The sequence below is a fragment of the Kribbella sp. NPDC051587 genome (genome assembly GCF_044453945.1).
Taxonomy (GTDB): domain Bacteria; phylum Actinomycetota; class Actinomycetes; order Propionibacteriales; family Kribbellaceae; genus Kribbella.
In genome coordinates this window covers 1-112,667 of the sequence record NZ_JBITDE010000006.1, presented here as the reverse complement: position 1 = coordinate 112,667, position 112,667 = coordinate 1, and the positions used below count along the sequence as shown (strand labels likewise).

Below are 112,667 nucleotides of genomic sequence, written 5' to 3'. Positions count from 1 at the left end.
CGTCAGCGACCTGGCCGCAGGACTGCTCGAGCTCGTGGAGTCGGATCACACCGGCATCGCGCATCTCGCCGGACCCGAGGCGGTCAGTCGGCTGGGGCTCGGGCGGTTGATCGCCATCCGCGACGGCCTCGATCCGGAGGCGCTGCCAGCTATCGCAGGAACGGTCTCGCACATCCGGCTAGACGGCACGCGGACGCAGCGACTGCTCAAGACCAGGCTGCGTCCGGTGCGGGAGTTCCTCAGACCACTTCGGTCGTGACCGGCGTACCGAGCTCAACCGTGCGGCTGACCGTGCACAGGCGGTCGTGCGACATCTTCACCGCGCGCGGCAACGCCTCGCGGGCCTTGTCGCCGTCCTCACCCTCGGGGAACCGGATCGTGAACTCGACCGCGAGGTTCTCCATCCGGTTGCCCTCGTCGGCGTCGCGGACCTTGTCACCGCGCACCACCGCGCTGAACTCGGTCGGTTCCGCGCGCCGGCTGACCACGATGTCGACGTCGATCGCCGAGCAGGTCCCGATCGCGGCCAGCAGCAGCTCGACCGGCGTGAAGTCGGTGTCGTCCTCGCCACCGGAACCGACCGTGATGCTGCCGCCGCGCGCGTTGGTCACCCGGTAGCTGCTGTTCGCCAGGCGTTCGAAACCGACCTGGCGCAGTGAGTCGCCCATAACCGTCACAATCTGTTGCCCCAGGCAACGTCAGAGGAACGTCAGAGGTTCGCGAGCGCCTCGGTCACCGGGGTGTCCCCGGCGATCAGCTCGAGGATCCGGCCGATCGAGGCAGTCGTCGTACAGAGTCCGGCGAGCACCAGCGCGACGTCGTCCCGGCTGATGCTGCCGTTGCCGGTCTGGTCCGCGATCAGGATGCGGCCGGTGCCGGCGTCGTTGGTCAGGTGCCCCGGGCGGAGGATCGTCCAGTCCAGGTCGCGGCTGCGCAGGTCGTCCTCGGCCGCCTTCTTGGCCCGCAGGTAGATCGTGAACGACTCGTCGTCGGTCAGCGTGTCGGCCCGGTCCGCACCCATCGAGCTGACCTGGATGTGTCGCCGTACGCCGGCCTGTACCGACGCGTCGGCGAACAACGCCGCAGCGCCACGGTCAACCGTGTCCTTGCGATCGTTCCCGCTGCCCGGCCCGGCGCCGGCCGCGAAGATCGCGACGTCGGCCTGCTTGAGTACGTCGGCCACCGCGTCGGCGTCAGCCTGCTCCAGATCCAGTACGGCGGCCTGGCCGCCGGCCGCGGCGATGTCGGCCTCGTGATCGGGGTTACGCACCAGCCCGACCACCTCGTGCCCGTCACCGCTCAGCAGCTTGGTCAGCCGGAGAGCGATCTGCCCGTGTCCACCCGCAATCACGACTCGCATACCGGCAGCCTAGCTCGCGTCGGGCAGACTGGGTGGGTGCCGTATGCAACAGCACTTGATGGTGTCCGGATCGGTTATCAGGTCAGTGGCGAGGGACAACCGCTGATCCTGCTGGCCGGTCAGTCCAACAATCACACCTGGTGGGACCCGATACTCGCCGACTTCTCGTCGGCCTGTCGAACGATCACGCTCGACTGGCGCGGTACCGGGATCAGTGACAAACCGGACGAGGTCTACAGCACCCCCGGCTTCGCCGAAGACGTCGTGGCCGTGCTCGACGAACTCGACCTTCCGACCGCTCATGTCTACGGGACCTCGATGGGCGGGCGGGTCGCGCAGTGGGTCGCGATCAACCACCCGGAGCGCGTCGACGCACTCGTTCTCGGCTGTACGTCGCCTGGCCCGGCCCACGGATATGAACGCAGCGCCGAGATCCGGCGTGCTCTGGCGGACCCGGTCCAGGGCGGTCGGGTGCTCGTCGACCTGATGTACACACCGCAGTGGCGAGCCGCGAACCCCGGTCCGTACCCTGTCCTCGGTGACCGCGACATGCCGCCGTACGCGAAAGGCCGGCACCTGGTCGCCAGCAACAAGCACGAAGCGTGGGACCGCCTGCCCGACATCATCGCGCCCACGCTCATCCTGCACGGCTCCGAAGACATCTTCAGCCCGGTCGCCAACGCCAAGGTCCTGGGCGACCGCATCCCCGACTCCCGCGCCGAGATCATCCAAGGCGCCCGCCACGCCTACTTCCACGAGTTCCAAGCGGTCGCGAGCCCACTCGTACTGAGCTTCCTCGCGGACCGCCCCCACTCACCAACCCGGTAGGCCGCGACCGGTCCCCGCCTGAACGAGGACCCGCGAGGCCCTGTGGCCGAGGTTGGTCAGTGGCTGGGGTCCGCGCGGAGGATCGGGCGGAGGGTTTCCAGGACGGCGGGGTCCTCGATGGTGGAGGGGATGGGTTCGGTGCGGCCGTCGGCGATGTTGCGCATGGTTTTGCGCAGGATCTTGCCGGAGCGGGTTTTGGGCAGGCCTTCGACGACGGAGACGTCCTTGAAGGCGGCGACCGGGCCGATCTCGCGGCGGACGGCGGCGACGAGTTCGGCCTGGAGGACGGCGGGGTCGATGTCGGCGCCGGCTTTGAGAACGACCAGACCGCGTGGGAGTTGACCTTTCAGCGGGTCGTGGACGCCGATGACCGCGCATTCGGCGACGGCCGGATGGGCGGCGAGGACGGCTTCCATGGCGCCGGTGGAGAGGCGGTGGCCGGCGACGTTGATGACGTCGTCGGTGCGGCCCATCACGAAGACATAGCCGTCCTCGTCGAGGTAGCCGGAGTCGCCGGTCAGGTAGTAACCGTCGTACCGGCTGAGGTAATTGTCGACATAACGCTGATCGTCACCCCACAGGGTCGGGAGGGCGCCGGGTGGAAGGGGGAGCTTGATCGCGATCGAGCCCTCCTCCCCCGCCGGCAGCTGTACGCCGGTGCTGTCGAGGATCTGCACGTCCCAGCCGGGGACCGGGACGGTGGCTGAGCCGGGTTTGGTCGGGAGCGCTTCGAGGCCGCGGAGGTTGGCGACGATCGGCCAGCCGGTCTCGGTCTGCCACCAGTGATCGACGACCGGTACGCCGAGATGCTCGTGGGCCCAGTGGTACGTCTCGGGGTCGAGGCGTTCACCGGCCAGGAAGAGCGTGCGCAGGTTGCTGAGGTCGTAGTCGGCGGTCAACTTCGCTTCGGGGTCGACCTTCTTGATCGCGCGGATCGCGGTGGGAGCGGTGAAGAGAGCGCTCGCCCGGTGCTCAGCGATGACGCGCCAGAACGCGCCGGCGTCCGGCGTACCGACTGGTTTGCCTTCGTAAAGGACGGTGGTCGCGCCGACCAGGAGTGGCGCGTACACGATGTAGGAGTGGCCGACGACCCAGCCCACATCGGAGGCGGTCCACCACACATCACCCGGCCCGATGTCGTAGATCGCGCGCATCGACCAGGCCAGCGCGACCGCGTGTCCGCCGTTGTCCCGGACGACGCCCTTCGGCTTCCCGGTCGTGCCGGAGGTGTAGAGGATGTACAGCGGATCGGTCGCCGCGACCGGGACCGGGTCTATCGGCGACGCGTCGAGCGTTTCCCAGTCGAGATCGCGCTCTCCGAGCGTTGCTTGTCCGGCGGGGCGCTGCAGCACGATCGTGTGTTCGGGCTGGTGCGTGCTCAGGGTCAGCGCTTCATCGATGATCGGTTTGTACTCGACCACGCGGGTCGGTTCGATGCCACAGGATGCGGACACGATCACCCGCGGTGTCGCGTCGTCGATCCGGGCGGCGAGCTCCTTCGGGGCGAACCCGCCGAACACCACCGAGTGAATCGCGCCGAGCCGCGCACACGCCAGCATCGCGATGACCGCCTCGGGCACCATCGGCATGTAGACGATCACCCGATCGCCCTTCCCGACGCCCAGCCCGGAGAGCGCTCCGGCGAATCTCGCCACCTCGTCGCGGAGTTCGCCGTACGTGAAGGATCTCGAGCTGTTGGTGACCGGTGAGTCGTGGATCAGCGCGACGCGGTCGCCGTGGCCGGCCTCGACGTGCCGGTCCAAGCAGTTGTACGACGTGTTGAGCTCCGCGCCGGGGAACCACCGATAGATCGGTGCGGCCGAGTCATCCAGCGCACGGGTCGGTGGAGTTGTCCACGAGATTGCCCTCGCGGCCTCCAGCCAGAACCCTTCCGGGTCGTCCAGACTCCGCCGGTAGCTGTCCTCATACGCGCCCATGCCAGCATCGTGGCAGGGTTGACGCATGACGGTAACTGTCCAGGACGTACGAGCTGCAGCCGAGCGGATTCACGGACGGGTACGGCGGACGCCGGTGATCGAGGTCTCCCCCGGGCTCACGTTCAAGCTCGAACTGCTTCAGCACACCGGCTCGTTCAAACCGCGCGGTGCCTTCAACCGGCTGCTCCTCGCGAAGGAGACCGGCGAACTCACCGGCCAGGGCGTCGTCGCGGCCTCCGGCGGAAATGCGGGTCTCGCGTCCGCCTACGCTGCGCGTGAACTCGGCGTACCGGCTCGGATCTTTGTCCCGGTGAACGCACCTGCGCCCAAGGTCGCGAAGCTGCGCACGCTCGGCGCGGACGTCGTACAGGTCGGGAACGAGTACGCCGAGGCCTTCGCGGCCGCGGTGATTGCCCGCGACGAAACCGACGCACTCCTCGTGCACGCCTTCGACCAGCCCGAGATCGTCGCCGGCCAAGGCACTATCGGCCTCGAACTGCTGGAGCAGGTCGACGGCTTCGACACGGTCCTGGTCGCGGTAGGCGGTGGAGGCCTGGTCGCCGGAATCGCCACCGCCCTCGGCGACCGCGCGAAGGTCATCGGCGTCGAGCCGACCGAATCGTCCGCGCTCCGCCGCGCTCTCGACGCCGGCGAACCGGTCGATGGGCCGGTCGGTGGGGTCGCGGCCGATTCCCTGGGCGCCCGCCGTCTGGGCGACATCGCGTTCACGATCGCTCAGCGCGAGAACATCGCCTCGCTCCTGGTCGAGGAAGACGCGATCATCGCCGCCCGCCTCAAGCTCTGGCACGACTATCACCTAGCCGTAGAACACGGCGCCGCCACCGCCTACGCCGCCCTCCACTCCGCCACCTACCAACCAGCACCCGACGAACGCGTAGTAGTCCTGGTCTGCGGAGCCAACACCGACCCCACCACCCTCACCTAGCCAACGTCCGAAAGACCGAAGGCATCGTCTCCGCCCCTTCGGACGTTAACCGTCTTCCCACCGCAAACCTGCGGCCGGAGATGCAGCCGGGTGGTTGCTCGCCGCTGCGGCCGATTGCTGAGACGGACGGCGCGGCTCGGCGGTGGCTGAGGGGGATGGTGCGGTTGGCGGCCGCGCTTCCGTTGCTTGGGCTTCCGGGCTGTGGCTGAGGTTCGAGATGCGCGTTAGTCGGTACTTTTTCGGGTCCAGGCGACGAAAAGTTACCGACTAACGCGCAGTACGGCGCCCGCGGTTCCCGTGGCCTGGAGCTCATCGCCCTGGGCCCACGACACCTTGCGCTAGGTGATTCGGCGGCACCACGGCGACGGGTCCGGTATCAGGCCTCCGAAGCACCGGCCGCAACCACAGCCCGGAAGCTCAGCCGACGTGAGCCTCGGTCGCCGGCCGCACCATCCCCCTCAGCCCAAGACCGCCTCAGCCACCCGCCTCTGTCAGCCGGCCGCGGCGGCGGGCAACCACCGCCGTACGTCGCCGGCCGCATCCGAGCGGCGGCCGAGTTGTTAGCGGGGTTTGTCGTCGGCTAGGAGCCAGGCGGCGAGGATGCCGGCGATGGCGCCGAAGAGGTGGCCTTGCCAGGAGATGCCGTCTTGGGGCAGGAGGCCGCCCAGGAGGGCGCTGCCCCAGACGCCGATGACGAGTACGCCGACGAGGACTTGGGTGAGGCGGCGGTTGAAGATGCCGCGGGCTACCAGGTAGGCGGCGTAGCCGAAGACGACGCCGCTGGCGCCGATGGTGATGGTGTTCGGTGGCGAGATCAGCCAGGTGCCGAAGCCGCCGATGATCGCGACGATGGCGGTGACCGCAGCCAGGCGGGCTGCTCCGCTGAGGGCGATCAGGGCGCCGAGGGTGACGAGCGGCAGGGTGTTGGAGATCAGGTGACCGAAGCCGAGGTGCAGGAACGGCGAGGTGATGATGCCGACCAGGCCCTCGGGGTCGCGGGCGATGATGCCGTACTGGTCGAGGCGGCCGTTCAATGCGGTGTCGATGACCTCGCTGAGCCACATCAGCCCGACCAGCACGGCGAGCAGCTTCAAACCACTCCCGATCCGGGAGGTGTCGACCGCCCGCCCGGTTCGCTTCGCGGGTGTCTGGGAACTCATGCCCCAACGATGCCGTATTGGACCAAGTCTCAAGGCGCGGCGGGCGCGGCGACAGCGCAGCGTGATCTCTGGGATACTCAAGGTGGCTGTCGAGGGGCTTGGGGGAATCGCGATGCCGGTCGCCGTCTATGTGCTCGGGTTGAGCATCTTCGCGCAGGGAACGTCCGAGCTGATGCTGGCCGGACTGCTGCCCGAGCTGTCCACGGACCTCGGGGTGTCGATCCCGGCCGCGGGATTGCTGATCTCGGCGTTCGCGCTCGGCATGCTGCTCGGCGCCCCGATTCTGGCCGTGCTGACACTGAAGTGGTCCAGGCGTACGGCGCTCCTGCTCTTCCTCGGCGTCTTCACCTTGACCCACATCGCGGGCGCTCTCACCCCGAACTACGCCGTCCTGCTCGCGACCCGGATCGTCGGTGCTTTCGTGTACGCCGGGTTCTGGTCGGTCGCCGCTGTCACGGTCGTCGCGCTGGTCCCGGCCAACCGCCGGGCACGGGCGATGAGCATCGTCACCGGTGGTCTCACGATCGCGACCATCGTCGGCCTGCCGATCGGGACCGTGCTCGGTCAGCACCTCGGCTGGCGGGCCGCGTTCTGGACGGTCGCCGGGTTGTGCGTGCTCGCGATGATCGGCGTACTGCGAACCATCCCCGGCGGCAAGCCGGACCCCGCCGCGGCACCTCGGTTGCGCGAGGAGCTCAAGGTCCTGATGAGCCCACGGCTGTGGCTCGCGTTCGCGACGACCGCGCTGGTCACCGCGTCGATCCTGGTCGTGTTCAGCTACCTCGCGCCGCTGCTCATCCAGACCACCGGGTTGCCGGCAGGCGCCGTACCGGGGGTGCTCGCGCTGTACGGCCTCGGGTCGTTCATCGGGATCGCGATCGGCGGCCGGACAGCGGACGCGATGCCGTTCCACACGCTGTTCACCGGGATCAGCGGGCTGGTCGTGCTGTCGGCCGTGCTCGCGCTGACCGCGGGCAGCCCGATCGTGGCGGTCGCGGCGATCTTCCTGCTCGGCGGGTTCGGGTTCGCCGTGAACCCGGCCCTCAACGCGCGGGTCTTCAGCCTCGCCGGGAACGCCCCGATCCTGGCGACCGCGACGAACTTCTCGGCGTTCAACATCGGCATCACGCTCGGGCCGTGGCTCGGTGGGCTCGCGATCGACGCGGGAGCGGGCTATCGCTCCCTCGGCTGGATCGCGGTCGGCACCGGGCTCACGGCCCTCGCGACGGTCGTGGTGGCCGCCTATCTGCCGGTCAGTTCACCGGACCACTGTGGTCAAGGTGTGACGGATCGAACTCTGCCTTCCGCTTGAACACGTACTTGTTCAGCACCCAGGTGAGCGCCCACAGCGCGACACCGACGACCATCAGGTAGCCGGCGATCTTGTAGTCGGCCGACGCGCGTCCCGACAGTGGGCTGGCCAGGTAGACGCACAGGACGGAGCCGATCACCGGCAGCGCGGTGGGTGCGTGGAAGTGCTTGTGTTCGACCTTGTCCCGGCGCAGCACCAGTACGGCGACATTCACGATCGCGAACACGCACAGCAGCAGGAATGCCGTCGTACCGCCGAGTGCCGTCAGGTCGGCGTACCCGATCAGGACGAAGGCCAGCGCGGTGGTGAAGAAGATCGCCACGTACGGCGTGCGCCGCTTGTGCAGGACGCGGCCGAGCGGACCCGGCAGCACCTTCTCGTGCGACATCCCGTAGAGCAGCCGGCTGGCCATCAGCATGTTGATCAGCGCCGAGTTGGCCACCGCGAACATCGTGATCCAGGCGAAGATCTCGAGCGGGAAGCCCGGTGCGCCGGCCTTGATCACCTCGAGCAGTGGCGCGTCGCCCTCGCTCAGCTTGTCCGGCGGTACCAGCGCGATCGCGGAGATCGCGACGGCCACGTAGATGACGCCGGTGATGCTCAGGCCGAGCAGCATCATCTTCGGGAAGATCTTGGCCGGGTCCTTGGTCTCCTCGGCCATGTTCACCGAGTCCTCGAAACCGACCATCGCGAAGAACGCCAGCGCGGTCGCCGCCGTCACGGCGCCGAACGGCGACTCCCCGTCCGGCACGTTGAACTGCGTCAGCCGCGAGGTGTCGCCGTCACCACTGAGCAGCGCCCAGGCGCCGACGCCGATCACGATCAGCAGACCGGTCAGCTCGACGATGGTCAGCACGACGTTCGCCTTCACGCTCTCGCCGACACCGCGCAGGTTCACGACCGCGATCAGCGTCATGAACGCGAGCGCGGTGATCATCAGCACCGAGCCGTGCCCCTTGCCGATCCCGACCGCGGTGAAGAAGTTCGCCGCGAACGACTTCGAGGCGCTGGAGGCCGAGGTCAGTCCGGAGCACATCACCGCGAAGGTGAGCAGGAAGGTCAGGAAGTGGATGCCGAACGCCTTGTGCGTGTAGACCGCCGCGCCGCCGGCCTTCGGGTACTTCGTGACGAGCTCGAGGTAGCTGGTCGCGGTGAGCATCGCCACGATGAACGCGCACAGGAACGGCAGCCAGACCGCACCTCCGACCTGGCCGGCCACCTTCCCCGTCAGCGCGTACACCCCGGTCCCGAGGATGTCGCCGACCACGAACAGCAGCAACAGGCCCGGGCCCATCACCCGCTTCAGCTCCGGCCGGTCACCCGCTGCGGGCGCAGCTGTGGCGCCTGCAGTGTCGCTCATTGTGCCTCCCTGGATTCGGTGCGTCAGTGGACCATATCCAAGGGTGCAACCGCCACGGCCCGCTGAGAGGGGTCTGGCCGGAAGGTGACCGGCGCGTGCTGCGAGCATGTGGACCGTGATGCACCTTCGTCTCATCGTCCCATCGGATCGCAGCGACCGCGTCGTGAACACGCTCGTCGGCGATCCACGCGTGACGAGCGTCGTCCGGCTTCCCGGGGCGGCCCAGCGACCGGCAGGCGACGTCATCGAGTGCGATGTCACCCGCGAGGCCACCTCGGACATCCTCGACTTCCTGAAGGAACAGGGCCTGTACGACGACGGCTCCGTCGCCGTGGCCCAGGTCGAGGCGTCACCGTCGCGGAACGCCCGCGCGACCGAGAAGGCGGCACCGGGCGCGCCTGATGACGCGGTGATCTGGGACGCGGTCGTCGACCAGGCGTACAGCGAGGCCAGCAACTCGTGGAGCTACTACGCCTTCCTGACCCTGGCCACGATGATCGCCGCGGTCGCGGTCGTCACCGACTCGTCGATCCTGGTGGTCGGGGCGATGGTCGTCGGCCCCGAGTTCGGCGTCGTGGCCGCGCTGGCCGTCGGCCTCGCGCTGCGCAATCAGGGGTTGACCTGGCGGGCGATACGGCTGCTCGTCCTCGGCTTCCTGCTCGCCATCGCGGTCACCACCATCGCCGCGCTCCTGGCACGAGCCGTGGGATGGGTTGACACCGACTCGGTCACTGCCGCCCGGCCGCTGACCGGATTCATCTGGCGGCCGGACAAGTGGTCGGCGGTGGTCGCCGTACTGGCTGGGTGCGCAGGAGTGCTGTCTCAGACGGCCGGGCGATCGAATGCGCTGGTCGGAGTGTTCATCTCGGTCACGACCGTGCCGGCCGCCGGTGACCTGGCGCTGTCGGTCGCGCTGTGGGCGCCGGGCCACATCGGTGGCGCGGCTGCGCAGCTCGGCATCAACCTGGCCGGTATGACGGTCGCAGGCGTGCTCACGTTGCTCGTACAACGCGCGATCTGGCGGGACCCGACGAGAACGGGCGCGCGCGTTGAGGCTTGACCGGGCGTCCCCTGTCCGGTCCGCGCACGACCGCTCCCAGGTAGTCCTTACCCTCAGCAGGTTGCGAGCATGCTCTGCAGTGCCGTCTTCTCGGCGGCCTGCAGCGACAGGCTGTAGGTGTGTTTGACCCAGATCCAGTTCCGCGCGTAGATGCAGTGCACCGAGGTATTGGTGGGCTTCCACTCCGACGGGTCGGAGTCGCCCTTGGAGCGGTTGCTCGACGCGGTCACGGCGATCAGTTGCGCGATGCTGAGGTTGTTCGCGAACTCTTCGCGCTTCGCGGTCGTCCATCCACTGGCGCCGGACTTCCACGCCTCCGCGAGCGGCACGATGTGGTCGATGTCGATCGCCGAGTCGTCGGTCACCCAGGTCGCGTCGTACGAGCTGTACCAGCGGCCGGCGGTCGGTTCGCAGGCACTGTCCACGGTGACGCCGGTGCCGTCGCGTTTCAGGACTTCGTCGCGGGTGTCGCAGGTGCCGGACACGGTGTGCCAGTGCGGGAACTTGTCCCGCGAATACCCAGTGGTCGAGCCCTCGGCCTTGACCGTGAGGCTGTTCAGATAGGTGGTCGACGTACTGGCCGAGGGTGGGGTCGGCGGAGCTGCCAGGGCTGGGCTCGAGGTGAGCGCCCAGATGGTGGTGCCGGTGAGCAGTAGGGCGGTGAAGCGTCGCATCGGTCAGGCCTTCCGAAGGGCGGATCCCCCCTGACGTTGCTACCTGAACCCTTCCCCGGACTGCTCACCACGGAAACCATCTGCCGATGACAGCTGGGTGAACGGTCAGTCGTGTTCCACCACGGTCAGCGTCCAGCCCGCTGCGGCCGGAGTGATCTCGGCGTTCCACCGCTCACTGATCAGCTTGTGCAGAGCCTTCGGCGTACCGGGGTCCTTGCCCGACTCCACCAGGTGCCGCGCGACCAGGCCGCGCGTGTGCTTGGCCATGTGCGACACCACAGTCCGTACGCCGGCCCGCTCGCGCACCACGTTGACCGACACCCACTTCGAGGCCCGCTCACCACTGGGCCGCCAGGCAGCGACGTACGTGGACGAACGGCAGTCGACGATCACACCGTCGGCCTCGGCGAGCGCTGCGGCCAGCGGCTCACGCCAGACCCCAGCAAGCGGTCCGTGACCCGGCAGCGTCGTACCCATGGACAGCCGGTACGGCGGTACGCGGTCGGCCAGGCGCAGTGCACCCCAAGCGGCGGAGACGACGAGCAGGCGGCTCCCCGCACGGCGCTTGGAACCGGCGGACAGCGTCGAGTACCCCAGAGCGTCGTACAGGACACCGGAGTAGAGCTCAGACACCGGTACGGCGGGCTCGGTGCGCCAGCGTGTGTTGCGATCGACCTCGGGCTGGAGTGAGGCGCCGACGCCGAGAACGCCGTAGGCGTCCTGGGAGGCGGACACCTTCGCGAGCGTCTCCAGGACTTGCTCACGCACGGGGTTGAGCTCGGGGAACGACAGTGACTCGAAGTCGACGGCGCGGCCGCGGGAGCGACCGGTCTTGCCCTCGGACGGGGGCAGCAGGATCAGGGTCACGTCAGGTCGTCCAGCACCGCGAGATCCTCGAGCGTCGGCTGCCACGTGCCGGCCGCGACGTTCTGGGCGATCTGCTCGGCACTCGTCGCGCCGGCGATCACCGAGGAGACCGCGGGCTGCGCGGCCAGGCCGCCGATCGCGACGTCGATCATGGTCAGGTCACGCTCGGCCGCGAAGGTCTCCAGCGCCTCGATCTTGTCGAAGTCCGCCCGCTCCAGGCGCTGCGGCTGATTGACCAGCCGGGTGCCTTCCGGAGCCGCTTCGCCGCGCTTGTACTTGCCGGTGAGCAGGCCGGCCGCCAGCGGGAAGTACGGCAGGATGCCGATCCCGAGATGCTCGCACGCCGGGACCAATTCGTCCTCGACGTCGCGCTCGAGCAGCGAGTACTGGTTCTGGGCGCTGATGAAGTGTTCGTGGCCGCCGGTGCGTGCGGCCCAGTCCGCGTCGACGACCTGCCAGCCCGCGAACTGCGAGCTGCCGACGTACCGGACCTTGCCTTCGGCAACGAGCTCGGAGAGCGCCGCGAGGGTCTCCTCGATCGGGGTGACCGGGTCCGGGACATGCAGCTGGTAGAGGTCGATCCAGTCCGTGCCGAGGCGGCGCAGACTCGCCTCGACGGCCCGGCGGATGTAGCGGCGCGAGCCACGCACTCCCCAGTCCGGGCCGTTGTCGCCCTTCATGTCGCCGCCGAACTTGGTCGCGATCAGCACTTCGTCGCGCCGCGAACCGAGCGCGGCACCGAGCAGCTCCTCGCTGGCACCGTGCTCGCCGCGGTAGACGTCGGCGGTGTCGAACAACGTGATCCCCGCGTCGACCGCGGCGTTCACCACCACGTTCGTCCGGGCGGCGTCGAGACGCCCACCGAAGTTGTTGCAGCCCAGGCCAACCACACTGACTGTGAGGCCTGAGTCACCTAGCTGCCGGTACTCCATGCTGCTCATAGTCAGAGCATAGAGTGGCGCCATGCCGAGTCTCTCCGTCGCCGGGGCCCGCACCAGGGCCGCCGCACTCTCCGTCCAGTCGTACGACGTCGATCTCGACCTGACCCAGGGCGAGCGCACGTTCGGATCCACCTCCGTCATCCGGTTCACCGCGTCCGAGCCGGGCAGCTGGGTGGACGTGAAGCCCGACGAGTTGCTGTCGGTGACGCTGAACGGGGAGCCGGTCGACGTCGCCGGTCTCAACGACGGCCGGCTGGAGCTGACCGGGCTGCAGGCCGAGAACGAGCTCGTCGTGGTCGCGTCGATGGCCTACACCCACGACGGCGAAGGCATTCACCGCGCGGTCGACGCCGCGGACGGTCTCGTCTACACCTACGCGATGTCCTTCCTCGACGCGGCACCGCGGATCTTCGGCTGTTTCGACCAGCCCGACCTCAAAGCGCCGTACCGGGTGAAGGTGACCGCACCGACCGAGTGGCTGGTGCTGGGCAACGGCGCCGCGACGCAGGTCTCCCCCGGCCGCTGGGAGCTGGCCGAGACGCAGCCGCTGTCGACGTACTTCGTCACGATCGTCGCCGGGCCCTACCACCAGCTCACCGACGAGCACGACGGGATCCCGCTCAGCGTGGTCGCGCGGCAGTCGCTGAAGGAGGCGCTGAACCGCGAGGCCGCGGACATCTTCCGGGTCACCAAGCAGTCCTTCGACGAGTACCACCGGATGTTCGGCTACCGGTACCCGTTCGGTGAGTACCACCAGGCGTTCGTCCCGGAGTTCAACGCCGGCGCGATGGAGAACCCGGGCTGCGTGACGTTCCGCGACCCGATGGTGTTCCGGTCGACCGCGACCGACCAGGAGCGTGGCGGGCGGGCCAACACGATCGTCCACGAGATGGCCCACCAGTGGTTCGGTGACACGGTCACGATGAAGTGGTGGAACGACCTGTGGCTGAACGAGTCGTTCGCCGAGTACATGGCGCACCGGGTCTCGACCGTCGCGACCGACTACAAGGACAACTGGGTCGACTTCTCCTACGCGCGCAAGTGGTGGGGCCTGCAGGCCGACCAGCGCTCGTCGACGCACCCGGTCGCGGCCGACCCGGTCAAGGACGCGCTCGCGTCGCTGGACGACTTCGACGGCATCTCCTACGCCAAGGGCGCGGCCGTGCTCAAGCAGCTGAACAACTACCTCGGTGACGACATCTTCCTGGCCGGCGTGAACGCGCACATCCGCGCCAACGAGTTCGGCAACGCGACCTTCGCCGACCTGCTCGCCAAGTGGACCGAGGCCGGCGCGGTCGACATCGCGACCTGGGCGCAGAACTGGCTCCGGACGCCGGGCCTGGACACGATCAGCGCGGTCCGCACCCCGGACGGCATCAAGCTGCGCAAGACCGCTCCCGCGGCCTACCCGGCGGCCCGGCCGCACAAGCTCACCGTCGGCGGGTACGACGCGGACGGCAACGCCACGATCGTCGACGTCGTACTCGATGGTGACGAGGTCGACGTACCGCTGGACCCGGCGACCCTGGTTGTCGTCCCCGACACCGGTGACGACACCTGGGCTAAGATCCGGCTCGACGCCGACAGCCTGGCCAACCTGACCGCGGTACTGCCGAAGATCACCGACGGGGTGACGCGGGCCGTCGTACTGAACAGCGTGCGCGACTCGGCCGCCGATGCGGAGCTCGACCCGCGGCTCGCGTTCGACATCCTGCTCGGGATGCTCGCCACCGAGACCACCGACGTCGGTGTCAGCACGATGGCCGACTGGGCGCGGACCCACCTTCTCGGCGTCTACCTGCCGTATGAGGAGAACCGCGCGCGCCTCGAGAAGGTGCTGGCGGATCGGCTGCCGCAGGTTCCGGCCGGGACGAGTCTGCAGCTCGCGGTCGTGCGTGCGTATGTGCGGTTCAGCGCGGACACCGCCGTACTGAAGGGCTGGCTCGCCGGGACCGCCGTACCGGAAGGCGTCACGATGGACGCTGACCTGCGCTGGCTCGTCACGGTGCAGCTGGCCCGGCTCGGTGCGATCGGTGACGCGGAGATCGACGCCGAGTTCGAGCGCGACTCCTCGTCCGAAGGCAAGGTGCACGCCACCCGGTGCCGCGCGGCCCTCCCGCTGGCCGAGGCCAAGGAGCGTGCGTGGGCGACCATCATGACCGACGCCGACGTACCGAACTACGAGCTCGACGCTGCCTCCGAGGGGTTCTGGCACCCGACCCAGGCCGACCTGACCGCGCCGTACCTGGAGCGGTTCTTCGCCGAGATCCCCGCCACCGAGAAGCTGCGCTCCGGCTGGATCGTGGCGGCGACGGCCGGCCTGGCCTTCCCGCGCTTCGCGGTCGACGAGCGGGTCGTGGCTCGCGCCGACGACCTGGTCGCGGACGAGTCCGTGGCGGCCGGAATCCGGCGCTCGGTCGGTGACCGGACCGACGATCTGAAGCGGGCGCTCGCGGTGCGGGCGGCGTACCAGATCTGAGTTGTGATGTTCACCGGGCCCTTGTCGTCTCGCAGCCACGGCGCGTTGTGACTACTGTGACTGGTGTGACGAAAAGGGCCTAGGTGAGCAGCACGAATCCGCTTTCGTGACATAACCTCCACAATGACCGGCCGGTACGGCGTGCCGGTCTTGGTCAGGCCCGGTGTCCCGGGAGAGACTGTCGAGAACCGCACAGGAGAACAAAGGCAATGCGCGAGGCGAGGCTCGTCGGTCTGAGCCAGGATGGCAAACAGCTGATCCTGGCGATGGCAGAGACGGGTGAGGAGTTCGCCGTCCCGGTCGACGACCGGTTGCGTGCGGCCCTGCGCGGCGACCGTGCCCGACTCGGCCAGCTGGAGATTCAAATGGAGAGCGCGCTGCGCCCACGAGACATCCAGGCGCGGATCCGGGCCGGGGAGAGTCCCGAGGCGGTGGCCGCGGTCGCCCAGATGCCGATGGAACGCGTGATGGCCTTCGCCGGTCCGGTGCTCGCCGAGCGGGACCACATCGCGAACCTCGCCCAGCGTGCCTCAGTCCGGCGTCGTGGTGGTGCCGACGCGCCGACCCGCAATCTCGGTGCGTGGGTGACCGAGCGGCTGCGGACCCGGCACGTCGACCCGGCCACAGCCGACTGGGATGCCTGGCGGCGCGACGACGGCCGCTGGCAGGTTCGCGTCTCGTACTTCGTCGAGGCCGAGGACGCCTCGGACCCGGAGCGCAAGGAAGAGAAGATCGCCCTCTTCGCGTACGACGCTCCCGGGCGCTACGCCGTCCCGGACGACGACGAGGCGCGTTGGCTGGTCGGTGAGCAGGCGCAGGTGCTGCCGCCGCCGGTGCAGCCGGTCGTTCAGCCTGGTGAGCGGCGGCTGACCGCCGTCGCCGACATCGATCTTTCGGTAGCACCGGATCACGGCGCCGACTCCTACGAGGCCGGCTTCGAGGACACGATCAGTCTGCCGCGCCGCAACCACCCCGGAAACCAGCCGGTTTCCCGTGATGCCGAGCGTGGTCCGCGGCGGGTGCATTCGGTACCGAACCCGGATGAGGAGCCGACGCTGATCGACGTACCGATCGAGCAGCCGCCGGCGTTGCACCCGACGGTTCGTGCGGTCGAGCGGCCTGCCCAGCCACCGGTCGAGTCGGCCGCGTTCGCGCCGCCTGAAGAGCGTGCGGCTCCCCCGTCGAACCCCTTCACCGAGCGGCGTGAGACGTCGTTGCCGGAGTCGCGGAACGCGCCTGAGCGGCCTGCTAGCCCGCCACCGGCCGAGACGCCTGCTGTCGAGCGCTCGTACGAGCGTCCGGCGGCGGCAACTCCCCCGACTCCGGCGCCGGCTCCGGCGCGTCCAGCCGACCCGCGGCCCAGCGAGGCCGCCCGGCCGGCCGAATCACGTACGCCGGAACCGCGGCCTGCTGACCCTCGGCCGACCGAGCTGCGGCCGACTGAGGCCCCGGCCGCTCCGAGTCAGCCCGCTGCCGCTCAGGAGCAGCTGCCCGAGGAGCCTGCAGCTCCTGCCGAAGAGCCGAAGAAGAAGCCGACCAAGCGTGCGTCGAAGCGTGCGAGCGTTCCGAGCTGGGACGAGATCATGTTCGGCAAGAAGGCCGACTGACCTGACGGCAGCAGCGAACCCGCATCGATCCTTCGGTGCGGGTTTCGTCGTATCTACGGACAGTTGTCCCAGATCGCGGACAGTGTCGTGGGTCGTGTTGTCGATGCGCGCGGGCTCTGCCATGATCATCGGCATGCAGAACCTGCTGTGTTGTTGCTGTTGTTGTCGCTGACGCGCGCCGTCTCCGGCGCACGAGGCCCTGCCCTTTCCCAGGCCCGCCCGCCGACACCAGCACCCACAGGATCCTGCACCCATGAACCTTCCGGCCTTTGCCGATCTCCTCGCGTCCCGCGGCCTTCGCCTGCTGCCCGGCTCCCACGCCGTCCCGGTCGAGCTGCTCGTCCAGCTGCCTGACGCCACGATCGCCCGCTTCACCGCCCGCGGCACCACCCTGCAGCTTCAGCACTACCCCGCCGAAGCCCTCACCGCGATCACGATCGCCGCCGAGTGCGGCTGCGGCGACCACCACCCGCAGACCGGCCCGGCCCGCGTCGCCCTCAGCCGGTACGCCGTACCCACCGACGAGCGCATCATCGACGGCGAACTCCAGTTCGGCTGGCAACACCACGAGGCCGGCCTCCTCCGCCTCACCGACGCCGCCACCCACTTCTTCACCCTCCTCGAAACCCTCCAGGCCCCGGCCCGCCAACTAGTCGGCGTCGCCTGACCCTCCCCGTCACCACCAACGTCCGAAGGACCCGCCGGCGTGGTCAGCGTGTCTTCGGACGCTCATCGCCGGGGCGGGTTGGGGTGCCCGGATCGTGGGCTCTTGAATTAGTAACACGCTTGGTTTAACTTATCGGCGCCTGACCTCGTGAGCTTCCGGACCGCCACCTGGAGACCTGCATGACCAGACGTCTGCTTGCCCGGTTCCTGCCCGCCCTGCTGCTCGCCGGTTCGCTAGCGGTACCGGTGACGGCGCAGGCGGCGACGATGTATCCGAGCGGCGTGGGTGCCGATCTCGGGCCGACGCCGACGACGCTCGGGGTGAAACCGGCAGCCGGTGACGACCCTGCCGGGTTGCGCACCGGGACCGAGCAAGGCCGGGGCTTCTGGCAGACCGATCAGGCGGCCGGGACCGGCTACCTGGAGTTCGACGTCGACCGAGACTACGTGGACGAGATCGGCACCGACGATGTCCTGGTGACGGTGACCTATCTCGACCGGGGCACCGGCAGCCTCGAACTCCAGTACGACGCCGCCACCAACCCGCAGGCGGACGCGACCGACGTGCAGCTGACCAACAGCGGGCAGTGGAAGACCGGCATCTTCGAGCTCACCGGGATCGGTTTCACCAACCGTCTCGGCGACGCCGACATCCGGCTGTTCGGCAGCGCCGACATCACAGTCGCCGGCCTGCGGATCAGTACGGCGGGTGCGTCGGTCGAGCTCGGTGCGTCACCGATCCAGTCCGGCATCAGCCCGCGGGCCGGTGACCGCGCCGAGAACCTGGTGACCGGCGTACAGGACGGGCGGCCGTACTGGCAGACCGATCACACGGCTCCGGCGCCGGGCACGAACTTCTTCTACATGAACGTGTCCGACACCTACCTGTACAACAACCGCGCCCTGGTGCTGGTGAGCATCGACTACTTCGATGCCGGCAACGGGCAGTTCGGGCTGCACTACGACTCCCCCGGGACGACGATCCCGGAGATGTTCAAGAACTCCGAGGTGGTTCGCTACGGCGACACCAAGACGTGGAAGACGTACACGTTCGCGCTGCCGGACGCCGTACTGACCAACCGCTCGAATGGTGGCGACTTCCGCATCCACAACGGTGACGGTGCGGTCGACCTGAAGGTCGCGGCGGTTCGCGTGGCCAAGGGTGCGGCCACGCTGAACGTGACCGAGGGACTGCTCGACCTCATCGGTACGGCGACCCGCGTCGAGAAGGCTGCTCGCGAGGGAACCCGCGACGGGCAGTATCCGGCCGGGAGCCGCGCGACGCTGCGGCAAGCGATCGCCGACGCGCAGGTGGTCGCGAACACGCCGGGCGCGACCGACGTCCAGGTGAAGGCGGCGCTCCAGGCGCTGCAGGCCAAGCTCGACGCGTTCAAGCCAGTGGACACCAACTTCGCAGGCTCCGGTACGGCGTCCGCGAGCGGCGGTACCGGGGTGGCGAACCTGAACGACAACAACCACCAGACCGCCTGGACGAGCGGTGCCGGGGACTCGTGGATCCAGCTCGACCTGGGTAAGGCGCGCAAGGTCAACGACGTACGGGTTGAGTGGGCGCAGGCCTTCTCGCCCGACTACACCGTGCAGGTCTCGAACGACGGCAAGAAGTTCACCACCGTCGGCCGCACCGGATCACCCGGTGCCAACCAGTTCAGCCGGACCCGCTTCGCGACCACGACCGCCCGCTACGTGCGGGTCGCGATGACCGGTGCCGACTCGTTCATCGTCGACGAACTCCAGTTGCGACTCGCACCTGTCGTGACGCCGAAGCCGCGCCTGGTCGACACGGTGAACCCGACCGAGGACGGCGTGGTCGCGGACTTCGACGCCACCACGTACGGCGCGGATCGCAGCGGCCGGAAGGACTCGACCAAGGCGATCCAGGCAGCGATCTACGCCTGCCAGGATGCCGGTGGCGGAACCGTGTGGCTGCCGGCCGGCAAGTACAAGGTGACCGACACGATCGAGGTGCATGCGTTCTGCACGCTGCGCGGTGACCGTCGCGATCCGGACAAGGGCCGCGGTGACTACGGCACGGTCGTGATCGCGGATCTCAAGTCCGGTGACGACGGGCCGAGCCTGTTCCGGGTCGGCGGTAGCGCCGGCGTCCTCGGCGTCACGACGTACTACCCGAACCAGAACGCGGCCGACCCGGTCCCGTACAACTACACCTTCGAGGTGCCGGGCGGCGCCTGGATCGGCAACGAGAACTACATGATGTCGACGATCGCCGACATCACCATGCTGAACTCCTACCGCGGTATCGGGATCAGCACGATGCCCAACGACCACGGCAACGCGCCGAGCTCCGGCCAGGTGCACGAGTCCACGACGATCCGGAACATCCGGGGAACCGCTCTCTTCGAAGGCGCTCGCGCCTACAACGGCGCCGACGTCGGCACCTGGGAGAACGTTGCCTTCAGCAACTCCTACTGGGCGACGGCTCCCGCCGCCTTCCACCCGCCGTCCCGGGCCGCGCTGGACACCTGGACCCGAGCGCACGGCACCGGCCTGGCGCTCGGCGATCTCGAGTGGGACCAGTTCCGCGGGATAGCGCTCTCTGACTATCAGACCGGGATCCACGTGGTGACCGGTCAGCGAGCACAGTTCACCGGGAGCTTCCTCGACCTGGACATCCGTCGGACCGATGTCGGTGTCGTCGTCGACGAGATGGACAGCCGCTGGGGCTGGCAGGTCGCGGGCGGCCGGATCGAGGGCAGCGTCCAGGCGATCGACAACAACTCGCAGGGCTACGTGAAGCTGACCGATGTCGCGGTGACCGGTCCTGTCGAGGGCGTCGTGCACCGCATGCCCGGCAAGGCGCCGAGCTACACCGAGAGAGCGCTCCCCAAGCCGACGCAACGCCTGTACGTCGTCGACGCGCCGCACGGGATCGGATACCTTCCGACAGCCGACGCGACCAGCGCGGTCCAGAAGGTGCTCGACAAGGCCGGCCGCAACGGCGGTGGAATCGTCTACCTGCCCGCCGGGTGGTACCGGATCAGCACGCACCTGACAGTGCCCGCGAAGGTCGAGTTGCGCGGCGCATCCGCCGTACCGAACCGCGACCAAGGTGGCGCCAGCTACGGGACCGTCCTGCACGCATTCGAGGGCCGGAACGCGTCGGAGAGCGCTCTCGCATTGATTACGCTCGGCGCCAAAGCAGGTGTGCGTGGGCTCCGGGTCTTCTACCCGGAGAACAACCCGGGCAGCGCCGACGGAGTCGTTCCCTACCCGTACGCCGTTCGCGGCTACACAGGCGGGAACTACGTGCTCAACGCCGGCTTCCCGAACGCGTGGAACGGGATCGACCTGCGCGGTGACCACACCGTCGTACGGAAGGTCGCGGGAGCGTTCTTCGACCACGCCATCCACCTCGGCGCCGGCCGCGACGCCCGCGTCGAGGGCGTGCTCTCGAACGGGAACGCGGTCACCCGGACCGGCTACCAGCAGCCGTACTGGATGAACGAGGGCCGGATCTTCGAGCTCGTCATCGACAAGTACATGCGCAAGACCGCCAAGATCGTCACCGTCGACGGGACCACCGGTGTGACGCTGTTGAACGTGTTCGCCTACGGGTTCCACGACGGCCTGGTGGTCAACAGCGGCCAGGTGGACGCGATCAACCTCGGCACCGACAACCTCGGCGACGGCGGCTTCACCGTGAAGGTCGCTCAAGGCGACGTCGCGGTCACGAACATCGCCCGCTACAACGGCGCGACGCTCCAGGGCCCGGCCGTTTTGCGCAACGTGATGGCGATCAACATGGTCCAGCGGAGTGTAAGCGTCACAGCGAACGGGAACGGTGACGTCCGGATCGCCGGAAACGAGTCCGAGCCCGGGAAGTACGAACCGGGCGCGCAGGTGACCGTGACGGCGACGCCAACATCGGATAGCGTTTTCCAGAACTGGACCGTGGCCGGGACCATCGTCTCGACCGACCCGGCGTACACGTTCACGGTGACCACGGACCAGGTCCTGACCGCGAACTTCACTGCCAAGTAGGAGCGAGATGGCTGACACAGACCAGCGCGTCGCGATCGTAGGGTGCGGCATCATCGGCCGCACCCACGCGGACACCATCGCAGCACGACCCGATGCGACCGTCACGGCGCTCGTCGACAGCGACGCCGACGCCCGTGCCGCGCTGGCCGCCCGGCTGAAGGAGGCCGGACACCCGGAACCGGAGCAGTACGACGACCTGGCCGCAGCACTGGCCGAGTCGGACGTGACCCTGGTGGCGATCTGTACGCCGAGCGGTACGCACGCTGCCCTGGCCGAGGAGGCGCTGGAGGCGAAGAAGCATGTGGTGATCGAGAAGCCGCTCGACGTCGAGCTGGTCCGGGCCCGCCGGCTCGGGGCGGCTGTGAGCCGGGCGGCCAACCACGGCGTGGTCACGTCCGTGATCAGCCAGCACCGGTTCGACGCCGGCAGTGCTCAGGTGAAGCAGGCGATCGACGCCGGCCGGTTCGGTCAGCTGACGTCAGCCGTCGCGACGGTCGCCTGGTGGCGGAGCGACGAGTACTACGCCTCTGCCGGCTGGCGGGGCACCTGGGCCCAGGACGGCGGTGGCGCGCTGATGAATCAGGGCGTGCACACCGTCGACCTGCTGCTGTGGTTCATGGGCCGGCCGGTCAGCATCTACGCCCAGGCGATCCGGGCGGCTCACCAGGCGATCGAGGTCGAGGACACGGTCGTCGCCACGATCACCTTCGAGAACGGTGCCGTCGGCACCCTGCATGCGACCACCGCGGCCTTCCCCGGCGGCCGCACCCGGGTGTCCGTGCACGGCACCGAGGGCGGCGCCGAGCTCGAGGACGACCTGCTCGCCCGCTTCAACGCCGACGGCGTCAAGGACGACCAGTCCATCGACGCCGGTCCTCCTGGCGGTCACAAGGCGCAGTACGACGACATCCTGGCCGCCATCGCGAACGGCGAGCAGCCAGGCATCACCGTCCAGCACGCGATCGACGCACTGGCCACGGTCAAGGCCGTCTACATCGCGTCGACGCTGCAGCGGCCGGTGAAGTTCATCGACGTCCTCGAAGGCCGGTACGACGACGTCGACGTCTCCCGCGGTATCGGCCTGCCCCCGGGTTAGGCACCGAGTTAGGCGTCGAGCGGGCGGTTGTGCAGGATTCGCTGGAACAGGTGCGAGTCCTGCCACGCCCCGCCGATGTAGAGGTACTCCGTCGCGGTGCCGTACTGGACGAAGCCGGTACGGCGCAGCACGGACTGCGAGGCCTCGTTGGCGACCTGGGTGCTGGCGGCGAGCCGGTGCAGCTTGAACTCGGTGTCGGCGATCTCCGCGACTGCCTCGACCGCGACGGTCATGAGCCCGCGGCCGACGTACTCCGGCGTCAGCCAGTAGCCGACGTCGGCGCTGCGCAGGCAGCCGCCGATGATGTCGTTCAAGCCGATCAGACCGGCGACCCGGTCGCCGTCGGCCAGCATCCAGGTGACGCCGCGCTCGGAGTGGTACCGCTCCTCCATCGCGATGATGCGGTCGCGCTGGTACTCGGCGGTCAGCCATTCGGCCGGCCGATCCGGCTCCCACCGGGCCAGGTGACGCCCGGATCGGCGGTAGGCATCGGCCAGCGCCGCGCCGTCGTCGGGAGTGAAGAGCCGGAGTTCGATATCGGCGGCAAGTTGGCGAGGTGCGGTCACTTGGGAAGCCTACGAGCCTGACTCGAGCCGCTGACTCGCGGGGTGAAGGCGTCGTGGAAGATCGTCGAGGCCGCCCCGACCGCGGCAGCGTCGGCCTGCAGCATCGACTCCTCGACCACCACCGGCCTGATCTCGCGAGCCACCGGATGCAGGTTCACCGCCCGGCCGATCTCGGTCAGCAGGATGGCCGAGATCTCCGGCGCGTACGCCGGCCCGCCGACCACCACGAGGTCGATGTCGAGCAGATCCACCAGCCCGACCGCACCCTGCCCGATGACTTGACCAACCCGAGTGGCTGCCCGCAGCGCTGCTTCGTCACCGGCGGCCGCGGCTCGGCAGACAGCCTTGTAGCGCTTGGCCTCGTCGGTCGCGTCCAGATCGGTCTCGACATACCCGTACGACGCCGCGATCACCGGCAGCGAGGCGGTCGGGTTGCACTCGGGGACCATCTGCGGGCCGTTCTCGACGTCCCACTCCCCCATTCGCAGTGCCGCGACCTGCCCGAACTCGCCGGCGTTCGCCGTCCCGCCGCGATAGATCGAACCGTTCAGAATCAGACCGCTGCCGACCCCCGTCCCGAGGTAGAGATACGCGAAGTCGCGCGCCCGGGCCGATCGGCCGATCCAGCGCTCGCCGATCGCGGCCGCCGTACCGTCCTTCTCGACCAGGACCGGATGGTTGAGCTTCTCCTGCAGCAGATGCCGGATCTTCAGCCCGCGCCAGGCCGGCTGCAACGGCAAGGCCAGCAACGAGCCGTCGGCATCGATCGGCCCCGGTACGGCGACGCCCACGCCCAGCATGGACTTGGGATCGACCTGGCTGATGCTGAGCGCCGCGGTCACGGTGGCCGCGGTCAGGTCGATCAGCTTGTCGGTCGGCAGGTCGTCGGCCAGGTCGACCGTCTCGCGGCGCACGATCGTGCCGTCCAGGTCGACCACCGCGACGGTCAGCAGTTCGGGATCGAGATGGATCCCGACCGCATGCGCGGCGTTCGAGCGCAGCCGTACCGGCGTCCGCGGCTTGCCCAGCCGCTCGGCCCGCTCCTGCGCCTCCTCGACCAGCAGCCCCTGCTGCAGCAGGATGCGCAGGATCCGCGACACCGACTGCTGCGTGAGCCCGGTACGGCGGGAGATCTCGGTGCGGCTGATGATCCCGGCCAGCCGGATCGTCTCGATGATCACAGCCTCGTTGAAGGACCCCAGGTCGTACTGGTTCGCCCCTGCGCGTCCCGGCTCCTCGAACCCGTCGTCGGCCGTCACCATCGTGCACCTCCCCGTCGTATCAGCCGTGATCGTACTGTGCGTGCACGGTATTTACGGTGCTTCGAGCGCACCGTCGATGCGGCGGACGCCCGCCGCCCACTCATCGTGGCCGGACAACTCCGCGGGATAACGGGCCGCGGCCTCGAGATCGAGGTCGATTCCCCAGCCCGGGGTGTCGTTCGGCGTCAGCCAGCCGTCCTCGATCCGGAGCGTTCCGGGGAACACCTCGTGCACGGCGTCGCCGTACAGATGGCCCTCTTGGATGCCGAAGGCAACAGAACTGACGTCGAGTGCGACATTCGCCGCGGCACCGATCGGCGAGGTGTCACCGGGCCCGTGCCACGCAGTCCGTACGCCGGAGAGCTCGGCGAGGTCGGCGAGTTTGCGGGCCGGGGTGAGCCCGCCGATGTCGGAGACGTGCGAGCGGATGAAGTCGACGCCACCATCGCGGACCAGCCGGACGGCGTCGCCCATCGAGGTCGTCAGCTCACCCACCGCCAGCGGCACCGGCGAAGCGGCCCGGACCTCGGGCAGCCGATCCCAGTGCTCCGGCGGCAGCACGTCCTCAAGGAAGAACAGCCCGTACTCCTCCAGCGACCGTGCGAGCAGCACGGCCTCCTTAGGCGTCAGCCGCGAGTGAACGTCGTGCAGCAGTTCAATGTTGTCGGGCAGCACATGCCGGGCCTCCGCGAACAGCTCGGGCGTCGCCCGCAGGTAATCGCGCGCCGACCAACCATTGCGGTACGGCGCGTCCGGGTAAAGCGTCGGGACCGCCGGAGCGCCGTACCCGCCTCCGCCGGGTGTCGAGATCTGCAGGCGGATGTGCCGCAGCCCCTGCGAGACCAGCTTCTGGGCGTGCTCGAGCGCCTCCTCGATCGTCCGCCCACTCGCGTGCAGGTAGGTGTCGGCGGCCGCGCGGACCTTGCCGCCGAGCAACTCGTAGACCGGCATTCCGGCGCGCTTGCCGGCGATGTCCCACAACGCCTGGTCGATCCCGGAGATCGCGTTGTTGGTCACCGGGCCACCACGCCAGTAGCCGGTGAACCCGGCCAGCCGCGTGAGGTCGCCGATGTCACCGGGATAGCGCCCGATCAGCAGCCGGGCCAGGTGCTCGTCGACGAAGGTCTGCACCGCCTTCCACCGCTGGGTGAAGGTCGCGCACCCGAGCCCGTACAGTCCCGGCTCGGTGGTGTCGATCTTCACCACCACCAGCGGAATGCCCTGCGGCGCGGTGACGATCGCCTGGACCGCCCGGATCCGGACGTCGTCGCGGACCGGCCACGGCTGGTCGAAGTTCGAAGGCATTCACAACTCCAGAGTCGGAAGGTCGAGTTCGTGCTGCGCCTGGAAGCCCAGCACCGTGCGCACCGCGGTCAGGTCGATCGGCACCTCGCGGCCGATGAACCGGCGCAGGCGGGGAACGTCCGGCGCGAACCTGTCCAGCAGCGCCTCGGTCGAGTACGGCGCGTTCGTCGTACCGGCTGCGACGAAGAAGACGTGGGCACCCTCGAGCTTCGCGGTGAGCCCGAGCTCGATCGCGTACGCCGCATCGCGGCTGTCCAGGTTGCTCCAGACCTCACGCAGTCCGGTGGCCGGTTCGTCACGCATGTGCTCGGCCTGGGACTGCAGGACCTCGGCCGAGTTCGTGTGCGGGAACCGCAGTGCGACCACGTCGATGCCGAACCGCCGCCAGATCGCGCGCGCGGTGTTCTCGTCGTTCTGCTTGGACAGCGAGTACGGATCCGCGACATCGGCCGGGATCCGCTCGTCCAACGGGTAGTACGCCGGCCGGACGTCGTGCGGGTTGAACACCAGTCCGGTCGCGTTGATGCTGCTCGCGGTCACCGCGCGCTTGATGCCGAGAGCACCGGCCTGGGCCAGCACGTTGAACGTCGAGACAACGTTGATGCTGTACACGTCGTACGGCGTACCGGCTGACGGGTGCGCCAACGCGGCCAGGTGCACCACGAACTCGGCACCGTCGAGTGCCGCCGCGACATCGGTCTCCGACCGCGTGTCACCCACGAGCACCCGATCCGCCTTCAGATCGGGATGCTCGATGTTCGACAAGGCCGTCACCAGCGCGCCCAGCTCGTTGAGCCGTTGCACGGTGACCAGACCGATCCGGCCGCTGGCCCCCGTCACCAGCACCCGTCGGCCGTTGAGTGCAGACGTCATTCCTTGATGCCTCCGGACATTCCGACCCCTCTGAGGAACTGCTTCTGGAACACCAAGAACAACACGACCGGGATCAGCACCGCCAGGAACAGGGCGCTCATCTGCAGCGAGATCTCGGTCGTCTTGGCGACCCGGGGCAGCGCGACCGAGATCGGCTGCAGTTTCGGATCGGGCAGCACGAGCAGCGGCCAGAGGTAGTCCTTCCAGGAACCGATCACTGTCAGCAGCGCGACCACGCCGACGATCGGCTTCGACAGCGGCAGGATCAACGCGGTGAACATCCGCAGATTGCTCGCGCCGTCGATCCGGGCGGCCTCGATCAGCTCACGCGGGATCGAGTCGAAGTACCGCTTCATCACCAGCACGTTGAACGCGCCCGCCGCGGCCGGCAGCCAGACCGCCCAGAACGTGTTCTGCAGGCTGATCCCGAGCACGGGCATCTTCAGAATCGTCATGTAGAGCGGCACCAACGAGATGACACCGGGCAGGAACAGGGTCGCCAGGACGGCGCCGGTCAGGATCGGTCCCCATTTGGGCCGCAGCACGCTCAGGACGAAGGCACCCGTCGTACAGACGAACAGGGTCGAGATCATCGAGCCGATCGCGATGAAGGCGGTGTTGCCGAGGTAGGCGCCGATCTGGACGCGGTTCCAGGCATCCGGGATGTTCTTCAGCTGGATGCCCGACGGCCACAGCTGCATCGGGCCGCTGAGGATGTCCTGGCTCGTCGAGACGCCCGACTTCAGCAGCCACAGCAACGGGCCGACGCCTGCGATCAGGACCCCGATGAACAGCAGGACCTGGATCACCGGCAGGCCGTAGCGGACCGTCGTACGGCGTCGGTCCTTGGTCGAGATGATTCCGCGCTCATGGCTCATGTGGTGCTCCAGCGGCGGGTGACGAAGTGGTAGGCGACCGACAGCAGGCACAGCACCGCGGCGAGCAGGACGCTGAGCGCTGTCGCGGCACCGAAGTCACCGTTGACGAAGGCGTACCGGTAGATCAGCAGCAGGACCGTCATGGTCGCGTTGTTCGGGCCGCCGCCGGTGAACAGGAACGGTTCGGTGAAGACCTGGAACGTCCCGATCAGCTGCAGCAGCATCATGATGAAGATGATTCCGCGGATCTGCGGCAGCGTGACGTGCCAGATCCGGCTCCAGATCCCGGCGCCGTCCAGCTCGGCCGCCTCGTACAGCTCCGTGCGGACGCCGGTCAGCGCCGCCAGGTAGATGATCGACGTGGCGCCCGCGCCGGCCCAGGTCGCCTCGAGCACGATCGCCGGCATCGCCAGACTCTGCGAGTTCAGCCAGGCGAACGGCCCGATCCCGAACCAGCCGAGGATCGAGTTGAACACCCCGCTCGTGCTCGGGTCGTAGAAGAACGTCCAGAGCAGGATCGCGGCCACCGGCGGTACGACGGCCGGTAGGTAGGACAGCACGTTGTAGAGCCAGCCCGTCTTACGCAGCTCGCTCACGAACACCGCCAGGAACAACGGCACCGGGAACCCGAACACGAGTGCCAGGGCAGCGAAGTACAGGGTGTTGAGCGCGGCCTGCGGGAGTTGCGGGTCGGTCAGCACGTAGCTGAAGTTGGCCATTCCGACCCATTCGGGCGGCGTGACCAGGTTGTTCTTCTGGAAGCTGAGCACCAGACCGTGAACGATCGGGCCCCAGGAGAAGTAGAGGAAGGTGAGCACCAGCGGTACGGCGAAGATCACCGCGCTGAGCCCGCCGGAGCGGTACCAGGTCGCGACGGACCTGGTACCACTGCGGCTCTGCTTGGTCGACTGGAACATGGGCTTACCGCGCCAGGCGTGCGTCGATCTTCGAAGCGGTGTCGCTCAACAGCTTGTCGATGTCCGCATCCTGCTTCGTGAGCACCTGCTGGACCACCGGGTCGAGCAGTGAGTAGACCTCCTGGCCCTTGTTGCCCGGCTCGGGCAGCAGCTTCAGCGAGCTGGTCGAGTCGATGTAGCCCTGGAACTGCTTGACCGGGACGTTCACGTACGGCTCACGCCACTTGTTGTACTGGTCGAAGGTCTGCTGACTCAGCGGCGTGATGCTCGGCCGGCCGACGAAACCCTTGTCGGCGATCGCGTTCTTCGCATCCGTCACCGCGACCGACTCCGAGGTGTACTTGTCGAACTGGTCGAACTTGATCCACTTCAGCGCGGCGACGATCTCGTTCTTGGTCGCCTTCGGGCTGACCATCTTCAGCGAGCCGCCGGTCAGCGTGCCGAACGGGCCGCCGGCCTGCGGCAGCGCGCCCTCACCGAAGTCGGCGGGCTTCATGGCGAACTGCTTCACGCTCATGTCGTAGGCGTCCGGCGCCTGCAGGACCATTCCGATCTTGCCGGCCGCGAAGTCCTGCCGGACCTCCTCCTGGTTGTACAGGAACCGGCTGCCCATCGAGTTGTCGGTCCAGCGCATGTCCTTGAGCAACTGCAGCGCCTTCTTGGTCGGGGCATCGTTGAACGTGCTCTTCTTGCCGTCCTGGCTCTGAACCGTGCCGCCCATGCTGTAGGTCATCGTGGTCAGCATCCAGCCACCGGTGTTGTTGGTGGTCAGCTGCGCGTAGCCGGCCTTGCCGGTCTTGTCCGCGATCTGCTTGGCGTACTGGCGGACCTCGTCCCAGGTCGTCGGCGGCTTGTCCGGGTCCAGGCCGGCCTGCTTGAACAGCGCCCGGTTGTAGGCCAGGCCGACCGAGAACACGTCGGTCGGGACGCCGTAGATCCGGCCCTGCGCGTCCTGGACGATCTTCAGCACGTTCGGGTTCAGGTCCTTGGTCAGGTCGACCAGCTTCAGCTCGTCGGTGATGTCCGCGAGCTGCTTGTTCGGGATCATGTTGGCCGGCTCGGTGAAGCTGATCGACATCACCGTCGGCAGCGTGCCACCGGCGATCTGGGCCTGGAAGGTCTGCGCCTGCCAGCTGGTCTCGGTCGTCTTCACGGTGATGTTCGGGTTCTTGGCCGTGAAGTCTTTGACCTTCTGCTCGAACGACTTCAGGTCGTTCGGCTTGTCGGGGGTGGGGCGGTCCCCGACCGTGATGGTGACCGGAGCGTTCTGGTCGATCGCACCGGTGCTGTCCGCCGGCGTGGTCCCATCGGCGCACGCCACCAGGCCGAGCGCCAGTCCCGACACGCCCAGTACGGCGCCCAGCCTGTTCACTGTCTTCATTCGGAACTCCTCAAGTTTCCGGAATTTCGAGTAAGTTAAACCAAGCGTGTTACTAACTCAAGAGCGGAACGATAACTGGTGGAATCCGCTGCTCCTGGGCGGCAGGATGGCTGCATGCTGCTCCGACCCGCGACCGCCGGCGACCTCGACCTCCTCTCCGCGATGCTCGTCGAGGCCTGCAACTGGGACGGCAATCCGTGGTTCACGGTCGAGACGGCGCGCTCCGACGACAAAGTCTGGCGCTACCTCGCGGGCTGGCCGCGCACCGACGATTTCGGGGTCGTCGCGGAGATCGACGGCGTACCGGCTGGTGCATCCTGGGCCCGGCTCGTGCCGGGCGGCTACGGGTACGTGGCCGACGACGTACCGGAGTTGACGCTCGGGGTGGCTGCTGCGTTTCGGCGGCGTGGAGTGGCGCGAGCGTTGCTCGGCGCGCTGGCCGAGGCGGCGCGGCCGTCGTACCGGCGGTTGTCGTTGAGCGTGGATCCGCAGAACCCGGCCGCGGACCTGTATCGGGCGGCCGGGTTCGTGAAGGTCGGCGTGTCCGGGACCTCGGACACGATGGTCCTGGATCTCTAGCCGAAGCCGCGAACCCGGAACTGCATCGCGCGGTAGGGCCAGCCGGCGTCGGTCTTCCACTGGCTGACCGAGAGGTGCAGGTCGCTGAGCGTGGAGCCGGGGATGATGTAGCCGCCGTACAGCTGGGCGACGTGGTTGTCGTTCTCCTGGCCCCAGGCGCCGCCGTAGATCAGGGGCTGGCGGATCGCCGTGTACAGGTTGTCGGTGGGAGTGTTCATGATCATCCCGTCGATGCGGTAATCGCCGGCGTTGAACCAGGTCAGGATCCACTTGCCACCCAGCGGGCGCAGACACAGTTCACCGAAGCTGCCGGTCAGGATCGGGGTGGCGGGCTTACCCCAACCCCACGCGTTGTCCCGGAAACCCCAGGGTTCATAGGCGCCCGGGTTCGCGATCTGGTCGCTGCGGACGCGCTTGAGGATGATCGGCTTGTCGCGCTGGAAGCCGGTCGAGTACACGTAGACGTACCCGTCGTTGCCCAGACCCCACGTGATGCACTGGAACAGGCCGCCGTCGATGTTCGGATCGAACTTCGCGCCGGTGTGGTACCAGTTCGCGCCGGAGTTGTCGCTGCGCCAGATCTCGGTCCACACCACGTTGCCAAGACCCTTGTTCACCATCACGTGCAGGTACATCGACCCGCCGATCGTGATCACGTCCGACGGCAGCACGGTCGAGAACGTCGGGTTGTCATGCGGGTAGTCCCACAACTGCTGCGCCGCCGCACCACCCACCGCACCCGACCACGTCACTCCCCCGGCCAGGTCAGTCGTGTTCGACCACAACGCCACCGGCGACCGCCACCACCCACCCCCGACCCGGGCCTCCTCGAAGGTATCCCCGAACACGAACACCATCCGCCCGTCCGGCGCCCGCGCCGGAATCCCCAGGTCCGTGGCCGCCATCCGGAACCGGTCGGTCAACCCCGGCCCGGTCAGATCCTTCACCTTGTTCACCGTGATCGCCTGCGGCCCGGCCAACGCCGTACCCGGCAGAACAGCCGCGGCCCCAACACCTGCCGCAGCACCCAACAACGCTCTCCGAGAAAGCTTCATCGACAACTCCCACTTCAAAGGGGCGGACGGGAAATCGATTTCACTCTCCACCCTCCAAGAGTCCCCCACCGAAGTCAACGGGGACGGCGTACAGAAGAACTGTTACTACGAAGCACTATCAAGTCCCCCACCGCGCTCCACACCTTGCGCCACCGCTCGTGCGTGGACCTATCACCAGTCCGGCTGCACGCCTGTGGATAACCGCCGACGCGATTAGCCGAAGATCTGCACGATGGTGGGGTGCAATCAGTCGCCGAGGTCCTCGCTCAGCTGGGTGGCTGCGCCACCTACGCCCAACTGGCGGCCGTGATCTCCCGGCGCGCGCTGGCTCGGGCCGTCCAGAACGGCGAGGTCGTCCGGCTGACGCGCGGTGTGTACGGCCATCCGCAGCTCAGCGCCGACCGGTCCACGGCGCTCGCGTATGCCGGCGTGCTGTCGCACACCAGTGCGGCGCTGGCTTGGCGGTTGCCGCTCCGGGTCTCGCCGCGCAAGCCACACGTCACCCTGCCGACGCACCGCAAGGCGCGCGTCGGTCCACCAGCCGTTCTGCATTGGACCGACCTTCCCGCCACCGACCTGCGGCGGGGGCTCACCTCGTTGGAGCGAACCGTCGTCGACTGCGCTCGCATCCTTCCGTTCGGTCAAGCGCTCGCGGTGGGCGATGCCGCGCTGGCCTCGGGCAAGTTGACCTCGGAGGAGCTGCAGGCTGCGGCCGCCGGGATATGCGGCCGAGGTCGGGCCAACGCACTCGCCGTCGCGGCCGCTGTGGACGCCCGGTCGGGCAGTTTCCTGGAGTCGATCCTGCGCAGTCTGCTGCTGGCCGCGGGCATCTACGACTTCGAACCGCAGGTTCTGGTGACGACCCCAGGACGCCTCGCCCGTGTCGATCTGGGCCACCGGCGAGCGCAGATCGCCCTGGAGGCAGAGGGCTACGCGTACCACGGCGACTCCGTGAAGTTCGCCGCGGACTGCCGCCGGTACGACGACCTTGTCAGTGCGGGCTGGCTGGTGTTGCGCTTCACCTACCGACAAGTTCTGCACGACCCGGACTGGGTCGTCGCCACCGTGAGGGCCGCCCTGGCCCAGCGTGGTGTGCACAAGGACTGGTCGTAGGCGCCACGACTGGCCTTGCCAACGCCGTCTTCGGGCTGAAAGGTGACGCCGGAGGCAGCGTACTAACAGTTCTTATGTACGCCTGGTCAGTCGCGGCCGGTGGCGATGGGGCGGGTGGGGTCGGTGATCCAGTCGGACCAGGAGCCGATGTAGACGGGGGCCTTGATGCCGACGGATTCGAGGGCCAGGGCTGTGTGGGTTGCTGTTACGCCGGAGCCGCAGTAGGTGGCCAGGTCGGCGTCGGGGGTGGCTCCGTGGTCGGTGAAGTAGGTGGCCAGCTCGTCGGCCGGTTTGAAGTGGCCGTCGGGGGTGAGGAGGGCGGCCATGGGGGTGTTGATGGCGCCGGGGATATGGCCGGCGACCTTGTCCATCGGCTCTACCTCGCCAGCGAAGCGCTCGGGGGCGCGGGCGTCGAGGAGTACGCCGGTGGCCGCGACCTTGGCGGCTCCTTCGGCGTCGACCAGGGGCAGGTGGCCGGGGGTGGCGGTGAAGTCGGTGTCGTCATCGGCCGATACGTCGGTGCTGACCTCTCCCCCGGCGGCCTGCCACGCGGCGAGTCCACCGTCGAGAACGCGCACGTCCGCGACACCGAAGTACCGCAGGATCCACCACGCGCGAGCGGCCGCGAGCGAGTTCGCCGCGTCGTACACGACGACCGGCGTGTCGGCAGAGATCCCGGTACGGCGTGCCAGCGCGCTGACCGTGGTCGCGTCCGGCAACGGGTGCCGGCCCGGGCCGGGTGGGCCGGCGAGCTCGGTGTCCAGGTCCACGAAGTAAGCGCCGGGAAGGTGGCCGGCGTCGTACGCCTCGCGTCCGGGCGGGCCGGCCAGATTCCAGGTGGCGTCGATCAGCACCGGCTGCGGCTCCAGGGCGCGCAGTTCGTCGACAGTGATCAGGGGGCTGGTCATGACGCGGCTCCTCCGAACGGTAGGACTTCGGGTGACAGCGTGGCGCGGGCGCGGGCCTGCGTGAGGCGACGGCGGTGGTGGCGACGGCAGAGCACCTCGTAGGCCATCTCGGCCGCGTTGCTCTCGATGTCGCCCACTGCCAGCTGCTCGCCTTCGGTCACCATCTCTCCACCGATCGTACGGGCGTTGTGGGTGGCCCTCTCGCCACACCAGCACAACGCCTCGACCTGGAGCAGTTCCATCCGGTCGGCGAGCTCGACCAGCCGCGCGGATCCGGGGAACAAGGTCGCCCGGAAGTCGGTCAGGATGCCGAAGCAGAAGACGTCGATCTGCAGTTCGTCGACGAGCCGGGCCAGCTGCTCGATCTGCAGCGCACTGTAGAACTGCGCCTCGTCGCAGACCGCGTAGTCGATCCGCCCGCCCTGGGTGAGCTCGTTGACCACGTGGTCCCAGAAGTCGAACTCGGGTCGCACCTCGATCGCGTCGGCGACCAGTCCGAGCCGTGACGACAGCACCGACTCCCCTGCCCGGTCGTTGCTGGTGAAGATCCGCCCCCGGCGACCACGCGCCTTGTGGTTGTGATCCATCTGCAGCGCCAGCGTGGACTTGCCGCAGTCCATGGTCCCGGTGAAGTAGAGCAGTTCAGCCACGGGCGATCATCCTGCCAAGTCAACTGGCCGCAGCGCACCTCGGGGGGTGTCTACGGCAAGGCGTCATCCTCGGCGCGAGTGAACCACTCTTTCCAGAACTGCGCTGACGACAGTGCTGAGCACCAACAGCGCGAGGCAGATCAAGAAGCCGACCAGCGCGATCTTGCCCCAGCCGGGCAGGCTGCCGCTCGCCAGCCCGGCCCCGATCAGACCGACGGCGAACACGAGAAAGCTGAGCACCCCTGCTGCGCCCACCACCAGGAACGGGACAGCGAGCAGGCGGGATTTCGGCGCGGTCGCCATGGGCTTCAGGCAACCATCGAAGCAGGTCAGAGCGACCGCCGTGGCCGGAAGCTGCCGACGAGGGGTGGACCCGGCTTGGGTATTTGCGCGCGTACGGTTTGAATGGACCGTGCGCAAAGGTCTCCTGCTTGTTCTTGCGGTCGTGCTGACGGTCGTGTCCTCGGTCGTCAGCCCGGCGATGGCGGTGCCGACGGCCGGGCTCCGGGCCTACTTCGTCATCACCGAACCGGCCAAGACCAGTCAGGTCACCGGCGCGATAACGCAGAACGGCGGCACGGTCTATGCCGCGTACGACGCGATCGGGGTGATCGTCGCGCACTCGGCCAACGCCGACTTCGCCACCAAACTCCGGGGCGCCGGTGGTGTGCAGAAGGTGGGCGCGACCCGGACCAGCGACCTGCCGGCCGAGGTCGCGAACCCGGCCCTCCCGCCGGCCATCACTGAGTCGGCCGACAGCGCACCGGAGACCGACCGCAGCGACATGACCCAGATCGGTGCCGACCGGGCGTGGACGAAGACCCTCGGCGCCAAGACGATCACGGTCGGCGTACTGGACACCGGCGTCGACGATCAGCACGCCGACCTCAAGGCGAACTTCGATGCCGCCAAGTCGGCGTCGTGTGCCTACGGCAAGGCGGACACCAGGCCCGGTGCCTGGCGGCCGGTCGCCGATCACGGCACGCACGTTGCCGGCACGATCGCGGCCGCCAAGAACGGCGTCGGCGTGATCGGGGTCGCGCCCGGCGTGAAGGTCTCCTCGATCCGGGTCGCCGAAAGCACCGGCGACAACCTGTTCTTCCCGGAGAACACCGTCTGCGCGTTCATGTTCGCCGCCGACAAGGGTGTCTCGGTCACCAACAACAGCTACTACGTCGACCCCTGGCTGTTCCTCTGCCCGTCGAACCAGGACCAGGACGCGATCGCCGAGGCAGTACGACGCTCCGTCGCCTACGCGGACGCCAAGGGCGTGGTGAACGTGGCCGCGGCCGGCAACGAGGACTACGACCTCGCCAACAAGGACACCGACGACTCGAGCCCCGACGACACCACTCCGGCACCGCGCCCGATCACCAACGACTGCCTGAGCCTGCCGACCGAGCTGCCGAACGTCGTCGTGGTCGCCTCCGTCGACGCACTGGGCGCCAAGTCGCGCTTCTCGAACTTCGGCGAGAACAAGATCAACGTCGCCGCCCCCGGTGAGAACGTCTTCTCGACCGTCCCCGGCGGCGGCTACGCAGCCATGAGCGGTACGTCGATGGCCTCGCCGCACGTGGCCGGAGTCGCCGCCCTGCTGCGCAGTGCGAACCCGAAGCTGACCCCCGAGCAGGTTCGCGCCAAACTCAGCGAGCAGGCCAACGACCTCGCCTGCCCGGCCGGCGCATCGGCGGACTGCAAGGGCACCGCGGCCAAGAACTCGTTCTTCGGCGAGGGCCTCGTCGACGCCGCAGAAGCGGTCGGTGCAGCATCAGCTCAGCCGAAGGGCGCCATCTCGGTCACCAAGCCCGGCGAGCAGCTCGGCGTCGGCGGCATCCCGGCCGTGCCGCTGCTCATCAAGGGAATGGGTGGATCAGGCGACATCAGCTACACCGCGACCGGCCTGCCGCCGGGCCTGGAGATCAACCCGGAGCGCGGCTGGATCACCGGCGTACTGACTCCTGGTGCCGGCCGCTACAAGGTCACGGTCACCGCACGCGACGGTGAGGCCAAGACCGCCAGCACGAGCTTCTACTGGAACGTGTGGAGCTTCTGACTCAGTAGCCCGGGTCGACGAGGAGCGGAATCTCCATCTCGTCGGCCGTCAGTGAACCGTGCAGTCCGATCAGCCCAGCCTCCTGCGGGAACCGTCGGCTCGCAACCACGGACAGCGGCCCCAGCGCCGCCACCATCACATCGCCCAGCCGCGGCGCCACCCTGTCCTCGACCGCACCGAACCAGCCACGCCCAATCGCGTCCTCACGGCTGAGCACGAGCGCCCGATCCCCGAGCCGCTCCCGGTACGTGGCCAATACGTCGTCCGCCGCGCCGTCGACGCAGTACAGATGCCGGAAGCGGGACTCGCCACCGATCAGCCGCAGCCCGTCGGTCAGCTCCGGCTCGTTGTCGAGGTCGACCCGGTTCTCCGGGGCCACGTCGATCATGCCGTGATCGGCAACCACCACCAGTACGGCGTCGCGCGGTAGCGAGGACCGGACCTGCATCGCGAACGCATCCGCCGCGACCAGCTCCTTGCGCCACTGCCACGAGTCGCAGCCCTGCCCGTGACCGGTGTAGTCGAGCTGAGAGTCGTAGACATAGGTCAGTGACGACGTGCCCTCACGGCTCGCGAACCGCGTCGCGTCCAGCCGGTCCTCGACCGTGTCGGCACCACGATGGATGCTCCCCCGGAACGCAGCCCGGGTCAGCCCGGACTTCTCGAAGCGGGCCTTGCTCACGTTCCGGGTGACTACCCCTGCCGCTGCCACCCGATCGAAGACCGTGGTGTGCGGCTGCCATTTCCAGGGGTCGACCGGCGCATCCCACTGCAAGGCGTTCAACAGAGCGCCGGTCTCCGGCACGATCGTCGTGTAGCCGACCATCCCGTGAGCACCGGGCGGCAACCCGGTCCCGAGACTCGTCAGACTCACCGCAGTCGTCGACGGCACCCCGGCCGTGAGACTCCGGCCGGTCGGAAGCAGCGAGGACAGGTACGGCGCTGAGTCCGCATAGCGCTTGAGCAGATTCCAACCGAGTCCGTCGAACAGCAGAACGGCGTACCGGGCGGCCGGTGGCAGCTCGAGCGCGTTCGTGAAGCCGGGCACCGACAAGGCACCGGCCACCGACGGCAGTACGTCGGCGAGCGCACCCCCGCCGTACTGGGGACTGACAGACTCGATCACGGCACTACTTGGTGGTCGCGAACGACAACGCGCGGGCGAAGTCCAGCACCTGCTGGATGCCGGCCGGGCCGTCGGCGGCGGCGCTGATCCGCAGCGAGATGTCGTCGGCCGCGACCGAACCCGTGTAGCCGTGGTCGGCCTCGCAGTTCGGGTCGGCGCAGACGGCCGGCTCGAGATCGATCCGGTTCACCATCCCCCAGCCGATCGTCAGCACGACCTCGCCGCCACCGGAGACCGCCGGGTCGGACTTGCCCGAGGCATAGCCGGCCGGGTTCGGTACGACGCGGTTGACCACGACCGCGTTCACCCGCGACAGCGGGATCGCCTCGGTCGAGGTCGACGCGTACGGCGCCCGGATCAGGTCGTCGGCCGCGTGCTCGTCGGTGTGACCGACGATCAGCCGGGTCGGCGTCAGCGCCAGGATCGTGATGTGCCGCCGGACCTCGTCGCGGTCGAACGTCGGCTCGTGCTGCAGGACGAAGGCCCGGATGGGCTCGCTCGCGATCGCGATCGCGAGCGAATCCGTCACCACGTCCGGGTAGTAGCCGCAGTGGTCGATCGCCGCGCGCAGCTCCGGGGAGGCGTCCACGAGCTCCGGTGTATTCAGGTCACGCATACCCTCATCCTTGCACGACCGCTGCCGCCCGCGTTTGCCCCTTGTGGACAACCGCGGTCACACCTTGTGGACAACCGCGATCAGTTCGCACTTGCCTTCCGCAGCACCGGAGCGCCCGCCATCCCGGCCGCCGCGACCAGCACCAGGCCGACCACGATCTGCCCGATCAGCAGCAGGATGCCGGAATTGCCTTGAGTGAGGATCTGCCCACCGCTCAGTGCCAGACCACACAGGGCGCCGAATCCGACCACCGGCAGACCGACTCCGACCACCGGAACCAGTGCCGCGAGCCGAGCCGCACGCTCGATCACGGTCAGCGGTACACCCGATCGGCGCAGCGCCTTGGCCGGTCCGGCCTGGTCGAGCGCCGTACCGACTGCACCGGCTGCCGTGGACGCTGCCGCGGTCAGGAACACCAGGCCCATCAGCAACGCGACGCCGATCCGCATGTCCTGCCAGGTCGGGTCATCGTCGCCACCCGGCATGAACACCGAGATGAACCCGGTGACGAAGCCGCTCAGCACCAGCGCGGCCACGGGCCGGAAGGCTGCCTTCGGATCGTCTGCAAGCCGTCGGCCGGCGAGGAGGGCGACCGGCCCGTTGGCCAGGTTCGCCAGCATCTTGCCGATCACCTGGACTGCGAACGGACCAAGGATCCGTACGGCGAGCGCACCGAACCCGATCGCGATCAGCAGCGGCACAATCGCGGCACCCATGCCCAGCGACGCCAGCGCGATCGGTCCGATCAGCAGCGGTACCAGCCGCAGCGCAGTGGTCGCCTTACGCGTCTGACCCCGTACGACGCCCAGCGGCGTGATGCTGACCCGGCCGAGCCCGATCATCGCGCTGAGCACCGACAGCACCGGTACGGCGGCCAGCACGGTCAGCACGGTCCACCAGTTCGGGGCGATGTCTGCGACGTACCAGCGACCACCACCGAGCGGGATCCGCGCGATGAGCGGCATCAGAACGACGTACCCGAGCAATCCGACCACCGCACCGGCCAGACTCAGCACAGCCTGTTCGACAGCGCTCAGCCAGAGCACCTGGCTCCGAGTGGAACCAGCCAGCCGCAGTGCGGCCAGTCGGTGCTCACGACGCTTCGCTGCCACACCGGCGGCCTGGCCGACCAGACTGAGCAGTGGGAAGAGCACCAGCACGATGCCGAACGCCACCGCGATGAGTAGGCCAGACAGGCGACTGTCCATGTGCTCGGTCTGCCAACTGTCGACGTAGTTCGGGTACTTCGTATCCAGCTTGTCCACACCGTGAACGACAACCAGTTCCTCCGGCGAGGACAGACCCTTGTCCGTGATGATGCCGGTCGGTTTGTCCAGGCCGAACTTGGCACTGAGGCTCGACCACTGCTTGGCGACCTCCGGCGAGACGAACACCTCGCCCGGCTTGGGCGTGTGATCGAGCCCCGGTGGCGGCGGCTGATTGTTCGGCCGCACCGTCATCAGGTCGATCTGCACCAGGTTCTGCCCGTTGAGCTTCTGCTCCCGGACCTCGTGCGTCGCGCCGATCGCCGTACTGGCCTCGGCCTGATCGGCACCCCGCCAGCCGATCCGGTCCGAACGATGCGAGATCCCGAGCGAACCCGCGATCAGGAACGTGACGAGCAGCGCCACGATCGCGGTCGCCCCCAGCGCCGCGAGGTTGGCGGCCCGGCCGCCTGGTCCCGGCCGGCGCACGAAGCGCAGCCCGAGGTCGGTCATAGGATTCATCGGTTCGCCCCCAGCGACTCGTGCACGCGACCGTCGACGATGGTCAGCACCCGGTGGCACCGGGCGGCGACCGAGTTGTCGTGGGTGACCACGACGACCGCAGCACCGCGGTGGGTGGCCGCGCCGATCAGTAGATCGATGACCTGCGAACCGGTCGTCGCATCGAGAGCACCGGTCGGCTCGTCGGCGAACACCACCTGTGGCTCGCCGACCAGAGCCCGCGCGATCGCGACGCGCTGCGCCTGACCACCCGACAGCTCACCTGGCCGTCGGCCTGCCTCGTTGGCCAGCCCGACCTGCGCCAGCATGTTGCGAGCCCGGCCGATCGCGTCGCGACGGCTCACGCCGTCAACCATCAGCGGCAACGCCACGTTCTCGTCGGCCGGCAGCTCGGCCAGCAACTGGTTGTCCTGGAAGACAAACCCGAGCCGGCGACGTCGCAGTACCGTCCGGGCGGCGTCGTTCAGCTGGTCGACCCGCTCGCCGCCCAGCCACACCTCCCCCTGATCCGGCGTCAGGATGCCGGCCAGCACGTGCAACAGCGTCGTCTTGCCGTTGCCGCTCGGGCCCATGACGGCCAATGCCTCGCCCGACCGGACGCCGACATCGACGCCCGCCAGACCGACGACGTCGCCGTAGTACTTGACCAGGCCGTGCCCACTGAGGACGACCTGCGGTGCGAGTTGGGGACTCTGGAAGCTCATGATGACGAGCTTTCCGTTCTTCAGCCTCCGATTCGTCGGCCTACAGGCCTGTCTTGGCATCGCCTTCCGGTTGCCGTTCGGCCCGGCGGCGTACGACTTGAGTCGTAGGTCAACCTGCCTGGAACGCTGAGGGATAGGCGTCGCGGTAGCTGGGGATGACACCGGCCGGCGTCTCTACGGTCTCCGCGTTCAGCATGGCGTGGACGATGGCACGGGACAGGGTGCGGGCGGCGGCGGTGTAGACCGTCTCCAGCTGGGCCAGGGCTGTCGGGTCGGTGACGCTCAGGCGTGGGCCGTCGTCGTCGGTGCGGGTCGAGAGGGCGAAGATGCTGTCGCCATCGACCAGGGTGTGGATCGGATCGATCCCCCGGGCCAGACCGTCGTGCGCGATCATCGCCATCCGTTTGATGGCGGCCTTGTCCAGCGGTACGTCGGTTGCGACGACCGCGATCACTGTGTTCATCGCTGGGCCGGGGATCAGGTTGCGGCCGGGTGCGGCGGGTGGTGGGGGCTCGGTCGGGGTCTGCAGGTGGGCGAACTCGTCGCCTAGGCCATAGCGCGCGCCGTGCAGGACGCCGTTCGCGTCGACGGCCGATCCGGCCGCGTTCACGATCACCAGCGCGCCGACCGTCGTACCGTCATCGAGGCGGACGCTTGCCGACCCGACGCCACCCTTCAGCGACCGCGCCCGAGCACCGGCCCCGGCACCATGGTTGCCGAGGGCAACCGGTCCGTCGGACGCGTTGGCGATCGCGTCGGCCCCCCACGACGCGTCCGGTCGCGCCTGGAAGCCGCCGCCGCGACCGAGGTCGAAGATCACGGCCGTCGGCACGATCGGTACGACGTCCTTGTCACCCAGGCCGACGCGGACGCCTTCACCCCGTTCCTCGAGCCAGCGCATCACCCCACCGGCCGTGTCCAGGCCGAAGGCGGAGCCGCCGGTCAGGACGATCGCGTTCACGCCGCCGTTGGAGTTCACCGGGTCGAGCAAGTCGGTCTCACGAGTGCCGGGAGCGCCGCCGCGCACGTCCACACCGGCGACCGCAGTGGACGGTACGTAGACGACCGTCGTACCGGTCAGGTAGGGAGCGTCGACGCGCTCGACCTGTCCCACCAGCACCCCGGGGACGTCGGTGATCGCGTTGTGCGGACCCGGCTGCATCGTCGCTCCTCACGCCGAAAATCTGGTTGCCACCGACATTAGCTTGGTAGGTATGAACACCGATCAGCTCTGTGGTCTGCTGGCCGAGCCGTCCCGACTGCGCACCTACTCCGCCGTCGTCCTCGGCGCCACCACCCCCGACCAGGTCGCCGGAACGACCGGCCTCCCGAACGCCACCGTCGGCAAGGCCCTCCAGAAGCTGATCAAGGCCGGACTCGTCACCGCCGACCCTGCCCTGCAGGCCGACGAAGACGCCTTCAAGAACGCGGTCCGCGACCAACGCCCCGCCTGGACCCCACTCGACCCCGACCCGGCCCGCGACGCCGTCCTGAAGGCGTTCATCCGCGACGGCCGGCTCACCCACTTCCCGACGTACCCGGAGAAGCTCCAGATCGTGCTGGAGCACATCGTCACGTCGTTCGACCAAGACCGTGACTACCCGGAACGCGAGGTCAACGAACTCCTCAACCGCTGGCACCCCGACCACGCAGCCCTCCGCCGCCAACTGGTCGACGCCCGCCTCCTCACCCGCACCGCCAGCATCTACCGTCGCCCTCGCTGATGATGTTGTCTTCCCTCGAGAAAGCGCGCGGCGCGCCTAGCCATTACTCAAGAACTCTTGTACAAAGCACATTGTGAACTGCTGCATGATTCGAGCACTCATCGCGGCTCCGCCAGGCCCTGCCCTGCCGGCTCCCCTCACTCCACCCCAGGCCTGTCCAAGAACCACGCTCCCCCGTCATCCACGACCTGCCCGACTCGCGCGTCCACTCCCCTACCCCGGCGCGCCCACGCCCCCGGGACCTTCCGCAATATGGCCGGATCTCCCCTGAGGTTGCCCCTTCTCCCCTCGAAATTTGGGCAGAGAACCAGCACATTGAGCGGAGATCCCCTGAAATGGCCCAGGCCCTCGGCGGGGACAGATCGACACGCAGCCACGGGCTGAGTTCATACCGTCGGCGGTTAGGTGAGGCGGCGTACGGGGGTGTCCTGACGCGGCTTCTCGTTGGGGGCGATGCGGATGGCGGCGTCCAGCACAGTGGCGCCTTGAACGCCGACGAGGATGGAGCGGAGGTCGAGTTTGACGACCTCCTCCAGGTCGAGGGTGAGGCGGGAGACCCGGTGCAGGAGGTTTTCGATGGCGGCGATGTCGGCCGGGTCGGTACCGCGGTAGCCGTACAGCAGCGGGGCAGCGCGGACCTCGCGGACCATCTCAGCCGCATCCCGCGTGGTCAGGGGCGGCATGCGGTAGGAGCGGTCGCCGAGTAGATCGGTCGCGACACCGGACAAGCCGAAGGTGACGACCGGGCCGAAGGACACGTCCTCGAGCGCCGAGATCACCACCGGCACCCCGGGCGGCGCCATCTTCTGTACGACGAACTGGGCGCGCCCCGGATCGGAAGCAACCCCGAAGGTGTTCGTCATCTCGGCCCAGGCGGCGCGCATGTCGTCTTCGTCGTGGATGTGCCGCCAGATGTCGGCCAGGTCGGGTCGCATCCGCCACTGCTCGGCGGTCGCCTTCAAGATCACCTCGAAGCCCAGGTCCGCCGCTCGCGCCACCGCCTCGTCAGCGCTCAGTACCGGGAACGCCGGCAGCACCGAGATCCCGTAGAAGCTCAGCAACAGCTGCCGGTCGGAGTCGTCCAGGTCAGCACCCTTGGGATGCCGTTGCAGATACTCCGCCACGAAGTCCTCGGCGCCGGTCGTGTTCACATCCGGCAGATCCGGTACGCCGCTGTCCGACCGACGCCGCCACTCGGCGTACTGGGTTGCCTTGGCCAGCGCTCCCACGGCGTACTGCGGGTTCAAGAACGACGGGATCGACCCACGCGCCGCTCCCCCGTCATCATCCGGTACCTGCAACTCCTTCGGCACACTCCGCGAAGCCAAGAACGTCGACACGACCGGCTTGTCGGACCCAGCGGCGGCAGCAGCCAGTACGGCGGCCACCTCGGCCCCGCCCGATTGAACCGGCGGCGTGTAGATCACCACGACCGAGTGCACCCGATCGTCGGCGAACACCTCGGTCAGGGCCGCACCAAAGTCCGCAGCGGACGCGTCTGCACTGAGGTTGCGTGGGTCACCGCCGACCCGCAGCCCGACCTCGGCCATCGTGTCCAGAGCAAGCAGCGTCAAAGCGTCCGAGTTGCTGACGATCGCGACCCGGCGCCCCTTCGGTAACGGCTGGTGCGCAAGCAACTGAGCCACGTCGAACAGCTCACCGGTGGTGTCGACGCCGATCAGACCGCTCTGCCGGAACATCGAGTCGATCGTTGCAGCCGGCAACTTGCTCCGCCGGACCAACTGGCCGACAGGCACACCCTGCGTCGCCCGTCCGGACTTCAGCGCGACCACCGGCTTGCGCCCGGCGAGCCGCCGCGCGACCCGGCTGAACTTGCGCGGGTTGCCCAGCGACTCCAGATACAGCAGCACGACCTCGGTCGCCTCGTCCGAATACCAGAACTGCATCAGGTCGTTGCCCGAGACATCAGCCCGGTTCCCCGCCGACACGAAGCTCGACAGCCCGACCCCGCGCGCCGCCATGTCCGCCAGGATCGGTACGCCGAGCGCCCCCGACTGGCAGAAGAACGCCACGCGCCCGCGACTCGGCATCGTCGGCGCCAGCGTCGCGTTCAGCGAAACCCCGGGCGCGGTGTTGATCAGCCCGAGCGCGTTCGGCCCGATCACCCGCATGCCATACGACCGCGCCAGCCCGACCAGATGCCGCTGCAGTCGACGCCCCTCGTCGCCGATCTCGGCGAAACCGCTCGACACCACGACCAGCCCGCGCACGCCCTTGGCCGCACAATCCAGTACGACGTCCGCCACCTTCTCGGCACGGATCGCCACGATCACCAGGTCGACCGTATCCGGCACCTCCCGGATCGTCGGGTACGCCGGGACTCCCTCGATCTCATCCGCCGAGGTATCCGCGTTCACCGCGTACATCCGCCCTGAGAACCCGCTGTCGCGCAGGTTCCGCAGCAGCGCGTTCCCGATCGTCCCTTCGCGCCGGCTCGCACCGATCACCGCGACGCTCGACGGCGTCAGCAGCCGCGCGATCGACAGCGCCTCGGAGCGCTGCTCACGCGCCTGCATCACCCCGAACGACGTGTCGGTCGGCGCGATGTCGAACTCGACCATGATCACGCCGTCCTCGAACTCGCGCGCGACCTTGTAGCCGGCCTCGGTGAAGACGGTGATCATCTTGCGGTTGTCCGGCAGCACCTCGGCGACGAAGTGCGCGATCCCGTTCTCCCGGGCCGCCTGGGCGAGGTGCTCGAGCAACAGTTGCCCGAGGCCCCGGCCCTGGTGCGCGTCCTCGATCAGGAACGCGACTTCCGCCGTACGGCGTCCGGTTCGTTCGTACCGGCCGACGCCGATCATTTCGTTGCCGACGGTCACGATCAGGGCCAGCCGGTCGTGGTAGTCGACCTGGGTGAATCGCGCCACATCACGATCCGACAGCTGCGGGTACGGCGCGAAGAACCGGTAGTACTTCGACTGCTCGGACACGCGTGCGTAGAACTCGACCAGCAGGTCGGCGTCGCTCGGCGTGATCGGCCGCAGGCGCGCTGTGGCGCCGTCGCGGAGCACCACGTCGGCCTCGAAGTCCACCGGATAATCGGCCGGGGCCTGCACGGCATACTGTGCAAGCTGTCCAGGCGACGTGTCATCCGGCGAGGTCACCCGGCCAGCGTACTCAACACAAGTCACGGGAGGCGGGGAATTTGGTCGCGCGGATCGCGCCAGTACTGGTGTTTCTGATCGCAGTGACCGTCATCGCCGAACTGGCCGACAAGGCCAAGGTCTTCGATGTGGCCGCTCGCGAGGCCGCGCACCTGGCTCGGGGCCGCGTCTGGCGACTCTGGTTGCTCGTGGTCGTGCTGGCGACCGGGCTGACGATCGTGCTGTCGCTCGACACCTGCGCGGTGCTGCTGACCCCGGTCGTGCTCGCGATGGCTCGCCAGCTCGACATCCCGCCGAAGCTGTTCGCGTTCACCACGGTCTGGCTGGCCGGTACGGCGTCCCTCCTGCTGCCCGTCTCGAACCTCACCAACCTCCTCGCGCTGCACCAGTTCCGCCTGCTGGACGTCTCGTACCTCTCGGTCAGCTGGCGACCCGCGATCGCCGCGATCGTGATCACGGTCGTCGTACTGGCCGTGCTGTTCCTCAAGGACCTCGGCCGCTCGTACGACGTACCGGCGGCTCCCGAGGTGGAGGACAAGGTGCTGTTCTGGACGTCGACCGCGGTCTGCGTGGCGCTCGGCCCGGCGTTCGTATCGGGGATCGAGGTCGCCTACCCGGCGAGCGTCGGCGCGCTCATCCTGGTCGTCGTTTTCGCGATTCGCCGTCGTAGTGAACTCCACTGGTCACTCATTCCGGCCAAGCTGGTCGTCGGCGTGGTCATTCTCTTCGCGGTGGTCGCGTTCCTGACCGACCACGGTCTGGAGGATCTCCTCCGACAGGTCGCCGGAACCACCTCTGACCTGCGCCTGAGCGCCACCGCAGCCCTCGGCGCCAACCTGTTCGACAACCTCCCCGCCTACCTGGCGATGGAACCGGTCGCCTCGGCCGACCCGCACCGGATGGCCGCCCTGCTGATCGGCGTCAACACCGGCTGCCTGCTCACCCTCTGGGGCTCCCTCGCCACCCTGCTGTGGCGAGCCCGCTGCAAGTCCGCCGGCGTCACCATCACCTGGTGGTCCTTCCTCTGGCGCGGCCTGATCCTCACCCCGCTCGTGGTGGCCGGCTCGGTCCTTGCCCTCTCGCTCTAGAGGTCGGGCTCCTTGCAGACCACGATCGAGTCGGGGCTGGTCTGCGTCGACACGACCTTGCCGTCGATGCGGATCGTGCAGGTGAGCGGGCCGACCAGACCCTCCGGCCGCCCGGCCGTCAGCCAGGCCCGCCGCGTCATCCACGAGTGGAAGGTCATCGACCAGGGCAGCGCGACCGGGTCCGGCCGGCCCCGCCCGGGATCGTCGTCGGTGACGTAGGAGATCCGCACCTGGGCCCCCGGCGGCCCGGTCAGCTCGTAGCTGACGTCCCGCTCGAGGTTGTTCTTCGCCCAGAAGTACATCCCGACGAGTCCGCCCACGACCAGCAGACCGAAAACGCCGACCACGGCCAGGACGACGTACGGGAGCCGGGACCGGCGAGAAGTGGTGCTCATGGAGCCGTTGTACCGGGCAGGTAGGTCAGGCGACGTTTACCGATTGGTAGGCGATGGGCAATCATGCGGGCATGAGCGAAGTCGAGAGCACCGAGCAGAGCACGGCGGATGTGACGCGCGAGTTCCGGACGGCGCGGGACTTCCTGATTGCCTACCGCGAGGACTACGAGACGGCGTACCGGGAGTTCAAGTGGCCGGAGTTCGAGCGGTTCAACTGGGCGCGGGACTGGTTCGACGCGCTGGCGGTCGAGCAGGCCGAGGTGGCGGCGCTGACGATCGTCGAGGAGGACGGTGAGGTCAACTCGCGGACGTACGCCGAGCTGGCCGAGCGCTCCCGCAAGTTCGCCGGCTGGCTGACCCAGGCCGGGGTGAAGCCCGGTGACCGCGTGCTGATCGTGCTCGGCAACGTCGTACCGCTGTGGGAGACGATGCTCGGCTGTATCCGCGCCGGTGTGGTGATGATCCCCGCGACGACGCTGCTCACCGATGCCGACCTCGCCGACCGGATTGCCCGCGGCAACGTTCGCGCGGTGGTCACCGCCAGTGCCGAGACCAGCCGGTACGCCGGGATCGCGGACGACTGCATCCGTGTCGCCGTCGGTGACCCGGTCGAGGGCTGGCTGCACTACGACGAGTGCGAGCAGTACGACGGTCCCGTGCCCGATGTGGACACCGCGGCCGACGACTCGCTGCTGCTGTACTTCACCTCCGGTACGACGAGTGAGCCGAAGCTGGTCGAGCACACGCAGGTCAGCTACCCGGTCGGCCACCTCTCGACCATGTACTGGATCGGCCTCCAGCCCGGTGATGTCCATCTGAACGTCTCGTCGCCCGGCTGGGCCAAGCACTCATGGAGCAACGTCTTCGCCCCGTGGAACGCCGGCGCGACCGTCTTCCTCTACAACTACACACGCTTCGACGCGGAGAAGATGCTGCGCGTTCTGCAGACGTACGGCGTGACCACGTTCTGCGCGCCGCCGACGGTCTGGCGGATGCTCATCCAGGCTGATCTGTCCGCGGTCGAGGTCGCGATCCGCGAGTGCATCTCGGCCGGTGAGCCGCTCAACCCCGAGGTGATCGAGCAGGTTCGCAATGCCTGGGGCATCACCATCCGCGACGGCTACGGGCAGACCGAGACGACCGCGCAGATCGGCAACCCGCCCGGTCAGCCGGTGAAGCTCGGTTCGATGGGCCGGCCGCTGCCCGGATACGCGATCGCGCTGGTCGACCCGAGCACCGACGAGATCGGCGACGACGGCGAGATCTGCATCGAGCTCGCTCCCCCGCCGGTTCCGTTGATGCGCGGCTACCGCGACGCCGAGGAGCTGACCGCCGAGGCGACCCGCGGCGGTTTCTACCACACCGGCGATGTCGCCAGCCGCGACGAGGACGGCTACATCACGTACGTCGGCCGGTCGGACGACGTGTTCAAGGCGAGCGACTACCGGATCTCGCCGTTCGAACTCGAATCGGTCCTGATCGAGCACCCGGCCGTCGCCGAGGCCGCGGTCGTCCCGTCGCCGGATCCCGTCCGGCTGGCGGTGCCGAAGGCGTACGTCGTACTGGCTGCCGGCCACGAGCCCACGCGCGAGCTCGCCGCGGAGATCCTGCAGTTCTGCCGCGAGCACCTCGCGCCGTACAAACGGATCCGGCGGATCGAGTTCGCGGACCTGCCGAAGACGATCTCCGGCAAGATCCGCCGCGTCGAGCTGCGCACCGACGAGGCAGCCAAGACCAGCCGCGGCGAACACGCCTACGACGAGGCCGACTTCCGCGACGCCTGACGGAAGGGCACCTCGCAGCCGATCCGGAGGTGGTCCAATGTGCAGATGTCATTCCACCCGGGGCTCGGCCTCTCAGCAGTCGCGGTGTTGCCGTTGCTGATCCTGATCGGCGTCGCCGGTTCCCGGTACGCCGGACTTCGGCACGACAAGGGGATCGTCACCGCCGCGCTGCGCGCCGTCGTCCAGCTGGCGGCCGTCGGGCTCGTGGTCGGGTTCGCGCTGCAGCACACGCTCGGGGCGATCGGCTTCGTGCTGCTGATGTTCGGTGTCGCGACGTTCACCAGCACGCGCCGGCTGCACCAGACGGCGGTGATTCCGCATCAGTGGATGTACTGCGGTGCCGCGATCGGGGCCGGTGCGTTGACCGTGCTGTTGCTGATCATCGTGCCGGGTGTGGTGCCGCGGAACCCGGCCACGATCCTGCCGATGGGCGGCATCATCGTCGGCGGCGCGATGACCGCCACCACGCTCGCCGGCCGCCGGATGCTGAGCGAGTACGGCACCCGGTTCGGCGAATTCGAGGCCGGCCTGTCGATCGGCCTGCTCCCCCGCGACGCCTTCAAACTCGTCGTCGGCCCGGTCGCCGGCGACGCCCTGCTCCCGGCCCTCGACCAGACCCGGACCGTCGGGCTCGTCTCCCTGCCCGGCGCCTTCGTCGGCATGGTCCTCGGCGGCGCCTCCCCCGCAGCGGCGGCGGCACTCCAGCTCGTCGTCCTGATCGGCCTGATCGCCGCCGAAACGATCGCCATTCTGATGATCACCGAGCTGCTCTCCCGCGCACAGCTTCCGGACGGGCGTACGGTTTCCTCATGACCGACAACAACATCTTCACCAAGATCGACGCCCTCGTGGCCGAGGAGCACGAGCTCCGCAGCAAGCACGCGGCCGGCGAGATCGGCGACGGCGAGGAGCGCGACCGCCTCAAGGCCCTCGAGGTCGAGCTCGACCAGTGCTGGGACCTGCTGCGCCAGCGCCGCGCCAAGCGCGAGTTCGGCGAGGACCCCGACACCGCCGAGGCCCGTCCCGCCTCGACCGTCGAGGGCTACCTCAACTGACTAGAAGCCCCGGAGTTTGTCCGGGGTGATGCGGATGATCACCGAGTACTCCGAGTGGAACTGCTCGGTGGTCATCCCGAGGCCGACGATGTCGTCGCCGTACTTGGTGTTGTAGATCGCGACCACGTCCGCGGGCAGCGGCTCGGTGTCGATGGCCGCCGTACCGGAGATGACGCCGACGTCGCCGCCGCCGTGGGTCGCGTTGAAGTTCACGCTGACCTGGGGGTGCGACGTGATGTTGTGCAGCTTGGCCTTGTGGCGCTGGCTGGCGATCAGGATCTCGTCGTCGTGCCAGAGGAACCAGACCGGGTTCGGTGCCGGCGTCCCCGACCGGCCGACGGTGGTCAGCCAGACCACTCGCTCGTCTGCCAGCTGCTGCGCGATCCGCTTGCCGAAGTTTGTGGACGTGTCGATCGAGAACATTCACGAGCCCCTAGGTCGTCACGAAGGACCGAGACGACCCCACTCGATGGCCGGGCAGTGGTTCATCACCATGGTGAGTCCCGCGGCCGTCGTACGCGTGTAGGCGTCCTGGTCCACTACACCCAGCTGAAACCACACCGCGCGCACATTGATTCCCACCGCCTGGTCCGCGATCTCACCGGCCAGCTCGGACCGCACGAACACGTCCACACAGTCCACCGGGAACGGGATCTCGGCCAGACTCGCGTACCCCTGCTCACCGTGCACGGTCTCGGCCGACGGGTGCACCGGCACGATCCGTTTACCGTGCGACTGCAGGAACCGCGCCACGCCGTACGCCGCTCGCTCGGTGTTGTTCGACAGCCCGACCACGGCCCACGTGTCGCAGTCCGCCAAGATCTTCCGGATATCCGCGTCCATGCTTCAAGCGTCCCTCAGCCACGCAAATACGTGAGTACGGCGGACACCCGGCGATCGAGTCCGTCGTCCAGCTGCAGCTTGGCGAAGATGTTGCCGACATGCTTCCGGACGGCGGCCTCGCTCACCACGAGCTGTTCGGCGATCGCCCCGTTGACGCGCCCCTCGGCCATCAGTGCCAGCACCTCGAGCTCCCGTGGAGTCAGTGCCGAGAGCGGACCGTCGTTCCGGCGTCGCGCCAGCAGCTGGCGAACCACTTCAGGGTCGACCACGGTTCCGCCCGAGGCGACGCGATCGAGCGACTCGAGGAACTCGGCGACGTGACCGACCCGGTCCTTCAGCAGGTACCCGATCCCGCCGGTCGTTGACTCGAGCAACGACGACAGATACGCGTCGGCGACGTACTGGGAAAGCACCAGGATCCCGATCGCCGGGAACTCGGCCCGGATCGCGGCCGCGGCCCGCAGTCCCTCGTCGCTGTGCCCGGGCGGCATCCGTACGTCGGTGATCACGAGGTCAGGCGGTTCCTTACGGACCACGGCCAGCAGTGTGTCCCCGTCGCCGACGGTGTCGCGAACCTCGTGCCCGGCCCGATCCAGAATGCTGGCCAGTCCCTCGCGCAACAGCAGCGAGTCTTCGGCCAGCACGATGCTCAGTCGCCGAGTCGGCACGGGCACTCCATTCGCAGTCGAGTAGGCCCACCAGGTGGGCTGTCGACCACGAGTGTGCCGCCCAAGGCGTCCAACCGGGTCACCAGGCCGGTCAATCCGCTCCCCGCACCGACCGTCGCGCCGCCGATCCCGTCGTCGGTGATCGTGACGACCAACTGCTGCCCCTCCACTTGGCCGACCACGGAGCAGGTCTGCGCCTGCGCGTGCTTCGCGACGTTCGCCAGCGCCTCACTGACCACGAAGTACGCCGCAGCCTCGATCGGCGGCGGCAGTCGGATCGCCAGCGGAATCGACACCGAGACCGGCATCGGGCTGCGGTCGGCGACCTCGCGAATCGCGGCTTCCAGCCCGTGGTCGATCAGCACTCGCGGATGGATCCCCCGAACCGCCTCCCGCAGGTCAGCCAGCGCTGCCTCAGCCTCCGAGTGCGCCTTCACCACCAGCCGCCGGCCCTCCCCCTCGGGCAGATCCAGCTCGGCGAGCCCCAGCGTCATGGTCAGCCCGACCAACCGCTGCTGTACGCCGTCGTGCAGGTGCCGCTCGATCCGGGCGCGTTCGGTCTCGAACGCGTCGACCAGATCCAGCCGGGAGCGGCGCAGCTCGGCCACATTCCGTTGCAGCTCCTCCTGCCGCGGGCCAAGCATCGCCTTCGCCAACGACGCCTGCGTAGCGGCGACGACTCCGATCAGATACGAGCTGATCACATAGAACGGCGGACCGAACGCGACCAGGAACAGGACACCCTCACCCGTAGTGTCCAGCGTCCACGGCCCCATTCCCATCGTGTCGTTCGTCGCGAGCACCGGCGCGAACAGAGTGACGCCGAGCACCGTGGCGCAGCCCCCAGCGAACCCCAAGCTCACCAGCCAGGTCAGCGTGCCGAGCAGGAACCCGTATCCGAGTGCCCGCAACGACGCCTGCTCGCGGCGGCGGTACCGCAGCCGCTCTCGCAATGACAGCCGCAGCGGCATCGCTGCGTGCGGACTGCTGATGCCGTCGAGCAGCATGAGTCGGGCCCGCCTGCGCTCGACCCAGCCGACCAGCGCTCCGAGCAGCGGGAACGCGGTCATCATCAGGACGCCGATGATCAGCGGGCTGAGTACCACGCTGACCCCGGCCGCGATCAGCAAGATCGTGATCGTGATCGGGCCGGTCACCACCGACGTGAACAGGTAGGCGTAGCTGCGCCACGGCCATGACGACAGCAGATAGCGCGGTGACGCCAGCGCTGCCCAGCCCGTCCTCGGTTTCTCCACCCGATCAACCCTAGATCCCGGCCAGGCTCCTGGACGGTAGCGTGCGCGCTACTCGCAGACTCCCTTCTGAGCCAGGGCAAAAGGGCGTACTGAACGGTTGGCTGGTCTCATGACCGCAATCGCGCCCTCGTACCCGAACGTCGTACCGGAGAATGCTCCGGCCCTGGTGCTCGACGGGATCACCAAGACCTACCGTTCCAAGGCCGGCGGGGTCGATGCCCTGCGGGGCGTCACCTACCACTTCCCGCGCGGGTCGTTCACCGCGGTGATGGGTGCGTCCGGCTCGGGCAAGTCGACGTTGCTGCAGTGCGCGGCCGGACTCGATCAGCCCACGACCGGCGTCGTCGTCCTCGGCGGTGTGCAGCTCAACGGGCTCGGTGAGGTCGAGCTGACCAAGCTGCGTCGCCAGGAGATGGGGTTCGTCTTCCAGGCGTACAACCTGCTGCCGTCGCTGACCGTGTACGACAACGTGGCGCTGCCGCTCCGCCTGACCGGCAAGCGACCACAGCGCGCCGAGATTCACGCCGTACTGGAGCAGGTCGGGCTGGGCGACAAGGTCAAGCGACGGCCGGCCGAGCTGTCCGGTGGACAGCAGCAGCGAGTCGCGATCGCTCGCGCGCTGGTCACCAAGCCGTCGGTGTTCTTCGCCGACGAACCGACCGGCGCACTCGACAGCAACAGCAGCCGGCAGGTGCTCAGCTTGTTGCGCGAGGCAACGGATCGGGCCGGCCAGACGGTCGTCATGGTCACGCACGATCCGGTCGCCGCGGCGTACGCCGAGCGCGTGGTCTTCCTCTCCGACGGCCTGATCGCAGGTCAGCTCGACCGCGCTACGCCAGGTCAGATCGCCGCTGCCATGAGTGATCTGGAGCGCTGATGTTCTTCATCAGCCGGCAGACAGTGGGACGGCACAGGCACCTGTACGCCGGTTCGTTCGTGGCACTCGCAGTCGGGGTGCTCCTGCTCGGGTTGGCGGCGAATGCGACCGCGGCCACCGTCGCTTATCACGGCTCGCCGCTCGCCAGCATCACCGTCAGCACCTTGGGCGACGCCGACTCGACACCGCGGCCGGTGAAGGTACCGGTGTCCGGTGCGGACGTGTCCGGGCTCCAGGTCGTGCTCAGCATGGTCGGCACGATCAGCGGGTTCATCACAATCTTCGTCATCGCGAGCACCTTCGCGTTCGCGGTCGCCTCGCGGCGGCGAGAGCTCGGACTGCTGCGCTTGATCGGTGCGACGCCGCGGCAGGTACGCCGGATGATCCTCGGTGAGGCCCTCGTCGTCGCGCTCGCGGCCTCACTCACCGGTGCACTCCTGGCCCAGCTCACGACTCAGTTCCTGCTCAGCCAAGCGTCGTACACGGAACTTGCGCCGGTGAAACTGGAGCCCGCATCGCCATGGGCGCCGTTGGCGATCGCGGTGGGGATCGGGCTGGTGGTCGCGATGCTGGGCGCACGGTCTGCGGCCCGCCGGGCTGGTCGCGTGGGACCGATCGACGCGCTGCGGGAATCCGCACTCGAGTCGGGGCGGATCGGTCCGGTGCGAGTGATCTTCGGGCTGCTGTTCTTGGCCGGGTCGATCACGATGCTCGCGCTGATCCGGCCGTCGAGCGGTGACGGCGTCGTACCGCTGGCGATGTTCACGCCGATGATCCTGGTGATCGCGTTGACGCTGCTGGCGCCCCTCGTCGTACCGCTCCTCGGGCGGTTGTGGGCGATCCCGCTGGTCGCCTGGACCAGCGTGACCGGCCGGCTCGCCCGCAGCAACGTGACCGCGACGCCACGCCGGAGCGCCGCACTGGCTGCGCCGATCCTGGCCATCTCGGCCATCGCTGGGTCGATGGTGCTCAGCCTGAGCTTCGCCGCCGACAGCGCGGTCGCCACCATCCGTGACACGCTTCGCGCCCCGATCGTCGTGAACGCCGACAGCATGCCCGCAGTCCCAGGCGTCGGCGTGGTGGACGCCGCACTGCCGACGCAGTTCGTACGGGCGAGCGCCGAGGACGCTGATCTGGAAGACGCCGAAGGCATCGATCCTGCGATCGCGTCTCAGACCCGGCAGCTCACACCGCTGTCCGGCGATCTCAGCCAGCTCACCGGAAACACCGTGGTGATCAACAAGGAGACGGCCGGCCTCGAGCACTACAAGGTTGGCGACGAGGTTCCGGTGACGTTCCTGGACAAGGTCGCCGTCAAGCTGCGGGTCGTCGCGATCGTGCCGGATGGCTTCGGTGTGAACCCGAGCTTCCTGCTGCCCCTCGACCTCGTCCGGCAGCACGCACCGGACGCCAAGCCCGCGCAGCTGTTCGTGCAACCCGCGCCAGGGGTCGACCCGGCGGAACTCGTGACCCGGATCGACAACGCCGTACTGGCCCCTGCTTGGGAGGCTGAGCAAGGCGAAGGCGTCCGCAAGGGCAATCAGCTCGGGCTGATCCTGCTGCTCGGGCCGGCCGCCCTCTACAGCGCGATCGCGATCGCCAACACGCTGCTGATGGGCAGCCTGCAACGGCGCCAGGAGTTCGTCACCTCCCGCCTGCTCGGTGCGACACCGAACCAGATCCGCCGGATGGTCCTGTGGGAGTCGTCACTGGTCGGAATGGTCGCGCTCAGCCTCGGTACGGCGATCACCGTGACGGTCGGGATCCTCATCCGGCACGCGATGACCGCGGGCGTTCCCGACGTACCGGTGACCGTCCCCTGGGGTGTCCTGCTGGGCATCGCCGCACTTTGTCTGACCCTCGCGGTAGGGTCCGCCTTGGCTCCGACCACCTTCGTACTGCGGGTCGTGAGCCGGGAAACTGTCGTTCACCAGCGACAATAGGATCTCCGTTCGACCGAGGAGTAGTTCAGCCCGCATGGCACGCCGTTCGAGTACCACCGCCGAGCCCGAAGATTTCGAGGAGCGCATCCTCGACGTCGATGTCTCCGACGAGATGCGCACCAGCTTCCTGGAGTACGCCTACTCGGTGATCTACTCCCGGGCGCTGCCGGACGCTCGGGACGGGCTCAAGCCGGTCCAGCGGCGGATCCTGTTCTCGATGGCGGAGAACAACATCCGCCCCGACCGCGGCCATGTGAAGTCGGCCCGCGTCGTCGGTGAAGTCATGGGTAAGTACCACCCGCACGGCGACGGCGCGATCTACGACGCCCTGGTCCGGACCGCACAGCCGTGGTCGATGCGGCTGCCGCTGATCGACAGCCACGGAAACTTCGGCTCGCTCGACGACGGCCCGGCCGCGATGCGGTACACGGAGTGCCGGATGGCGCCGTCCGCGATCGCGATGACCAGCGGCCTGGACGAGAACGTCGTCGACTTCCGGCCGAACTACGACGGCCGCGAGGAAGAGCCGTCGGTGCTGCCGGCCGCCTTCCCGAACCTGCTGGTCAACGGCGCCACCGGGATCGCGGTCGGCATGGCCACGAACATGGCCCCGCACAACCTGGTCGAGGTGATCCAGGCGCTGCGGCACCTGATCAAGAAGCCGGACGCCGACCTCGACGACCTGATGCGGTTCATCCCCGGGCCGGACCTGCCGACCGGCGCCAAGATCGTCGGCCTGGAAGGCATCAAGGACGCCTATGCCACCGGTCGCGGCAGCTTCAAGATGCGCGCCACCGCCCGGATCGAGAACGTCACCCCGCGCCGCAAGGGCATCGTGGTCACCGAGCTGCCGTACACGGTCGGCCCGGAGAAGGTGATCGAGAAGATCAAGACGCTGGTCCAGGCCAAGAAGCTGCAGGGCATCGCCGACGTCAAGGACCTGACCGACCGCACCCACGGCACCCAGCTGGTGATCGAGGTCAAGAACGGCTTCGTGCCCGAGGCGTTGCTGGAGCAGCTCTACAAGCTCACCCCGCTCGAGGACTCGTTCTCGATCAACGCGGTCTGCCTGGTCGACGGCCAGCCCCGCACGCTCGGCCTGAAGACGCTGCTGGAGGTCTACCTCGAGCACCGGTACGACGTCGTCCGCCGGCGCAGCGAGTTCCGCCGCCAGAAGGCCCAGGACCGGCTGCACATCGTCGACGGCCTGCTGATCGCGATCCTCGACATCGACGAGGTCATCCAGATCATCCGCACCAGCGACGACGCCGCCGCCGCCCGGACCCGGTTGATCGACATCTACGACCTGTCCGAGGTCCAGGCCAACTACATCCTGGACATGCCGCTGCGCCGGCTGACCAAGTTCTCCAAACTCGAGCTGGACACCGAGAAGGCCGAGCTGGAGCGCGAGATCGAGCGGCTGAGCGCGATCCTCGACGACCCGGCGCTGCTGAAGAAGACGGTCGGCGACGAGCTGGCCGAGGTCGCCAAGACCTACGGCACCCCGCGCCGCACCGTGCTGCTCGAGTCGTCGGGGGCGACCAAGACCGCGGCCGTGCCGCTCGAGGTCACCGACGACCCGTGCTGGATCCTGATGAGCTCGACCGGGCTGCTGGCCCGCACCAACGGGGTCGAGCCGTTCGGGTCCGGCGAGAACCGCGCGAAGCACGACGCGATCGTCTCCGCGATCAAGAGCACCGCCCGCGGTCAGTACGGACTGATCACCACCGCCGGCCGGCTGATCCGGCTCGACTCGCTCGACCTGCCCGCCGTACCGACGACGGCCGCGGCGCCCAACCTGCAGGGTGGCGCACCGATCGCCGAGTTCGTCTCGCTGGAGCCGGGTGAGAAGGCGCTCGCCCTGACCACGATGGATCCCGAGTCCATCGGTGTCGCTCTCGGTACGGCGACCGGCGTCGTGAAGCGCGTCGTACCGGATCACCTGAGCAACCGCGATGCCTGGGAGATCGTCCGGCTGAACGACGGTGACGAGGTGGTCGGCGCCGTCGAGCTCACCACGGGTGAAGAAGAGCTGTGCTTCGTCACCTCGGATGCCCAACTGCTGCACTTCCCCGCTTCCGCGGTCCGGCCGCAGGGCCGCACCGCCGGCGGTATGGCCGGCGTCCGGCTCGCCGGCGGCGCGAAGGTGGTCTTCTTCGGAGCCGTCGAGCCTGGTCGCGAGGCGCAGGTCGTCACGATCGCCGGCTCGAACTCGGCGCTGCCGGGCACCGAGGTCGGCGCGGTCAAGGTGACGCCCTTCAGCGAGTACCCGGGCAAGGGTCGTGGGACCGGCGGTGTGCGCTGCCAGCGACTGCTCAAGGGTGAGGACGGGCTGCTGCTCGCCTTCATCGGCGCGGCCCCGGTCAAGGCCAGCGCGAACAGTGGCGCACCGGTGGACCTGCCGCCGATCGACCCGCGGCGCGACGGTTCCGGCGTGCCGGTGGCCCAACCGATCGCGGCTCTGGCCGCCGAGCTGGCAGGCTGACCCCATGAAGAGACTCGTCGCGCTCGGCGCGGTGCTCGTGCTGGCCCTGGTCGGCTGCAGTGACAAGAAGGATTCCGGCGGTGGCGCGACGAAGTCCGACGACGCCGCCGCCCAGCTCACGACCGCGAAGAAGGCAATCGACGACGCGTCCAGCGTCCACATCGTGCTGACCGGCCGTGATCTGCCGGACAGCGCGCAGACACTGGCCAGCGGCGATGGCGTGGCCACCCACGCACCGGCCTTCAAGGGCAAGCTCACGATCCGGACCGGCGGTGCGCCGATCGACTCCGAGGTCGTTGCCGTCGACAAGAAGGTCTACGCCAAGCTGCCGTTCACCGGCCAGTTCGTCGAGCTCACGCCCGACCAGCTGACCGGCTTCGGCGCTCCGGACCCGGCGATCCTGCTGGACCCGGCCAAGGGCCTGACCTCGGTGCTGCCGGCGCTGAAGAACCCGCAGGTGAAGGGTGACACCCGCGACGGCGCCAAGGTGCTGACCGAGATCACCGGGTCGGTTCCGGGCAAGTCGCTGCAGGGGATCTTTCCGAAGGCACCCGCCGACCAGGACTTCCCGAGCAGCTTCAAGCTCGACAAGGATTCCAAGCAGCTGGTCTCGGCGACGATCTCCGGCCCGTTCTACGACGGCGCCACCAGCAGCTACGACGTCACCTTCGACAAGTACGGCGAACAAGTCACGATCACCAAGCCGTAGTGAGCAGCCCAGTGAGCTCCCCGGCGGCCGCCCGGCCGAGAGCACAGCTCACGCTCGCGTCGATCGCGGTCGCCTTCGCGGCCGCCGACACGTACGTCGTCGTCCTCGCGCTGCCCGATCTGATGTCCGGGATCGGGCTGTCCGCGGACCAGTTGCAGCGAGCTGCACCGATCATCTCCGGGTTCCTGCTCGGCTACATCGCCGTCCTGCCGCTGATCGGCCGGATCGCGGATGTCGCCGCGCGGACCCCGGTGCTGGTCGGCGCCCTGATGTTGTTCGCGGTCGGTTCGCTGATCACGGCAGCGGCGTACGACCTGCCGTCCGCGGTAACCGGTCGGTTTCTTCAGGGTGTGGGCGGTGGTGGGCTCGTCCCAGCCACGCTCGCGTTGGTCGCTGACCTCTGGCCGGCCGAGCGACGCGGATTGCCGCTGGGAGTGGTCGGCGCAGTCCAGGAGCTCGGTTCGGTTCTCGGCCCGCTGCTGGGCGCCGCCGTACTGGCTGTGGCCGACTGGCGATACATCTTCTGGCTGAACCTGGTCGTCGCCGTAGTCCTCGCGGTCTTGCTACGCGGCGCTCGCCGACCACCGCTCTCAGCCGCAGTCGGCCTCCTGGCGGCCGTCGCACTTGGTCTCACCCTGACCGTTCCACAACGACTAGCCACCGACGTCACCCTTGGCCTGCCCTTCGTACCGTTCACCGGTACGTCGAGGTTGCTCACGCCGATCGGGGTCGCGGCTCTCGTCCTGGGTCTGCTCTGGGCTGCTCTGGCACTGCGGCGGTCGCAGGTAGTTGCCCTGCTCAAGCAGGTGGATCTCCCAGGCGCACTCCTGCTCGCGCTCGCGCTCTCTGGCGTGGTTCTCGCTTTCGCCACCGCGGATCCCGAGCGCGAACTCATGTCGCCCGCCGGCCCTTGGCTTCTCGTCGGAGCCGCTGTCTTCACGGTCGCCTTCATCGCTTGGCAGCGTCGGACGCCTCGAGCGATCGTTCCGCCGGGTCTTCTCACCGCGCGGCCGGCCTGGGGTTCGCTCGTGGTCAGCTTCCTGGTCGGTTGTGCGTTGATTGCCGCGCTGGTCGACGTACCGGTGTTCGCCCGGACCACGCAGGGTGGCGGGCAGCTCGAAGCGGCGCTGGTGCTCGTGCGATTCTTGATCGCGTTGCCGGTTGGTGCGGTGGTCGGCGGGTGGCTCACCAGGCGCTACGGGCTCGGGCTGATCACCGGCGCCGGACTGGCACTGGCCGGGGCGATGTTCGTGGTGATGGCGTTCTGGAGCCGCCACGCCCTCGACCACTTCGCGGCGACCGTCGTACTGCTCCTGTGTGGTTTCGGATTCGGGCTGGCGCTGTCACCGGTCAACACGGCGGTCCTCGGCGCGACTCCCCCGGCACACCACGGTCTGGTCAGCGCGCTGGTGGTCGTCGCGCGCATGGTCGGCATGCTCGTCGGCGTGTCGGCCCTGACCGCGATCGGGCTCCGGCGCTACTTCTCGATCGTCGACGACGTACCGTCACCGAACGAACTCTGTCCGACCGCACCCGCCTCGTGCCGGCCGTTCATCGACGCGCTCCGCGACGCGGCCATTTCACAATCGCACGCGATCTTCGCCGGGGCCGCCGTCTGCGCGTTCCTGGCGGCGATCCTGGCGGTCGCCCTGCTCGGCCGACGTGGCTTTGTGCACACTTAATGGTCAGTGCAAGGAACTGAGGCCTGCCTAACCTACAGTGGTGCTGTGAGAGTTCCACCCGACGCGACCAGTCGGCCAGGTCTGTGCTCGACCTACTGCCGCCAGCTCCTCGAGCCGCTCGAGGGCTCTGCCATTGTCGCGAGTGGCTGGGTCGTCCTGGAACAACCCGGTCCCTGGGGCGCCGATGCCGTCATCAACAGTCACCTGGACCCTGAGTTCGGCAGCCGGTTCGATGCCGAATGCAAGAAGGTCGACGTCCGCTTCGGCCTGATCAGGACGCCGGGCCGGCATTCGTTCCCCGCCAATCACGCCCAGCAGGTGTACGTCGCTTCCACCGTGCCCGGCAAGATGTTCCTGCTCAGCGCACACCTGACGGATCCCGAGGCCCTCAGCGGGCTGGATCTCGGCGCGATCGCCCGCGGCGACCGCGCGGCTGTCGACGCGTCGCTGCCCGGCCTGGTGCCGGTCCACGAGCCGGTCATGCTGGTGTGCACCAACGGCAAGCGCGACGAGTGCTGCGCGATCCTCGGCCGCCCGCTGGTCAACGCGCTCGCCACGGCCGCGCCCGGCCGGGTCTGGGAGGCGAGCCACCTGGGTGGCCACCGCTTCTCCCCCACGGCCGTGCTGCTACCGTCCGGCACGATGCATGGTCACCTCAACGCCAAGACCGCCCTCGATGTGCTGGCGGCCGCTGACAACGGGGATACTCTGCTGACCGGTCTGCGCGGCCGCACGACCTGGACGAAACGCGGTCAGGCCGCGGAGATCGCCGTCCGCCAGCAAACTGGTGAACTCTCGCTGGACGCCCTCACCGTCGCGGGCGAAGACCTAGAATCCGTGACAGTGTGGCATCGCGACGGGCGGTCCTGGACCGTACCGGTGACCAGTGCACCCGCCGATCCACCTCGTCCGGAGTCCTGTGGAAAGGAGCCGTTCGCGATGTCGATCCTGAAGGCCGGAACTCCAGTGCTTGTGCCGAGTGCCGTCCGATGACCCCCGGTTTCGAAGACCTGCTCGCTGCCAACGCCGAGTACGCCGCCGATTTCCACTACGGCGGCTTCGACGGCATCGCCCACGCCGGAGTCGGTGTGGTCACCTGCATGGACTCGCGGATCCCGCCGCTCGAACTGCTCGGCCTCAAGCCGGGTGACGCCAAGGTGCTGCGCAGTGCCGGCGGCCGGGTCACCGAGATCACCCTGACCGGGCTCGTGCTCGGCGTGAACCTGCTCGGCATCCGCCGGATCATGGTCATCCCGCACACCCGCTGCGCGATGGCGGCGATGTCCGAGGACGAGCTGCGCGCCAAGGTCGAGAAGGCCGCCGGCAAGCCCGCCGGTTACCTGCCGATCAACGTCATCCCCGACCAGCTCGAAGCGCTCCGCCACGACGTCACGGCGGTCCGCGAGCACCCCCTCGTCGGCCCCGAGATCCTCGTCGGCGGCTTCATGTACGACGTCGACACCGGACTGCTGACCCAGCACGTCTGACTCCCCCGAAGGCGCCGGCCCCTGGTCGGCGCCTTTCTTCTTGACACCGTTTTACCCAGTCGGATAACTTTTATCCATGCGGATAAAACAAGGCGAGGCGCTGGATCGCACCGGCAGTACGGCGGCGCGCCGCGACCAGATCGTGGCAGCGACGATCGCCGTACTGGCCGAGCGCGGTTTCGCGGCGACGTCGTACGACGCGATCTGTGCGGTGGCCGGACTGAGCAGCAAGCGGCTGATCTCGTACCACTTCAAGACCAAGGACGAACTGCTGGCCGAGGTCTTGCACCGGGTGACGGCCGACGCGGCCGAGGTGATGCGGCCGGCGATCGAGGCTGCCGACGGACCCGCAGGGAAGCTCGCGGCCTACATCCGGTCGAACGTCGAGTTCGTCGCGGCCCGGCCGGACCACGTGCGGGCGGTGCAGCAGATCGTGTTCGGAGCGGCCGCCGTACCGGGCGAGGAGGCCGACGGCGCGGTGGCGCGGCTGGTGACGTTGTTCGACGACGGGCAGCGGCTCGGCGACTTCCGGTCATTCGACTCGCCGCTGATGGCGGTCACGCTGCGCGCGGCGATCGATGCCGTGGCCGGCCGAGTGATCGCCGGGGCCGACCCCGAGCTGTGCGCCCGTGAACTGATCGACCTCTTCGATCGTGCGACCTGGAAGGATGCATGATGTCTGCCGCTCTCGAGAGCAAGCCGAAGGCCCGCTGGGGCGCAGTCCTCGCGCCGGTGCTGATCGACCTCGTCGTCCCGTTGCTGATCTTCTACGGCCTGCGCCAGGCCGGTGTCGGCGTCGTCGGCGCCACCATCGCCGGATCCGTCATCCCGGCCGTCCGGACCGTGCACGGAGTAGTCAAGGGCAAGCCGGACTGGATGGCCGTCTTCATGCTGGTGGCACTGGCGGTCGGCACGATCGCCTCACTGGCCATGCACAGCCCGCGGATGCTGCTCGCCAAGGACGGCGTGATCACCGCGATGTGCGGCGGGTGGCTGCTGGCCACCGTCGTGGTCGGCAAACCGCTGCTGCTGGCCATCGGCCGCGGCATCGCCGAAGCCAAGCGAGGCAAGGGCGGTGGCGAAGTGTGGGCCGGCCGCTGGGACCGCGAACCTGGCTTCCGGCACGGACTCAAGCTGATCACGGCGGTCTGGGGCGTCGGGCTCGTACTCGACGCTGTCGTCCGGGTGGCCATCGCCTTCACGCTCCCCCTGGACGCCGTACCGGGCGTGACGACCGTGCAGTGGATCGTCGTGTTCGCCGGTCTCTACCTGTTCATGTTCTGGTACTCGCGCAAGAACGACCTGCTCGCATGAGCGACGTACTGGTCGTAGGCGCGGGGCCGACCGGGTTGCTCTTGGCATCGGAGTTGGTGCTGGCGGGAGCATCCGTCGTACTGGTGGACAAGAGGCTGGAGCGGTCTGGGCAGTCGAAGGCGCTGTCGTTGCAGCCGCGGTCGGTGGAGGTGCTGCACTCGCGCGGCCTGCTCGAGCCGCTGCTGGCTGAGGCTCGTGAGCTGCCAGGTGGTCATTTTGCTGGGCTGCCGCTGGACTACGGCTCCTGGAACACGCCGTTCCCGTATCAGCTCGGCATTCCACAGCTGCGGATCGAGCAACATCTTGAGGATCACCTGGCTCGGCAGGGCGTCGTCGTACGGCGGGGTCTGGAGCTGACCGGGCTTGAGCAGTCGGCGGATGGGGTGGCTGCTGCCTTTGCGGACGGTACGACGATCCACACGGACTGGGTGGTCGGGTGCGACGGCGCTCGGAGTGCGGTGCGTGAGCTGAGCGGTATCGGATTCCCAGGCCGGGACGGGCGGTTCAGCGCTGTTGTCGCCGACGTAGTGCTCGACGGCGTCCGGGAGGACTGGCAGCTGCCGAAGCTGGAGCCACGGGACGGCGCGGTGCTGACGATGGTCCCGCTCGGCGGAGGGGTTGAGCGGGTCCTGTTCACCGGCCCTGAGCAGCAAGGGCTGCCCAAGGACCAGTCGGTCAGCCACGACGAGGTGGCTGCGGCCCTCAGCGGCTGGTACGGCGATCACGTCGTACTGCGTGAGGTCCGCTACGCCTCCAGGTTCACCGATGCGGTGCGCCAGGCGGACCGGTATCGGGAGGGCCGGGTCTTCGTGGCCGGCGACGCTGCCCACATCCACTCGCCGACTGGCGGCCAGGGTATGAACCTGGGGTTGCAGGACGCGTTCAACCTCGGCTGGAAGCTCGGAGCCGTCATCCGCGGCGACTCGCCGGAGTTGCTGCTCGACAGCTACCACTCTGAGCGGCATCCAGCTGGTGCAGCGGTGTTGGCGAACACTCGCGCGCAAGGCGTGCTGATCGTCCCGGACGACGACGTCACCTGCCTGCGCGAGACCTTCGCCGACCTCCTCCACCTTCCGCAGGTCAACCATCAGCTGGCAGGTGTCATCTCCGGCCTGGCTGTCTCCTACTCCCCCGGCAACCATCCACTGGTCGGCCACCGGATGCCTGACCTGAAGCTGCCCAACGGCTCCACCGTCATGCAGGAGCTGAGGCGCGGCCGGACCATCGTGGTCGAGCCGTCCGATGGCTCCGCCGCACGAGCCGTAGTCCGCCCCGACGGCTACGTGCAGGCGGCTAGCTGAGAACGACTCGGCCCGTGTCGAGTTCGTAGTAGGCGCCGACGAGCTTGAGCTTGCCAGCCGCCTCCAGGGGTGCGATGACTGTGGACTGGCGGAGTTTGGCCAGCGTGAGGTCGACGTTGGCGTGAATGGCGTTGGTGAGGCGGTCGCCGGGCTTGCCAGCCACCTCCCGTACGGCGGGCGCCAGCGCCTCCACCAGGTAGCCGATCTGACCGGCCTCGGACGTGCGCTGGTGGGCGTCGAGAGCCTTGATCGTGGCGTCGAGCGCCCCGCATCGCTGGTGACCGAGAACCACCAGCAGCGGGGTGTGTAGCTCAGCCACTCCGAACTCCAGGCTGCCGGTCACCGAATGGTCGAGCGCCTCACCAGCACTCCGTACGACGACCAGATCGCCGAGGCCCTGGTCGAAGACGAGCTCGATCGGTACCCGTGAGTCCACACAGCCCAGCACAGTCGCGAACGGATGCTGTCCCTGGCTCACCGCGACTCGACGCGCCACGCCCTCGTCGAGTCGCTCGTCGCGCTCGGCCACGAAGCGCGCGTTGCCGGCGACCAGGCGGGCAAGTGCTTGCTCACCGTCCAGGACTGGTTCAGCGGTGGGCGGATTCGAACTCGCGACGGCCGGGGCGACCGCCGTACTGTCCGAGCAGGCAGACAGGCCGGCACCACAGGCTCCGGCGGCTAGAGCGGCGGTCAGAAAACGGCGGCGGCTGGTGGTGCTCACGGGCGGACTCCTCAGAAAGGGCGGTGCCTTCCGAAGATAGCCGATTGCATACAGTCTGCAATACGCGCAGTTTGTTCAGATCTCTCGGCTTCGCAGCCCAGATCTGATAGATACCCCTTATGAGACTCCGCCCCAGCTCATTTCCCCGGTCCCTGCTGATCGGTGCCCTGGCGCTGACGAGCGTGCTGTCCAGCGCTCCGATCGTCCACGCGGCCCCGGTCGCCACTGGCTGCCTCGACACCTCGATCACCGGGACGGTCGAAGAGCAGCGGCTCAGCCGTGGCATCGCCGGTGGACCGTCGGTACCGGCCGAGATCCTGCGCCGGACCGGGTTCGACAAGCAGGTGGAGTTGTTCAGCCGGCTGCTCTGCGCCATGCCGAGTCGCGAGGCCGCCAAGCTGCTCATCCGCGCCCAGGGCGAGGCGCTGTGGCGGACGGCGATCCACCGCGCTCAGCACCCGGTCTCCGGGGCCGACGCACTGCCTTCCACCGACGACCGCGGTCTGTACTGGGCCCGCATCTCGATGGCCCTGGCCGTGCGGCAATGGCAACCACGCTTCACCGTCGGTACGACGGACCGTGCCGACCTGATCCATTCCCTCGAGTACTCCTCCCGCGGGATCACCAGCACGCGGTTCTCCCCCGGGGTCAAGAAGATCCTGGTGACCGGGTTCGACCCGTTCACGCTCGACGCGGACATCCGGATCGGCAACCCGTCGGGCGCGAACGCGCTCACGCTCGACGGACAACGCTGGACGGTCAACGGAACGACGTACGAGATCCAGACGGTCGTCTTCCCGGTCCGGTACACCGACTTCGACCAGAGCCTGGTCGAGGACGCGCTCGCGCCGCACTACCGCGGCGGCCCGCAGCACGCGGACCTCGTGATGACCGCCAGCCAGGGCCGCGTCGGCATCTTCGACCTGGAGGTCTTCAACGGCCGCCGGCGCTCGGTGAGCTCGATCGGCGACAACAACAACCTCTGGGGCGGCGGCACGATCGCAGCCCCTGTCGTCTCCCCCAGCATGCCGGCCGGACCGGAGTGGATCACCTCCAGCCTCCCTCTGGCCCGGATGGCGCAGGCCGACGTCACGCCCTTCCGCACCCGCGTGAACACCTCGGTCCTGGAGATCCCCGCCGGCCAAACGGCACCCGTCCGGCAGCCCCTGGGACCGACGCCCGGCTCGATCGCCTCCGAAGGCACCGGCGGCGGCTACCTGTCCAACGAAGTCGCCTACCGCAACACCCTGCAACGCGATCTCAAGGACCCGTCGATGCCCGCCGGCCACCTCCACGTTCCGGTGCTCTCCTTCGACACAGCCAACAAAACGGCCATCACGGACCCGACCTACGAGACCAACCGCGAAGCCATCATCCGCGGCGCGCATGCGGTCCTCCGAGCGGCCCTCTAGTCCAGAGGAGGCGGGCCCAGCACGTCCCTGGCGTCGAGCAGGTCGCTGAAGAACGCCTGCGGGTGGGACGCCAGGGCGCGTTCCCGTTCGGCTTCAGTGATCGGTACGACGTTGATCACCCTGACGGGGCCAACCTCGGTATCCAGGGCCGATGGCTGACCCTGCACCCAGGGGCCTGCCAGGAAGACCCGCTGGCAGGTGGGGAACGCGGGCATCGGCGCACTCAAGGTGACGATCTCCCCCCAACCGAGCGGACGACCAGTAGTCCATGGGTAGCCGGCCAGATTGGCCAGGTGGAGTGAAATCCGTTCCCGATCCGCCGGACTCACGGCACCCCGGCAGTGCAGCCGGAGCTCTGCGCGTGCGTCGCCGGGTGGCATCGGCTCGATCGACATCCCGATCGTTGCGAAGATCGTGGCATCAGCTGGACTCGTTGCCGGGTAGACCATCACATCAAGGCGACTGATCGGCCCGGGACCGTCGTCGTAGGTATAGCCGGCATCCTCCTCGCCCAGCTCGGCACGGAGCGCACGAAAGACGTCACGAAGTACGACGGGTGCCGACATGCCGGCGACCGTATCAGCCCCGCAGGTCGATTGCCCCATGGCTACTTTTCTGAGCAGGGGCGTGCAGTTGGGTGATCAGGCATGGCTCGAAGCAAGGTGAGAGCTTCGTGAATTGAGGCGACCTGATGGTCGGGAGCCGGCGGCCCTGAGGCCGAGCCGATCAGGATTGTGTGCAGGCCGGCGTTGTGACCGCCCTGGATGTCGTGGGCCGGTTGGTCGCCGACCATCCACCCGTCGAGCGCGGCACCCGCACCCTCCGCCGCGAGCGCGAAGATCCGCGCGTCCGGCTTATGGATACCCACGGCCTCGGAGATACAGCAGAAGTCGACGGCCGTCGCGATGCCCGTGTGCTCAAGCTTCAGAGTCTGCTGCAGGACTGTGCCGTTCGTGACGACTGCCGTTCGCCAACCGGCAGCTCGCAGCTGTCCGAGCCCGTCCAGTACGGCGCTGTCCACCTGGATGAACAGCGGATGCTCGCGGTCGTAGCTGTCGACCGTCGGCGCGACCCCGAAGCTCTCTCGCAGCCCGGCGAACAGCTCGAGCCGAGGGGTGAAACCTTTGTTGTCGTGAGCAACCAGCCACTCGACGGCCACCTCACCCAGGCCCACCTCGGTGGACCACCAGCGGGCCCAGTCGAGGAAGGCAGCGTCGCGATCGATCAGCGTGTTGTCCAGGTCGAAGCACGCCAGTCGAGACCGGGGCATCACACGTCGATGCGGCTCTCGTCCAGCTCGTAGGCGCCCTGGACGATGAACTCCTTGCGCGGAGCGACGTCGTTGCCCATCAGCAGGTCGAAGACCTGAGCCGCGGCCTCGCCGTCGTCGACCGTCATCCGGCGCAGAGTGCGGTGCCGCGGGTCGACGGTGGTTTCGGCCAGCTGGTCGGCGTCCATCTCACCGAGACCCTTGTAGCGCTGCGGGGGCTCTTTCCACTTGACGCCCTTCTTCATCAGCTCGGCCGTCTTCCGCTGGTACTCCGCGTCGCTGTAGGTGTAGATGTACTTCTCCTGACCCTTCTTCGGATTGGTCAGCTCGAAGCGGTGCAGCGGCGGTACGGCGGTGTAGACGCGACCCGCGTCGACCAACGGCCGCATGTAGCGGAAGAACAGCGTGGCCAGCAGGCAGCGGATGTGCGCGCCGTCGGAGTCGGCGTCGGCCATGAAGATGATCTTGCCGTAGCGGACCTGCTCCAGATCGAAGCTACGGCCCGAGCCGGCACCGACGACCTGGATGATCGAGGCGCACTCGGCGTTCTTCAGCATGTCGGCGACCGACGCCTTCTGCACGTTCAGGATCTTGCCCCGGATCGGCAGCAGCGCCTGGAACTCCGAGTTGCGCGCCACCTTGGCGGTTCCAAGGGCGGAGTCACCCTCGACGATGAACAGCTCCGATTTGTCGACATCGTTACTTCTGCAGTCGGCCAGCTTGGCCGGCAGCGCGGACGACTCGAGCGCGGTCTTGCGGCGCTGCAGCTCCCGGTGCTGACGGGCGGCCACCCGCGTCCGGGACGCGGCGACGACCTTCTCCAGGACGGCGCGGGCCTGGGCCTTCGCGACACCCTTGGTCGAGGTGAGGAACGACTCCAGCTCGGTCTGCACGACCTTCGCCACGATCCGCGAAGCGGCCGGCGTACCGAGCACCTCTTTGGTCTGGCCGTCGAACTGCGGCTCGGCCAGCCGCACCGTGACGATCGAGGTCATGCCCTCGAGGACGTCGTCCTTGATCAGCTCCTCGCCGCTCTTCAGCAGCCGGGTGCCCTCCATGGCGTTGGTGAAGCTCTTGGCCAGCGCGCGCTCGAAGCCGGCCACGTGCGTGCCGCCCTTGGTGGTGGCCACGATGTTCACGAACGAGCGCAGCTCGGTCTCGTACCCATCGCCCCAGCGCACGGCGATGTCGACGTCCAGATCGCGCTCGACATCGGTCGGCGTCATGTGGCCGGCGTCGTCCAGCATCGGCACGGTCTCGGTGAAGCGGCCGGTTCCGGTCAGCCGGACCACGTCGGTGACCTTCTGGTCGGTGGCCAGGAACTCGCAGAACTCGCTGATCCCGCCGTCGTGCTTGAACCGCTCCTCGGTGATCTCCTCACCGCGCTCGTCGCGGATCACCAGCTCCAGGCCGGGGACCAGGAAGGAGGTCTGCCGTGCCCGGGTGACCAGCTCGTCGTAGTTGAAGCTCGCGTCGCGGGTGAAGATCTGCTGGTCGGCCCAGTAGCGGATCCGGGTGCCGGTCACGCCCTTCTTCGCGCGGCCGGCCTTGCGCAGGCCTGTCACCGCGGTGAAACCGGCGGCCGCGCCCTCGGCGTCGAACTCACCGGCGACCCCACGGCGGAACGACGTCGTCCAGACCACGCCACCGCGGTCGACCTCGACATCGAGCCGCGCGGACAGCGCGTTCACGACCGAGGCGCCGACACCGTGCAGACCGCCGGACGCGTTGTAGGAGCCGCCACCGAACTTGCCACCGGCGTGCAGCTTGGTGAACACCACCTCGACACCGCTGAGCTTGGTCTTCGGCTCGATGTCGACCGGGATGCCGCGGGCGCGGTCCCGCACCTCCACCGAACCGTCCTTGTACAGGACGACGTCGATGCGGTCGCCGTGGCCGGCCAGGGCCTCGTCGACGGCGTTGTCGATGATCTCCCACAGGCAGTGCATCAGGCCGCGACTGTCGGTGGACCCGATGTACATACCGGGCCGCTTCCGGACCGCCTCGAGTCCTTCGAGGACGAGCAGGTTGCGAGCGTTGTACGTCGGGTCGAGCTCGGTACTACGAGGCGTCGGGGCGGCCACAGGGCTCCTTCACTGGTTCACCAACTCACTACGAGGGACAGCCTATGCGGCCCCACCCCCAAAACCTGTTAGCCGGTCCGACACACGGGGAACCCTGACAAGGCAAGCAAGAAGGTGATACCGCAGATATCGATCCGGACTCGATCGGGCGTGCCCCACGACACACCGAAAATCAGCACCGCGTGACGGGACCATGGCGCAGAGTGAGATAAGACACGCCCGACGCAGCGTGTCCCGCCTAAATCGCTCGAATCAGAAACGATTCCGCGTCAGCATGCGTCATAAGGGAGCAGGTGGTTCGTCTCACATTCGGACACGTTGCCCCCACCGGGAAGCGATCCGCATGTCAGGATGTTGCTATCTGGTGAGAACGGAACTAGATGAGATGAGGCCTCAAGTGACTACAGCACTCGCCCCGAGTTCGGCCCTGTCGGCCGCGGATCGTTGTGACCGCTGCGGTGCGCAGGCCTACGTCCGTGTCACCTTGACCAGCGGTGGGGAGCTTCTGTTCTGCGCCCACCACGGCCGGGAGCACTCGGACAAGCTGCGCAACATCGCCGTCACCATTCACGACGAGACGGGTCGGCTCGACGCCGCTCCCGCCGCCGTCGCTGCCGCGGAGGACGAACGGTAAGCCAGGTCTCATAAACGCGCCAACGGCGGCGCCAAAGTCCTACAGAGCCGATGGCGGTCCCCCTGAGGGAGACCGCCATCCTTGCGTTCTCGGGCCTACTGCTCCCGGATGACAGTTGCCTTTCCGTCCCGCCACTCAACACAGAGTGATTGGCCCGCCACAGTGAGTCCCGACAGCGTCAACTCAGGCCACGGCAGTGACGGCGCCGGATTGATCGTCAGCGTCCCGCTTGGAGCGTCGGGCTCAATGCCCAAGGCAGCAACCAGGACCGCGACCGCCGAGGCTGCCGCCCAGGCCTGCGGACGACATGAGCCCGGGTACGGCGTCGGCCGGGTCTCCGCGGTGAGCCCGCGGCCGCCGTACAGCTCGGGGAGGCGGTAGTCGAAACTCTCGGCGGCCCGGACGAGTCCCGCGACGTACGACGAGGCGACCTCGTCGTGTCCCGTCGCGTAGAGGCCCTGGACGGTCATCGCGGTGTCGTGCGGCCAGATGCTGCCGGTGTGATAGCCGATCGGGTTGAACCGGGACATCGTCGTCGAGAGCGTGCGGAGGCCGAAGCCGCTGTCGAGATCGTCCTCACCGAGGATGTCGGCGACGCGTTGCTCCTCGTCCGCGTCCAGGAGACCGGTTCCGAGCAGGTGACCCATGTTCGAGGCGCGGCCGGCTACTGCGTTCTTGGCGCCGTCGAGAGCGATCGCCGGATAGCCATCGACCCAGAACGCGCTGCGGAAGCGTTCCTGGAGCGCGGCTGCCCATGCGCGCCACTCGTCACCGGACTCGCCGAAGGCCTCCAGCAACTCCGCACCACACACCGCGGCCGCGTACGCGTAGCCCTGCACCTCGCACAACGCGATCGGCGCGGTCGCGATATCGCCGTTCGGCCATTGCACCGAGTCGTCGGAGTCCTTCCACCCTTGGTTCGCCAGGCCGTGACCGGACTCGTCGATGTACTCGAGAAAGCCGTCGCCGTCCGGATCGGCATAGTCCCGCATCCATTCGAGTGCACGCCGCAGGTTCGGCAGCAGCTCACTCACCTGATCACTGGGCATCCCCCAGCGCCAGGCCTTGTGCAGTGTGATGATCCAGAGCTGCGTCGCGTCGTGAGTCCCGTAGTACACCGGCGGCAGGACGAAGTCGGTGCCGTGCTCGGAGGCTTCTGCCCGGAGTTCATGCGGGATCTTGCCGGGTTGTTCGGCGGTGTCGATGGCGACCTTGGTGCCTTGCCAGGCGGCGAGTGCTCGCAGCGTGCCGGCGGCCAGCTCCGGGTCGACCGGGATCAGCATTCCCGCGGAGATCAGAGAGTCCCGGCCGAACAGCGTCAGGTACCAGGGCGGACCGGCACCGAGGTAGCGATCGTTGCCGACCGCAAGTTGCAAGGCCTGCACGTCATCCAACGAACGAGCGAACCATCGCTCTACTCGGTGATCACTACAGTGAACACTTGCGGTGTACAGAATAGTGTTCACTGGCGGGTCGATATCAAACCCACTGACCGAGCGCGGACTGGAAGCGATCACTTTAATGATCATTGTGAACTGCTCCCCCGGTGCCAGCTCCGGTGTGGCAGTCGTCCCGGGGTCCAGCTCCGCGGTCACCCGCGTGCCCTCATTCTCCCAGTAGATACGGGACAAACCGTCGTACTGAGGCTCGATAGTGGGCAGTGTCACTGCGCTGCTGTTCCGCACCTGGACGATGCTCGCCAGATCGGTGCCCAAGGCAACATCTAGCCGACACGTCAGCGTCTCTCGGGAGTGGTTCACCAGGGTGAGGTGTTCGGTCATGCCGTCGCGGCTGACCTCACGCCGGCGGTACAGCAGCACTGTCTCGTCTCTGTCGACCTTGCCTACGTACACATGGGTCGAAGCACTCTGCTCGTCCACCTGCAGCGGGAGCGGCTCGACACCGTCGACGGTGACCACCAACCTGGACAGCAGGCGTCTGTCACGCGCATAGACGCCCTCGGTACCAGAGCCGGTGAGCTGCCCCGAGCGGGGTGACAGGACCACCCAGGGTGCAGCCAGTGCAGTGACCAATTCGTGCTGCTGGGACATGTCCCCACCCTAAGGGCGGCCGATGTGCGGCAGAGTGTCCGTGTGAACACTGCTATGACGGTCCTCGTCGGCGTGGCGATCTTCGTCGGCATCCTCGGCATCGTGCTCCCGGTGCTGCCCGGAGCCATCCTGAGCCTGGCCGCGATCCTGGTCTGGGCGCTGGTGGAACGCAGTGCCACCGGCTGGATCGTGCTGGCCGCTGCCGTGGTGCTCATCGGAGCCAGCCAGGTGGTCAAGTACATCGTCCCCGAACGACGGCTCCGAGAGTCCGGCGTACCGCGGCGCTCGATGTTCATCGGTGTGCTGCTCGGCATCGTCGGATTCTTCGTGATCCCGGTGGTGGGCATGTTCATCGGCTTCCCGCTCGGCGTCTACCTGTCGGAGCGGCAGCGGCTGAAGACCCACGCGGATGCCTGGACCTCCACCAAACACGCTCTGCGAGCGACTGGTCTCTCGATCCTGATCGAATTCATCGGTACGTCGCTCGCAGCGGCGGTCTGGCTGATCGCCGTCCTGTTCCTGGTGTGATTGCCAGGGTTTTCTCAGGCGCGCCGGAGGCTGGTCTCAGACCTGCGAGCAACTCTGGAACGCATGGCAACGTTCAGGAAGTTCTCAGACAAGCGCTGGCGCATCGCGGGGACCATCGCCGCGGTCGCCGTCACCACCACGGCGGGCGGTGTGGCCTGGGCAGCATCCAGCGCCGACCCGACCCCGTCCCCCTCCGCCTCACCGTCCACGCCGGGTCAGCCGGCCGATCCCGGTAAAGGCCCGCACGGCGGTCCTGGCGGTCCGGGCAAGTTCTTCGGCCAGGGCGGCGCGCTGCACGGCGAGTTCGTCGTACCGAAGGACGGCGGCGGCTACCAGACCGTGGCCACCCAGCGCGGCCAGGTCACCGCGGTCAGCAAGGACTCCATCACGGTCAAGAGCGAGGACGGCTTCAGCCGTACCTACACCCTGACCGAGGACACCCTGGTGAATGCTGCCCGAGACGGCATCGACGACGTGAAGACCGGGAACACGGTCAACGTGTCCGCCGTGGTCGCCGACGGCAAGGCCACCGCGAGCAGCGTCGACGACGGCACCGTCAGGCAGGCCGCCGGCGAGAAATGGGGCTTCCACCGGGGCCCGCGCTGAGCGACTCTCCTGGCGACTCACAGCTGATTGCCAGGAAGCTGCCAGGCTGAGCATGGGTTGTCGCGGCAGACTGTGCGCATGAGCCCGCATCTGCTGGTGGTCGACGACGAGCCGAACATCGTCGAACTGCTCTCCGCGAGCCTGCGTTTCGCGGGGTACGACGTGTCCACGGCCAGCCATGGCACCGAGGCCCTCCGCAAGGCGCGGGAGGTCCAGCCCGACCTGGTCGTGCTGGACGTGATGATGCCCGGCCTGGACGGGTTCGAAGTGGTCCGGCGACTGCGGGGTGAGGATCGGCATGTGCCGGTGTTGTTCCTCACCGCCCGCGACGCCGTCGAGGACAAGGTCCTCGGCCTGCAGACCGGCGGTGACGACTACGTCACCAAGCCGTTCAGCCTGGACGAGCTGGTCGCCCGCGTCCGCGCCCTGCTGCGCCGCTCCGGTCACCGCGAGCAGACCGCCACCGAGTCCGCCGTACTGCGCTATGCCGACCTCGAGCTGAACGAGGACAGCTACGAGGTCTTCAAGGCAGGCGAGGCCGTGCAGCTCTCACTCACCGAGTTCAAGCTCCTGCGCTGCCTGCTGGAGAACGCCGAACGCGTGATGTCCAAAGGTCAGATCCTGTCGGCCGTCTGGAACTACGACTTCGCCGGCGACGCCGGAGTGGTGGAGTCCTACATGTCCTACCTACGTCGTAAGGTCGACAACGGCGACCAGAAGCTGCTCCACACCGTCCGCGGGGTTGGCTACGTCCTACGCACCCCGCGAGGCCCCAGCTGATGCTCAACCACCGCCGCTTCACCGAGAGATACCCACTCCGAGTCACCATCGTGGTCGTCCTGCTGACCCTGGTGGCGTCAGCACTACTCGCCTCCGCCGTCCTCTCCACCACCATCATGCGCGGCTACCTGGTCGACCGGATCGACCAGCAGTTGGGGCAGACCGCAGATCAAATCGCTCACATCGACCCTGAACGCCTGCCAGGTCCACAAGGTCCTCCGCCTGGCGCCGGAGGCGGGCCGGGCCGTCGGCCCGTTCCAAGCCAGTTCGTGCTCAAGATCAGCGACCCCACGGGCACCAGCTCGGGCGCCTTCGGCGCGCAGCTGGCCGACGGCGAGCCCCTGCCCGTCCTCCCATCACTCACCCTCGATCAGGTTCTGGCGCGTGGTGGGGAGCCGTTCGATGTCAGCGCGGTGTCGGGTGGAGATACCTGGCGTGTCGTTGCGGTGCCTTTGGTGCGCACCGAAGGTTCCGTGATGGTCGCCCAGAGCCTGCACGACGTCTCGCGGAGCGTGCAGCGGTTGGTGGGGATCCAGGCTGCTGCGGGGTTGATCCTGCTCGTGCTTCTCGCCGGCGTCGGGACCTACGTCGTACGGCGGAGTCTGCGCGGCCTCGAGGACGTCGAGCACACCGCGGTCGCGATCGCCGGTGGTGACCTCAGCCGCCGTATCCCGGAACGCGACCCACGCACCGAGGTCGGCCGCCTGTCCCTCGCCCTGAACCAGATGCTCGGTCAGATCGAGAACGCCTTCTCCCAACGCACCGCGTCCGAGTTCGCCGCCCGCAGATCCGAGGACACCGCAAGGCGTTCTGAGGAAGCCGCGCGCCAGTCCGAGGACCGAATGCGTCGCTTTGTGGCCGACGCTTCTCATGAGCTGCGCACTCCCCTGACCTCCATCCGCGGCTTCGCGGAACTCAGTCGGCAACGTGGCGGCATGGTCGAACCGGACGTGATGAAGCGGATCGAGGACGAGGCCAAGCGGATGGGCCTGCTCGTCGACGACCTGCTCCTGCTTGCTCGCCTCGACCAGCAACGACCGCTCCGCATGGAGGCAGTCGACCTGCTCCCGGTCGCGGCCGACGCGCTGCACAACGCGCAAGCCGTCCAGCCCGAACGCAACATCTCGCTGAAGATCCTCCCCGACTCCGAAGCACCTGTCGTTCAAGGCGATGAGGCACGGCTCCGCCAGGTCCTCGGCAACCTGATCAGCAACGCGCTTCACCACACTCCGGTCGATGCGCCGATCCTGGTCTCGGTCGGCACGCGCGGCCGCGACGCCGTACTGGACGTCAGTGACTCAGGCCCAGGTCTGTCCGACGAGCAGAAGGCGCGTGTCTTCGAACGCTTCTACCGCGCCGACTCAGCCCGCACCCGTACGACGGGAGGTTCCGGCCTCGGCCTGTCGATCGTCGCTGCCCTGGTCGCCGCCCATGCCGGTCGCGTCACCGTGACCAACACTGACCCACACGGCGCAACCTTCACCGTGCTCCTCCCACTACCTAACTAGCCGAAATCTCGACCGCGATCTCACGAGCGAGCTCGATCGCCCGCTTCGCGAGCGGAGACTGCGTCCTGCTCGCCGGCCAGTGCAGGTAGATCCCTCGCGTCGGCGCCGGTTCCAACGCGTGTACGGCGAGACGAGCGTCGGCACGGGCATCAGCGCCGTACACGGCGAGCCGGGGCAGCACTGCCCAGCCAAGGCCGGCGCGGACCATCGACAGGATCGTCTCGTTGCCAGGAGTCCGGAACACGATCTCGGGTCGCGCACCCGCCTCGGCGATCGCAGGACCCATCCACACCTGGTCGCAAGCCTCGTGGCAACCCACTATGGGACGACCATCAAGCGCAGCCAACGCGACCGGTCCGTCCGGGAGATCGCCGGGCTGCGTGACCAGCAGGTACGGATCGTCGATCAGCCTGAGCTGCTCCAGGTCGCCCTCGATCGGACGGTCGTAGAACAGCAGGTCCAGATCACCGATCTCCGGGACTTCGGCCGGCATGTCGGCCAGCTTGATCTCGCAGTCGGGTTGCTCGGCCCGCAGTCGGCCGATGAGCGCGGGCAGGATCAGGTGCGACACGCTCTGGAAGGTGCCGATGTCGATCCGTCCACCACCCGCCTTGAATCGGTCGACGGCGTCCGACAGCGCCTGCGCCTTGGCCAGCAGTTCGCGTCCCTGCTCGAGTACGACGGTGCCGAGGGGCGTGAGCCGCACCGGCCGCGGACCTCCTGGGCGTTCGAAGAGCGCTCCCCCGACCGACCGCTCCAAGGCGGCAACCTGCTGACTGATCGTCGACTGGGTGTACCCGAGCCGCCCGGCTGCCCGTCCGAACGTGCCCTCGTCCACGATGGTTGCCATCGCCACGAGATGCCGCAGTTCCACATCGACCATGGCTCTGAATATAGCTGAGACCGATCGACTCGATCGAAAACAATCGCTTTTCACGATGCCCCTGCGCTCCCTACCGTCGATGCATGAGAGCAAACCTGGTACCGGGACTGATGGCCACGCATTTCGTGAGCCGGGCTGGTGGGGTGGCGAGGTCGTTCCTGGTCCTCTACCTGACCCAGGAACGCGGACTCGCCGCCACGACCGCCGGAGCCGTGCTCGCAGCGGTCGGCGTCGGCGACATCGGCTCCCAACTGCTGGGCGGTTGGCTGGGCGACCGGATCGGACGCCGCCACACCATGCTGATCGGCTTCCTGGGCACAGCCGTCGCCCTGATCGCCTTGGGTTCGGCGACCACGCTGCCGGCGATCGGCGTCTCAGCTCTCGGCGTGGGGCTGATGGCTGAGCTTTTCCGCCCGGTCGCCTCGGCTGCATTGGCCGATTTGCCTCCCCAGAAACGATTGTCAGCGTTCGGCCGACTGTTCTGGGCGGCGAACGTCGGCTCCACGGTCGCCACAGTGGCGGCTGGAGTACTCGTTCGGCAGGGCTACGGCCTGCTGTTCTGGATCAACGCCGCAGCAGCTCTCGTGTCAGCGCTCATCGTCTGGCGCTGCGTCCCCGAGACCCGGCCGGCACCGTCCGACGCACCCAAGCGAGCGCTGCTACCAGTCCTGCTGCGCGACCCGGTGATGCTCGCTATGACAGCGATCCACGTCGTGTACTTCACCATGTTCCTGCAGGTGTTCTCGACGCTCCCCCTCGTCATGGCCGACGACGGCGTCGGCCCGGGAACGTACGCCGCGGTCCTCGCCCTGAACGGAATTGTGATCATCACCGTTCAACCGCTCACCGTCCGGCTAATCGACGGCCGCGACACCACCACAGCTCTCGCGATCTCCATGCTGCTCGCCGGAACAGGCGGTGGACTCACAGCCGTCGTACAGGGCGGTCCCGCTTATGCTGCAGCGATTCTGGTGTGGACACTGGGCCAGATCGGCGTCTCCGTCCTGTTCGGCGCCACCTTCGCCAGCCTCGCCCCGGCCGATCTCCGCGGCCGCTACATGGGCATCGCCTCCACCACGTGGAGCGCCGGCGCCGTACTGGCACCACTACTCGGTACGGCGCTCCTCACCAACGCAGGCCGAACCACCCTCTGCCTCACCAGCACAACCCTCGGTGTCGCCCTCTTCACCGCAGTACGTCACCAAGGATCCGTGCAAGCTCGCGCGGCCGCGAGAACATCGGCCAGTGACCGGTCCCCATCCGCACCAGTCGCCAGTGCTCACTAGCCAGCAGGTCGGCCAGGTCGTCATCCGGCTCGCGTTGGTCGAGCGAACAGAGGATGTACGTCGCCGGCAAGTCCGCAAGCGAACGAGCCAGTACGGCGGGCTCAGTGAGCGTGGCACCCGGATGCGGAGTAGCGCCAGCCACGATGCGCGCGATCTGTTCATCCGTGAGGCCGTGACCGTCGAAGTGCGCTGCCGGCGGGACCGGCCAGAATCCGTCGTGCTCCGCGAGCTGGGCCTTCAACTGCACACCGCCATCGGAAAACGCTGCACAGAACGGCTCTCCGTCGACCGGGAGGCTGGAGTCGACGAAGACGACGCGGGACAGCCGGTCACCGATCCGCTCCGCCGCCTGACCGACCGGCACACCCGAATAACTGTGGCCGACCAGTACGACGTCGTACAGATCCTCACGCTCTACCGCATCGACGATGTCCTGCACGTGGGTCTGCTGCCCGGCTGGGAGTCCCTGCTTGTCGGCCAGCCCGGACAGCGTCAGCGGGTAGACGCCGTGCCCGGCTGCCCGCAGGGGTGGGACGACGTCATCCCACGCCCACGCACCAAGCCGAGCACCCGCAACTAATACGAAGTTCGCCACGGCGCCACCGTAGCCCGGGAGGCTAAAGGACCGGGAAGGGGCGGTTGGCGGTCTCGCCGTGTTCGAGGACCTGGGCGGCCGGGCCGAGGATCTGGGGGTCCGGCTGCGCGACGAGGTCGTAGTCCTTGTTGGTGTAGTCGTAGAGGCTGAGTACGTGGCGCATGGCCTCGAGGCGGGCGCGCTTCTTGTCGTTGCTCTTGACAACGGTCCAGGGCGCGTGGGGCGTGTCGGTGTAGTGGAACATCGCCTCCTTCGCCTCGGTGTAGTCGGCCCACTTGTCCAGCGAGGCGAGGTCGGTCGGCGACAGCTTCCACTGCCGGACCGGGTCGATCTGGCGGATCGTGAAGCGGGTCTGCTGCTCGGCCTGCGACACCGAGAACCACAGCTTCACCAGAAGCGTGTCGGACCGGACGAGCATCCGCTCGAACTCCGGCGCCTGCCGCATGAACTCCTCGTACTGATCGTCCGAGCAGTACCCCATCACCCGCTCGACACAGGCGCGGTTGTACCAGGACCGGTCGAACAGGACCATCTCACCGGCCGCGGGCAGGTGCTCGACGTACCGCTGGAAGTACCACTGGGTCTGCTCGCGCTCGGTCGGCTTCTCCAGCGCGACGATCCGGGCGCCGCGCGGGTTCAGGTGCTCCATGAACCGCTTGATGGTGCCACCCTTGCCGGCCGCGTCGCGGCCCTCGAACACGATCACCAGCTTCTGCTTGGACCGCTTCACCCAGTACTGCAGTTTGAGCAGCTCGATCTGGAGCAGCCGCTTGTCCCGGTCGTAGACCTCCCGCGCCATCCGCTCGCCGTACGGATATCCCTCGCGCCAGGTGTCGACCGGCGTACCGTCGGCGCGCAGCAGGACAGGATCATCGTCTTCCTCGTCGAGAACGCGGAAGCCGAGCTCTTGAACCAAGTCAGGGGTGGTCATGGGCCTAGGTTCGACTGGCCGAGTGACATCCAGGTGAACAGCTCAGCGATCGAGCACCGGCAACGGCTCCGCCTTCCCGACGATGAACGCGTATGTCAGTGCACCGATCACCGCGACCACTCCGGCGACGAGAAACGACGGTAGGTAGTTGCCGTCGTACAGGTCGAGCAGGAGACCGAAGATGAACGGGCTGATGATGCCCGCGATGTTCGACGCGAAGTTCTGGATGCCGCCGATCGACGCCACGTGGCGTGAGCTCGGTGCGACGTCACCCGGCAGCGACCAGATCCCGGTGGCCGCGATCGCCAGGCTCGCGTAGGAGATCGCGAGGAACAGCAGAGCGACGTACACGGACTTCGCCGGAGCCGCGAACACGATCGCCGCACCACCGAGCAGCCCACCGACCATCACCGTCTTCCGCACCTTCGTCACGTCGGCGCCCGCGCGGATCCGCCGGTCCGCGAGGATGCCGGCGATCCAGCCGCCCGCGATCGCGGTGATGCCCGGCAACGTGCCGAGGGTGCCGAGCTCGGCGAGGTCGAGATGGCGGGCGTCCTTCAGGTACGACGGGAACCAGGTGAGGAAGAAGTAGATGACGAAGTTCAGGCAGAAGAAGCCGAGCATCATGCCGCGGATGGTGCGGTAGCGGAACAGATCCCGCCAGCGCACCTGCGCCGCGGCCTCGTCATCGGTCTCCTCCAGGCGCGCGCCGTTCGCCGCGATGTACTCGCGCTCGAGGTCGTTGGCGCCGGAGTGTTCGCGCGGGTCGCGGTAGTACCAGTACCAGACCGCAGCCCACATGATGCCGACCACACCGAGCACGACGAACGAGAAATGCCAGCTCACCAAGGCGATCAGCGCCGTCACGATCGGCAGCGACAACACCGTGCCGACCCGCGAACCCGAGTCGATCACCGCCGTCGCGAACGCCCGCTCGTGCCGCGGGAACCATCGCGAGGCCGCCTTGGTGGCACTCGGGTACGCCGGTGCTTCGCCCGCACCGAGCGCGAACCGGAACGCGAACAGCGACCAGAACCCGCGCGCCAACGGAGTCAGCGCGGTGATCACACTCCACCACAACGCCGCGAACGTGAACGCCTTGCGCGATCCATACCGGTCGGCCATCCAGCCGGCGGCCAGCATCGCGCCGTCGTACGCCCAGAAGAACGCGCCGAGGATCAGCCCCTTCTCCGCGTTCGACAGCTCCAGGTGCAGGTCCTCCTGGATGAACGGCAGCGCGACACTCAGATTGGCCCGGTCAAGGTAGTTCAGCGACAGCCCGACGAAGGCGAGCCCGAGGATCAGGTAGCGCCGACGGGTCGCGCCCGGCGGCGCCTTCACGGTGGTGGCGGTCACTGCGTGCTCCGATCTGAGTGCGGATCGTCGCACGTTACTCCCGCACCCCGATCTTGTGCGGACAAACGTTTCGCCCAGTGGAATATCCGCCATCCCTCGGTGTCGAGGTTGCCTTCCCTTGACGGAACCACGACTCCCAACGGTTAGACAAGACCTCTTGTACAGGATGTATTGTGCGCTGCGCTTCCTGTTTGTTGCCTGGTGGGGCGGACCGCCAGCACTCACTAACCTCCGCGGCAGGTCTTGCGGCACGCTCAATCGAGGTTCCGGAACTCCCGGCAGAGACACTTGGTGAGTGGGGGCGGTCCGGTTTTTTCAGCCTCCCCTGATGTCGAGATGCGGTTGACTGCTCCGACGTCCACCACAGCGAGCAACCAGCCGCAGCACATCAGAGGAGAACCACAGCCATGCCGATCGCCATCAAGGGTCTCGACGAACTCGAAGTCATCACCTACTTCGTCGAGGACGTCGCCGCCTGCCGGCACTTCTACCACGACGTACTCGGCCTCGACATCGTCTTCGAGGACGCCACCTCCGCCCTGCTCAAGATGAACAACGTCATGCTCAACCTGGTGATCGTCGACGAGGCACCCGACCTGATCGGCACCGCCCCGGCCGGTACGGCGACCTCCGGTGCTCGCGCCTTGCACACGATCCGCGTCGAGGACGTCGACGCCACCGCCGCCGAACTCGAGTCCCACGGCATCACCCTGCTGAACGGTCCCCTCGATCGCCCCTGGGGCCGTCGTACCGCCGCCTTCGCCGACCCCGCCGGCAACGTCTGGGAAATCGCTCAGCTGATTCCGTAGAGCGATGCGGCGGTCGTCACCGACAGGGCGTGCTGGGTTGAGCACGCCGGAGGTGGCGATGTGGATCGGTAACCAATCGCTGCAGGCCGGCGATCTGCCTGGTAACAGAGCCTTGAGTTGAACGGTGTTCAGGTAGGGTTTGGGGATGGCGACTGAGGAGTATGGGTCGGTGTGGACTCGGCCTAAGCGGAATCGGCGGCGGGAGCAGCCGGCGCTGACGCAGGAGCAGATCGTGGGGGCCGCGATCAGGCTGCTGGACGCGAACGGACTCGAGGCGCTGACGATGCGCAAGCTCGGTGTCGAGCTGGGTGCGGTTGCGACTGCGGTGTACTGGCATGTCGCGACCAAGGACGAGTTGATGGAGCTCGTGGTCGATCACGTGTACGCCGAGATCGACGTACCGGAGATTTCGAGCAAGGACGAGTGGCGGGAGGCTGCCACGACGTGTGCGCAGGGGTTTCGCGGGATGATCCTGCGGCACCCGTGGATGGGCGCGACGCTGGCCGATGTCGGGTTGACGTTGCTGGGGCCGAACATGTTGCGCCGGTCGGATCAGATGCTGGCGATCTACGAGACGGCCGGCTTCAGCCTGCGCGAAGCAAACCACGCCTCCACCGCGGTCGTCAGCTTCGTGGTCGGGCTCGCCTCGACCGAGGCTGCGGCGATCAGCAAGATCAAGCGGAGTGGTTTGTCGGCCGAGGAGTGGATGACCAAGGTCTGGCCGGCCGCTCAGCAGGCCGCTGCGGCGCATCCGCGGGTGAAGGCCCTGTACGACGAGTACACCGCGCGCGATGCCGCCGAGAACGACGACGAGGTCTTCGACTACGGACTCGCGTGCGTTCTCGACGGCCTGGCGGCGCGACTCGGCTAAAGGTTGCTGAGGGCAATCAACGTTGCAGGACCGTGCGCTCGGCGACGGTCCACGCGGTGGTCGTCAGCAGGTAGAGACCGGCGGCGAGCGGGACGAAGGCCGCGGTCACCAGCGTGGCGAACGGCATCACCCCGACGACCCGTCGCATCAGCGGCGACGTGGAGGCGTCCAGTTGCCGCAGTGCCAGCCGCGCCGAGAACCACGCGACCACCACGAGCAGTACGGCGAGCACCAGGAACCCGGGTGTGGCCGCGAAGACCGGCCAGTGCAGACCGAGTGGCGCGCCGAGCAACGTGCCGCTGATCAGTTGGTTGGTTTCACCGCCGACGAGGGCGCGGGAGAAGAGCGTGTACATCAGCCAGAAGAACGGCAGTTGAGCCAGCGTCGGCAGCATGCCCGCGAACATCGACGTACCGTGCTCCGACTGCAGCTTGGCAAGCTCGCGTTGCAGACGCTCCGGGTTGTCCCGGTGTTTCTCGGTCAGCTTGCGGAAGTGCGGCATCATCTCGGACCTCGCCTTGAGGCCGCGATGCGCGCGGACGCTGAGCGGGAGTAGGCAGAGGCGGACCAGCAGCGTGCAGGCGATGATCGCGATCACCGCGGCCCAGGGGCCGGCGAGCGGTTGCAGCGCGGAGACGAAAGACGTGAGCAGGTGATAGGCACCGGAAACCGGTGCCTCCAGGAAAGAAGGCACAGCAAACTCCAGGAAGGTGAGCAGGAATGGGTAACCCGAGAAGAGCGGGCTACCGTCCTGGAGCTCGGGGCCTGGGTCTGCCGGCGGCGTCCGGATCGCGGAGCCGGAGGAACGCGGTGCGCTCGGCGCGGTCGCGGACCGAGGCGGCGCGGGCGAGCAGCGGTGCCGGGGTCGGCGCGGTCTGACGCGCGACCAGCAGCACGGCCAACAGCAAGGCCGCCGCTGTGAAGACAGCGGCGGCCAGCGATGCCGTATCGAGGACAGGGATCACCAGTGCGAGCGCACTGGCGATCATCCGTCCCATGTGATCAGTCTAGATAGTCGCGCAGAACCTGCGAGCGCGACGGGTGCCGAAGCTTCGACATCGTCTTGGACTCGATCTGACGGATCCGCTCACGGGTGACGCCGTAGACCTTGCCGATCTCGTCCAGCGTCTTCGGCTGGCCGTCGGTCAGACCGAAGCGCATCGAGACCACACCGGCCTCGCGCTCGGACAGCGTGTCGAGCACCGCGTGCAGCTGCTCCTGGAGCAGCGTGAACGAGACGGCCTCGGCCGGCACGATCGCCTCGGAGTCCTCGATCAGGTCGCCGAACTCGGAGTCGCCGTCCTCACCGAGCGGAGTGTGCAGCGAGATCGGCTCGCGGCCGTACTTCTGCACCTCGATGACCTTCTCCGGGGTCATGTCGAGCTCCTTGGCGAGCTCCTCCGGAGTGGGCTCGCGCCCGAGGTCCTGCAGCATCTGGCGCTGGACGCGGGCCAGCTTGTTGATGACCTCGACCATGTGCACCGGGATCCGGATGGTGCGGGCCTGGTCGGCCATCGCCCGGGTGATCGCCTGCCGGATCCACCAGGTGGCGTACGTCGAGAACTTGTAGCCCTTGGTGTAGTCGAACTTCTCGACCGCGCGGATCAGACCGAGGTTGCCCTCCTGGATCAGGTCCAGGAACAGCATGCCGCGGCCCGTGTAGCGCTTGGCCAGCGACACCACCAGGCGCAGGTTGGCCTCGAGCAGGTGGTTCTTGGCGCGGCGGCCGTCCTCGGAGATCCACTCGTACTCGTCGCGGACCTTCTCCTTGAGCTTGTTCGCCTCGTCACCGATTTGCTCCTCGGCGAACAGGCCGGCCTCGATCCGCTTCGCGAGCTCGACCTCCTGCTCGGCGTTCAGCAGCGGGACCTTGCCGATCTGCTTCAGGTAGTCCTTGACCGGGTCCGCGGTGGCCCCGGCGACCATCACCTGCTGCTCGGGCTCGTCGGTCTCGTCGGCCTCGGACACGATGAAGCCCTGGTCCTCGGTGATCTCCTTCTCCAGGCCCTTCACCGCATCGGGCTTGAAGTCGGTGTCGTCGACCTCGTCGAGCGCGCGCGGCTTGCCCGTCTTGGGATCGATCGCCAGTCCGGCCTCGGACACTGCCTTCTTCGCCGGCGCCTTCTTGGCGGCAGCCTTCTTCGCGGCGGGGATACCGTCCTCCAAGGTGTCGGCGGCCTTGACCGCTGTAGTCTTCTTTGCAGCCGCCGCCTTCTTGGCAGCGGGGTCGGTCACTCGGGCGCTGGTCCTCGGAGCCGCACTGCGGGCAGTGGCGGCCACCGCTACCCGGGCCGACTCGGCGGGAACATTCTCGGACGAGCTGGACGACACGAAATACCTCTCGTCTGACGCAGGGTTTGTACGACGTACTGGTGCTGGTGCAACAAGCTTCTGGATACGATTGTCGGGGGTTGCGCGCTGGTCAGGCTGCGACAACACTCCATTGTAATCCGCGCACCAAGCCGCGGCGTTCCGCGACCCCCCGAAACGACGCCCTCAGGCCCCCATCGAGCGGTCTTCCCGCTCCGATGGAGGCCTGATCTGTACGTCGGGTAGTGGCGTGCTAACCGTTCCTCGTCTGCCGCAGTGGACGGGCGACCACCCGCTGCCGGCCGACCTGCTCCTCCTGCTTGAACTGGCGCACCTTCACCAGGGAGGCCACGTCGATCACGTCCGCGACCGACTTGTACGCGCCGTCCTCACCGTAGGGCTCGGAGGCCTCCCGCCAGCCGCGCGGCCGGACCTTCAGCTGCTTGCCGAGCAGCGCGACGAAGATCTTCGCCTTCTGCGCGCCGAACCCCGGTAGCGCCGACAGCCTGGCCAGCAGGTCGTCCCCGGACTTCACGTCGGACCACAGGCCCGAGGCGTTCCCCCCGTACTCCTCGTCGAGGTGCTTGGCCAGGGTCTGGATCCGGGCCGCCATCGCGGTCGGGAACCGGTGCACCGCCGGCGGACCGGCGACGATCTCGACGAACGCGTCGGGATCGTAGTGCGCGACCGTGGTCGGGTCGAACGGGCCGGCCATCCGCTTGGCGATCGCCACCGGTCCGGCGAACGCACGCTCCATCGGGATCTGCTGGTCCAGCAGCATCCCCACCAGCAGGGCGAACGGGTCTCTGCTCAGCATCTCGTCGGCGTCGGGCTGCTGTGCGAGGCACAGCTTCTTGCTGCGTGTCGAAGTCACCTCAGTCCTCCTCCCCTTCAGACAACTCCTGCTCGGCCTTGACGGCCAGCACCGGACACGGAGCGTCCAGCAGTACCCGCTGGGCATTGCTGCCGAGGATGAGCTTGCCGACCGGCGACCGGCGCCGCAGCCCGATCACGATCATCTCCGCGTGCACCTGCTCGGCGACGGCCACCAGGTCCTCCGCCGGATCGAGTCCACGCACCAGCTGCCGCACCTCGTACGGCACCCCGGTCGAGTCGAGCTGCTCCCGAACCTCCGTCAACGCGGCGTCGCTCGCCGCGGCCTCATCACTGTCGAAGCTCCGGCCACCGCGGTGCGAGTTCACCACCACCAGTTTGGCGTCGCGCAGCGTCGCCTCCTCGGCCGCTCGCCTGAGGGCGGCTCGGCCCTCGGCCTTCGGCACATATCCCACGACGATGGTCGTCATCGCCCTGCCTCACCTCCGGGTGTCCTCCGAGTGTCACGGTCGACCCGTTCCGAACGATACTGCTCCGCGCCGTGGTCGGCATCCGCTGCATTCACACCAACTGGTGTCGCGGTCGGCCGATCGTCAGCGGGAGTACTCCACCACCGCCGCGCCGTCTGCGAAGACGGCTGACGCCGGTGCCCGAGTACTACCCGCGGCGGGACGCTCTAACCTTCCGGTTGCCACACCTTTGCAGGGCTGTCACCCAACGCGCCACCCCTGTAGGCCGGGTCGTTATCGAACTCGTCCACCCAGTTGCCCTGGGCAAGATCGCCGGTTCCGCCCGGCTGACCGTGGTTCCGCGCTCCCCCGAGCGTGTTGTCCACCGTTGTCTAGCTCACCAATCAGTTCAGTCCACCGGCCACTCGTGCACCGGCGTGTTCTCGTGCATGTGGTCGCGATAACGGGCCAGCATGCCGCGCAACGCGTCCTTCCGACTGTGCGATCCCTTTGTATACAGTCGATGAAACTCCTCGACCTGCCACGACGCGCCATTGCGGTTGGTCAGGCAGCGCTGTTCGATGATGCCCAGCAGGCGATCCCGGACAGCGGTGTCGACGCCCCAGGCCTCGAGGCCTTGGGAAGCGAGTGGGAGCAGGCGTCTGAGCACCAGCTCGGTGGCGCGCGCCGTACCGACTCCGGGCCAGAACACCTCGGCCTCGATGCCGTTCTTGGCCGCCTCGTGAAAGTTTTCCTCAGCAGCGCTGAAGGACATCTGCGACCAGATCGGCCGTTCGTCGTCGGCGAGTGCGCGGACCAGGCCGAAGTAGAAGGCTCCGTTGGCGATCGTGTCGACCACGGTCGGGCCGGCCGGCAGCACGCGATTCTCCACACGCAGATGCGGTTTCTCCCGGACAACGTCGTACACCGGCCGGTTCCATCGATAAATAGTTCCGTTGTGCAGGCGAAGTTCCGAAAGGGCCGGGGTGTCACCACGATCCAGTACGGCGATCGGATCCTCGTCCGACGTCACCGGCAACAGGGCCGGGTAGTACCGCGAGTTCTCCTCGAACAGGTCGAAGATCGAGGTGATCCATCGTTCACCGAACCACACGCGGGGGCGGACGCCCTGGGTCTTCAGTTCGTGGGTGCGGGTGTCGGCGGCCTGCTCGAACAACGCGATGCGGGTCTCGCGCAACAACTCCTTGCCGAACAGGAACGGTGAGTTGGCACCGATCGCGAGCTGTACGCCGGAGATCGCCTGGGCCGCGTTCCAGTACCGCGGGAACGCCTCCGGGGTGACCTGGAGATGGAACTGGGCCGACGTACAGGCGGCCTCGGGAACGATGCTGTCCGCGGTCACCTGCAACCGTTCGACCCCGTCGATGGAGATCTGCACGTCCTCGCCGCGGGCGGCGAAGATCTGGTCGTTCAGCAACGCGTACCGCGGGTTGGTGCTGAGCGCCTCGCGGTGGATGTGCTCGGTGAGCAGCGTCGGCAGGATGCCGACCACCACCATCGACGACCCGGTCCGCGACGCCTTCTCCTCGGCCGCGTTCAGGCTGTCGCGGATATTGGCTTCCATCGTGTCCAGCCCGATGCCGTCGATCTGCCCGGGCGGCACGTTGATCTCGATGTTGAACTGACCGAGCTCGGTCTGGAAAGCGTCGTCCTCGATCGCGCTCAGCACCTCGGAGTTCTTGAACGCCGGGTCGCACCGCTCGTCGACCAGGTTCAGCTCGATCTCGATCCCGGTCATCGGCCGGTCCGGTGCGAATCTGTCCTCGCGCAGCATCCGCGCGAACGCGTCCAGGTTGCGATGCACCTGGTCGCGGAACGCCGTCCGGTCCGCCCGGGTGAACTCGACCCGGTCGACTTCCTCACCCATGTGCGCCTCCCCTGCCTCGCCTCTCGCCTCAGTGTGCCTGAAGGTGCCCGTTCATGGCGGTTCCACTCGCGTGGTGGACATCAGACCGCCAAAATCTCAAAGCGGCTGCACGATGAAGTGATCGCGCACGATGCGGGCCGGTTCCGGCCCCAGCACGGACGCCAGTTCGGTCAGTACGGCGGGAGCGAGCCGCAGCTCGTGTTCGTCGGGATGTTCGGTCGCTCCCATCTCGTAGTCCTCCCCCGGCCGCGTGGTCAGCTCGATATGCGCCCCGAGCACCCACTCGACCGGATTGCCGTCGGCAACGAACGCCGCCAGCCGCGACACGCTCGCACGAAACGCGTCCCAGTCCTTCACGTACAACCGCCCCGGATACAGCGAGTCCCCGGTCAGCAGCAGGCGGGTCGACCGGTCGTAGACGGCGATGTCCGCGCCCTGATGACCCGGAATCGGGATCACGTCGAGGATCCGGTCGCCAAGGTCGAGCTGCCCGATCCCGTGCGGCCAGTCGGCGATTCCGAAGGACGCCGCGACCTCCGCGGCCGAATGACCGACCACGGCTGCGAACTCGCCGTCGCCACCGACGTGATCCCCGTGCGCGTGTGTATGCGCGACGACCAGCTCCCGGCCGTCCAACAGGCTCTCGACGAGCGGCCGGAGCGGGACGTGACCGGTCCCTGTGTCGAGCAGCAGGGCACGCTCGGAGCCGAGCAGCAGGTACAGGAACGGGGCCTCGAAATTGGTGTGCAGACCCTGCCGGATGATCACTGTGTGGTCGTCGTACCGCTCGATCTGATGATCCATACCGGAAATTGTCGGTGCTACCGGGGAGACTAGGCACGTGCGAGGGGAACCGTCGGTGCTGCATGTCGATCTCGACGCGTTCTTCGCGGCCGTCGAGCAGCGCGACAAACCCTCGCTGCGCGGCAAGCCGGTGGTCGTCGGTGGCATCGGGCTCCGCGGAGTCGTCTCCACCGCGTCGTACGAGGCCCGCAAGTACGGCGTTCGCTCCGCGATGTCGACCGCGGAAGCGCGGTCGCGCTGCCCGCACGCGGCGTACCTGTGGCCGCGCTTCGACCAGTACCGGCAGACCAGTCAGGCGGTGATGGCCGAGATGCGTGCCCTGTCGCCACTGGTCGAGCCGCTGTCGCTCGACGAGGCGTTCATCGATCTGGCCGCGGCCGGGCTCACCGGTCTCACGGACGACGATGTGCGCGCGATCGCCGAAGACCTCAAGGACGCGATCCGTACGGCGAGCGGCGGGCTGACCGCGTCCGTCGGTGCCGGCACGTCGAAGCTGATCGCGAAGATCGCCAGCGATCTGGACAAGCCCGACGGCGTGGTGGTCGTACCGGCTGGGACGGAGGCTGCGTTCCTGGCGCCGATGCAGGTCACGGTGATTCCCGGCGTTGGTCCGGCGACCGCGCAGCGGCTCAGCATGGCGGGTGTGCGGACAGTTGGCGACCTGCAGCAGCTCGACGAGGACGAGATCGTCCGGCAGGTCGGTTCGGCGCACGGCACGAGCCTGTACCGGCTCGCCATCGCGGCCGACGACCGGCCGGTGGTGAGCGACCGCGAGACGAAGTCGGTCAGTGTCGAGGACACCTTCGAGACCGACATCATCGATCGCGCGCTGCTGACCGCGATCGCCGACCGGATGGCGCACCGCGTCGCCGAGCGGCTGCAGAAGGCGCAGCTGTCCGGGCGGACCGTCACGCTCAAGTCGCGGATGCACGACTTCACCACGCACACGCGCTCGTCGACCCTGGCCGGACCGACCGACGATCCGCGGGTGATAGCCCGCGTGACCCGGCGGTTGCTCGACGACACCGATCTGGCCGGCGGGATCCGGTTGCTCGGGGTCGGGGTCTCGTCGCTCGCCGACTGGATCCAGGACGACCTCTTCACCGACAGCGAGGCGGCCGAGGCAGCGGAGACAGCTGAGGTGGTCGACGTGATCGAGATTCCCGACCGCCGGTCCCGCGATCAGGGCGGCTACTACACCGGTCAGGACGTGCATCATCCCGAGCACGGCCTGGGCTGGGTCTGGGGCTCGGGACGCGGTCGCGTCACCGTCCGGTTCGAGACCGCGGAGTCGCCTCCCGGTCCGGTCCGGACCTTCGCGATCGACGATCCGCTGCTGACAAAACCGGCACCCGCCGCGGCGGAGGGAGACGCCGACGCCGAAAATGGACACAATGGGCCAAATGAATGAAGAACGGCGGGGGGTCTACCCGTTCTGCGGCAGCTGTACGGCGTCATCGGTGGCTTGGCGGGTCAACGATCCCGGCGGCGTGCCGTGCGTCGGCAACCGGTTCTACGGTCACAGCGACGTCTGCGAGAACTGCGGCTCGTCGGTGCGCACGCTCTACACGACGTTCCTGTGGATCCCGTTCGCGAAGGCGGGCCGGTTCCGGATCATCCCGACCGGTCGCCGGACGTATGTCGCGCGCAAGGTGATCCTCGGCCGGGTCGCGGCCACACCGGGTGAGCCCGTGTCGGCGATCGCCGATCATCCCGAGCTCGAGCGCGATCCGTCGTACCGGCAGGCCGAGTCCTTCTGGGAAGCCAAGGAGCCGGGCCAGGCGCTGCCGTTCTACCAAGCGGCGCTCGCGCTGCGGGAGAGCGTGCTGCCCGTCGATGATCCGGCGACGCTGCGGGTGCGGCTGCGCGTCGCGCAGGGCATGCTCGCGACCGCCAACTACGGGCGCGCGATCGCGTGGTTCGAGTTGGTGACTCCGCAGCTCAACCGGGTGTTCGGTGCGCACCACGAGCTGACTCGCTCCGCCAACGAGGGCGCGACCGGTGCTCGGCTGATGGTCGGCGGCCCGAGGTCGGAGGCGAGTCTGCTGACCGACATCGTCGCGGTCGACACGAGCGACCTGGCCACGCACGACCCGCAGCTGATCCGGGACCGGGCGGCGCTCGGGCGTGCGTTGCTTGCAGGTGGCGAGATTGCGCCGGCTCTCGAAGCTTTGAGCGCGTCGGTGATTGCTGCGACGGCCGCGCTCGGCGTTGACCACCCGGACACGGCTGTCTATCGAGATGCGCTCGGAGAAGCATGCGCAGTGGGTGCTGCGCGTGGGCGCAAGCGCGATCTGGCGGCTGTCGAGGCCGCGCAGAAACTGCTCACCGTCGAAGGCGCACCGACAGACAGGTAACACAGCCTTCGAGCTTCTCGAACTCACTGATGTCGACGACGACGGGCGTATAGCCGAGCTCCGCGAACAAGGCCGCGGACTTCGGCGCGGAGGCCGCCATCAACAGCCGCTCCTCCCCCAGCAGTACGACGTGCGCTCCGGCCTCCTCGGGTACGGCGCGGAACGCGTCGAAGGCGGTCGCGTCGTCGACGAGTGGTTCGTACCCGATGACCGTGCCGTCGGGCAGCGCGGTAACAGCCGACTTGAGGTGCAACACCTTCTCCACCGGGACCGCGCGAACCTCGGCACCCAGCGGGCTGAGCGCGGTCTGGAGCTGCCGGATCCCTTCGGCATTCGTGCGCCCGCCCAGGCCGACGTACACGGTGCTTCCGACCTTGAGGATGTCGCCGCCGTCGAAGGTGCCGGGTTCGGTGACGTGGGTGATGCGGTAGCCCTGCTCACGGACGGCCTCCTCGGCCGCCGCGGCCTCAGGACGCCGCGAGTCGGCTCCGGACCGCGCGATCACCGCCAGGTCGCCGTACACGACCATCGTGTCCTCGACGAAGACGCCGTCGGGGCAATCGTCGATCGGTGCTACCTCGACTGGCGTCCACCCGTGCTCCTGCAGGGCAGCGACGTACGCCTCCCACTGCCGTACGGCGAGGTCCGGGTCGACCGGTGTGCGTTCGATGTGCGTGACCAGGCCCTCGGCCAGGCGGGGACTCGGGCGGCGGACCAGTGCGGCAGGCATATCGGCAGGGTAACCGGGGTACCGGGCGCCCAACTGATTGTGGAGGTACTGATGCCGAAGATCCTGCCGGCCACCGGCGGAGACGTGGTCGAGGTCATTCTGGCCGATCACCGCTGGTTCGAAGAGGCGCTGCGCGAGCTGCGGGACGTGCAGAGCGACCGCGCCGCCGTCCTCGCCGATCTGGCCACGGTGCTGATCGCGCACGCGGAGGCCGAGGAGTCGAAGGTCTACCCGGCGCTGCGCCGCAAGGACGCCATCGACGCCGACGAGGTCGAGCACTCCGAGCACGAGCACGACGAGGGCAACGAGGCGCTGCTCGACCTGATGGAGGTCGAGGACACCGCGAGCGACGACTTCGGTAAGAAGCTCCACGAGCTCTCCGAAGCGCTCACCCATCACCTCGACGAGGAAGAGCGCGACGTCCTCAACCCGGCCCGCACCGACGTCTCCGAGGAGACCCGCCACACCCTCGGCACCACCTTCGCCGACGAACGCGCCCGCCTGATCAAGTCCGGCTGCGGCGACATCGAAAACGTCCGCAAGCTGGTCCAACAGGCCCACTCCAAATAGCCGCACCGGGGGCCGGCACCGGATCTAGGGTGATCTCATGACCCCGGTTCGTCCCCCGCTCCCCGAGTTCACGTTCCCGGTCTATGGCTTGGGGCCCGGCTTCACTGGGAGCCGCGCGGTCGATGTCTGGAACCGCCTGGGAGACGGGATCACCGGGCCGCTGTGGTACTTGGCTCTCGCGCACACGGACTCCTCGGGCGCCGGCATCACGGTCATCACCGACGGCCGTCTCGATGTCGGCACCTCGCGCTCGGCTTCCGCGTTGGTGGACGTCGCGCGGCTCGTGCTGCTCGGGTATGTCTCATCGCCCGGCAGCACGATGTCGCTGGGACAGCTGGCCGAGCTGGTTGAGATCAGCGGCGAACCGCCTTGGCAGTCTGAAAACTTCTCCGTCGACGGTAGGCAGCAAGCGTTCTCGACCTATCGCGCGGGTGAGTTCGTCGCCGCGTTCGCGGACGCCGGCTCGGTGGTGATCGGCTTTCATGGTCCGCGGGCAGATCAGCTGGTGTCTCATGCTCACCTGCAGCCCGTGAACGAGGTCCTGAACGTCTACAGCTGACCGTTGCCTGAGGCAACGATCAGAGGGGCAGGGTCAGGCCTTCGGTGGCGGCGATGACTTCGCCGTCGAACTCGGCCTGGGCCTCCGCGACGGAGGTCGACCGGTCGGAGCCGGGCCAGAAGTGTGTGAGCAGTAGGCGGCGTGCACCTTGGGCTGCTCGGCCGGCTTCGGTTGCGGTCATGACGTAGCGCGGGGTGGTCTGGGGTGATGGGCCTTGCAGCGTCGCGTCGGCGATGAAGAGGTCGGTGTCTCGCGCCAGCTTGGTGTGGTGGTCGGACGGGCCGCTGTCACCGGTGTAGGCGAGTGAGACGCCCGGTGCGGTGAGGCGGATGCCGAGGTTCGTCACGTAGTGCGGCAGAGTGACTGTCTCGACGGTGAAGGGTCCCAGTCGAGTGGTGGTCGCGAGGTCGTGCACGGCGAGGACTGTCGCCGGGTCTGGGTTCGGCTCCAGTGCCCGCAGTACGTCGATCACTCCCGGCGGACAGTGCAGTGGGATCGGCGGCGCATCTGGTGCTTCGTAGTGCCGGACGCGCGCCAGTGCGCTTACGTCGACGCAGTGGTCCGGGTGCTGGTGGGTGACGACCACCGCGTCGACCTCGGCGTGCGGGCGGTGCGCGAGGAGCTGCGGCAGGGCGGCGTAGCCGAGATCGAGTACGACGCGGAAACCGTCGTACTCGATCAGGAACCCGGCACACGCACGACCCGGCTCGGGCCAGGCTCCGCAGGAACCGAGGACCGTCAGCGACCTCACCGGGCGGTGGCGAACGGGCGGTCGGTGGGGACGATGTCCTTGCCGAGCGGCAGCAGCGAGATCGGGATCAGCTTGAAGTTCGCGATGCCGAGCGGGATGCCGATGATCGAGACGCAGAGAGCGATTCCCGTGACCAGGTGACCGAGGGCCAGCCACCAGCCGGCGACGATGATCCAGATCAGGTTGCCGAGCAGGGCGCCGGCGCCGGCGGTGCGCTTGTCGACGATCGTGCGGCCGAAGGGCCACAACGTGTAGCCCGCGATACGGAACGAGGCGATGCCGAACGGGATCGTCACGATCAGCACGCAGCAGATGATGCCGGCGATCGCGTAGCCGACCGACAGCCAGAAGCCGGCGAGTACCAGCCAGATCAGGTTGAGAAGCGTCCTCATACTCTCAGCGTGCCAGCTCACGGGTGTGTTCGAGGACCAACCGCGCGACAAGTCCGGGATCATTCCGGGGCATCCAGTGGCCGCCCCTGACCACCCGGACCGTGAGGTTCGGGGCCCAGCGCTCGACGTCGGTCTGCAGCGGCGTCGTCACGAACGCGTCGCCGTCCGGAGAAACAGCCAGAACCGGTACGTCGGTCTGCCGTTCTACCGGGTGTAGCAGGCGCGGGAGCACGTTGGCCCGGTAGAGGTTCAGACCGTTCACATAGTCGCCCAGGGAGCGCTCTCCCGTTTCTGAGGGCCGCCCATCGGCCGACTGTTCGAGGCGGCTGAAGATGCGATTCGCCCACCCGCGCCGCCAGCCGTTCTCCGGCAGCCAGGGCAGGTGGAAGTAGAAGATGTACCAGGAATGCAGGAGCTGGCCGAGGGACTCGCGGATCGGCCGGCGTTTGCGGAAGAAGAAGCCCGCGTGATCGAGCGACGGTCCCGAGATCGACACGAACGACGAGATCCGGCCGAGAGAGCGCTCACTCGTGACGAAGTGCCACGACTGGATCGAACCCCAGTCGTGTGCGAGCAGGTGCACCGGCCGATCGGGCGACACCGCATCGACTACCGCGAGGAAGTCGTCCTCCAACCGATCCAGGTGGTATGCCGCCTTCTCCCGCGGCTGGCCGGACTCCCCCGCGCCGCGCACGTCGTACGTGACGACATGGAACTCGTCGGCAAGCTCCGCGGCGACGGGCGCCCACAGGCGGGCGTTGTCGGGATAGCCGTGCACTGCCACGAGCACCGGCAGGTCGGATTCAGGTGCGTAGTCGTAGAGCGCTATCCGCGTTCCGTCGGTGCTAGTAATCGCTTGTGCTGAGGGTGGCAAAGGTCATCCCTGCTTTCACCAGGCGCTCGCGCAGTGCCGGACCCATCGCCGCAGCGGTGGTGGTCTGGCCGGCCGTTTCCGGGAGATCGTCCAGAGAGAGACAGAGAGCGCTCTCCCCGAGCATCTTGGCGGTCTCGTCGTACCCGGGGTCGCCACCGGCGACCTCGGTGATCACCTGCTTGCCGCCGCCGCGGCCGACGAAGCGCACCTTGAACCACGACTTCGCCCGCACCTCCGGGCTCGGCCCGTCACCGGGCTGCAGGCGGCTGAGCAAAGCTCGCCGGGCCGGCGGGATCTGCGCGGCCGTCGCCAGCAACGCGACCCCACCGATGCCTCCGGCAACCATCGGCAGGTGTTTGACGGCCGCGTAGTGCGAGTAACGGAAGTCGGGACCGTAGCGGTCGAGCTGTCGGCCCGAGTACCCGACGATCTGCGGATCGACCGTCGGCAGCGGTACCGCCCAGAAACCCTGCTGCCGGTGGATCCGCCCAGCAACCGCTCTCGCGCGTCTCCCGACCGGCCGTGCCTCGGCCTTCTTCCGGGCGGTGTGCGCATCCAGGTTCTGCTTCGGTCGCGAGAACGCGGTGATCGCCGTGTGGAACGTGCCGCCCGACGGCTTCCCACCGGCACGCAACAGTCCGTCGACGGCGATCGGTACCCGCTCCGGCAACTGCTCGACCGTGTACTGCACGCCGAGGTCATAAGGGATCGAGTCGAACCCACACGCGTGGATGATCCGAGCGCCGGTCTGGAGAGCGCGTGCGTGGTATTTCACGTACATCCGATCGACGAACTCCGGCTCGCCGGTCAGATCCAGATAGTCCGTTCCCGCTTCGGCACACGCGGCCACCAGCGGTTCGCCGTACTGGATGTAGGGACCGACGGTCGTGACGACGAGCCTGGTCGATTCCGCGAGGGCCTGCAACGACGCCGCGTCGGTCACGTCCGCGATCAGTACGTCGCGACCGAACGGCTCGAGCTTGGCGCGGTTCCGCCCGGCCACGGCCCACTTCAGTTCGGCCGGCGCGTTCTTCTCCAGGTACTCCGCGGTGAGTGCTCCCGTGAAGCCACTCGCGCCGAGCAGGACAACGTCGTACCGGCGACTCATCGACCGGTGGCCTTCTCGGTGTCCGCGAGACCGCCGGCGCCCGAAGCGCGTGACGATACCGAGGCGCCGCGCGCCTGGATGTCGGCCAGCGCCGCCCGGTCGGCCTTCGGCACGCTGAACCGCGAGCCGGCCTCGATCACGTGCGGGATCAGCCAGCGGAAGACCTTCAGGACACCGATCCATTCCGGCACGTGCACAGTCCGCTTGCGCCGCTTGATGCCGTCGGTGAACTTCTGTACCGCGAACTCCAGCGGGTACACCTTGCTCGCCAACGGGATCCCGGTCCGCACCTTGCCGAACACCGGGTGGTCGTCGACCCCACGCACCATGTCGGTGTCGACGAACGTCATGTGCGCTACGCCCACCCGTACACCGAGGTGCTTCAGCTCGGGCCGCAGCGTGTCGCCCATCGCCTCAACCCCGGCCTTCGCCACGTTGTACGACGCCAGCCCCGGAATGTGCACGACCGCCGCGAGCGACGACACCAGCAGCAGGTAGCCCTTGCTCTCCAACAGGTACGGCAGGGTCAAGTGCACGGTGCGCCAAACGCCGTACAGGTCGACGTCGAGGACGCGCTCCCAGACCGCCGGGTCCATGCTCCGGGTGAATCCGGGCGCTGCGATGCCCGCGTTCGCCATCACCACGTCGATGCGGCCGTAGCGCGCGTGCACGGATTCGATCGCCGTACGGAGCGACTCGGTGTCTGTGACGTCGGCCTCCCACCAGCCCGCGTCCGGACCGCAGTCCTCGGCGACCTGCTTCAGCTCGTCCGGCTCCAGACCGATCAGTGCGAGCTTGGCACCGTCCTTCGCCAGGCTCCGGGCCACCGCGGCCCCGATCCCGCGGGACGCTCCGGTGATGAGGACAACCTGTCCGGGCAGCGGTCGCATCTGATTCCTCCGGCTCGAGCTGTTGAGTGGATACTCAACAGTAAGTGCTTATTGACCCAATACTCAATAGACTGGCCGCTATGACCCAGACCTCATCCGCCCGGCTGCGCCCCGACGAGCGGCGCGCCCAGATCCTCGAAGCCGCCCGCCGGGTCCTGCTGGCCGACCCGCACCGCGAGCTCACGGTCGAGCTGGTCGCCGCCGAGGCGAAGGTCTCCCCCGCCCTGCTGTTCCACTACTTCGGCTCGAAAAAGAAGTTCCAGTACGCCGTGATCGAGGAGGCCGCCGCCGAGATCCTCCTCCGCACCGCCCCCGACCAATCGCTACCGCCGGCCGAGCAACTCCGCGCCGGCATCCGCGCCTTCGTCCGCGCAGTCCTCGAAGCCCCCCAGCTCTACCGAGCCACCCTGCTCATGTCAGCCGCCGGCGACCCCGAGGTCCGCACGCTCCACAAAGAACTCCGCGGCGTCTTCAGCACCTGGGTGATCGGCGCCGTCCGCGAAAGCGGCCTGGAGATCACCCCGGTCGTCGAGCTCGCCCTCATCGGCTGGCAAGGCTACGTAGAACAAACCCTCCTCACCTGGATCGAGGACCCGACCATCACCCCCGCCAACCTCGAACACCTCTGCGAACGCTCCCTAGAAGCAATCCTCTCCACCACCCACCCCTAACGTCCGAACGCTCGCCACACCTGGTCGGCGTATCTTCGGACGTCGCGTCACGGTGAGCGCTCTTGCCGGCTGCCGCTATTCAGCAGTAGACATCCCCTGGCCCCCAGCCCTTGCTGTCGCCACAGCGCTCGCCAACTTGCGCGGTGGTCACTCGCGGCCCGATGGGGAGCCTTTCCCATCAATGCCGGTGCGGTGCACTCCCCAGCCCGACAAGCACGACCCCGTCGAGTGGCGCCAGTGTGCGTCCGGCATTCGAGTGTGCGGACCGTGTCGCTGCATATCGATTTCCGGCGACACAGTCCGCACACTCGAAACCACACAAGCCCCACTCGCCGACTGGGTTCACCCGCGGAGCGCGCGTTCACCCGCACACTGGGTTCACCCGCGGAGCGCGTTCACCCGCAGGCCGGGTTCACTCGTACACCGGGTTCACGCGCACGCCGGCTTCACCCGCGGAGCGCGTTCACTCGGAGACTGGGCTCACCCGCAGGCCGGGTTCACGCGCTGAGTGGGTTCACTGGCTGGGGTGGGGCGTTCAGTGGGACAGGACTCGGCTAGGTGGTCTGGCGACGGCAACCACGGCGACGAGTGAGCCAGGAGACCTCGCCCGCACCGGCCGCACCAAAGCCCGGGAGCTCAGGCAGCGGAAACCCTGGTCGGCGACCGCACCATCTCCCTCAGCCCAAGACCGCCCGAGCCGCCCGCCTCTGTCAATCGGCCACAGCGGTGATCAGCCACCGTCGACATCTCCGGCCGCATCCGAGGGGGCGCCGGCCGCCGTCCGCGGGGTGTGAACAGGAACGGGGTGGGCGTGCGCAAGGTATGACCTGTTCACGCCCACTGGTGGGTGTGCGCGCCGCCGGGATGTGGCGCGTGGCGGGAGGTGGGTGGGGCGAGGGTTCGGGTTAGGGTTCGGGCGTGCTGACGGTCGCTACGGTGAATGTGAATGGGATCAGGGCCGCTTATCGCCGCGGGATGGCGCCTTGGCTGGAGCGGACCGATCCGGATCTGTTGCTGATGCAGGAAGTTCGGGCGACCGACGAGGTGCTGCGGGATCATCTCGGCAGCGACTGGAACCTCGCGCATGCGGAGCCGGCGATCGACGGGCACAAGGGGCGGGCCGGGGTGGCTGTCGCGAGTCGGCGGCCGATCAAGGATGTGCGGATCGACGTCGGGCCGGAGCGGTTCGCCGACACTGGGCGCTGGGTCGAGGCGGACGTCGTACTGGATGACGGGTCGACGCTGACGGCGGTGAGCACTTATGTCTTCACCGGCGAGTTCGAGACGCCTCCGCGGCAGGAGGAGAAGTACGCGTTCCTGGACGCGATCACTGCTCGGCTCACCGAGCTGCGCGCCGACGGCCGACACGTGCTGATGTGCGGCGACCTCAACATCGCGCACCGCGAAGAGGACCTCAAGGCCTGGAAGGCGAACCGCAAGAAGAGCGGATTCCTCCCGGAAGAACGCGCCTGGATGGATCGCTTGTTCGAGGCCGGCTGGGTCGACCTCGGCCGGCGCTTCGGTGGCGACGGACCCGGCCCGTACTCCTGGTGGTCCTGGCGCGGGAAGGCGTTCGACAACGACGCAGGCTGGCGCATCGACTACCAGATCGCCTCCCCCGGCCTGGCCGAGCTGGCCATCGGCTGCGAGATCCACCGTGCACCGACGTACGCCGAGCGCTGGAGCGACCACGCGCCGGTCGTCGCGACGTACGGCGTCTGACCCGCAGCGCACCGCCCACCGGGGCGGGTAGTCTCGCCCGCATGTCCGAGTTGAACTCTGTAGAGCCTCCTGTTGCCGCCCGCAAGCCGATCGAACGTGTCCACCACGGTGACACGTTCGTCGACGACTACGAGTGGCTGCGGGACAAGACCGACGACGAGGTGCTCGGGTACCTCCGGGCCGAGAACGAGTACACCGAGGCCCGTACGGCGCACCTCGAATCGTTGCGTGAGGCAATCTTCACCGAGATCTCGGACCGCACGCTGCAGACCGACCTGAGTGTGCCGGCCCGGCGCGGCGAGTACTGGTACTACGCGCGCACGGTCGAAGGCAGTCAGTACGGGATCCACTGCCGGGTCAAGGTGAACGGCGACGAGCCGCCGGCGCTGGACGCCGAGATCGCCGGTGAAGAGGTGCTGCTCGACGGCAACGTGGTCGCGGGCGATTCGGAGTTCTTCTCCCTCGGCACCGTCGACGTCTCCCCCGACGGCCGGCTGCTGGCGTACTCGGTCGACCTCAAGGGTGACGAGCGGTTCACGCTGCGGATCAAGGACCTGAGCACCGGCGAGCTGCTGCCCGACGAGCTGCCCGAGGTGCACTACGGCTCGGCGTGGTCCGCGGACGGCTCGACGATCTTCTACACCAAGGTCGACGACGCCTGGCGCCCCTTCCAGATCTGGCGGCACACCCTCGGTACGACGGACGACGTACTGGTGCTCGAGGAGCCGGACGAGCGGTTCTGGGTCGGTGTCGACCTGACCCGCAACGAGCAGGCGATCATGGTCTCGCTCGGCAGCAAGCTCACGAGCGAGGTCTACCTGCTCGATGCGAACGACCCGACCGGCGAGCTGAAGGTCGTCGCTCCGCGTCGCGAGGGCGTCGAGTACGACGTCGAGCACGCGGGCGACCGGCTGCTGATCACGCACAACGCGGACGCGGCGAACTTCTCGCTGGCCACGGCTTCGCTGGACGCACCCGGTGAATGGACGACCATCATTGAGGGCGACGAGTCGAGCCGGCTGCTGGGCGCCGACGCGTTCGCCGATCACGTCATCTTGTATCGCCGTCGCGACGCTCTCACCGAGCTGGCGATCATGCGTCGTACCGAGGACGGCTTCGGCGCTCCCGAGGCGCTCGAGTTCGACGAGCCAATCTACACGGTCTCCCCCGGCCGCAACGACGAGTGGAACGACACCCGGTACCGCTTCGGCTACACCTCCCTCGTGACACCCGGTACGACGTACGACGTGGACGTCGCGACTGGTGAGCGGCGACTGCTCAAGCAGCAGCCTGTGCTAGGCGGTGTCGACCTCAGCGCGTACACGCAGTACCGCGAGTGGGCGACCGCGCCGGACGGCACGAAGGTCCCGGTGTCGATGGTCGCGCGCAAGAACGTCGCCAAGGACGGCAACGCGCCGGTCGTGCTCTACGGCTACGGGTCGTACGAGAGCTCGATGGACCCGTGGTTCTCGATCCCGCGGCTGTCGATGCTCGACCGCGGCGTCGTCTTCGCGATCGCGCACATCCGCGGCGGCGGCGAGCTCGGCCGGCACTGGTACGACAACGGCAAGACGCTGACCAAGCGCAACACCTTCACCGACTTCATCGCGGCGGCCGAGCACCTGGTCGAGGCCGGCTGGACGCGGCCCGAGCGGATCGTCGCCCAGGGCGGCAGCGCCGGCGGCCTACTGATGGGCGCGGTCGCCAACCTGGCTCCGCAGGCGTTCGGCGGAATCGTCGCCGAGGTGCCGTTCGTGGATGCGTTGACCACCATTCTCGACCCGTCCTTGCCACTGACCGTGATCGAGTGGGAGGAATGGGGAAATCCGCTCCAGGACGCGGAGGTGTACGCGTACATGAAGTCCTACTCGCCGTACGAGAACGTCACCGCGCAGCAGTACCCGCGGATCCTCGCGATCACTTCGCTGAACGACACCCGGGTGTTCTTCGTCGAGCCGGCGAAATGGGTGGCCAAACTCCGGTCCACGGCGGCCGGGAACGTCGACGTCCTGCTGAAGACCGAGATGGAGGCCGGCCACGGCGGACGCAGCGGCCGGTACGACGCCTGGCGCGAGGTCGCGTTCAGCCTCGCCTGGGAGCTGGACACCCTCGGTCTGGCCGGAAACTGAGCGTTGGTCGCGGAATATCTCCCCGATCCGGTGTGTTGTGCAACACATCAGGAGGGCCGGATCGGGGGTTTTCTGAACCGATTCTCAGGCTTTTCGGCGGCGAGCCGCTGGACAGAACCTGATGAGTTCGGAGGAAAACCCTTCAGGACCGTCCGATCACGCTGACAGCGGTGCGGATGGGTACCGGAATGCAGGGTGAGCCGCGCCGGGAACTCTCAGGGAAAGTTCAGGGAGTTTACACACTGCCATGGAATCTTGAACCTCACTCGAGCGTTGCTCTCCATGTAACGACGAAGGGAGTTTCGGTGGCTCGCATGACTCGCGTTCGCAGCACGGACGACGGTATCGACGGCAAGGACAGTGTTGGTCTGTATCTCGAAGAGATCGCCCGCACCCCGTTGCTGACGGCTGAAGAAGAGGTCGAGCTCGCTGAGACGGTCGAGGCAGGTCTCCTCGCGGAGCAACTGCTGGCCGAGGGGCGGGTTGGACGGAAGAAGGGCGGAGCGCCCAAATATGCCACGGCGGAGGAGCTGGAGTGGCTGGCGGAGGAAGGCCAGCGCGCCCAGCAGCGGTTCGTGACCGCGAACCTGCGTCTGGTGGTGTCGATCGCTCGCCGGTACGGACGATCCCAGATGCCGCTGCTGGACCTGGTCCAGGAAGGCAACACGGGACTGATCCGCGCGGTGGAGAAGTTCGACTACCGGAAGGGATTCAAGTTCTCGACGTACGCGACCTGGTGGGTGCGGCAGGCGATCACCCGCGGTATCGCGCAGCAGGCCCGAGTGGTCCGGCTGCCGGTGCACGTGGTGGAGCAGCTGAACCAGATCGGGTCGGCGCGGCGGACGCTGGAGCGCAAGCTCGGGCGGGAGCCGGAGGTCGAAGAGATCGCGGCGGAGCTGGACCTGGACGAGGAGCGGGTGACGGAGTTGATCCGCATCGGCCGGGACCACATCAGCCTGGACAACCCGATCGACGACGAGGGTGAGACCTCGCTGGGCGACCTGATCGCGGCCGAGACCGCGCCGGGACCCGACCAACTGGTGGCCGACGCCTCCGACCGGTCCGGACTGTTCAGCCTGGTCGATCAGCTCGACCCGCGGTCGGCCGACGTGATCCGGCGCCGCTACGGGCTGCACGACGGTCGGCAGGCCAAGCTCGCCGACATCGGCGCCGTGCACGGCATCTCCGCCGAGCGCGTCCGTCAGATCGAGCGCGAGGCGCTGGGCCGGCTGCGGCTGATGGCCGACCCGACGCTGGCCGCGTAAGCAGTACCCCGAAACCCCTCCGAAGGACCCCCGAGCCACCCTCCTGGCCCGGGGGTCTTTCTAGTTCCTAGCGCTGGTTCCAGCTGTCGATCAGCGGCAGCAGCTCGGCCAGGCGATGCACAGTCGCGTCCGGGGTGCCTTCGGTGTGGCCGATCTGGCTGGCCGGGATCGCGCTGTGCGGGATGTGCGCCGCCCGCATGCCGACGTTCTGCGCACCCCACACGTCGTCGAAGAGCCGGTCACCGACGAACAGGCAGGCCGCGGGGTCGGTGACCCCGACCGCCTTCATGGCCGCCAGGAACGCCTCCTGGTGCGGTTTCGTGTACGGGATCTCGCTCGTGTACACCGCGCCGTCCAGCAGCTCCAGGACGCCGTCGCGCGCGAAGATCTCCTCGTGGCGGCGCCGCGACCAGATCGTGTTCGACAGCACGCCGATCTTGAGGCCGCGCTCGCGCAGCCCGTGCAGTGTCTCCAGTGCGTCCGGCTCGAGGACCGTGTGCGGATGCCAGCCGCGCTCGTACTCCGCGTGGGCGGCCTCGGTCATCTCCACCTCGGCGAGCAGACACACCTCTTCGAGCGTGCTGCTGAGGTGGTGGTCGCGCGAGCGCATCCAGATCGAGTGCTCCGCGTCCACCAAACGCTGAGCCACCTCGTCGGCACGCTCCTCGTCGATCAGCACCGCCACCGACCGCCACAACGCGCGCAGGTCGACCTCGTGCCAGGTCGCCAGCGTGCCACCCCAGTCGAACAGAACAGCCTCAGTCTTCGTCACGTCGGCAACCCTGTCAGACAGCTCCGACAGTTCGCTCCTGGTTTTCGCTGACCCGGGCGATCCGCTGCCGTTTCGCCAGCCAGGTCACGGTAAACAGCACGAACGCGAGGCTCGGGACGTCGGACAGCAGGATCGTCCACGGCGCACCGCCCTGGTCGGCCCAGTCGTCCAACCCACCGAAAGCAGCCGGCAGCAGGAACGCGAAGAAGTTGTTCAGCACGTGGAGAGCGATCGCGGCCTCCAGTCCCCCGGTTCGCACGGTCAGCCAGCCGGCCAGAACCGCGAACAGGAAGATGTCCAGCATCGCCCAGCCGGTATAGCCGTGCGCCGAGACGAACGCGGCGCCACCGATCACGATGCCCGGCCAAGGCGAGCGGAACAGCACCCGCACCCAACGGGCCCGGCCCTCCGCACTGTCAGGGCCGAAGGAACCGACCGCCTGGATGAGCCACCCGCGGAAGATGAACTCCTCAGCAGTCGCCTGGAACGGGACCAGGAAGACGACGAGCAACAGCGGTACGACGAACTTGGCGAATCCGATCCAGGAACCGTTGTCCGCCGTACTGTCGTCTGCCGGGACGATCTGGTCGACCAGCAGTCCGAGGCCGAAGCTCAGGACGACGTACCCGACAGCCGGTAGGCAGCACCACGCGAGCCAGCGCCAGCGGATGCGGTTGAGGACGGACGCCACGCTCCAGGCCGGGCGACGCTGGACGAGCCAGGCCGTCAGTGGAACCAGCGGGATCAGCGCGCCGAGTAGGACGAGGTTCAGGGCGAGGTCTTCGGTGGGGTTGCCGAAGATCTGAGTACCGTCGCTGCTCAGCGACGGCTCTGCTCCGCCCAGGAGCATGTGGATGCCGAACCAGATGCCGAAGACCAGGAGCGACGCGAAAAAGACGGCGATGCCCAGCGTCATGGTCCCCACCACGGAGCGCCACGCGGCATGTTTCGGTGTCCGCGCCAGCCGGTGGAACGGCGTACCGGCCGGGGCCCCGACGATCCGCGGGCCTTTGGGTATCGGCTGCCACTGCGGGCCGGGCCAGACCTGCTGCTGGTGCCCCATCGGGTAGCCCGGAGGCTGCTGGTACGGCGGATAGCCCGGCGGCTGCTGATATCCCGGGTGGCCCTGGACAGGCGGGTACGGCGGGGGCGGGTAGCCGGGCTGCTGCGGGTATCCCGGCGGAGGTGGATACCCCTGCACCGGCGGGGGTGGGTATCCCTGTGGCGGCGGATATCCCTGCGGCGGCGGGTAGCTCTGAGGCGGTGGGTACTGCCCGGGCGGGGCCTGGGGCGTGTCCTCGGGGCGCGGCTCGCCTGAGTGCGGGTGCATGCAAGGACTCTAGAAGATCGGCCCAAGCGCAGTAGTCCTGTTCCCGGCTGTAAGGATGGGCCTGTGGCAGGTCAGGTACAGGTCGGAGGAGAGCGCTGTGGTGACTGATCCAACCCCGGGACCGGCAGCAGCGACGCGAGCGTTGCCGCAGTCGGTGCTGACCCCGCTGACCGGGTCGGCGATCTTCCTCGTCGTACAGATCGAGGACGGTGGCGAGGAGACTGCGCGGGACCTCCTTGAGCGAGTCAGCGGGCTGACTCGCTCGGTTGGCTTCCGGGTCCCGTCCGGCGGTCTGTCGTGTGTCACGAGCATCGGCTCGGACGTGTGGGACCGGCTGTTCAGCGGTCCGCGGCCGAAGGAACTGCACCCGTTCATCGAGCTCAAGGGCGCGACCCATCACGCGGTCTCGACGCCGGGCGACCTGCTGTTCCACATCCGCGCCGGCCACCTCGACCAGTGCTTCGAGCTCGCCCGCCAGATCATGAACGTGCTGGGCGATGCCGCCACCGTCGTCGACGAGGTCCACGGCTTCAAGTACTTCGAGATGCGCGATCTGCTCGGCTTCGTCGACGGTACCGAGAACCCGGCCGGCAGCGAGGCAGAGGACGCCGTACTGATCGGTGCCGAGGACTCCGACTTCGCCGGCGGCAGCTACGTGATCGTGCAGAAGTACCTGCACGACCTCAAGGCGTGGAACTCCCTCACCACCGAGCAGCAGGAACTCGCGATCGGCCGGACCAAACTCGACGACATCGAACTGGACGACGACGCCAAGCCGTCCAACGCGCACATCGTCCTCAACGTCATCGAAGATGCCGACGGCAACGAGTTGCAGATCCTCCGGGACAACATGCCGTTCGGCCAGATCGGCACCGAGGAGTTCGGCACCTACTTCATCGGCTACGCCAAGTCCCCGGCCGTCACCGAACTGATGCTGCACCGGATGTTCATCGGCGAGCCCGAAGGCAACCACGACCGCATCCTCGACTTCTCCACCGCCGTCACCGGTACCAACTTCTTCACCCCCGCCACCGCCTTCCTCGACGACCTTCCGCCGGCTCCCTGAAACTGTCGGTGGGGTGGGTAAGACTGGGTTCATGTTGCTCACCGAGGTGGTCGAGACGTCCGCCGCGCTGGCCGGGACCCGGTCGCGGCTGAAGAAGGCCGAGTTCATCGCCGCGCTGCTGTCCCGTGCCACGGAGCCGGTCGAGACCGCGATCGTGGTGACATACCTGTCGGGCGAGCTGCGCCAGCGTCGTACCGGGGTCGGGTGGCGGACGCTGATGGACGCGCCCGCTCCGGCGGCCGAGCCTTCGCTCACGGTTGAGGCGGTCGACCAGGCGTTCGCTGAGCTGGCGGAGATCTCCGGCGCGGGCTCGCAGGCGCGGCGACGGGAGGCGGTCGACGCGCTCTTCGGTCAGGCGACCGAGGCTGAGCAGACGTTCCTGCGGCTGCTCGTGGGTGGCGAGCTGAGACAAGGCGCGCTGGATGGCGTGATGGCTGACGCCGTCGCGCGGGCGACCGGGATCCCGCTCGACAAGATCCGGGCCGCGACCATGTTGCGCGGAGCGGCGGCTCCGGTGGCGGTCGCCGTACTGACCGAGGGTGAGGCGGGGCTCGCGCAGTTCGGGCTGCAGGTCGGTCAGGGCGTGCAGCCGATGCTGGCGCAGTCCGCGACGACGGTAGCCGAGGCGTTTGCCAAGACCGGTACGCCAGCCGCGCTCGAGTGGAAGCTGGACGGGATCCGGATCCAGGTGCACCGCAACGGCGATGACGTCGTCGTCTACACGCGGACGCTCGACGACATCACAGCTCGCGTGCCCGAGGTGGTGACAGCTGTTCGAGCCCTCGACGCTCAGCAGGTAGTGCTCGACGGCGAGCTGATCGCGTTGCGACCGGACGGCCGACCGGAAGCGTTCCAGGTGACCGGCTCCCGGACAGCGACTCGGTCCGCCACTGGACCCGAGTCGGTGCCGCTCACGCCGTACTTCTTCGACATCCTGCACCAGGACGGGCAGGACCTGCTCGGGCTCGACGGTGCCGAGCGGCACGCCTGGCTGAGCAAGCTGATCCCGGCCGAGAGCCGCATTCCGCGCCTCGTGACAGAGGACGCCGACGAAGGGCAGCGGTTCTTCGCCGACGCAGTACGGCGGGGGCACGAGGGCGTGATGGTGAAATCGCTGACCGTCCCGTACGAGGCTGGTCGGCGCGGCTCTGGCTGGGTGAAGGTGAAACAGACCCACACCCTCGACCTGCTGGTGCTCGCGGCGGAGTGGGGCCACGGACGTCGTACCGGCTGGCTGTCGAACCTGCACCTCGGTGCCCGGGACGAGACGACTGGCGAGTTCGTCATGCTCGGCAAGACGTTCAAGGGATTGACCGACGAGCTGCTGCGCTGGCAGACCGAGCGGTTCCAGGAGCTGGCCGAGCGGCAGGATTCCTACACCGTCTACATCCGGCCCGAGATCGTGGTCGAGATCGCGTTCGACGGCGTCCAGAACTCGCCGCGCTATCCGGCCGGGATGGCGCTGCGGTTCGCCCGCGTGCTGCGGTACCGCGAGGACAAGACACCTGATCAGGTCGATACGGTGCAGACAGTGCGCGCGATCCACGAGGGCTTCGACGCAACCGACGGAGAAGGTGAGCCGGATGAGTGAAGACCCGGATGTGCACACCCGACGGATCGCCCGCGCTGGTCTTGACCGTGAGGACCCGACCGGCTGGTTCGAGGACTTGTACTCCGCGGCCTCCGAAGGCCGGGCCGTCGTCCCGTGGGACCGCGGCACGGCCAACCCCTTGCTGACCGAATGGTTCGAGGCCTCCGAGCCGAACGGCAACGGGAAGACCGCCGTCGTCATCGGCGCGGGCACCGGCTGGGACGCCGAGCTGGTCGCCGACCGCGGCTACCAGACCACGGCCTTCGACATCTCCCCCACCGCCGTCGACACCGCACAGCGCAACCACCCGGACTCCCAAACCCAGTACGTCGTTGCCGACCTCCTCGACCAACCGGCCGACTGGCACCACGCGTTCGACCTGGTCGTGGAGATCTACACAGTGCAGGCCTTGCCGATCAGCCTGCAGCCGACCGCCGTACAGAAGGTCGGTGAGCTTGTCGGCCCCGGGGGCACGCTCGTAGTCATTGCCTCAGCTCGCCGTGAAGGTCAACCTGATGCTGAGGTCGAGGGTCCGCCCTGGCCGTTGACCAGGGCAACCATCGAGTCCTTCGCCTCCGCCCCGGACCTCCGGCTGATCGAGGTCGACGAATCCCCGAGCCCCAGCGATCCCACGGCCACCCGGTGGCGAGCCGAGTTCCTCCGCGACTGAGTCGGTTCTGTAACACGGGCCATCTACGATCCGGCGGTGAACTCCGACCTGCCGCCCAGGAAGTTCGCCGTGCGGATGCGGTTGCCGATCGGGCTGGTGATCGCCTTCGCGGCGCTGTACCTGCTCGCGGTCTGTACTCCGTTCGGCCAGACCTTCGAAGACTCCCTGCTCCGGGGATACAGCAGCGACACCTGGCTCGGCCAGATCCAGTACTCGATCGGCCCGCCACCGATCCGCGGCGAGGAGCTCACCTTCTTCATCGGGGTGGCGCTGATCGCCCTGGCCGCGCTCGTCCGTCGACGCTGGTGGCTCGCCGCCGCGAGCGTGTTCGTGCCCGTCGCCACCGCGGCGACCACCTTCGCCCTCAACCGCTTCATCCTGCCGCGCCCGAACTTCGCCGACCCGTCGCAAGGGCTGATCGAAACCAGCTTCCCCAGCGGCCACGTCGCCATCACGGCCGGAGTCGTCGGCGGTGCGATCCTCGTCTCCGGTCCACGAGCGCGCCGGTACGTCGCCGGCGTCGGCCTCCTCTGGCTCGCCTTCATCGCGGCAGCCGTCCAGAACCTCGGCTGGCATCGTGCCAGCGACGCGCTCGGCGCAACCCTCCTCGCCTGTCTCTGGTACACCGTTGCCGTCCGGCTGATGCCGGTCGCGAGCCAACCGGCCGTAGCTCCACGACCGCTCGGGCTGCTGCCCGCCGTCGCGATTGCGGCCGTCGGAGCAATCCTGGGCTCAGGACGGTACGGCTACACCCTTGAGGGGATCCCGTTCGCTCTGCTCGGCGTCGCCTGCGCGGCCTTGCTCTGGTTCACCGTCGACCGGGCCGCAGCAACGCAGGTGCGAGGTCGGCTGCAGTGGATCCCTGCCGCCGTCATCGCGGCGACGCTGGTGTTGGCGATCGTTGCCGGCGCGGGCGTCGGCTATTGGCGCGAGCACTCACCGGTCCACGTCGAGGCGGGGCCCGAGCCCGCGCTGATCACCGGCCCGGGGACCGCGGGTAAGGGAGTCACGTTCGGCGAGCCGGGCGCGAAGGCGACCATCGACATCTGGCTGGAGTTCGACAACCTGGGCGCCGCAGAGTTCGAGAAGGCCAACGGCCAGATGCTCGACACCCTGCTGCAGGACGGTACCGCGACCGTCACCTACTGGCCGCTCAACTCGAACGAGGTGCGGCCTCAGGTATCGCATCTGTTCGCGGTGGCCGCCGCCAACGGCAAGGGCCGTGGCTTCCTCCGCGCGTACTACGCCGACTTCGCCAAGGCCTGGACCGACCACCAACTCATCGAGCTCGGCGACAAGCTCGGCGTACCCGAGGGCAAGTTCTCTGCGGAACTGACCTCGAACTCGTATGACGCTTGGCTCAACAGCGTCACCGACGCCTCCTACAAGTTCCCGCTCGAGCACTCGCCAGCGGTGTTCGTGAACGGCAAGCAACTGCTCACCGACGCCGTCACCCCGACCAGCCTCAAGGACGCCATCGGATAGCGTCGGAGCATGACGTCCACCTGGAGCCGAGTCGCGCGGCTGGACGTCGGCGCGGTCGTCCAGGAGGTCGCGGAACGGACCGGCGTACTGCTCGAAGTCAAAGGGCTGTGCTCCGGCGGCGAGGTCGGCGCCGCCTACGTGGGCTGGGACGACGGCCGTCGGTCGGTGCTGAAGTGGCGGCCCGGAACCGACCTGAAGGACTACCAAGCCGGCCCGCTGGCCGTGTCCGAGGCTGCTCGGCTCGCCGGGCTCCCGGTCCCCCGCACCGAGCTGGCGGTGGAGCTCGAATCCGCGATCGCGACCGTGCAGGAGTTGTTGCCCGGTGCACCGATCGCAACCCTCGACGAGAACCTCCTCGGCCAAGCTCTCGACCTCAGCCAAAGCCTTCGCGGGTTGCTCAGCGGCGAGTCCGAGGTCCCAAGCCTCGACCTCTACCTCACCGTTGACGGCCCAGGCTTCTGCCTCCACGGCCCCTTGAGGTCACACAACCCCCGTACGGCGCGCCTCGACGACTGGATCACAGCCGTCGGAACCGCCCATCCCGGTCCGCTCGCCGGCGATGACGCCGTACACGTGGACTTCCACCCCGGCAACCTGCTCACACTCGACGGCAAGCTCACCGGGATCATCGACTGGGACGGCGCCGGCCGCGGCGATCACCGCCTCGACCTCGTCACCCTGCGCTTCGGCCTGCACGGCGCTCCACAGGACCCCGCCGTCATCGCTCAGCTCGACACGATCCTCAACGACCTCCCGCCCGACGTTCTCCGCCCGCTCTGGGCACACATGAGCCTGCGCATGACCGACTGGGCAATCCGCCACTTCACACCCGCCGACGTCGACCACTGGCTCACGCTCGCCGAATCCCGCCTCCATTAGGAGCCACGCCTCCCCAGCCCCCACAACGTCCGAACGATCGGAGAGCCCGCCTCCGGTCTTTCGGACGTTACGGCGGGTTGAGGGCGCCGGGTTGGGGTGCGCCGGGTTTGCGGGGAATCGCTGCCGCTATGTGGCAGCAGATCCACACAAAGCGCGCGGCCGGGCGGATTGGGGGTGGATCCACGCACAGGTTGCTGCGGGCTCGGCTAGACCGCCGTTTGCCTAGGATGGCGCGGTGAGATTCGTGATGGTGCCAGGCGGCTGGCAAGGTGGCTGGGTGTTTGACGAGGTTGCTGCGGAGCTCCGCGGCGCGGGCCACGAGGTCGAGGCCGTGACGCTCGCCGAGGTGGAAGCAGACCGCGTCCCCAACCTCGATGACCACATCGAGCAAGTCACCGCGATCATCGAAGGTAGTGACGACACCCCGATCGCGCTCTGCGGGCACAGCTACGCCGGTTTGGTGATCGCCGGGGTTGCCGACCGACTCGGCGACCGCCTCGATCACCTTGTCTTCATCGACGCCTATGTGCCCGACGACGGCGACTCCTGCTGGTCCCTCACCAGCGACCCCTTCCGCGAGATGTTCATCGCGGGCTCTCGTGGCGACGGTCGCTGGGTCGCGGTTCCTGAAGGACTTGACCCCCGCGCCCAACCGCAGTCCCTCGCGACCTTCGTCCAGTCGATCAAGCTGCGCAACACGGCCAACCCGTCGTACCAGCGCACCTATATCAGCGGCGGCGAGTGGCCCGGCAGTCCGTTCCTGGAGCTGACCGAGCGGCTGCGCAACGACCCTGGCTGGCAGGTCCACGAGATCGCCGTCGGGCACAACATCGCTCGCCGTGACCCACTCGGTCTGGCCGCCCTCCTGCAGGCCCTGTCGTAATTGCCGTGACGCCGGCCGATCTCCCCGCAACAATGGCCGCCGTGGATGAGGTCCAGGTTGTCGTTGCCCATAGCGAGCGCGTGACGCTGCGCGTCGGCGAGGTCTTCGTGAAGATCGACTCCGAACAGCGGAACCTCGACATCGAGGTCGAGGCGATGGCGCTCGCGCCGGTCCCGACGCCGACGATCCTCTGGCGGCAACCACCTGCCCTCGCACTCGCCACCGTCCCCGGTACGGCGCTCGGCGTGCTCGGCGCGCCGTCACCCCACTCGCCGGCTGCGTGGGCCGCAGCCGGCGCCGCTATCCGCAAGCTGCACGACGCACCACTTCCGCCGTGGACCGGCCGGAGGACTCTCGACGAGATCACCACCCGCCTCGATACCGAGTGCGAGTGGCTCGTCTCCAGCGGCTCCCTCCCCGCGGACCTGGTCACCCACAACCGCGAGATCGCCCAGGCCGCGCTTCGCCCTTGGACCCCGGTCTTCGCCCACGGCGATCTGCAGATCACCCATGTCTTCATCGATGACCAGGACGAGGTCACCGGCATCATCGACTGGTCCGAGGCCAGCCAAGGTGACCCCATGTTCGACCTGGCCACCCTCACGCTCGGACACGAGGATCGCCTGGCCGAGGTCGCCGTCGGCTACGGACCCGGCATCGACCACGACGTAGTCCGTGCCTGGTGGTCCCTGCGCAGCCTCAGCGCCTCCCGCTGGCTCATCGAGCACGGCTTCGACCCCAACACCCCCGGCTGCGAGTTCGACGTCCTCCGAGCCCGGATGAACGAACCCCGCTAGAGCTACGCGGGGAAGGCTTTCCAGTGGCCTTCGGAGATGATCTCGACGGTCCCGTCGACGACCTTGATCGCGGTCTCGTCGTCGATCGCGTAGGCCGGCGCGGCTAGCTCGGCGGCCCAGCTTTCCGCGTCGGCCATGGTGTTGCTGGGCATGGACTCGTGGTCGAGGTGCGGGTAGATGGAGAAGTCGACGACGCCGAGACCGCGGTCGTCCGGCGCGGACGGCCAGTTGACGAAGCGGTCGCCGATGCGCGGGGTCATCACCATGCTGCCGGCGCTGAGCCCCACCCAGACGGTGTCGGTCAGCGACGGGACGAGCTTCGACAGACCGGACTCCTGCATCCAGTGATGGAGGTAGGTCGCGTCGCCGCCGTCCACCAGGAGCACGTCGGCCTCTCGGACCCATGGCACCCAACGCTCCTCGCCGATGCTGGGCAGGGCGGTGAGCTCGAGGACGCCCACGGAGGCCCAGCCCAGGCTGGCCAGCAGGAACGGGGGCTCGCCGGCCACAGTGCGTCGCACTGTGGCCGGCCCCAGCATCGGGTGGCCCCACTGCGCCGTGGGGACCAGGAGTGCGTTGGACTCCGAGATCGGCTTGCCCAGCATCGCTTCCAGCGCGTCGCGAATGCTCGCGTTGGTAATGCCTCCGGACGTGAGTAGCAGCTTCACAACATCTCCTGAACTTCGTCGGTCAGAGTAGCGCCATCATGTTATGTCTCAGGACATCGGTGACAGTTCTGGTTCTAGAGATCGGTGACGGTTTCGGGGTTTTGGTGGTGACACTTCGGTGAGCCGGTGCCGC

The 112,667-nt window shown here is 68.0% G+C and carries 107 protein-coding genes (1 of these 107 running past the window's edge); 52 read left to right on the top strand and 55 right to left on the bottom strand.

The genetic code is table 11. The annotated features are described in order from the left end of the window. Positions 1 to 259 carry the 3' end of an SDR family oxidoreductase gene (locus tag ACIA49_RS22395; protein ID WP_396379186.1) on the top strand. Its footprint begins 527 nt before the window's first position, so 259 of the gene's 786 nt are visible here — the last part of the coding sequence; the start codon falls outside the window, past its left edge; the stop codon is at positions 257 to 259. On the opposite strand, the gene ACIA49_RS22390 is transcribed toward ACIA49_RS22395, so the two are convergent. Together ACIA49_RS22390 and ACIA49_RS22385 are read right to left on the bottom strand one after the other, a co-directional pair. Further along, positions 240 to 668, bottom strand: coding sequence for an OsmC family protein (locus tag ACIA49_RS22390; RefSeq protein WP_396379184.1), 429 nt, complete (start codon positions 666 to 668; stop codon positions 240 to 242). The two genes, ACIA49_RS22395 and ACIA49_RS22390, sit on opposite strands and share 20 nt — an antisense overlap. A 41-nt stretch (positions 669 to 709) precedes the next feature. Continuing rightward, on the bottom strand, positions 710 to 1,360 hold the full coding sequence (locus ACIA49_RS22385) for an SDR family oxidoreductase (protein WP_396379182.1): 651 nt from the start codon (positions 1,358 to 1,360) through the stop codon (positions 710 to 712). Positions 1,361 to 1,396: 36 nt separating this feature from the next. On the opposite strand from ACIA49_RS22385, the gene ACIA49_RS22380 reads away from it, so the two are divergent. Then, positions 1,397 to 2,188, top strand: coding sequence for an alpha/beta fold hydrolase (locus ACIA49_RS22380; RefSeq protein WP_396379181.1), 792 nt, complete (start codon positions 1,397 to 1,399; stop codon positions 2,186 to 2,188). Positions 2,189 to 2,244: 56 nt separating this feature from the next. Here ACIA49_RS22380 and ACIA49_RS22375 read toward each other — a convergent pair whose 3' ends face one another. Next, positions 2,245 to 4,125, bottom strand: coding sequence for a propionyl-CoA synthetase (locus tag ACIA49_RS22375; protein WP_396379179.1), 1,881 nt, complete (start codon positions 4,123 to 4,125; stop codon positions 2,245 to 2,247). Positions 4,126 to 4,150: 25 nt separating this feature from the next. Between ACIA49_RS22375 and ACIA49_RS22370 the strand changes: the two genes are divergently transcribed. After that, entirely contained in the window at positions 4,151 to 5,071 is a 921-nt protein-coding gene (locus ACIA49_RS22370) for a threonine/serine dehydratase (RefSeq protein ID WP_396379177.1), read from the top strand. A gap of 560 nt (positions 5,072 to 5,631) precedes the next feature. On the opposite strand, the gene ACIA49_RS22365 is transcribed toward ACIA49_RS22370, so the two are convergent. Then, entirely contained in the window at positions 5,632 to 6,231 is a 600-nt protein-coding gene (locus tag ACIA49_RS22365; protein WP_396379175.1) for a rhomboid family intramembrane serine protease, read from the bottom strand. An 82-nt stretch (positions 6,232 to 6,313) separates the two neighbouring features. Here ACIA49_RS22365 and ACIA49_RS22360 point away from each other — a divergent pair, with 82 nt between their 5' ends. After that, positions 6,314 to 7,543 carry a Cmx/CmrA family chloramphenicol efflux MFS transporter gene (locus tag ACIA49_RS22360; protein ID WP_396379173.1) on the top strand — a complete coding sequence of 410 codons (1,230 nt, stop codon included), beginning with the start codon at positions 6,314 to 6,316 and terminating at the stop codon, positions 7,541 to 7,543. Here the strand turns inward: ACIA49_RS22360 and ACIA49_RS22355 are convergent. Further along, positions 7,485 to 8,903 (bottom strand): APC family permease, encoded by a 1,419-nt coding sequence (locus tag ACIA49_RS22355; protein ID WP_396379172.1) that lies wholly within the window; start codon positions 8,901 to 8,903, stop codon positions 7,485 to 7,487. The genes ACIA49_RS22360 and ACIA49_RS22355 overlap by 59 nt on opposite strands. A 118-nt stretch (positions 8,904 to 9,021) precedes the next feature. On the opposite strand from ACIA49_RS22355, the gene ACIA49_RS22350 reads away from it, so the two are divergent. Then, on the top strand, positions 9,022 to 9,963 hold the full coding sequence (locus ACIA49_RS22350; RefSeq protein WP_396379584.1) for a DUF389 domain-containing protein: 942 nt from the start codon (positions 9,022 to 9,024) through the stop codon (positions 9,961 to 9,963). A 53-nt stretch (positions 9,964 to 10,016) separates the two neighbouring features. On the opposite strand, the gene ACIA49_RS22345 is transcribed toward ACIA49_RS22350, so the two are convergent. From ACIA49_RS22345 to ACIA49_RS22335, 3 genes are all read right to left on the bottom strand, one after another. Continuing rightward, complete coding sequence (locus ACIA49_RS22345; protein WP_396379169.1) at positions 10,017 to 10,637, bottom strand: HNH endonuclease family protein; 621 nt, start codon at positions 10,635 to 10,637, stop codon at positions 10,017 to 10,019. A gap of 105 nt (positions 10,638 to 10,742) precedes the next feature. Further along, on the bottom strand, positions 10,743 to 11,504 hold the full coding sequence (locus ACIA49_RS22340) for a YaaA family protein (RefSeq protein WP_396379168.1): 762 nt from the start codon (positions 11,502 to 11,504) through the stop codon (positions 10,743 to 10,745). After that, entirely contained in the window at positions 11,501 to 12,445 is a 945-nt protein-coding gene (locus tag ACIA49_RS22335; RefSeq protein WP_396379165.1) for an aldo/keto reductase, read from the bottom strand. Before ACIA49_RS22335 ends, ACIA49_RS22340 begins: the two co-directional genes overlap by 4 nt. A gap of 22 nt (positions 12,446 to 12,467) precedes the next feature. Between ACIA49_RS22335 and pepN the strand changes: the two genes are divergently transcribed. The 5 genes from pepN to ACIA49_RS22310 all read left to right on the top strand — a co-directional run bounded on the left by pepN (position 12,468) and on the right by ACIA49_RS22310 (position 22,313). Beyond that, positions 12,468 to 14,924: an aminopeptidase N gene (gene pepN, locus ACIA49_RS22330; protein WP_396379163.1), complete on the top strand. Its 2,457-nt coding sequence runs from the start codon at positions 12,468 to 12,470 to the stop codon at positions 14,922 to 14,924. A gap of 209 nt (positions 14,925 to 15,133) precedes the next feature. Further along, positions 15,134 to 16,531 (top strand): septation protein SepH, encoded by a 1,398-nt coding sequence (sepH, locus tag ACIA49_RS22325; RefSeq protein ID WP_396379160.1) that lies wholly within the window; start codon positions 15,134 to 15,136, stop codon positions 16,529 to 16,531. 253 nt (positions 16,532 to 16,784) lie between these two features. Next, positions 16,785 to 17,198: a hypothetical protein gene (locus tag ACIA49_RS22320; RefSeq protein WP_396379158.1), complete on the top strand. Its 414-nt coding sequence runs from the start codon at positions 16,785 to 16,787 to the stop codon at positions 17,196 to 17,198. Positions 17,199 to 17,377: 179 nt separating this feature from the next. After that, positions 17,378 to 21,217: a discoidin domain-containing protein gene (locus ACIA49_RS22315; protein WP_396379157.1), complete on the top strand. Its 3,840-nt coding sequence runs from the start codon at positions 17,378 to 17,380 to the stop codon at positions 21,215 to 21,217. A 7-nt stretch (positions 21,218 to 21,224) separates the two neighbouring features. Continuing rightward, complete coding sequence (locus ACIA49_RS22310; RefSeq protein ID WP_396379154.1) at positions 21,225 to 22,313, top strand: Gfo/Idh/MocA family protein; 1,089 nt, start codon at positions 21,225 to 21,227, stop codon at positions 22,311 to 22,313. An 8-nt stretch (positions 22,314 to 22,321) separates the two neighbouring features. Here ACIA49_RS22310 and ACIA49_RS22305 read toward each other — a convergent pair whose 3' ends face one another. Genes ACIA49_RS22305 through ACIA49_RS22275 form a run of 7 tightly spaced genes read right to left on the bottom strand, consistent with a single transcriptional unit; the run spans position 22,322 to position 29,495 of the window. Further along, the gene (locus tag ACIA49_RS22305) at positions 22,322 to 22,879 is read right to left on the bottom strand and encodes a GNAT family N-acetyltransferase (protein WP_396379151.1); all 558 of its coding nucleotides are present in this window, start codon (positions 22,877 to 22,879) and stop codon (positions 22,322 to 22,324) included. Beyond that, entirely contained in the window at positions 22,876 to 24,141 is a 1,266-nt protein-coding gene (locus ACIA49_RS22300; RefSeq protein WP_396379148.1) for an ROK family transcriptional regulator, read from the bottom strand. The genes ACIA49_RS22305 and ACIA49_RS22300 overlap by 4 nt, the downstream gene beginning before the upstream one ends. A 51-nt stretch (positions 24,142 to 24,192) precedes the next feature. After that, positions 24,193 to 25,446, bottom strand: a complete 1,254-nt coding sequence (locus ACIA49_RS22295; protein WP_396379145.1) for an enolase C-terminal domain-like protein — start codon at positions 25,444 to 25,446, stop codon at positions 24,193 to 24,195. Beyond that, positions 25,447 to 26,319, bottom strand: coding sequence for an NAD-dependent epimerase/dehydratase family protein (locus ACIA49_RS22290; protein WP_396379143.1), 873 nt, complete (start codon positions 26,317 to 26,319; stop codon positions 25,447 to 25,449). After that, positions 26,316 to 27,197, bottom strand: coding sequence for a carbohydrate ABC transporter permease (locus ACIA49_RS22285; RefSeq protein ID WP_391544659.1), 882 nt, complete (start codon positions 27,195 to 27,197; stop codon positions 26,316 to 26,318). The genes ACIA49_RS22290 and ACIA49_RS22285 overlap by 4 nt, the downstream gene beginning before the upstream one ends. Continuing rightward, positions 27,194 to 28,114 carry a carbohydrate ABC transporter permease gene (locus ACIA49_RS22280; RefSeq protein WP_396379141.1) on the bottom strand — a complete coding sequence of 307 codons (921 nt, stop codon included), beginning with the start codon at positions 28,112 to 28,114 and terminating at the stop codon, positions 27,194 to 27,196. Before ACIA49_RS22280 ends, ACIA49_RS22285 begins: the two co-directional genes overlap by 4 nt. 4 nt (positions 28,115 to 28,118) lie before the next feature. Continuing rightward, on the bottom strand, positions 28,119 to 29,495 hold the full coding sequence (locus ACIA49_RS22275) for an ABC transporter substrate-binding protein (protein WP_396379139.1): 1,377 nt from the start codon (positions 29,493 to 29,495) through the stop codon (positions 28,119 to 28,121). A gap of 114 nt (positions 29,496 to 29,609) precedes the next feature. Between ACIA49_RS22275 and ACIA49_RS22270 the strand changes: the two genes are divergently transcribed. Then, complete coding sequence (locus tag ACIA49_RS22270) at positions 29,610 to 30,074, top strand: GNAT family N-acetyltransferase (RefSeq protein WP_396379138.1); 465 nt, start codon at positions 29,610 to 29,612, stop codon at positions 30,072 to 30,074. On the opposite strand, the gene ACIA49_RS22265 is transcribed toward ACIA49_RS22270, so the two are convergent. Then, a complete protein-coding gene (locus tag ACIA49_RS22265) occupies positions 30,071 to 31,129 on the bottom strand; it encodes a DUF4185 domain-containing protein (RefSeq protein ID WP_396379136.1) in 1,059 nt (352 codons plus the stop codon). The genes ACIA49_RS22270 and ACIA49_RS22265 overlap by 4 nt on opposite strands. 240 nt (positions 31,130 to 31,369) lie before the next feature. Here ACIA49_RS22265 and ACIA49_RS22260 point away from each other — a divergent pair, with 240 nt between their 5' ends. Beyond that, positions 31,370 to 32,242, top strand: coding sequence for a type IV toxin-antitoxin system AbiEi family antitoxin domain-containing protein (locus tag ACIA49_RS22260; RefSeq protein WP_396379135.1), 873 nt, complete (start codon positions 31,370 to 31,372; stop codon positions 32,240 to 32,242). Positions 32,243 to 32,328: 86 nt separating this feature from the next. Here ACIA49_RS22260 and ACIA49_RS22255 read toward each other — a convergent pair whose 3' ends face one another. The 3 genes from ACIA49_RS22255 to ACIA49_RS22245 form a co-directional block, all read right to left on the bottom strand. Beyond that, positions 32,329 to 33,150 carry a sulfurtransferase gene (locus tag ACIA49_RS22255; protein WP_396379133.1) on the bottom strand — a complete coding sequence of 274 codons (822 nt, stop codon included), beginning with the start codon at positions 33,148 to 33,150 and terminating at the stop codon, positions 32,329 to 32,331. Then, the gene (locus ACIA49_RS22250; protein ID WP_391544652.1) at positions 33,147 to 33,800 is read right to left on the bottom strand and encodes a thymidine kinase; all 654 of its coding nucleotides are present in this window, start codon (positions 33,798 to 33,800) and stop codon (positions 33,147 to 33,149) included. The genes ACIA49_RS22255 and ACIA49_RS22250 overlap by 4 nt, the downstream gene beginning before the upstream one ends. Before the next feature lie 63 nt (positions 33,801 to 33,863). Continuing rightward, positions 33,864 to 34,103 carry a hypothetical protein gene (locus ACIA49_RS22245; protein WP_396379132.1) on the bottom strand — a complete coding sequence of 80 codons (240 nt, stop codon included), beginning with the start codon at positions 34,101 to 34,103 and terminating at the stop codon, positions 33,864 to 33,866. 142 nt (positions 34,104 to 34,245) lie between these two features. Here ACIA49_RS22245 and ACIA49_RS22240 point away from each other — a divergent pair, with 142 nt between their 5' ends. Beyond that, positions 34,246 to 35,853: a S8 family peptidase gene (locus ACIA49_RS22240; RefSeq protein WP_396379130.1), complete on the top strand. Its 1,608-nt coding sequence runs from the start codon at positions 34,246 to 34,248 to the stop codon at positions 35,851 to 35,853. Between the two features lies 1 nt (position 35,854). Here ACIA49_RS22240 and ACIA49_RS22235 read toward each other — a convergent pair whose 3' ends face one another. The 5 genes from ACIA49_RS22235 to ACIA49_RS22215 form a co-directional block, all read right to left on the bottom strand. Continuing rightward, the gene (locus ACIA49_RS22235) at positions 35,855 to 36,979 is read right to left on the bottom strand and encodes an alkaline phosphatase family protein (RefSeq protein ID WP_396379129.1); all 1,125 of its coding nucleotides are present in this window, start codon (positions 36,977 to 36,979) and stop codon (positions 35,855 to 35,857) included. Between the two features lie 4 nt (positions 36,980 to 36,983). Then, entirely contained in the window at positions 36,984 to 37,595 is a 612-nt protein-coding gene (locus ACIA49_RS22230) for a DUF5998 family protein (protein WP_391544649.1), read from the bottom strand. An 80-nt stretch (positions 37,596 to 37,675) separates the two neighbouring features. Next, on the bottom strand, positions 37,676 to 39,313 hold the full coding sequence (locus ACIA49_RS22225) for an FtsX-like permease family protein (protein WP_396379128.1): 1,638 nt from the start codon (positions 39,311 to 39,313) through the stop codon (positions 37,676 to 37,678). A gap of 5 nt (positions 39,314 to 39,318) precedes the next feature. Continuing rightward, positions 39,319 to 40,026: an ABC transporter ATP-binding protein gene (locus ACIA49_RS22220; protein ID WP_396379126.1), complete on the bottom strand. Its 708-nt coding sequence runs from the start codon at positions 40,024 to 40,026 to the stop codon at positions 39,319 to 39,321. Positions 40,027 to 40,135: 109 nt separating this feature from the next. Then, complete coding sequence (locus ACIA49_RS22215; RefSeq protein WP_396379124.1) at positions 40,136 to 41,188, bottom strand: P1 family peptidase; 1,053 nt, start codon at positions 41,186 to 41,188, stop codon at positions 40,136 to 40,138. Between the two features lie 52 nt (positions 41,189 to 41,240). Between ACIA49_RS22215 and ACIA49_RS22210 the strand changes: the two genes are divergently transcribed. Then, positions 41,241 to 41,750, top strand: coding sequence for a DUF2087 domain-containing protein (locus ACIA49_RS22210; protein WP_396379123.1), 510 nt, complete (start codon positions 41,241 to 41,243; stop codon positions 41,748 to 41,750). Between the two features lie 401 nt (positions 41,751 to 42,151). On the opposite strand, the gene ACIA49_RS22205 is transcribed toward ACIA49_RS22210, so the two are convergent. Next, entirely contained in the window at positions 42,152 to 44,878 is a 2,727-nt protein-coding gene (locus tag ACIA49_RS22205; protein WP_396379121.1) for a GNAT family N-acetyltransferase, read from the bottom strand. A 68-nt stretch (positions 44,879 to 44,946) separates the two neighbouring features. Between ACIA49_RS22205 and ACIA49_RS22200 the strand changes: the two genes are divergently transcribed. Continuing rightward, on the top strand, positions 44,947 to 45,966 hold the full coding sequence (locus ACIA49_RS22200; RefSeq protein WP_396379119.1) for an SLC13 family permease: 1,020 nt from the start codon (positions 44,947 to 44,949) through the stop codon (positions 45,964 to 45,966). Here ACIA49_RS22200 and ACIA49_RS22195 read toward each other — a convergent pair. Beyond that, positions 45,963 to 46,361, bottom strand: a complete 399-nt coding sequence (locus ACIA49_RS22195) for an MmpS family transport accessory protein (protein WP_396379117.1) — start codon at positions 46,359 to 46,361, stop codon at positions 45,963 to 45,965. The genes ACIA49_RS22200 and ACIA49_RS22195 overlap by 4 nt on opposite strands. Before the next feature lie 71 nt (positions 46,362 to 46,432). On the opposite strand from ACIA49_RS22195, the gene ACIA49_RS22190 reads away from it, so the two are divergent. The 3 genes from ACIA49_RS22190 to ACIA49_RS22180 are packed head-to-tail and all read left to right on the top strand — an operon-like array spanning position 46,433 to position 49,200. Then, entirely contained in the window at positions 46,433 to 48,145 is a 1,713-nt protein-coding gene (locus ACIA49_RS22190) for an AMP-binding protein (RefSeq protein WP_396379116.1), read from the top strand. 45 nt (positions 48,146 to 48,190) lie between these two features. Next, positions 48,191 to 48,958: an ABC transporter permease gene (locus ACIA49_RS22185; RefSeq protein ID WP_396379115.1), complete on the top strand. Its 768-nt coding sequence runs from the start codon at positions 48,191 to 48,193 to the stop codon at positions 48,956 to 48,958. Further along, positions 48,955 to 49,200 carry a DUF2630 family protein gene (locus tag ACIA49_RS22180; protein ID WP_396379113.1) on the top strand — a complete coding sequence of 82 codons (246 nt, stop codon included), beginning with the start codon at positions 48,955 to 48,957 and terminating at the stop codon, positions 49,198 to 49,200. Before ACIA49_RS22185 ends, ACIA49_RS22180 begins: the two co-directional genes overlap by 4 nt. Here ACIA49_RS22180 and ACIA49_RS22175 read toward each other — a convergent pair whose 3' ends face one another. The 4 genes from ACIA49_RS22175 to ACIA49_RS22160 are packed head-to-tail and all read right to left on the bottom strand — an operon-like array spanning position 49,201 to position 51,967. Continuing rightward, positions 49,201 to 49,623 carry a TIGR03667 family PPOX class F420-dependent oxidoreductase gene (locus ACIA49_RS22175; protein WP_396379112.1) on the bottom strand — a complete coding sequence of 141 codons (423 nt, stop codon included), beginning with the start codon at positions 49,621 to 49,623 and terminating at the stop codon, positions 49,201 to 49,203. 18 nt (positions 49,624 to 49,641) lie between these two features. Then, complete coding sequence (locus tag ACIA49_RS22170; protein WP_396379110.1) at positions 49,642 to 50,043, bottom strand: CoA-binding protein; 402 nt, start codon at positions 50,041 to 50,043, stop codon at positions 49,642 to 49,644. Positions 50,044 to 50,057: 14 nt separating this feature from the next. Next, a complete protein-coding gene (locus ACIA49_RS22165) occupies positions 50,058 to 50,711 on the bottom strand; it encodes a response regulator (protein WP_396379108.1) in 654 nt (217 codons plus the stop codon). Beyond that, positions 50,693 to 51,967: a sensor histidine kinase gene (locus ACIA49_RS22160; protein WP_396379106.1), complete on the bottom strand. Its 1,275-nt coding sequence runs from the start codon at positions 51,965 to 51,967 to the stop codon at positions 50,693 to 50,695. Before ACIA49_RS22160 ends, ACIA49_RS22165 begins: the two co-directional genes overlap by 19 nt. 109 nt (positions 51,968 to 52,076) lie before the next feature. Between ACIA49_RS22160 and ACIA49_RS22155 the strand changes: the two genes are divergently transcribed. From ACIA49_RS22155 to ACIA49_RS22110, 10 genes are all read left to right on the top strand, one after another. Continuing rightward, positions 52,077 to 52,844, top strand: coding sequence for an ABC transporter ATP-binding protein (locus ACIA49_RS22155; RefSeq protein ID WP_396379104.1), 768 nt, complete (start codon positions 52,077 to 52,079; stop codon positions 52,842 to 52,844). Next, on the top strand, positions 52,844 to 54,787 hold the full coding sequence (locus tag ACIA49_RS22150) for an FtsX-like permease family protein (RefSeq protein ID WP_396379102.1): 1,944 nt from the start codon (positions 52,844 to 52,846) through the stop codon (positions 54,785 to 54,787). The genes ACIA49_RS22155 and ACIA49_RS22150 overlap by 1 nt, the downstream gene beginning before the upstream one ends. Positions 54,788 to 54,821: 34 nt before the next feature. Further along, entirely contained in the window at positions 54,822 to 57,272 is a 2,451-nt protein-coding gene (locus tag ACIA49_RS22145; RefSeq protein WP_396379100.1) for a DNA topoisomerase (ATP-hydrolyzing) subunit A, read from the top strand. Between the two features lie 4 nt (positions 57,273 to 57,276). Then, positions 57,277 to 57,981 (top strand): LppX_LprAFG lipoprotein, encoded by a 705-nt coding sequence (locus ACIA49_RS22140; protein ID WP_396379098.1) that lies wholly within the window; start codon positions 57,277 to 57,279, stop codon positions 57,979 to 57,981. Further along, the gene (locus ACIA49_RS22135; protein WP_396379097.1) at positions 57,981 to 59,663 is read left to right on the top strand and encodes an MFS transporter; all 1,683 of its coding nucleotides are present in this window, start codon (positions 57,981 to 57,983) and stop codon (positions 59,661 to 59,663) included. The genes ACIA49_RS22140 and ACIA49_RS22135 overlap by 1 nt, the downstream gene beginning before the upstream one ends. Before the next feature lie 45 nt (positions 59,664 to 59,708). Next, positions 59,709 to 60,656 (top strand): sucrase ferredoxin, encoded by a 948-nt coding sequence (locus tag ACIA49_RS22130; protein ID WP_396379096.1) that lies wholly within the window; start codon positions 59,709 to 59,711, stop codon positions 60,654 to 60,656. After that, complete coding sequence (locus ACIA49_RS22125) at positions 60,653 to 61,150, top strand: beta-class carbonic anhydrase (protein WP_396379094.1); 498 nt, start codon at positions 60,653 to 60,655, stop codon at positions 61,148 to 61,150. The genes ACIA49_RS22130 and ACIA49_RS22125 overlap by 4 nt, the downstream gene beginning before the upstream one ends. Positions 61,151 to 61,226: 76 nt before the next feature. Next, a complete protein-coding gene (locus ACIA49_RS22120; RefSeq protein WP_396379093.1) occupies positions 61,227 to 61,826 on the top strand; it encodes a TetR/AcrR family transcriptional regulator in 600 nt (199 codons plus the stop codon). Next, on the top strand, positions 61,826 to 62,464 hold the full coding sequence (locus ACIA49_RS22115) for a VC0807 family protein (protein WP_396379092.1): 639 nt from the start codon (positions 61,826 to 61,828) through the stop codon (positions 62,462 to 62,464). Before ACIA49_RS22120 ends, ACIA49_RS22115 begins: the two co-directional genes overlap by 1 nt. After that, a complete protein-coding gene (locus tag ACIA49_RS22110) occupies positions 62,461 to 63,765 on the top strand; it encodes an FAD-dependent monooxygenase (RefSeq protein ID WP_396379091.1) in 1,305 nt (434 codons plus the stop codon). Before ACIA49_RS22115 ends, ACIA49_RS22110 begins: the two co-directional genes overlap by 4 nt. Here ACIA49_RS22110 and ACIA49_RS22105 read toward each other — a convergent pair. Beyond that, positions 63,758 to 64,486, bottom strand: a complete 729-nt coding sequence (locus ACIA49_RS22105) for a carbonic anhydrase (protein WP_396379090.1) — start codon at positions 64,484 to 64,486, stop codon at positions 63,758 to 63,760. The two genes, ACIA49_RS22110 and ACIA49_RS22105, sit on opposite strands and share 8 nt — an antisense overlap. Before the next feature lie 119 nt (positions 64,487 to 64,605). On the opposite strand from ACIA49_RS22105, the gene ACIA49_RS22100 reads away from it, so the two are divergent. Then, complete coding sequence (locus ACIA49_RS22100; RefSeq protein ID WP_396379089.1) at positions 64,606 to 65,898, top strand: hypothetical protein; 1,293 nt, start codon at positions 64,606 to 64,608, stop codon at positions 65,896 to 65,898. Here the strand turns inward: ACIA49_RS22100 and ACIA49_RS22095 are convergent. From ACIA49_RS22095 to ACIA49_RS22085, 3 genes are read right to left on the bottom strand one after another with little or no spacing between them, the layout of a single operon-like run. Beyond that, the gene (locus ACIA49_RS22095; RefSeq protein WP_396379088.1) at positions 65,895 to 66,464 is read right to left on the bottom strand and encodes a suppressor of fused domain protein; all 570 of its coding nucleotides are present in this window, start codon (positions 66,462 to 66,464) and stop codon (positions 65,895 to 65,897) included. The two genes, ACIA49_RS22100 and ACIA49_RS22095, sit on opposite strands and share 4 nt — an antisense overlap. Before the next feature lie 41 nt (positions 66,465 to 66,505). Beyond that, complete coding sequence (locus ACIA49_RS22090) at positions 66,506 to 67,168, bottom strand: HAD family hydrolase (RefSeq protein ID WP_396379087.1); 663 nt, start codon at positions 67,166 to 67,168, stop codon at positions 66,506 to 66,508. Then, the gene (locus ACIA49_RS22085; protein ID WP_396379085.1) at positions 67,168 to 69,252 is read right to left on the bottom strand and encodes a type IIA DNA topoisomerase subunit B; all 2,085 of its coding nucleotides are present in this window, start codon (positions 69,250 to 69,252) and stop codon (positions 67,168 to 67,170) included. The genes ACIA49_RS22090 and ACIA49_RS22085 overlap by 1 nt, the downstream gene beginning before the upstream one ends. A 385-nt stretch (positions 69,253 to 69,637) precedes the next feature. Between ACIA49_RS22085 and ACIA49_RS22080 the strand changes: the two genes are divergently transcribed. Beyond that, positions 69,638 to 69,886 (top strand): hypothetical protein, encoded by a 249-nt coding sequence (locus ACIA49_RS22080; RefSeq protein ID WP_396379083.1) that lies wholly within the window; start codon positions 69,638 to 69,640, stop codon positions 69,884 to 69,886. Between the two features lie 95 nt (positions 69,887 to 69,981). Here the strand turns inward: ACIA49_RS22080 and ACIA49_RS22075 are convergent, their stop codons facing one another. Next, on the bottom strand, positions 69,982 to 71,937 hold the full coding sequence (locus ACIA49_RS22075; protein WP_396379082.1) for a glycogen debranching N-terminal domain-containing protein: 1,956 nt from the start codon (positions 71,935 to 71,937) through the stop codon (positions 69,982 to 69,984). A gap of 42 nt (positions 71,938 to 71,979) precedes the next feature. On the opposite strand from ACIA49_RS22075, the gene ACIA49_RS22070 reads away from it, so the two are divergent. The 4 genes from ACIA49_RS22070 (at position 71,980) to ACIA49_RS22055 (ending at position 75,359) form a co-directional block, all read left to right on the top strand. After that, on the top strand, positions 71,980 to 72,465 hold the full coding sequence (locus ACIA49_RS22070) for a DUF456 domain-containing protein (RefSeq protein ID WP_391544610.1): 486 nt from the start codon (positions 71,980 to 71,982) through the stop codon (positions 72,463 to 72,465). Positions 72,466 to 72,528: 63 nt separating this feature from the next. After that, positions 72,529 to 73,071 carry a hypothetical protein gene (locus tag ACIA49_RS22065; protein WP_396379080.1) on the top strand — a complete coding sequence of 181 codons (543 nt, stop codon included), beginning with the start codon at positions 72,529 to 72,531 and terminating at the stop codon, positions 73,069 to 73,071. A gap of 78 nt (positions 73,072 to 73,149) precedes the next feature. Then, positions 73,150 to 73,851, top strand: coding sequence for a response regulator transcription factor (locus ACIA49_RS22060; RefSeq protein WP_396379078.1), 702 nt, complete (start codon positions 73,150 to 73,152; stop codon positions 73,849 to 73,851). After that, on the top strand, positions 73,851 to 75,359 hold the full coding sequence (locus ACIA49_RS22055) for a sensor histidine kinase (RefSeq protein ID WP_396379077.1): 1,509 nt from the start codon (positions 73,851 to 73,853) through the stop codon (positions 75,357 to 75,359). Before ACIA49_RS22060 ends, ACIA49_RS22055 begins: the two co-directional genes overlap by 1 nt. Here ACIA49_RS22055 and ACIA49_RS22050 read toward each other — a convergent pair. Further along, positions 75,352 to 76,242 (bottom strand): LysR family transcriptional regulator, encoded by an 891-nt coding sequence (locus ACIA49_RS22050; RefSeq protein ID WP_396379076.1) that lies wholly within the window; start codon positions 76,240 to 76,242, stop codon positions 75,352 to 75,354. The two genes, ACIA49_RS22055 and ACIA49_RS22050, sit on opposite strands and share 8 nt — an antisense overlap. 83 nt (positions 76,243 to 76,325) lie before the next feature. Here ACIA49_RS22050 and ACIA49_RS22045 point away from each other — a divergent pair, with 83 nt between their 5' ends. Continuing rightward, the gene (locus ACIA49_RS22045; protein ID WP_396379075.1) at positions 76,326 to 77,528 is read left to right on the top strand and encodes an MFS transporter; all 1,203 of its coding nucleotides are present in this window, start codon (positions 76,326 to 76,328) and stop codon (positions 77,526 to 77,528) included. On the opposite strand, the gene ACIA49_RS22040 is transcribed toward ACIA49_RS22045, so the two are convergent. Genes ACIA49_RS22040 through ACIA49_RS22030 form a run of 3 tightly spaced genes read right to left on the bottom strand, consistent with a single transcriptional unit; the run spans position 77,428 to position 80,410 of the window. Beyond that, on the bottom strand, positions 77,428 to 78,123 hold the full coding sequence (locus ACIA49_RS22040; RefSeq protein WP_396379074.1) for an alpha/beta fold hydrolase: 696 nt from the start codon (positions 78,121 to 78,123) through the stop codon (positions 77,428 to 77,430). The genes ACIA49_RS22045 and ACIA49_RS22040 overlap by 101 nt on opposite strands. Before the next feature lie 22 nt (positions 78,124 to 78,145). Beyond that, positions 78,146 to 79,054 (bottom strand): polyphosphate kinase 2, encoded by a 909-nt coding sequence (gene ppk2 / locus ACIA49_RS22035; RefSeq protein ID WP_396379073.1) that lies wholly within the window; start codon positions 79,052 to 79,054, stop codon positions 78,146 to 78,148. Between the two features lie 42 nt (positions 79,055 to 79,096). Further along, positions 79,097 to 80,410, bottom strand: a complete 1,314-nt coding sequence (locus ACIA49_RS22030; RefSeq protein WP_396379072.1) for an MFS transporter — start codon at positions 80,408 to 80,410, stop codon at positions 79,097 to 79,099. A 407-nt stretch (positions 80,411 to 80,817) separates the two neighbouring features. Here ACIA49_RS22030 and ACIA49_RS22025 point away from each other — a divergent pair, with 407 nt between their 5' ends. Both ACIA49_RS22025 and ACIA49_RS22020 read left to right on the top strand, forming a co-directional pair. Next, positions 80,818 to 81,219: a VOC family protein gene (locus tag ACIA49_RS22025; RefSeq protein WP_396379071.1), complete on the top strand. Its 402-nt coding sequence runs from the start codon at positions 80,818 to 80,820 to the stop codon at positions 81,217 to 81,219. A 145-nt stretch (positions 81,220 to 81,364) separates the two neighbouring features. Continuing rightward, entirely contained in the window at positions 81,365 to 82,090 is a 726-nt protein-coding gene (locus ACIA49_RS22020; protein WP_396379070.1) for a TetR/AcrR family transcriptional regulator, read from the top strand. Between the two features lie 16 nt (positions 82,091 to 82,106). On the opposite strand, the gene ACIA49_RS22015 is transcribed toward ACIA49_RS22020, so the two are convergent. From ACIA49_RS22015 to ACIA49_RS21985, 7 genes are all read right to left on the bottom strand, one after another. Continuing rightward, a complete protein-coding gene (locus ACIA49_RS22015; protein WP_396379069.1) occupies positions 82,107 to 82,784 on the bottom strand; it encodes a YidC/Oxa1 family membrane protein insertase in 678 nt (225 codons plus the stop codon). Between the two features lie 49 nt (positions 82,785 to 82,833). Then, a complete protein-coding gene (locus ACIA49_RS22010) occupies positions 82,834 to 83,088 on the bottom strand; it encodes a DUF6412 domain-containing protein (protein ID WP_396379068.1) in 255 nt (84 codons plus the stop codon). 4 nt (positions 83,089 to 83,092) lie between these two features. After that, positions 83,093 to 84,421 carry an RNA polymerase sigma factor gene (locus tag ACIA49_RS22005; protein ID WP_396379067.1) on the bottom strand — a complete coding sequence of 443 codons (1,329 nt, stop codon included), beginning with the start codon at positions 84,419 to 84,421 and terminating at the stop codon, positions 83,093 to 83,095. Positions 84,422 to 84,653: 232 nt separating this feature from the next. After that, positions 84,654 to 85,274 (bottom strand): HhH-GPD-type base excision DNA repair protein, encoded by a 621-nt coding sequence (locus ACIA49_RS22000; protein WP_391544599.1) that lies wholly within the window; start codon positions 85,272 to 85,274, stop codon positions 84,654 to 84,656. 1 nt (position 85,275) lies between these two features. Continuing rightward, positions 85,276 to 85,704 carry a universal stress protein gene (locus ACIA49_RS21995; RefSeq protein ID WP_396379066.1) on the bottom strand — a complete coding sequence of 143 codons (429 nt, stop codon included), beginning with the start codon at positions 85,702 to 85,704 and terminating at the stop codon, positions 85,276 to 85,278. Positions 85,705 to 86,092: 388 nt separating this feature from the next. Continuing rightward, a complete protein-coding gene (locus tag ACIA49_RS21990) occupies positions 86,093 to 87,571 on the bottom strand; it encodes a glutamate--cysteine ligase (protein ID WP_396379065.1) in 1,479 nt (492 codons plus the stop codon). A gap of 96 nt (positions 87,572 to 87,667) precedes the next feature. Next, on the bottom strand, positions 87,668 to 88,375 hold the full coding sequence (locus tag ACIA49_RS21985; protein WP_396379064.1) for an MBL fold metallo-hydrolase: 708 nt from the start codon (positions 88,373 to 88,375) through the stop codon (positions 87,668 to 87,670). 37 nt (positions 88,376 to 88,412) lie between these two features. On the opposite strand from ACIA49_RS21985, the gene ACIA49_RS21980 reads away from it, so the two are divergent. Then, entirely contained in the window at positions 88,413 to 89,786 is a 1,374-nt protein-coding gene (locus ACIA49_RS21980; RefSeq protein ID WP_396379063.1) for a DNA polymerase IV, read from the top strand. Beyond that, the gene (locus ACIA49_RS21975) at positions 89,779 to 90,732 is read left to right on the top strand and encodes a hypothetical protein (protein ID WP_396379062.1); all 954 of its coding nucleotides are present in this window, start codon (positions 89,779 to 89,781) and stop codon (positions 90,730 to 90,732) included. The genes ACIA49_RS21980 and ACIA49_RS21975 overlap by 8 nt, the downstream gene beginning before the upstream one ends. On the opposite strand, the gene ddaH is transcribed toward ACIA49_RS21975, so the two are convergent. Next, positions 90,701 to 91,462 carry a dimethylargininase gene (ddaH, locus tag ACIA49_RS21970; RefSeq protein WP_396379061.1) on the bottom strand — a complete coding sequence of 254 codons (762 nt, stop codon included), beginning with the start codon at positions 91,460 to 91,462 and terminating at the stop codon, positions 90,701 to 90,703. The genes ACIA49_RS21975 and ddaH overlap by 32 nt on opposite strands. 51 nt (positions 91,463 to 91,513) lie before the next feature. Here ddaH and ACIA49_RS21965 point away from each other — a divergent pair, with 51 nt between their 5' ends. Beyond that, a complete protein-coding gene (locus ACIA49_RS21965; RefSeq protein ID WP_396379060.1) occupies positions 91,514 to 92,032 on the top strand; it encodes a hemerythrin domain-containing protein in 519 nt (172 codons plus the stop codon). A 37-nt stretch (positions 92,033 to 92,069) separates the two neighbouring features. Then, positions 92,070 to 92,591 carry a hypothetical protein gene (locus ACIA49_RS21960; RefSeq protein WP_396379059.1) on the top strand — a complete coding sequence of 174 codons (522 nt, stop codon included), beginning with the start codon at positions 92,070 to 92,072 and terminating at the stop codon, positions 92,589 to 92,591. Between the two features lie 19 nt (positions 92,592 to 92,610). Here the strand turns inward: ACIA49_RS21960 and ACIA49_RS21955 are convergent, their stop codons facing one another. Genes ACIA49_RS21955 through ACIA49_RS21935 form a run of 5 tightly spaced genes read right to left on the bottom strand, consistent with a single transcriptional unit; the run spans position 92,611 to position 96,606 of the window. Beyond that, positions 92,611 to 93,342 carry an MBL fold metallo-hydrolase gene (locus ACIA49_RS21955; protein ID WP_396379058.1) on the bottom strand — a complete coding sequence of 244 codons (732 nt, stop codon included), beginning with the start codon at positions 93,340 to 93,342 and terminating at the stop codon, positions 92,611 to 92,613. Beyond that, complete coding sequence (locus ACIA49_RS21950; RefSeq protein ID WP_391544590.1) at positions 93,339 to 93,734, bottom strand: YccF domain-containing protein; 396 nt, start codon at positions 93,732 to 93,734, stop codon at positions 93,339 to 93,341. Before ACIA49_RS21950 ends, ACIA49_RS21955 begins: the two co-directional genes overlap by 4 nt. A 4-nt stretch (positions 93,735 to 93,738) precedes the next feature. Beyond that, entirely contained in the window at positions 93,739 to 94,608 is an 870-nt protein-coding gene (locus ACIA49_RS21945; protein WP_396379057.1) for an alpha/beta fold hydrolase, read from the bottom strand. Continuing rightward, the gene (locus ACIA49_RS21940) at positions 94,580 to 95,716 is read right to left on the bottom strand and encodes a saccharopine dehydrogenase family protein (protein WP_396379056.1); all 1,137 of its coding nucleotides are present in this window, start codon (positions 95,714 to 95,716) and stop codon (positions 94,580 to 94,582) included. The genes ACIA49_RS21945 and ACIA49_RS21940 overlap by 29 nt, the downstream gene beginning before the upstream one ends. Beyond that, positions 95,713 to 96,606, bottom strand: a complete 894-nt coding sequence (locus tag ACIA49_RS21935) for an SDR family oxidoreductase (protein WP_391544587.1) — start codon at positions 96,604 to 96,606, stop codon at positions 95,713 to 95,715. The genes ACIA49_RS21940 and ACIA49_RS21935 overlap by 4 nt, the downstream gene beginning before the upstream one ends. 80 nt (positions 96,607 to 96,686) lie before the next feature. Between ACIA49_RS21935 and ACIA49_RS21930 the strand changes: the two genes are divergently transcribed. From ACIA49_RS21930 to ACIA49_RS21915, 4 genes are all read left to right on the top strand, one after another. After that, the gene (locus ACIA49_RS21930) at positions 96,687 to 97,277 is read left to right on the top strand and encodes a TetR/AcrR family transcriptional regulator (RefSeq protein WP_396379055.1); all 591 of its coding nucleotides are present in this window, start codon (positions 96,687 to 96,689) and stop codon (positions 97,275 to 97,277) included. A gap of 918 nt (positions 97,278 to 98,195) precedes the next feature. Beyond that, a complete protein-coding gene (gene xth, locus ACIA49_RS21925; protein ID WP_396379054.1) occupies positions 98,196 to 98,999 on the top strand; it encodes an exodeoxyribonuclease III in 804 nt (267 codons plus the stop codon). A gap of 41 nt (positions 99,000 to 99,040) precedes the next feature. Next, complete coding sequence (locus ACIA49_RS21920) at positions 99,041 to 101,128, top strand: S9 family peptidase (RefSeq protein ID WP_396379053.1); 2,088 nt, start codon at positions 99,041 to 99,043, stop codon at positions 101,126 to 101,128. 305 nt (positions 101,129 to 101,433) lie between these two features. Then, a complete protein-coding gene (locus ACIA49_RS21915) occupies positions 101,434 to 102,393 on the top strand; it encodes an RNA polymerase sigma factor RpoD/SigA (protein WP_391544583.1) in 960 nt (319 codons plus the stop codon). Positions 102,394 to 102,460: 67 nt separating this feature from the next. Here ACIA49_RS21915 and ACIA49_RS21910 read toward each other — a convergent pair whose 3' ends face one another. Together ACIA49_RS21910 and ACIA49_RS21905 are read right to left on the bottom strand one after the other, a co-directional pair. Beyond that, positions 102,461 to 103,165 (bottom strand): HAD family hydrolase, encoded by a 705-nt coding sequence (locus ACIA49_RS21910; RefSeq protein ID WP_396379052.1) that lies wholly within the window; start codon positions 103,163 to 103,165, stop codon positions 102,461 to 102,463. A 13-nt stretch (positions 103,166 to 103,178) separates the two neighbouring features. Then, positions 103,179 to 104,495, bottom strand: a complete 1,317-nt coding sequence (locus ACIA49_RS21905; protein ID WP_396379051.1) for a lysostaphin resistance A-like protein — start codon at positions 104,493 to 104,495, stop codon at positions 103,179 to 103,181. Between the two features lie 100 nt (positions 104,496 to 104,595). On the opposite strand from ACIA49_RS21905, the gene ACIA49_RS21900 reads away from it, so the two are divergent. From ACIA49_RS21900 to ACIA49_RS21870, 7 genes are all read left to right on the top strand, one after another. Beyond that, positions 104,596 to 105,561, top strand: a complete 966-nt coding sequence (locus tag ACIA49_RS21900; RefSeq protein ID WP_396379050.1) for a Dyp-type peroxidase — start codon at positions 104,596 to 104,598, stop codon at positions 105,559 to 105,561. Between the two features lie 31 nt (positions 105,562 to 105,592). Then, complete coding sequence (locus tag ACIA49_RS21895) at positions 105,593 to 107,152, top strand: ATP-dependent DNA ligase (protein WP_396379049.1); 1,560 nt, start codon at positions 105,593 to 105,595, stop codon at positions 107,150 to 107,152. Then, positions 107,145 to 107,822, top strand: a complete 678-nt coding sequence (locus ACIA49_RS21890) for a class I SAM-dependent methyltransferase (RefSeq protein WP_396379048.1) — start codon at positions 107,145 to 107,147, stop codon at positions 107,820 to 107,822. Before ACIA49_RS21895 ends, ACIA49_RS21890 begins: the two co-directional genes overlap by 8 nt. 36 nt (positions 107,823 to 107,858) lie before the next feature. After that, positions 107,859 to 109,307: a phosphatase PAP2 family protein gene (locus ACIA49_RS21885; RefSeq protein ID WP_396379047.1), complete on the top strand. Its 1,449-nt coding sequence runs from the start codon at positions 107,859 to 107,861 to the stop codon at positions 109,305 to 109,307. A gap of 9 nt (positions 109,308 to 109,316) precedes the next feature. Beyond that, positions 109,317 to 110,186, top strand: coding sequence for a phosphotransferase (locus ACIA49_RS21880; RefSeq protein WP_396379046.1), 870 nt, complete (start codon positions 109,317 to 109,319; stop codon positions 110,184 to 110,186). Positions 110,187 to 110,421: 235 nt separating this feature from the next. Next, positions 110,422 to 111,069 (top strand): alpha/beta hydrolase, encoded by a 648-nt coding sequence (locus ACIA49_RS21875; protein WP_396379045.1) that lies wholly within the window; start codon positions 110,422 to 110,424, stop codon positions 111,067 to 111,069. A gap of 41 nt (positions 111,070 to 111,110) precedes the next feature. Then, a complete protein-coding gene (locus ACIA49_RS21870) occupies positions 111,111 to 111,866 on the top strand; it encodes a phosphotransferase family protein (protein ID WP_396379044.1) in 756 nt (251 codons plus the stop codon). 2 nt (positions 111,867 to 111,868) lie between these two features. Here the strand turns inward: ACIA49_RS21870 and ACIA49_RS21865 are convergent, their stop codons facing one another. After that, positions 111,869 to 112,534, bottom strand: a complete 666-nt coding sequence (locus ACIA49_RS21865; RefSeq protein ID WP_396379043.1) for a Type 1 glutamine amidotransferase-like domain-containing protein — start codon at positions 112,532 to 112,534, stop codon at positions 111,869 to 111,871. Positions 112,535 to 112,667 lie beyond the last annotated feature (133 nt).

What these genes read in the sequence shown, in the direction of transcription:
- ACIA49_RS22175 (WP_396379112.1), bottom strand. Translation starts at nt 49,623, where the DNA reads ATGTTCTCGATCGACACGTCCACAAACTTCGGCAAGCGGATCGCGCAG.
- ACIA49_RS22255 (WP_396379133.1), bottom strand. Translation starts at nt 33,150, where the DNA reads ATGACCAGCCCCCTGATCACTGTCGACGAACTGCGCGCCCTGGAGCCG.
- ACIA49_RS21905 (WP_396379051.1), bottom strand. Translation starts at nt 104,495, where the DNA reads ATGCACCCGCACTCAGGCGAGCCGCGCCCCGAGGACACGCCCCAGGCC.
- ACIA49_RS22195 (WP_396379117.1), bottom strand. Translation starts at nt 46,361, where the DNA reads ATGAGCACCACTTCTCGCCGGTCCCGGCTCCCGTACGTCGTCCTGGCC.
- ACIA49_RS21995 (WP_396379066.1), bottom strand. Translation starts at nt 85,704, where the DNA reads ATGACGACCATCGTCGTGGGATATGTGCCGAAGGCCGAGGGCCGAGCC.
- ACIA49_RS21985 (WP_396379064.1), bottom strand. Translation starts at nt 88,375, where the DNA reads ATGGATCATCAGATCGAGCGGTACGACGACCACACAGTGATCATCCGG.
- ACIA49_RS22140 (WP_396379098.1), top strand. Translation starts at nt 57,277, where the DNA reads ATGAAGAGACTCGTCGCGCTCGGCGCGGTGCTCGTGCTGGCCCTGGTC.
- ACIA49_RS21895 (WP_396379049.1), top strand. Translation starts at nt 105,593, where the DNA reads ATGTTGCTCACCGAGGTGGTCGAGACGTCCGCCGCGCTGGCCGGGACC.
- ACIA49_RS22215 (WP_396379124.1), bottom strand. Translation starts at nt 41,188, where the DNA reads ATGCAGCCGGGTCCGCACAACGCGATCACCGACGTCCCCGGGGTGCTG.
- ACIA49_RS22090 (WP_396379087.1), bottom strand. Translation starts at nt 67,168, where the DNA reads ATGCCCCGGTCTCGACTGGCGTGCTTCGACCTGGACAACACGCTGATC.
- ACIA49_RS22060 (WP_396379078.1), top strand. Translation starts at nt 73,150, where the DNA reads ATGAGCCCGCATCTGCTGGTGGTCGACGACGAGCCGAACATCGTCGAA.
- ACIA49_RS22065 (WP_396379080.1), top strand. Translation starts at nt 72,529, where the DNA reads ATGGCAACGTTCAGGAAGTTCTCAGACAAGCGCTGGCGCATCGCGGGG.
- ACIA49_RS22185 (WP_396379115.1), top strand. Translation starts at nt 48,191, where the DNA reads ATGTCATTCCACCCGGGGCTCGGCCTCTCAGCAGTCGCGGTGTTGCCG.
- ACIA49_RS22210 (WP_396379123.1), top strand. Translation starts at nt 41,241, where the DNA reads ATGAACACCGATCAGCTCTGTGGTCTGCTGGCCGAGCCGTCCCGACTG.
- ACIA49_RS22295 (WP_396379145.1), bottom strand. Translation starts at nt 25,446, where the DNA reads ATGCCTTCGAACTTCGACCAGCCGTGGCCGGTCCGCGACGACGTCCGG.
- ACIA49_RS22055 (WP_396379077.1), top strand. Translation starts at nt 73,851, where the DNA reads ATGCTCAACCACCGCCGCTTCACCGAGAGATACCCACTCCGAGTCACC.
- ACIA49_RS22125 (WP_396379094.1), top strand. Translation starts at nt 60,653, where the DNA reads ATGACCCCCGGTTTCGAAGACCTGCTCGCTGCCAACGCCGAGTACGCC.
- ACIA49_RS22150 (WP_396379102.1), top strand. Translation starts at nt 52,844, where the DNA reads ATGTTCTTCATCAGCCGGCAGACAGTGGGACGGCACAGGCACCTGTAC.
- ACIA49_RS21930 (WP_396379055.1), top strand. Translation starts at nt 96,687, where the DNA reads ATGACCCAGACCTCATCCGCCCGGCTGCGCCCCGACGAGCGGCGCGCC.
- ACIA49_RS22300 (WP_396379148.1), bottom strand. Translation starts at nt 24,141, where the DNA reads ATGGTGACGGCCGACGACGGGTTCGAGGAGCCGGGACGCGCAGGGGCG.
- ACIA49_RS22280 (WP_396379141.1), bottom strand. Translation starts at nt 28,114, where the DNA reads ATGTTCCAGTCGACCAAGCAGAGCCGCAGTGGTACCAGGTCCGTCGCG.
- ACIA49_RS22345 (WP_396379169.1), bottom strand. Translation starts at nt 10,637, where the DNA reads ATGCGACGCTTCACCGCCCTACTGCTCACCGGCACCACCATCTGGGCG.
- ACIA49_RS22375 (WP_396379179.1), bottom strand. Translation starts at nt 4,125, where the DNA reads ATGGGCGCGTATGAGGACAGCTACCGGCGGAGTCTGGACGACCCGGAA.
- ACIA49_RS22290 (WP_396379143.1), bottom strand. Translation starts at nt 26,319, where the DNA reads ATGACGTCTGCACTCAACGGCCGACGGGTGCTGGTGACGGGGGCCAGC.
- ACIA49_RS22020 (WP_396379070.1), top strand. Translation starts at nt 81,365, where the DNA reads ATGGCGACTGAGGAGTATGGGTCGGTGTGGACTCGGCCTAAGCGGAAT.
- ACIA49_RS22170 (WP_396379110.1), bottom strand. Translation starts at nt 50,043, where the DNA reads ATGGACGCGGATATCCGGAAGATCTTGGCGGACTGCGACACGTGGGCC.
- ACIA49_RS21940 (WP_396379056.1), bottom strand. Translation starts at nt 95,716, where the DNA reads ATGAGTCGCCGGTACGACGTTGTCCTGCTCGGCGCGAGTGGCTTCACG.
- ACIA49_RS22350 (WP_396379584.1), top strand. Translation starts at nt 9,022, where the DNA reads ATGCACCTTCGTCTCATCGTCCCATCGGATCGCAGCGACCGCGTCGTG.
- ACIA49_RS22115 (WP_396379092.1), top strand. Translation starts at nt 61,826, where the DNA reads ATGTCTGCCGCTCTCGAGAGCAAGCCGAAGGCCCGCTGGGGCGCAGTC.
- pepN (WP_396379163.1), top strand. Translation starts at nt 12,468, where the DNA reads ATGCCGAGTCTCTCCGTCGCCGGGGCCCGCACCAGGGCCGCCGCACTC.
- ACIA49_RS22080 (WP_396379083.1), top strand. Translation starts at nt 69,638, where the DNA reads ATGAGGCCTCAAGTGACTACAGCACTCGCCCCGAGTTCGGCCCTGTCG.
- ACIA49_RS22180 (WP_396379113.1), top strand. Translation starts at nt 48,955, where the DNA reads ATGACCGACAACAACATCTTCACCAAGATCGACGCCCTCGTGGCCGAG.
- ACIA49_RS21950 (WP_391544590.1), bottom strand. Translation starts at nt 93,734, where the DNA reads ATGAGGACGCTTCTCAACCTGATCTGGCTGGTACTCGCCGGCTTCTGG.
- ACIA49_RS21975 (WP_396379062.1), top strand. Translation starts at nt 89,779, where the DNA reads ATGAATGAAGAACGGCGGGGGGTCTACCCGTTCTGCGGCAGCTGTACG.
- ACIA49_RS22230 (WP_391544649.1), bottom strand. Translation starts at nt 37,595, where the DNA reads ATGCGTGACCTGAATACACCGGAGCTCGTGGACGCCTCCCCGGAGCTG.
- ACIA49_RS22335 (WP_396379165.1), bottom strand. Translation starts at nt 12,445, where the DNA reads ATGAGCAGCATGGAGTACCGGCAGCTAGGTGACTCAGGCCTCACAGTC.
- ACIA49_RS22285 (WP_391544659.1), bottom strand. Translation starts at nt 27,197, where the DNA reads ATGAGCCATGAGCGCGGAATCATCTCGACCAAGGACCGACGCCGTACG.
- ACIA49_RS22145 (WP_396379100.1), top strand. Translation starts at nt 54,822, where the DNA reads ATGGCACGCCGTTCGAGTACCACCGCCGAGCCCGAAGATTTCGAGGAG.
- ACIA49_RS22010 (WP_396379068.1), bottom strand. Translation starts at nt 83,088, where the DNA reads ATGGGACGGATGATCGCCAGTGCGCTCGCACTGGTGATCCCTGTCCTC.
- ACIA49_RS21935 (WP_391544587.1), bottom strand. Translation starts at nt 96,606, where the DNA reads ATGCGACCGCTGCCCGGACAGGTTGTCCTCATCACCGGAGCGTCCCGC.
- ACIA49_RS22025 (WP_396379071.1), top strand. Translation starts at nt 80,818, where the DNA reads ATGCCGATCGCCATCAAGGGTCTCGACGAACTCGAAGTCATCACCTAC.
- ACIA49_RS22315 (WP_396379157.1), top strand. Translation starts at nt 17,378, where the DNA reads ATGACCAGACGTCTGCTTGCCCGGTTCCTGCCCGCCCTGCTGCTCGCC.
- ACIA49_RS22385 (WP_396379182.1), bottom strand. Translation starts at nt 1,360, where the DNA reads ATGCGAGTCGTGATTGCGGGTGGACACGGGCAGATCGCTCTCCGGCTG.
- ACIA49_RS22220 (WP_396379126.1), bottom strand. Translation starts at nt 40,026, where the DNA reads ATGAGCTTCCAGAGTCCCCAACTCGCACCGCAGGTCGTCCTCAGTGGG.
- ACIA49_RS22190 (WP_396379116.1), top strand. Translation starts at nt 46,433, where the DNA reads ATGAGCGAAGTCGAGAGCACCGAGCAGAGCACGGCGGATGTGACGCGC.
- ACIA49_RS21890 (WP_396379048.1), top strand. Translation starts at nt 107,145, where the DNA reads ATGAGTGAAGACCCGGATGTGCACACCCGACGGATCGCCCGCGCTGGT.
- ACIA49_RS22045 (WP_396379075.1), top strand. Translation starts at nt 76,326, where the DNA reads ATGAGAGCAAACCTGGTACCGGGACTGATGGCCACGCATTTCGTGAGC.
- sepH (WP_396379160.1), top strand. Translation starts at nt 15,134, where the DNA reads ATGCGCGAGGCGAGGCTCGTCGGTCTGAGCCAGGATGGCAAACAGCTG.
- ACIA49_RS21920 (WP_396379053.1), top strand. Translation starts at nt 99,041, where the DNA reads ATGTCCGAGTTGAACTCTGTAGAGCCTCCTGTTGCCGCCCGCAAGCCG.
- ACIA49_RS22075 (WP_396379082.1), bottom strand. Translation starts at nt 71,937, where the DNA reads ATGTCCCAGCAGCACGAATTGGTCACTGCACTGGCTGCACCCTGGGTG.
- ACIA49_RS22050 (WP_396379076.1), bottom strand. Translation starts at nt 76,242, where the DNA reads ATGGTCGATGTGGAACTGCGGCATCTCGTGGCGATGGCAACCATCGTG.
- ACIA49_RS22225 (WP_396379128.1), bottom strand. Translation starts at nt 39,313, where the DNA reads ATGACCGACCTCGGGCTGCGCTTCGTGCGCCGGCCGGGACCAGGCGGC.
- ACIA49_RS22100 (WP_396379089.1), top strand. Translation starts at nt 64,606, where the DNA reads ATGAGACTCCGCCCCAGCTCATTTCCCCGGTCCCTGCTGATCGGTGCC.
- ACIA49_RS22245 (WP_396379132.1), bottom strand. Translation starts at nt 34,103, where the DNA reads ATGGCGACCGCGCCGAAATCCCGCCTGCTCGCTGTCCCGTTCCTGGTG.
- ACIA49_RS22110 (WP_396379091.1), top strand. Translation starts at nt 62,461, where the DNA reads ATGAGCGACGTACTGGTCGTAGGCGCGGGGCCGACCGGGTTGCTCTTG.
- ACIA49_RS21990 (WP_396379065.1), bottom strand. Translation starts at nt 87,571, where the DNA reads ATGGGTGAGGAAGTCGACCGGGTCGAGTTCACCCGGGCGGACCGGACG.
- ACIA49_RS22120 (WP_396379093.1), top strand. Translation starts at nt 61,227, where the DNA reads ATGCGGATAAAACAAGGCGAGGCGCTGGATCGCACCGGCAGTACGGCG.
- ACIA49_RS21960 (WP_396379059.1), top strand. Translation starts at nt 92,070, where the DNA reads ATGACCCCGGTTCGTCCCCCGCTCCCCGAGTTCACGTTCCCGGTCTAT.
- ACIA49_RS22265 (WP_396379136.1), bottom strand. Translation starts at nt 31,129, where the DNA reads ATGAAGCTTTCTCGGAGAGCGTTGTTGGGTGCTGCGGCAGGTGTTGGG.
- ACIA49_RS22310 (WP_396379154.1), top strand. Translation starts at nt 21,225, where the DNA reads ATGGCTGACACAGACCAGCGCGTCGCGATCGTAGGGTGCGGCATCATC.
- ACIA49_RS22370 (WP_396379177.1), top strand. Translation starts at nt 4,151, where the DNA reads ATGACGGTAACTGTCCAGGACGTACGAGCTGCAGCCGAGCGGATTCAC.
- ddaH (WP_396379061.1), bottom strand. Translation starts at nt 91,462, where the DNA reads ATGCCTGCCGCACTGGTCCGCCGCCCGAGTCCCCGCCTGGCCGAGGGC.
- ACIA49_RS22270 (WP_396379138.1), top strand. Translation starts at nt 29,610, where the DNA reads ATGCTGCTCCGACCCGCGACCGCCGGCGACCTCGACCTCCTCTCCGCG.
- ACIA49_RS21880 (WP_396379046.1), top strand. Translation starts at nt 109,317, where the DNA reads ATGACGTCCACCTGGAGCCGAGTCGCGCGGCTGGACGTCGGCGCGGTC.
- ACIA49_RS22320 (WP_396379158.1), top strand. Translation starts at nt 16,785, where the DNA reads ATGAACCTTCCGGCCTTTGCCGATCTCCTCGCGTCCCGCGGCCTTCGC.
- ACIA49_RS22355 (WP_396379172.1), bottom strand. Translation starts at nt 8,903, where the DNA reads ATGAGCGACACTGCAGGCGCCACAGCTGCGCCCGCAGCGGGTGACCGG.
- ACIA49_RS22095 (WP_396379088.1), bottom strand. Translation starts at nt 66,464, where the DNA reads ATGTCGGCACCCGTCGTACTTCGTGACGTCTTTCGTGCGCTCCGTGCC.
- ACIA49_RS21965 (WP_396379060.1), top strand. Translation starts at nt 91,514, where the DNA reads ATGCCGAAGATCCTGCCGGCCACCGGCGGAGACGTGGTCGAGGTCATT.
- ACIA49_RS22155 (WP_396379104.1), top strand. Translation starts at nt 52,077, where the DNA reads ATGACCGCAATCGCGCCCTCGTACCCGAACGTCGTACCGGAGAATGCT.
- ppk2 (WP_396379073.1), bottom strand. Translation starts at nt 79,054, where the DNA reads ATGACCACCCCTGACTTGGTTCAAGAGCTCGGCTTCCGCGTTCTCGAC.
- ACIA49_RS22390 (WP_396379184.1), bottom strand. Translation starts at nt 668, where the DNA reads ATGGGCGACTCACTGCGCCAGGTCGGTTTCGAACGCCTGGCGAACAGC.
- ACIA49_RS22365 (WP_396379175.1), bottom strand. Translation starts at nt 6,231, where the DNA reads ATGAGTTCCCAGACACCCGCGAAGCGAACCGGGCGGGCGGTCGACACC.
- ACIA49_RS22275 (WP_396379139.1), bottom strand. Translation starts at nt 29,495, where the DNA reads ATGAAGACAGTGAACAGGCTGGGCGCCGTACTGGGCGTGTCGGGACTG.